We start from the raw sequence: 103,104 nt of genomic DNA on the forward strand, positions 1-103,104 counted from the left end.
ACAAGTGAAGAGCCCATCCTGACGGATGGGCTTTTTGCGTTTTTGTCGTCTGAAACTGCCGGATATCGTTCTCCCTGTATCCAATATCCCTCATGAATCCTGCCGGATTTATGCTGTCTCCCTGTATAAGATCCAGAGTAATTCCCTCTCCACATTCCAGACTTATGTACCAGGCTTATAATATGTACCTGTGGGCATGAGAGAAAATAATGGCCATTAAGCCTTTTAATTACCAGCAAGACTTTTCCAGCATCGATTTTCGCCAGCACCCGGAGCTCTATCAGGTAGGAAGAGGCGAACAGGGCGTGTTGTTGGTTGAGCCCTATAAAAGCGAAATCCTTCCCTACTGGCGCTATAAAGATGAAGCATCCGCGACTGAATCTGCCAGGGAAATTTATCAGCTCTTCGAGTTTTATCGACAGCAGAATGATTTCGTTGGTATGGATATGGCGCGCAAATTTATTCAGATGGGCTACACCCGGGCAAGACGTTATGCCAATTACAAAGGTGGTAAAAAATATGCGAAGGATGGCTGCCTGAATCCACGTGGTAATGATCCTGTTAAGGCAGCAGCTGCGGCAGTCTTTAAACAATGGTGGGATAAACTTCGGCAGGATGAAGATTATCTCCAGAGAAAAAAGAAACATCAGGCTCAATGGGGGTAATTTTCAACCTCGATGTTCCTCGCCCCGCATAAATATATACAGCGATTTAGCCTATATAAAAAACTGTATTGCCCGATCTTCACCATATTTCACATTGTTAATCCTTAAGAATCTACTTTTAATCGTGAAAAGCTACATTACGAAAAAAAATGTGAATAGCATCACAAACTAAAAAATAACAATTATATAACATTTGATTTACTAACTAATTTGCCTGATGGCGCGGGGACACCCGATGAGGCAGATTGCAGTCTTTGCTGGAGCAGAATTACAATGACAGAAAGCAGTATTAGCGAACGTGAATCGCTGGAACATGCCGATACCCGGCGCCGTATATGGGCCATTGTTGGGGCATCGTCAGGGAATCTGGTGGAATGGTTTGATTTTTATGTCTATTCATTTTGCTCACTCTATTTCGCGCACATCTTCTTTCCTTCCGGGAATACCACAACCCAATTGTTACAAACGGCAGGAGTGTTTGCTGCCGGTTTTCTGATGCGTCCAATCGGGGGATGGATATTCGGGCGCATTGCTGATCGTCGTGGACGCAAAACTTCTATGCTGATTTCCGTATGCATGATGTGTTTTGGTTCACTGGTGATAGCCTGCCTGCCGGGTTATGCAACGATAGGAACCTGGGCTCCGGCTCTGCTTCTGCTTGCACGTTTATTCCAGGGATTATCCGTCGGGGGGGAATACGGTACCAGCGCCACCTATATGAGCGAAGTTGCCGTAGAAGGTAAGAAAGGGTTCTATGCCTCATTTCAGTACGTCACGCTGATTGGTGGTCAACTTCTGGCGGTGCTGGTTGTTGTTGCATTACAACAGATCCTCAGTGATGAAGATCTTCATGCCTGGGGATGGCGTATTCCGTTTGCCCTTGGCGCAGTCCTGGCCATCGTGGCCTTGTGGCTGCGACGCCAGTTGGACGAAACTTCTAAGCAGGAAACGCGCGCGTTAAAAGAGGCTGGTTCGTTCAAAGGGCTCTGGCGTAACCGCAAGGCATTTATTATGGTACTGGGCTTTACTGCCGCCGGGTCGTTAAGCTTTTATACCTTCACCACTTATATGCAAAAATATCTGGTCAATACCGCGGGTATGACAGCGGGCACCGCCAGCATGATTATGACCGCAGCTTTATTTGTTTATATGCTGGTTCAGCCGCTTTTTGGCGCCCTCTCGGACAAGATTGGCCGTCGTACCTCAATGCTCTGTTTTGGCGCGTTGGTCACCCTCTTTACCGTGCCGATTCTTAATGCGCTACAAAACGTGAGTTCGCCGTATGCGGCGTTTGCTCTGGTGATATGCGCCCTGCTGATCGTAAGTTTCTACACCTCAATCAGCGGCATTCTGAAGGCTGAAATGTTTCCGGCCCAGGTACGTGCTCTGGGCGTTGGGCTTTCTTACGCTGTAGCCAATGCGCTATTCGGCGGCTCGGCCGAGTATGTCGCACTGTCGCTAAAATCTGTGGGAATTGAGCACGCTTTTTACTGGTACGTGACCGTCATGGGGGCGATTGCTTTTCTGGTCTCTCTGACGCTGCATCGTAAAGGTAAAGGGCTGCGCTTGTAGATTTATTGATGTGCCAGCTGCCATACCGCATAGCCGGTTGTGGCGCCTGCCACATCCCAGGCGAAATCTTTCCAGCTCCAGCCGCTCCCCGACGGGCGGCTGTCCCATAGCTCCTTCGATGCCCCTAAGCTCACGGAAAACATAAAGCCAATAGCGCCGCTCCGGTCGCGACTATAGCCTTGATGCTGGGCATATTCGTTGCCTGCGGCAGAAAGCATCGCTGAGGCGAGGAAGTGCTGGGCTTTGTCCTGACCGCTCCATGAATCATTGGCCATATGGCTGCAGCCGGTCAGAAGTAACAGCGGGGCAATAAGCATGATATTGCGCATACAAATTCCAGGAAAAAGCCCCGCTGAGCGGGGCGGAAATTCAAAGAATACGGCTGATAAGGCGGTCGATTCGAATACGTCGCAGGCGCCTGATCAGTTTGCGTACTTTTATCGGGTAGTCGGCAATACTTTGGAGATCGCGATAGTGCTTAACGATCGTGGTATGTTTGCGGATGAGGCTGAGTTCTTTTTCGCGCATGGCACCAAGCTGATGCTTTGGATCGTGGATAAGAATCGCGTTTTCCAAATCCAGCCGCCAGGCGCGCGGGTTCAGGTTATTGCCGGTCAGTAGCATCCACTCATCATCAACCCACATGCCTTTCAGGTGGTAGCTGTTATCATCATCCTTCCATAAACGGACAATGAGCTGGTCAGTATTCACGTAATACTGCAGACGGCTCAGGAAGCGCCGCAGATTAATTTCATAAAGATAGGGCAGCGCGCCGATAATTTTAAATGGCTGATCTTCCGGAATATAGAAATCATTGGCGGTTTTATCGCCGACGATAATTTCGACTTTTTTGCCACTCCGCAACAGCTGAATGATATTACGTACCAGCAGAGCCGGCAGGTTGAAATAGGGGGTGCAGATAGTCAGCTTATGCTCAGCGCAGGGCATCAGATGGAAAATGGTTTTATTCAGCAGGCTCGTCTTGCCCAGGCCAACTAGCGGGGTTACCGACAGCTGCTCTTCGTCGGCATCGCCTGGGAAATGGTAGCGGCTATCGCGCAGCTCCTGGCGGTACTGGCGGATTTCATTCTTGATTTCCGGGCTTTTTGGGCGATCGGCCTTATCAAGGCGGTTAACGCCGCGACCTTGCACCAGGTTATTCGTAACCCAGTCAAACATCACATCGGCCATTTTCGCGTTGCGAATGCACTGGTAGCGATCATAACGATACTTATCGTGCTGATGCAGGTAAACGTCGTTCAGACTGGCGCCGCTGTAGAGAACGCAATCATCAATGATAAAGCCTTTGAAATGGAGGACGCCGAGAGCTTCCCGGGTATTGACCGGAACGCCATAAACCGGGATATCGACGCCAGGGTTCTCCTGCGCCATGCGGCAATACCAGTCGGCGTTGGTGTTTGACGCGGCGACGCCAATACGCCCGCGCTGGGCACGATGCCAGTCAACCAGCACCTGGACATCTAACTCTGGACGCTGACGCTTAGCGTCGTACAGCGCCTGCAAAATTCCTTTACCGCCATCATCCTGTTCCAGATAGAGCGCAATGATACAAATACGCTGGGTGGCTTGAGCTATCCTGGCCAGTAACGCTTGCCGAAAATCTGCCGGAGCGTAAAAGAACTCGATATCATCAACTGACTGAGAAAGCTTAGGGAGTTGGGCAAGGTGTTGTTGATGTTTATTGCGTTTAAATTTTGACAACATCACAGTGCGTTTCTTCTCTGTTTATTGAAGGGTCTTCTGTACCATGCAGACGACGTAAGCGGGCAATAATACCATTACTACCCGTTAAAGTAGTCAACAATTGCGGCCAGCCGATTGTAATTGCTCAGATACAAGCTGTAGAGACAAACTGACAATTCCATCTTCAAGCTGAATATCAACTGAGAATCCTAGCTTTCTGGCGAGTCCAATCATGCCTTTATTATTAGGCATAGTAATGCCATTCAGCCGCTGCAGACCGTGACTTTGCGTATAGGCAATGAGCTTTTCCAGTAGCTTACGGCCTAAACCCATACCCTTTAAATCAGAGCGCACCAGTACGGCAAATTCGGCATCGATGTTATCCGGGTCGGAGATCGCTCGCGTCACGCCGAGGATCTCATTCCCTTCAGCCGTCGTGCGCACGGCAACAAAGGCCATTTCTCGATCGTAGTCGATCTGCGTCATGTTAGCTAAATCATCGTGAGTAAATTCGTTGATTTCGCTGAAGTAACGATAATAAAGATCTTCCTTCGTGACCTGCGCGATAAAGGCCAGCAGCTGCGGCTCATCTTCCGGGAGTATGGGACGGAAAAGGCAGCGTTCGCCATTCTTCATCACCACCCACTCCTCCTGCTGCTGCGGATAAGGGCGGATGGCCAGGCGGCTTTCACTATCGCCAGTGAACGGCGCGAGGGTTAACGTGACGTCAAGCGCGGTAAACTCGTGACCGGAAGCCAGCAGAGGGTGGATATCGAGGCGCTGGATTTCCGGGCAGTCGACGATCAAATTCGATACATGTACCAGTAGCTGACTCAGGCCGGGAATATCGAGCGGACGCAGCGCGCTGCGCCCGCGCACTTTTTTGCTTTTGATGGCCTGGATGACCAGGTAGCGCGCAAGGTTCATATTGAGCGGCGGGAGTGCGACGGCGGCCTGATCTTCTGCTCGCCATTCGACGCCGCCTTCGCCCAGCATGATCAGCGGTCCAAAAACCGGATCGTGCTCGACGACGACCCGCAGCTCCTGCGCCCCGGCTCGATTGGCCATGCTTTGCACCAGCAGTCCGTGAATACGCGCCTGCGGCCAGGTCATTTTGACACGATCGATAATCGCGTCCGCGGCCTGCTGTACCTCGGTAGCCGTACGTAGGTAAAGCATGACCCCCTGGACTTCCGACTTATGGGGGATGTCTGGCGAGCGGAGCTTGAGCGCGACGGGGTAACCTATCTGTTCGGCGATATGCACGGCCTCGGCGCTATCTGCGGCAATCCACGTCGGTAGAGTATGAATACCGTAAGCGCGCAGAACAGGACTCACTTCATGGGTATCCAGCGTGGTGGCACCTTCATTGATTGCGCGTTGTAACAGACTATGCGCTTCGGCTGTGTTAGTGGCTAATGAGACTGGCAGTACCGGGGTCTCTCTGAGCTGCTTCTGGTTACGCCGGTATTCCACCATATGCATAAACGCGGTTATCGTCCCTTCGGGGGTGCGATAGGTCGGTAGTCCCGCATCGCTAAACAGACGACGCGCCTCTTGCGATGAAAACTCACCGCACCAGTTAGTCAGAACCGTAACGTATTTACCGCGCGGATGGCGCTTCAGGGCGTCAATCAGCGCCAGCGCGCTTTCCGTCCCCGGAGCAGCAGCGCTGGGTGAATGGATCACCAGCAGCGCGTCGTAATCATGGCTATCCAGCAGCACGTTCAGCGCTTTGAGGTAATGCTCGCTACTGGCGTCATCGCGGAGATCCAGTGGGTTAGCGATATCCATGGTTTCAGGCAACGCCTGGCGGAGAAGAGCGCTGGTCTCTTCGCTGAGAGCGGCAAGTTTGCCGTTGCGCAGCCAAAGCTCATCCAGCGCCAGCGCAGCCGGCGCTGCGCCGTTACTGATAATCATGAGTTTCTCGCCGCGCAGTGGGCGCATATGGCTGAGGGTTTCCACCGCAGAGAACAGTTCGTGAGTATCCTGAACCCGCAACAAACCCGCGCGCTGAATAGCGGCGTCCCAGGCCGGATCCATACCGGAATTGACGTGCAGCAGCTTTTGCGCCGCCGGACTACGCCCGCTTTTGATCACCAGGATAGGCTTATTGCGCGACGCGCTACGGGCCGCGGAGACAAAGCGACGGGCGTCGCTAAGGTGTTCAAGATAGAGCAGAATAGCGCTGGTTTTACTGTCGCGAGCAAGGAAATCGAGCAGGTCATCAACGTCGATATCCAGGCTATCGCCGAGCGCAATAAAGTAAGAAAACCCCATTTCGCGCTGCTGGGCCCAGTCGAGGATGGTGTTGGATACGGCCGCCGATTGCGAAATAAACGCCAGTTTACCGCGATGGATAGGAACCGGCGAAAAGCTGGCGTTAAGGCCCTGCCAGGGCGCAAGCAGGCCGAGACTATTCGGCCCGAGCAGGCGCATTTGATAGCGGGCTGCGCATTCAAGCAGCGCGGGATACTGTTCGGGTAGTGAAGAGAGAATAATGCAGGTCTTACACCCTTTTTGCCCCAATGCTTCCAGAAGCTCAAGGTTTCTTCGGGCATTGGTGCAAAGCACCGCGAGATCGGGGGTAAAGGGCAGGCTGTTGACGTCAGGCCAGGCCAGTACGCCCTGAACCGCTTTCCACGCCGGCGTAACGGGAAGGACAGGGCCGTTAAATCCGCCAGCCAGCAGGTTGCGCATCATCAGATAACCGGCGCGCTGTGGTTTCATTGATGCGCCGATAACGGCGATCGATTTCGGCCGCAGCAATGCTTCGAGGCCTCGTTGGCTCATTCCGGTCTCCTTTGATCCCCAGTGACCGAATGATTTTAAACGTTTTCTGTTAGTTGTGCTGTGATACCGCCCTTATGCTGCGTTTTTCCTGCCAGATAGCGCGTTCTGAATAAGCTGAAATGATCGCCAAGTGCGCTGGCTGCGGTGACATCCCCCGCAAGATCCAGCAGCGCTATGGCGACTTCAGCGGTACAGTATTGGCCTTCTGCATGGGCTTCTCGCAGGCGATAAGCGGAGACGCGGGACAGATCAACGGAAATCATCGGCAGCGCATCAAGCCAGGGACTTTTGCGGAACATTTTTCGCGCCTCGGGCCAGGTGCCGTCGAGCATAATAAACAGCGGAGGTTTGCCGGGAAGCGGTGCGTCAAGTACCCGGCGCCCGGCGCTGGCATAGGAGGCAGGAAAAACCACCATTGGCTGATATCTCGCGTCGGCAACGAGATCGAGAAGCGCCTGCGGCGGTTCGGTTCGTGACCATTGAAAGGCTTCCGTATCCGGCAGGATATCGGCAATCAGGCGTCCGGTATTGCTGGGCTTCATTGGCTCGGTATCGAACATCACCAGGCAAAAACGGCTGGTGGCGGCAACGGGATTAAGGGTCGCGCAGAGGCACTGTTTCAACGGCAGCAAACAGCGCTGGCAGCGGTGAATACGGTTGCCGCGAGCAAGAAAAGGCCGGGTGGCGCGCGCGAGACGTTCGGTGCGAAGGCGAAGGACGGCGTTATCAGTCATGGGGATCGCTAAGAAAAAACGCCATTGTCGCAGAGGTAAAAACGGGGCACAAGCGGTGCCCCGTCGGGTTTATTGCTGGCCGGCTTCGTTCAACCAGCTATCGAAAGGCGCTTTCGGTACGGCGCCGTTCAGCATGTCGATGACTTCGCCATTTTTGAACATCATAATGGTCGGGATACTGCGGATGCGGAAGCGGGCGCTCAGTTCGCGTTCCATTTCGGTATTCACTTTCACGAACCGCATTTCGCCGCTGCGCTCTTCAGCCACATCTTCGAAAATGGGCGCAAAGTTACGGCAGGGGCCGCACCACGGCGCCCAGAAATCAACGACAACGGGCAGATCGTCCTTCAGCAGTTTATCCAGCGTTGCCCCGGTCGCGTTGATCACATCGCCGTCAAAAAGATCGTGGCCGCAGCGCCCGCATTTCGCGCCATCAGCGCTACGATCGTCGGGGATGCGGTTCAGAGCCTGGCAACTGGCACAAACGGTATTCATAACTAACCTCTGGTTATGGGTTGCAGCGCGGCACGTGGCCGATTTGTTTCTGTAATGTTACATATTATCGATGCAGTACTAATAAAGGACAATGAGTTTTATTCAATGATTACGATAGACTCAGGCTTTTAAATGAAATAATGGCTAAGTGATGGCACATCGGGTAATCTGCGCGCTTCGCGCAGCGCAGGTGGAGAAAATGAATGAGCGACGACGAACTGAAAAATAAAAGCGGCAAGGTCAAAGTGATGTATGTCCGCAGTGATGATGATTCTGACCGACGTACCCATAACCCGCGTACCGGGAAAGGTGGGGGACGCCCAGGAAAGTCTCGTGTTGACGGTCGTAACCGCCCTGCGCGCGATGAAAGAGACAGCCGCGGTGGCGATCGTAAACGTGACGATCGCAAGCGTGAAGGCTTCGGCGGTGAGGGTTCCTCTCCGTGGCGTACCGTATCCCGCGCGCCGGGTGATGAGGCGCCGGTAAAAGCGGATCACGGCGGGATCAGCGGAAAAAGCTTTATCGATCCTGAAGTGCTGCGTCGCCAGCGCGCGGAAGAGACCCGCGTTTACGGCGAGAATGCCTGCCAGGCGCTTTTCCAGAGCCGTCCGGACGCTATTGTGCGCGCCTGGTTTATCCAGAGCGTGACTCCGCGCTTCAAAGAAGCCCTGCGCTGGATGGCGGCTAACCGTAAAGCTTATCACGTCGTTGATGAAGCAGAGCTGGCGAAAGCTTCCGGTACTGAACACCACGGCGGGGTTTGCTTCCTGATTAAAAAACGTCATGGCACCTCCGTTGAGCAGTGGGTGGCGAAAGCCGACGCTGAAGATTGCGTGCTGGCGCTGGAAGATGTCGGCAACCCGCACAACCTTGGCGCCATCATGCGCAGCTGCGCGCACTTCGGCGTTAAGGGCGTTATCGTGCAGGATGCTGGCGTTATGGAGTCCGGTGCCGCGATTCGCACCGCAGAAGGCGGGGCAGAACACGTTGAACCGATTACGGGCGACAGCTTTATCGATACGCTTGAGCGCTTCCGTAAAGCGGGCTACGCGATTGTTTCAACTTCCAGTCATAACGGGACTCCGCTGTTTAAAGCCGAGCTGCCGAAGAAGATGGTGCTGGTGTTAGGACAGGAGAGCGACGGTCTGTCTGATGCCGCTATCTCCAGCGCCGATCTGAATATTGCTATCGAAGGCACCGGCAACGTTGAAAGCCTGAACGTTTCCGTGGCAACCGGCGTTCTGCTGGCAGAATGGTGGCGACAGAACAAAGCTTGATAGCTTGTCGCAGAACGATAAATGCCAGCGTAATGCTGGCATTTTCATTTTTAGAGCTATTCGCTTTCAGCCGGTAGTCTGGGCAGCCAGTCAATGGGGGCTTCGCCGCGTTCGGTCAGCCATTCATTCGCCAGGACGAAATGATTACAGCCGAAGAAGCCGCGGTGCGCGGAGAGCGGTGACGGATGCGGCGCTTTGAGCACGCAGTGGCGCTGGCGATCGATTATCGCGCCTTTCTTCTGCGCATGCGAACCCCACAGCAGAAAGACGACGCCTTCCCGATGCTGGTTAATCAGCGAAATCACTTTATCGGTAAAGGTTTCCCATCCGAGACTAGCGTGAGAGTGCGCTTGCCCAGCGCGTACCGTTAATACGGTATTAAGCAGCAAAACCCCCTGACGCGCCCAGCTTTCGAGATAACCATGATTCGGGCGCTGAAAGCCCGGGATAGTGCCTTCCAGCTCTTTATACATGTTCAGCAGAGAAGGAGGGGTCGCAACGCCCGGTAAAACAGAGAAGGCAAGACCGTGTGCCTGGCCTGGTCCGTGGTAGGGATCCTGACCGAGGATCACCACTTTGACGTCGCTTAGCTCGGTATAGCGAAACGCGTTGAAAACGTCTTTTTGTGGAGGATAGATAGTGATGCCCGATTGCCGCTCTTCAGCAACCGTTTTTAAGGTATTAACAAACCAGGGTTGCTGCTTCTCTTCTGCCAGCACATCGTGCCAGGTTAATGGGGTGGTCATTTTGCTCTCCTGCAAAGTGTCATTGCCATAGCTTAACTGCATCTTTCTACAACACAAAATTTGCGCCATCCCACTGGCGTTCTTTGTGCAAAAAAAATTGAAAACTTACAATTTTTTTTGCTGAAAGGTGTGGCGTAACTTGATGTAAAACAATAATATCTGCCTATACCCACTTTTGTGATGGGGTTTTTGTTGATTTAAATCAAAGAATGCCGGATGCCCGGCTGATATATATACACTCATACAACAATGGTTTTACCAATTGGCCGCGAAGGCCAATAATCGAACAAACACTGCCTGGGAGGCATAAAATGATTACTGGTATCCAAATTACTAAAGCTGCAAATGACGACCTGCTGAACTCTTTCTGGCTGCTGGACAGCGAAAAAGGCGAAGCCCGCTGCCTGTGCGCAAAGGCCGGTTTTGCTGAAGATGACGTGGTTGCGGTGAGCAATCTGGGCGAGATCGAATACCGTGAGATCCCGGTAGACGTGAAACCTGAAGTTCGCGTTGAAGGCGGTCAGCATCTGAACGTGAACGTTCTGCGTCGCGAAACTCTGCTGGATGCGGTTGAACATCCGGAAAAATATCCGCAGCTGACCATTCGCGTTTCTGGCTATGCGGTGCGCTTTAACTCCCTGACGCCGGAACAGCAGCGCGACGTTATCGCCCGTACTTTTACCGAAAGCCTGTAAGACTCAACTTTGATGTAAAAACGCCGGGATATCCCGGCGTTTTTTTTACTCTTCGTTTGGCTTCTGCGCGGTATCCGCTCCGCTTGGTTTACGACGCTTACCAATGTTTTTGGTATCGCGGTGGCGTTTTTTCACGCGCGGTTTCTCTTTTTCTTTCTCTTTCTTCTCTGCACGCTTCGCTAATACTTTCCTGGACGGTTTACCGGTTTGCTTCTCGCTTGGCGCGCGGGTAGTTGGGCGCAGCTCATCAATAACGCGGGCTTTTAGCGGCTCTTCAGTATAGCGGCCAATTTTACCCAGCAGCAGATGATCGTGGGCTTCAACCAGTGAAATAGCCGTACCTTTTTTACCCGCCCGGCCGGTACGACCAATACGGTGCAGGTAAATATCGGCCGTGCGCGGCAGGTCGAAGTTAAATACGTGGCTTACGTCCGCGATGTCGATTCCGCGTGCGGCAACATCGGTAGCGATTAACACGTTAATTCGACCATCGGTCAGGCGGCTAATTGCTTCATTACGTTTCGCCTGCACCATCTCGCCTTCCAGCCAGCAGGTATTGATACCCGCTTCACGCAGCCAGCCCGCCAGTTCATGAACGCGCTCGCGCTTACGTACGAAGACGATAGAGCGCGTCGCTTCCGGCTGCTTCAGCAGATGGACCAGCAGAGCGGTCTTGTGCTTGACGTCATCGGCACGGTAATACCACTGGTGAATTTTTTTACGCTCGCGGGTGGAGGGCGTAGCCGAGACTTCTACCGGTTCTTCCAGCAGGCGTTCAGCAAAATCTTTAATGGCGTCACCTTCGAGGGTGGCGGAGAACAGCATAGTCTGCTTACGCCAGCGGGTTTCACCGGCAATGTGTTCGATATCCTGCGCGAAGCCCATATCCAGCATGCGGTCCGCTTCATCAAGGATCAGGGTTTCAACGGCGCGGCAATCAAAGTTTTCTTCTTTAATATACTGCAGCAGGCGGCCGGTCGTGGCGACCACGATATCCTGGTTCTCGCTGAACACTTCAGCATGGTTCATATAGGCGACACCGCCGGTAATGGTGGCGATATCCAGATGAGTATGTTTTGCCAGCTCACGCGCGTGGTCGGCAACCTGCATTGCCAGTTCGCGAGTTGGGGTCAGGATAAGAATGCGCGGCGGACCAGATTTCTTGCGCGGAAAATCGAGCAGATGCTGCAACGCGGGCAGAAGATACGCCGCCGTTTTACCGGTGCCTGTCGGGGCTGAACCGAGAATATCACGGCCATCAAGCGCAGGCGGAATAGCGGCGGCCTGAATGGCTGTCGGGCGTGTGAAACCTTTGTCCTGGAGAGCGTCCAGCAGGTTTTCGTCGAGTTCAAGTTCGGAAAAAGTCGTTACAGTCATGATCTACCTCTGAGTGGACCGCCGATTATAGACGTTACGGACGCAATGTTCATCTGTTTGTAAGGCTATCTGTTCTCCGGTATTGTGCATAGCCTTACGCTCAGGAGTTTTTGTCCGCAAGGTTATCGAGGATGTCCCAGTCGAAGTTCGCGCTGCCGCGCAATGGTTTTACGTTTAAGCAGTTTTTTGTCGCCCACGATCGCTGTGCGATGAAAGTGGGTACCGACGGCATTTTACTTGGCGCATGGGCCCCGATCGCGCAGGTTAAGCGCGTGCTGGATATCGGCGCGGGCAGCGGCCTGTTAGCCCTGATGCTCGCGCAACGTACCGGGGAGACGGTTATCGTGGATGCCGTGGAGCTGGACGAAGAGGCGGCACAACAGGCGCGAGAAAACGCCGCGGATTCTCCATGGGCCGGGCGTCTGCAGATTCATCAGGCCGATATTCAACAATGGCAGCCGCGGCAAACCCGACGCTATGAGCTGATTGTCAGCAACCCGCCTTTTTTCGCAGAAGGCGTACCTTGCGCTACCTCGCAGCGCGAGCAGGCTCGATATACTTCCTCTCTCGATCACGCAACATTATTAACCTGCGCCGCCGAACTTATTACGGAAGAGGGGTTTTTCTGCGTCGTGCTTCCGGTCGACATCGGTAACGCGTTTGTGCAGCGGGCGCAGAATATGGGCTGGCATCTGCGTCTACGAACGGATGTCGCGGAAACGGAAATGCGCCCGCCGCATCGGGTTCTGCTGGCTTTTTCGCCGTCGGCGGGGGAAGAGTGCTTTAGCGACAGATTAGTTATCCGCGGGCCAGAGCAGCAATATTCCGAAGGATTTACCGCTTTGACCCAGGATTTTTATCTTTTTATGTGAGCCAGCGGCGAGAGCACCGACGGTCCGCTGTCGGGCAGCTGCTCAGGATAATCCAGCGTATAGTGAAGCCCGCGGCTCTCTTTACGCTGCATGGCACAGCGTACAATCAGCTCAGCAACCTGTACCAGGTTACGCAGCTCCAGCAAATTATTAGAGACACGGAAGCGGGCGTAGTATTCGTCCAGCTCCTGTTGCAGCATAGTAATACGGCGCAGGGCGCGTTCAAGACGACGAGTGGTACGCACGATGCCGACATAATCCCACATCAGCAAGCGCAGCTCATGCCAGTTGTGCTGTATTACGACCAGTTCATCAGGTATTTCGACCTGGCTTTCGTCCCAGGAAGGCAGTTTATTGACCGCCTGAGCGAACGGCATACGCTTAACGATATCTTCGGCAGCGGACCAGCCGTAAACAAGGCACTCCAGCAATGAATTTGAAGCCATACGGTTAGCGCCGTGTAATCCCGTGTAGCTCACTTCGCCAATGGCGTACAGCCCGTCAACATCAGTGCGCCCATGATCGTCAACCATCACGCCGCCGCAGGTATAATGTGCCGCCGGCACAATGGGAACTGGCTCTTTTGTCAGGTCAATGCCCAGCCCCAGCAGCTTCTCGTAGATCATCGGGAAGTGGTGGCGGATAAATTCTGCCGGTTTATGGCTGATATCGAGATACATACAGTCAACGCCCAGGCGCTTCATCTCATGATCGATCGCTCTGGCGACAATGTCGCGCGGAGCCAGTTCGCCGCGCTCGTCAAATTCCGGCATAAACCGTGTGCCGTCCGGACGTTTCAACAGTGCGCCCTCGCCGCGCAGCGCTTCCGTTAACAGGAAATTGCGCGCTTGCGGATGGTACAGCGCCGTTGGGTGAAACTGATTAAATTCCAGATTGGCGACCCGACAGCCGGCTCGCCAGGCCATTGCAATACCATCCCCGGAAGAGACGTCAGGGTTGGTCGTATACTGATAAACCTTCGCTGCGCCGCCGGTCGCCAGCACCACAGCTTTTGCGCTGCAGGTCTCAACCGCTTCTTTATTACGGTTCCAGATCCAGGCTCCCACAACGCGCCGCGTTCCCGGCAGGCCGATTTTATCGGAGAGAATCAGATCAACGGCGTTGCTGCGCTCCAGCACCCGGATATTAGGGTGGGCCAGCGCCTTGCTCACCAGGGTGGTCTCTACGGCTTTCCCGGTCGCATCGGCGGCGTGGAGGATACGGCGGTGACTGTGCCCCCCTTCGCGCGTCAGGTGATAGCTCGCTTCGCCGTTTGCCTGTACCTCAGTATCGAACAAAACGCCCTGATCGATAAGCCATTGAACGCAGGGTTTAGCGTTGCTCGCAACAAAGGAGACCGCATGGCGATCGCAAAGACCCGCTCCCGCAATCAGCGTATCTTCGATGTGGGATTCAACGCTGTCGGTTTCATCAAACACGGCGGCGATGCCGCCTTGCGCATAGAAAGTAGACCCTTCACTAATTGGGCCTTTGCTGAGAACGGTGACCGTACAGCGTTCCGCCAGGCGCAGGGCGAGAGATAAACCAGCAGCGCCGCTGCCAACAATTAGCACATCACAGGAGGAATCAGGAGTTGTATTCATAGTCTTTGTTTAATTTACTAAACACGATTACCGAACAATAGCACCAGCCAGCGATAATTCGTACACTTTTTTTACTGCTGGTTGTGCAGGCTAAACATGGAGTCACAATGTGGCGGGAGATACGTCTACGAAAGGTTTTGCGAAGCCGCTCGTTAGCTTCAGATTTTATAGTGAAATAAAAGTCGGGTTACGTTACCCTTCTGGCGGGTCTTGCGCTTTTTCTTATTATCTTACATATCGTTTAGCTACCGGGACATATAATGAGAGATAACAATCCGTCAGCCGGTGCCGAACGAAAAACAAAGGCGTAACGGAACTTTATTGTTTTCAGACACTCCAACCCTCTGCTTGCTCATTTATGCAGTAATTGGGTGGTGTTTTTGAATACGCATGGGAATTGGGTTTGGGGAGACATTACCTCGGATGAGCGAGCAGTTAACGGATCAGGTCCTTGTTGAACGGGTCCAGAAAGGAGATCAGAAAGCATTTAACCTGCTGGTGGTACGCTATCAGCATAAGGTTGCAAGCCTGGTCTCCCGCTACGTGCCGCCGGGCGATATCGCTGACGTTGTTCAGGAGTCGTTCGTTAAAGCATGGCGTGCGCTGGATTCTTTCCGGGGGGATAGTGCTTTTTACACCTGGTTATATCGCATTGCCGTAAACACGGCGAAGAATTATCTGGTTGCTCAGGGGCGCCGTCCGCCATCCAGCGATGTTGATGCAAATGATGCTGAAAACTTCGAAAGCGGTGGGGCGTTGAAAGAAATTTCGAACCCTGAGAACTTAATGTTGTCAGAAGAGCTGAGACAGATAGTCTTTCGTACCATTGAGTCGCTTCCGGAGGATTTACGCATGGCAATTACCCTGCGGGAGCTGGATGGCATGAGCTATGAAGAAATAGCCGCCATCATGGATTGTCCGGTGGGCACAGTGCGTTCACGCATCTTCCGGGCGCGAGAAGCTATTGATAATAAAGTTCAACCGCTCATCAGGCGTTGACGATAGCGGAATACTGGAAAAGGGTATCAGGCATGCAGAAAGAAAAACTTTCGGCCTTAATGGATGGTGAAACGCTGGATAACGAACTGCTCAATGAGCTGGAGCGTTCATCTGAAATGCAAAAAACCTGGGAGAGCTACCATCTCATCCGCGATACGCTGCGAGGCGATACGAGTGAGATGCTCCATTTTGATATCTCAGCTCGCGTCATGGCCGCCATTGAAAACGAGCCCGTTCGTCAGACGGTTCCTCTTATTCCGGAATCTCAGCCCGCACCGCACCAGTGGCGTCAGATGCCTTTCTGGCAAAAAGTTCGCCCGTGGGCCAGTTCGCTCACCCAGATGGGCGTTGCCGCGTGCGTGTCTCTGGCTGTGATTGTTGGCGTTCAACAGTATAATGGCCAGTCTGATACCTCTCAGCAGCCGGAAGCGCCGGTGTTTAACACCATGCCGATGATGGGTAAGGCCAGCCCGGTTAGCCTGGGCGTACCGGCGGATGCCTCAGCAGGTACCGGCCAGCAGGCTCAAGTGCAGGAACAGCGCCGCAGAATTAATGCTATGCTGCAGGATTATGAATTGCAGCGTCGCCTGCATGCGGAACAGCTGCAGTTTGGCCAGGCCCAGACTCAACAAGCCGCTGTTCAGGTGCCGGGCTATCAAACTTTAGGAACGCAATCGCAGTAATGAAGCAACTTTGGTGTGCCATGTCGCTCATGGCAGGCAGCCTGTTCTTCTCCGTCAACGCCTCGGCTGATACATCGTCCGGGGCGTTGTTGCAGCAGATGAATCTGGCCAGCCAGTCCCTTAATTACGAGCTCTCTTTCGTCAGCATCAACAAGCAGGGTGTTGAGTCGCTGCGCTATCGACACGCTAAACTGGATAATCGCACTCTGGCTCAGCTTCTCCAGCTCGACGGCCCCCGCCGGGAAGTGGTGCTGCGCGGAACGGAGATTAGCTACTTTGAACCCGGGCTCGATCCTTTTACGCTAAACGGCGACTATATTGTTGATTCGCTGCCCTCGCTGGTTTACTCCGACTTTAAACGTCTTTCATCCTATTACGACTTCATTTCCGTTGGGCGTACGCGTATTGCCGATCGTCTATGCGATGTGGTTCGCGTCGTGGCTCGCGACGGTACCCGCTATAGCTATATCGCCTGGCTGGATGCGGAAACTAAGCTTCCGCTGCGGGTGGATCTGCTTGATCGGGATGGCGAAACGCTTGAGCAGTTCCGGGTGGTCTCCTTCAACGTTGGCGATAACGTCAGCGCCAGCATGGAAACCCTGTCTAAAGCTAATCTACCTCCTCAGCTGTCCGTTCCGGAGGGGGGCAATAAGGCCAACTTTAACTGGGCGCCAACCTGGCTGCCGCAGGGTGTTGCCGAAGTGTCCAGCAGCCAGCGTCGCCTGCCCACTTTCGATGGGCCGGTAGAGTCCCGATTGTATTCCGACGGGCTGTTTAGTTTCTCCATTAATATCAATCGCGCCACGGCAAATAGCACCGATCAGCTACTGCGTACCGGCCGTCGTACCGTAGCGACTACCGTGCGTGATAACGCAGAAATCACCATTGTTGGCGAGCTGCCTCCGCAAACCGCCAAGCGGATTTCCGACAGTATCAAATTCAGGGCAGTACAATGATTAAAGAGTGGGCGACGGTTGTTTCCTGGGACAATGGCGTTGCGCTGGTGCATTGCGATGTCAAAGCCTCCTGCAGCAGCTGCGCTTCTCGCGCCGGTTGCGGAAGCCGGGTGCTGAATAAGCTAGGGCCGCAAACCAGCCATACAATTAGCGTTCCCTGCGAACAGCCGCTGTCGGCCGGGCAAAAGGTCGAGCTGGGTATTGCCGAGAGCAGCCTGCTAGGGTCGGCAGTATTGGTCTATATGGCGCCGTTAGTGGGTTTGTTCGTAATGGCATCAATATTCCAGGTGCTGTTTGCCAATGATTTCGCCTCCCTCTGCGGGGCGATACTGGGCGGCGTCGGCGGGTTTCTGGTAGCGCGCGGCCTCTCGCCGGGCCTGGCTTCCCGGCAGTCGTGGCAGCCGGTGATTCTTAGCGTCGGTTTACCGCCAGATTTAGTCCGCATCGAGACGACTTCCTCACCATTGGGTCAGTGATTTCACTGGCCCTTATCTTTATTTACAACTCACGCAAGAACTCGTCATTTACTCCAGCTATGCTAGCGGTAAGAGCATTTCCTGGTTTCGTGGATGTAGTGTAGAATGCGGCGTTTTCGGATTAAAAAACGTCAGGCACAGTACAGCGGCCTCATGATTCGCGTAAGGCATAATTAACTCTAAATATGAAGAATATACGTAACTTTTCAATCATCGCTCACATCGACCACGGTAAGTCGACATTGTCTGACCGAATTATCCAGATTTGCGGTGGCCTTTCCGATCGTGAAATGGCAGCCCAGGTTCTGGACTCCATGGATCTTGAACGTGAGCGCGGTATTACCATCAAGGCGCAGAGCGTCACCCTCGATTACAAAGCGTCTGATGGCGAAACTTATCAGCTGAACTTTATCGACACGCCCGGCCACGTCGACTTCTCTTATGAAGTTTCTCGTTCGCTTGCTGCCTGTGAAGGCGCTTTGCTGGTGGTTGATGCGGGGCAGGGCGTAGAAGCCCAGACGCTGGCTAACTGCTATACGGCGATGGAAATGGACCTGGAAGTGGTTCCGGTCCTGAACAAAATTGACCTGCCGGCGGCCGATCCGGAGCGCGTGGCGGAAGAAATTGAAGACATCGTCGGTATCGATGCTACCGATGCGGTGCGCTGTTCTGCAAAGACTGGCGTTGGCGTGCCGGACGTGCTGGAACGCCTGGTGCGCGACATTCCGCCGCCGGAAGGCGACCCGGAAGCGCCGCTGCAGGCTCTGATCATCGACTCCTGGTTCGATAACTACCTCGGCGTCGTCTCTCTGGTGCGTATCAAAAACGGCACCATGCGTAAAGGCGATAAAATTAAGGTGATGAGTACCGGGCAGGTGTATAACGCCGACCGCCTGGGCATCTTCACGCCGAAACAGGTTGACCGTACCGAGCTGAAGTGCGGCGAGGTAGGCTGGCTGGTTTGCGCCATCAAAGATATTCTCGGCGCGCCGGTCGGCGATACGCTGACTCTCTCCCGCAACCCGGCGGAAAAAGCGCTGCCAGGCTTTAAAAAGGTTAAACCGCAGGTTTACGCCGGCCTGTTCCCGGTCAGTTCTGATGATTACGAGAACTTCCGCGATGCGCTGGGCAAACTGAGCCTTAACGATGCCTCTCTGTTCTACGAACCGGAAAGCTCCACCGCGCTGGGCTTCGGTTTCCGCTGCGGCTTCCTGGGTCTTCTGCATATGGAGATCATCCAGGAGCGTCTTGAGCGTGAATATGACCTGGATCTGATCACCACGGCGCCGACGGTCGTCTATGAAGTAGAAACCACTTCGAAAGAAGTTATTTACGTCGATAGCCCGTCCAAGCTGCCGCCGCTGAACAATATTCAGGAGCTGCGCGAGCCGATCGCCGAGTGTCATATGTTGCTGCCGCAGGAATTTTTAGGCAACGTCATTACCCTGTGTATCGAAAAACGCGGCGTACAGACCAATATGGTCTATCACGGCAATCAGGTTGCGTTGACCTATGAAATTCCGATGGCGGAAGTGGTGCTCGACTTCTTTGACCGTCTGAAGTCTACTTCCCGCGGCTATGCGTCGCTGGACTACAACTTCAAGCGCTTCCAGGCCTCCAATATGGTGCGCGTGGATGTGTTGATTAACGGCGAGCGCGTGGATGCGCTGGCGCTGATCACGCATAACGATAATGCGCCGTATCGCGGCCGCGAACTGGTAGAGAAGATGAAAGAGCTGATCCCGCGTCAGCAGTTCGATATCGCTATCCAGGCTGCTATCGGCAACCACATCATTGCCCGTTCTACCGTTAAACAGCTGCGTAAAAACGTCCTGGCGAAATGCTATGGCGGCGACGTCAGCCGTAAGAAAAAGCTGCTGCAGAAGCAGAAAGAAGGTAAGAAACGAATGAAGCAGGTCGGTAACGTTGAGCTGCCGCAGGAAGCGTTCCTCGCCATTCTGCACGTTGGTAAAGACGGCAAATAACCCTAAGGAGTTGGCATGGCGAACATGTTTGCCCTGATCCTGGTCATCGCTACTTTGGTGACGGGTCTGTTGTGGTGCCTGGATAAGTTTATCTTTGCGCCAAAACGTCGCGAAAGTCAGGCCGCTGCCCAGGCGGCGACCGGCGACCAGCTGGACAAGAAAACGCTGAAAAAGGTGGGCCCGAAACCGGGCTGGCTGGAAACCGGCGCTTCAATCTTCCCGGTACTGGCGATTGTTCTGGTGGTTCGCTCATTTATTTATGAGCCCTTCCAGATCCCATCCGGCTCAATGATGCCGACGCTGCTAATCGGCGATTTTATTCTGGTAGAGAAGTTTGCTTACGGCATTAAGGATCCGATTTACCAGAAAACGCTGATCGAAACCGGGCATCCGAAGCGCGGCGATATCGTTGTCTTTAAATATCCGCAGGATCCGCGCCTGGATTATATCAAGCGGGCCGTCGGCTTACCGGGTGATAAAGTCACTTACGATCCGATTGCTAAACAGGTCACTATCCAGCCGGGCTGCAGTTCTGGTCAGGCCTGCGGCAACGCTCTGCCGGTCACTTACTCCAACGTTGAGCCGAGCGATTTCGTACAGACCTTCTCCCGCAGCAACGGCGGTGAAGCGACCAGCGGTTTCTGGCAACTGCCGAAAGGCGAGACCAAAGCGAATGGCATTCGTCTGACCGAACGTAAAGAGACGCTGGGTGACGTGACGCACCGCATTTTGACCGTGCCGATTGCGCAGGATCAGGTTGGGATGTATTACCACCAGTCCGGGCTACCGCTGGCAACCTGGATTGTCCCCCCGGGGCAGTATTTTATGATGGGTGACAACCGCGATAACAGCGCCGACAGCCGTTATTGGGGCTTTGTGCCGGAAGCGAATCTGGTGGGTAAAGCCACCGCAATCTGGATGAGTTTCGAAAAACAGGAAGGTGAATGGCCTACCGGCGTACGTTTATCGCGCATTGGCGGCATTCATTAATTTTCCTGCCTTTTATTCACGCTGCCGCCGCAATAACGGCAGCGTGAATTATTTAATATTTAAATCTATTCAAACTAACGACATCCCTTGTCGTTGCGTATAGAATATCCCCCCGAAGTTTTAGGTTGTCTCTCGTAAGATTGACACAGCACACGAAACCGCGTTGGTTTTTACTCAGGTCGGTTTCGTGTGCTGCATTTTTGACGCATTCATCTATTGGTAACGCATGAACCCCATCGTAATTAATCGGCTTCAACGGAAGCTGGGCTACACTTTTCATCATCAGGAGCTGTTGCAACAGGCATTAACTCACCGCAGTGCCAGCAGCAAACACAATGAGCGCCTGGAGTTTTTAGGCGACTCAATATTGAGCTTTGTGATCGCAAACGCCCTCTATCATCGTTTCCCTCGGGTAGACGAAGGCGATATGAGCCGCATGCGCGCGACGCTGGTACGAGGCAACACGCTGGCAGAAATTGCCCGCGAGTTCGAATTAGGTGAATGCCTGCGTCTTGGGCCGGGTGAACTGAAAAGCGGAGGCTTTCGCCGTGAATCGATACTGGCGGACACCGTTGAAGCTTTAATCGGCGGGATTTTCCTCGACAGCGATATTCAGAACGTTGAGCGCCTTATCCTCTCCTGGTACCAGAGCCGTCTGGACGAAATCAGCCCTGGTGACAAGCAAAAAGATCCGAAGACGCGCTTGCAGGAGTATCTGCAGGGGCGTCATCTGCCGCTGCCGTCTTACCTGGTGGTACAGGTTCGCGGTGAAGCGCACGATCAGGAATTTACTATCCACTGCCAGGTTAGCGGCCTGAGTGAACCGGTGGTTGGCACGGGTTCTAGCCGTCGCAAGGCGGAGCAGGCTGCCGCCGAACAGGCGCTGAAAAAGCTGGAGCTGGAATGAGCGAAGAAAAGAACTACTGCGGATTTATTGCCATCGTTGGTCGTCCAAACGTGGGCAAATCCACATTGCTGAATAAGCTGCTCGGGCAGAAGATCTCGATCACTTCCCGAAAAGCGCAGACCACGCGTCACCGCATCGTTGGTATCCATACTGAAGGCCCGTATCAGGCGATCTACGTCGATACCCCCGGTCTGCATATGGAAGAAAAACGCGCGATTAACCGCCTGATGAACAAGGCGGCAAGCAGCTCTATTGGCGACGTTGAGCTGGTTATCTTCGTGGTTGAAGGGACCCGCTGGACGCCGGACGACGAGATGGTGCTCAACAAGCTGCGCGACGGTAAAGCGCCGGTGATTCTGGCGGTCAACAAAGTCGACAACGTCCAGGAAAAAGCGGATCTTCTGCCGCACCTGCAGTTCCTCGGCAGTCAAATGAACTTCCTCGATATCGTACCGATTTCTGCGGAAACGGGGCTGAATGTTGATACGATCGCCGGTATCGTGCGCAAGCATTTGCCGGAGGCGATTCACCACTTCCCGGAAGATTACATCACTGACCGTTCGCAGCGCTTTATGGCTTCCGAGATCATTCGTGAAAAGTTGATGCGTTTCCTTGGCGCAGAACTGCCATATTCCGTCACCGTCGAAATTGAGCGTTTTGTGACCAATGAGCGCGGCGGTTACGACATTAACGGCCTGATTCTGGTTGAGCGCGAAGGGCAGAAGAAGATGGTGATTGGTAACAAAGGGGCCAAAATCAAAACCATCGGTATCGAAGCGCGTAAAGACATGCAGGATATGTTTGAAGCGCCGGTTCACCTTGAGCTTTGGGTGAAAGTGAAATCCGGCTGGGCTGATGACGAACGCGCGCTGCGCAGTCTCGGTTACGGCGACGATCTCTAAGTTTGGATACTCTATGGCTTTCGAGGTGCAGGACAAAACACAAAGTGTTTTGAACAGCGCTTGCGCTGGCTCCAAAGGAGCGAGGCCAGAGGCTGAGTCGCGCGGCAAGACCGCGAGTCCCCGGGAGCTTACTTCAGTAATTGACTGGGGTGAGTGGGCGCAGCCAACGCACCTGCGGCTTGAAAGACGACGAGTATGATGGAAGGCTGGCAACGCGCTTTCGTACTGCATAGTCGTCCCTGGAGCGAAACCAGCCTGATGCTGGACGTCTTCACGGAAGAGTCCGGTCGCGTGCGCCTTGTTGCAAAAGGCGCACGTTCCAAACGCTCCAACCTCAAAGGCGCTCTTCAGCCTTTTACCCCCTTACTGCTCCGCTTTGGCGGGCGCGGCGAAGTTAAAACGCTGCGCAGTGCGGAAGCCGTCTCGCTGGCGCTCCCTCTCAGCGGTATCACGCTCTACAGCGGACTTTACGTCAACGAACTGCTCTCTCGCGTGCTTGAGCACGAAACGCGCTTCTCGGAACTCTTTTTCGATTATCTGCACTGTATCCAGTCGCTGGCTGGCGCTACAGGTTCGCCGGAACCGGCGCTTCGGCGGTTTGAGCTGGCGCTGCTTGGGCATCTGGGATATGGCGTTGATTTCCTGCACTGCGCCGGCAGCGGAGAAGCGGTTGACGATACGATGACCTACCGCTACCGTGAAGAGAAAGGCTTTATCGCCAGCGTGGTTATTGATAACAACACCTTTACCGGGCACCATCTGAAGGCGCTGGCCAGCCGCGAATTTCCGGACAGCGATGCGCTGCGCGCGGCAAAGCGTTTCACCCGAATCGCCCTGAAGCCCTATCTTGGTGGGAAGCCGTTAAAAAGTCGCGAGCTGTTTCGTCAGTTTTTGCCCGCACGGGCCGATAAAACGAATAACGATTAACGAGGATTGTCATGGCTGAATTACTGTTAGGGGTCAACATTGACCACATAGCGACATTACGCAACGCTCGCGGTACCGCTTATCCGGATCCGGTACAGGCGGCCTTTATCGCCGAGCAGGCAGGCGCTGATGGTATTACCGTTCATCTGCGCGAAGATCGCCGCCATATTACCGATCGCGACGTGCGTATTTTGCGCCAGACTCTGGATACCCGCATGAACCTTGAGATGGCGGTGACGGAAGAGATGCTGAAGATTGCCTGTGAGACTCAACCGCATTTCTGCTGCCTGGTACCGGAAAAACGTCAGGAAGTGACAACCGAAGGCGGACTGGATGTGGCGGGGCAGCTCGATAAAATGCGCGATGCCTGTAAGCGTCTGGCCGATGCCGGTATCCTGGTCTCCCTGTTTATTGATGCTGACCACGCGCAAATTAAGGCCGCAGCGGACGTCGGCGCGCCTTATATCGAAATTCACACCGGCTGCTATGCTGATGCGCAAACGGACGCCGGACAGGCAAAAGAGCTGGAACGTATCGCCAAAGCGGCAACCTATGCCGCGAGCCTGGGGCTGAAGGTTAACGCCGGTCACGGCCTGACGTACCATAACGTTAAGGCTATTGCCGCGCTGCCGGAAATGCACGAGCTGAACATCGGCCATGCGATTATTGGCCGGGCGGTAATGAGCGGCCTGAAGGAAGCGGTTGCGGAAATGAAGCGTCTGATGCAGGAAGCTCGCTGCTGATGGCGATTCTCGGACTGGGTACTGATATTGTTGAAATTGCCCGTATTGACGCGGTGATAGCCCGCAGCGGCGATCGTCTTGCCCGTCGCGTACTCAGCGATTTTGAATGGGCGATATGGGAACAGCATCAGCAGCCGGTCCGTTTTCTGGCGAAGCGTTTCGCCGTTAAAGAAGCGGCGGCCAAGGCGCTTGGCACCGGCATCCGCAACGGGCTGGCGTTCAATCAGTTTGAGGTTTACAACGACGAGCTGGGTAAGCCAAAGCTGCGATTGTGGGGCGAGGCAAAGGGTCTGGCGGAGCGTATGGGCGTAAGCAGCATTCACGTGACGCTGGCCGACGAGCGTCACTATGCCTGCGCCACGGTGATTATCGAAAGCTAATTGTTACAGGCCGGAGAGGTCGGTTAACGCCGCCATCCGGCAATATCACAGTTTGTCCGCGTGGTGCAGCAGGACAAACTTATCCCACAGCTGCTCTTCATTCTCGTTATGGGCCGGATCTTTCAGAATGGTATTTGGGATCGGGCACACCTTCTGGCAGGTTGGCGTATCATAGTGGCCGACGCATTCGGTGCAGCGATCGCTGTTAATTTCATAAATGCTATCACCCATGGATATCGCCTCATTCGGGCACTCCGGCTCGCACATATCGCAGTTGATACATTTTTTGGTGATTAACAGTGCCATCAGGAATTTCTCAGAAACAACACAAACAGGGCGGGCATTATACGCCCATTTTTCGCTCGGGCCAGCTCTTTTCCACCGCTGATTGGCCCTCAACGGTGTAAAAATTTTTGATCTGCTTGAGCAGACAGATAGTCGCGTTGTCCAGCGAAAGGTCGTTGCTATGCACCAGCATCACCGGAATAAAGAACGCAGGAATATTCAGGGAAACCAGACGAACGTTTTTCGGCGTGGACAAACGGGTTAACGAGCGGGTAATAAAGGCGATACCAATCTGGGCCTCAGCATATTCAAGGCACGAATAGTGGTTATCCAGCTCGCAGATGATGTTGGGAACGACCTTGCGGTGATTAAATTCAGTCGTGATGATGCCTCTCAATAGCAGGGAATCATTGAGCACTATAATGGATTGATCGTTTAAATCCTGTGGATCGATACGCTCGTACTGCGCCAGAGGATGCGAAAGCGGAATGGCGGCGATAATTTCATCCTCAAATAGCATCGTCGAGCTAAGCTGGGCGGGGAGGGGCGTTCGGTAAACAATGCCAATATCGACGGCGCTGTCCGTCAGTTTTTTTATCGTTTGCTCCGTAGAAAACTCCTTAACATTTAAAGAGATCGCCGGATGGTGCGCCATAAAGCTACGAAAGGCGGGCAGAACCAGATAGCTGCCTGACACGCCAATAGATATTGTGTCCCGTTGCTGGTTCTGATAAGGCAGAAGTTCGTTCTCTGCATTTTTCAGATCCACCATTATTTTGTTAGCGTGTTGTTGCAATATAATTCCGGCTTTTGTTAATTCAATACCTCGCCCTCTTCGTGAGAATAATATTGTTTTGAGTGATGACTCAAGTTGTTTTATTTGCTGGCTTAATGATGGCTGAGTAATAAACAAGCGTGCGGCTGCCCGGCCGTAATGCCGTTCATCGCACAATATCAGAAAAGAGTGCAGCTGCTTGATATTCATTAAGGTCAGATACCAATCGATTGAGTTTTGTTATAACGATTATAAAAAATACCAAATTGTTTGCCTATTTTGCTTTTTTTAAACTGTGATCAGTGCATTTTAAAAAAGGAATAATTATGACAGCATCAATCAACCGCTGGGGAATGCTTGCAGCCCACGTGTGCATAAATTTTGTACTCGGAGGCGTCTACGCCTTTAGCTATTTTAAAACGCCATTAATGGCGCAATATCACTGGGACCCGGCTACGCTGGCTTTAGCATTCTCTATCAATATGGGGATCATTCCTTTACCCATGATTTGGGGTGGGAGAATGATCGATAATGGTAAAGGCAAGCAGGCGATAGTTATCGGCGGTATCCTGTTCTCCTTAGGCTTTATCCTATCCGGATTCGTGGATAATTTGCCAATGCTATTCTTAACCTATGGCGTCATTGCAGGGCTCGGTTCCGGCCTTGCTTTTACCGGCAATCTGAATAATATTCTGAAGTTTTTCCCCGATCGCCGAGGTCTTGCCAGCGGTATTGTCCTGGCCGGAGTTGGCGTGGGTACGTTACTTTGCACCCGCCTGGCTGAATATTTTATGACGCAAACGCACGATGTCAGCCGGGCCTTATTATATCTCGGTATTGTATATCTGGTGGTTATCTTCATTGTTCAGTTTTTTATTCGCAGCGCGCCAGCGAAAGATAGTGGCGAAATTAAAGCATCGCCACTGGATAAAGACTTTCGACATATGTTAAAGGATCTCCGTTTTTGGCTGCTATTCGTTATTCTGGCTTTGGGCGTTTTCTCCGGAATGGTCATCAGCTCAAGTTCAGCGCAAATTGGTATGATGCAGTATGGTTTACTGTCTGGCGCCTTGGTTGTCAGTCTGGTATCGATATTTAATTCTATTGGTCGTTTATTCTGGGGGGGATTAACCGATAAGCTTGGAGGATATAATACACTGATAATCGTTTATCTTTTTACCTGCCTCTGCATGCTCTTGTTATTATTCTTTAATGGTAATACGGCGGTATTCTACTTCAGCGCTCTGGGCGTGGGCTTTGCTTATGCGGGTATATTAGTTATCTTTCCCGGATTGACCAGTCAGAATTTTGGGATGCGCAATCAGGGACTCAATTATGGCTTTATGTATTTTGGCTTTGCCGTCGGCGCAGTTATTGCGCCGTATGTAACCTCCGCCATTGCAAAATACACAGGAAGCTACAACACGGTATTTATCCTGACCGTGGCGCTATTGCTTATTGGTGTCGTATTAACCCTGATTACCAAAAAATATATCGCAGTGGTTTTAGCCAAAATTCATTGATCAAAGCGTAAGGAAATAAAGATGAAAATTGCAATCGCAGGCGCCGGGGCTATGGGCTGTCGTTTTGGCTACATGCTGCTGGGGGCCGGGCACGACGTGACGCTTATCGATGGCTGGCACGAGCATGTCAACGCCATATGCAGCAACGGGCTGTTTGTCGAAACAGAAGTAAGCCAGCAGTATTATCCCATTCCGGCAATGCTGGCTGATGAATCGCAGGGGGAGTTCGAGCTGGTTATTCTGTTTACTAAAGCCATGCAGCTCGATCGCATGCTGCAGCATATTAAGCCGCTGCTGCCAGCCGCGAAGGTCGTCATGATTTTATCGAATGGCCTCGGAAATATTGAAACCCTGGAGAAATACGTCGATCGGCAAAAAATTTATGCTGGCGTGACGCTATGGTCCAGTGAACTGGAGGGCCCCGGGCATATTATGGCCACCGGTACCGGAACGATTGAACTGCAACCGGTTGCCAGCCAGGACGCCGCTCTGGAAGAAAATATCGTTGCCGTTCTCAATAGCGCCGGATTGAATGCTGAAATAAGTCCTGACGTACTCTTATCGATCTGGAAGAAAGCGGCTTTTAATAGCGTGATGAATACCTACTGCGCGCTGCTGGACTGTAATGTCGGCGGCTTCGGTCAACTGCCGGGCGCATTAGATTTAGCGCAGGTGGTGGTGGATGAATTTGTATTAGTTGCCGCCAGTCAGAATATTCCGTTGAGCGGAGAGATGGTAATGAATACGGTGAAGAAGGTCTTCGACCCGCGCGAAAGCGGCCATCACTATCCCTCTATGTATCAGGATTTGCAAAAGGGGCGACTTACGGAAATTGACTATTTAAACGGCGCCATCGCGCGAATTGGCATGCAGAATAATATCCCCGTGCCGGTGAATACGCTTCTGACGCAGCTTATTCACGCAAAAGAAGCGCAATAAACCCAGAGGCTCTTTCGCATGGTGCGAAAGAGCCTGCTGTCAAACCAGCTTTTTCACCAGCGCTTCGCTATGGCGAATCCGCTCCGGGGCACGTTCAAGATCCTGCTGCACCAGTCCCATAAACAGAAGATCGGTCAGCATCATCTGCGCGCTGGTAGAGGAGATCGCGGCGCTGCGCGTAGCCTGTTCTTCCGCTATGGTATACAGGCACAGCGTCGCCTGTTGCTGAAGAGCGTTAGGATTAAATCCGGTGATCGCCAGGATCTGGCTTCCTACTCGTAACGCTTCACCAGCCGCCATGTTGATCTCGCGTCGTTCACCGGAGTAGGAAATAGCCAACAGCAGATCGTCCGGCGACATCGCCTGTACCGTCGCCAGCAGCGCATGCATATCCTGTTCTGACACGGCATTAATGCCGATTTTCATTAGCTTCCAGCTGAAGTTTCTTGCCACCAGCCCCGACGCGCCGATACCGGTAATAATGACCCGGCGGGCGTGGCGCAATAGCGTGACGGCTTCGAGCAGCTTCTCTTCGGCGTTGACGTCCAGCGAAGCGTGCATGGCCGCGATATTATCTTTAATGAGTTTTTCGCCTACCAGACGGAGAGGATCGTCGCCGCGGATCTGATTATGTACCGGCACGGACTGTGGCGTAGGGGCGCTTGCCAGGGCTTCGCTTAACGCCAGCTTTAATGCCGGAAAACCTTTGAAACCCATCTTCTGCGCAAATTTGACTACGCTTGACTGGCTGACCCCGGCTTCGCCCGCCAGTTGTTGTGAACTAAGGTGGCGGGTTTTATCCGGTTGGGCCAGAATGAAATCGGCCAGTTTTTTATCGCTTGCGGCCAGCGTTGGGTAGCGCTGGCGAATACGGGTCAAACAGTTCATAGCGGCTCCGGAGGACGGCTTCACCCTCGACTGAAAGAATTTTGTATTCGATTATAAGAGGATTACTGCGAATTAAAAATTCTGAGCTTCAGATTTCTCTGCAGAAGCGTTTTCTTAATCCGGATTCAACAACAGCGTATGTTTTCGCTATTCGCAGCTTAAGACTGCTAAGCTATTGGTTATCAGGCGATCGTTCAGGGGAGTGGGTTTTGAATAGCAGTACGCGGAGAGTGGTTTTCTTTGATCTGGATGGAACCTTACATCAGCAGGATATGTTCGGCAGCTTTTTGCGCTATGTCCTGCGCCACCAGCCGCTAAATGTCCTGCTGGTGATTCCTTTATTACCGGTTATTGCCGCCGGGCTGATGCTGTTCGGACGCGCTGCGCGCTGGCCGATGAGCCTGCTGCTGTGGGCGTCAACTTTTGGCCGCAGCGAGCGTCACCTGAAACGCCTTGAGGCGAGTTTCGCCCGCTGGTTTCGCCAGCACGTCACGGCGTTCCCGGTAGTACAGGCGCGGCTCAACAACTATCTGACCAGCACCGATGCGGACGTCTGGCTGATTACCGGCTCGCCGCAGTCGCTGGTTGAGCAGGTTTATTTTGATACTCCCTGGCTGCCGCGAGTGAACCTGATCGCCAGCCGGATGGAGCGTCGTTGCGGCGGCTGGGGATTAACCCTTCGCTGCCTCGGCAATGAAAAAGTGGTACAGCTGGAACAAAAAATCGGCGCTCCGCTGCGATTGTACAGCGGCTACAGCGACAGCGAGCAGGATAACCCGCTGCTCTATTTTTGCCAGCACCGCTGGCGGGTGACGCCGCAGGGCGATCTTCAGCAGTTAGAATAGTGTGTAATACATAACGTCCATGTATAATGCGCCCCGCTTTTCTGCAGGAGTGCCCGCTTTGTCTGACCATGAATTAAATGATGAATACTGGATGCGTCACGCTCTGACGCTGGCGAAACGCGCCTGGGAAGAGGGCGAAGTGCCGGTCGGCGCGGTACTGGTGCATAATCATCAGGTCATCGGCGAAGGCTGGAATCGGCCAATCGGACGTCACGATCCGACCGCGCACGCCGAAATTATGGCGCTGCGTCAGGGCGGGCTGGTGCAGCAAAACTATCGTCTGATTGACGCAACGCTGTACGTTACCCTTGAACCCTGCGTGATGTGCGCCGGGGCGATGGTCCATAGTCGCATCTCTCGGCTGGTTTTTGGCGCCAGAGATGCGAAAACCGGCGCAGCCGGGTCGCTCATCGACGTGCTGCACCATCCGGGAATGAACCATCGGGTCGAGATAACGGAAGGTATTTTGGCTGAGGCCTGTTCCGGCATGCTGAGCGATTTTTTCCGCTGGCGACGCGAAGAGAAAAAAGCGCTGAAGCGAGCTAGCCGGCAAGCGGAAGGTTAATGCCCCGTACCGGGGATTTTCAGCTTCGCGTTGTCCACCAGCGTTTCTGCGCGGAAGCTGAAAAAGGACATGGCGTACTGCTCTTCCTTACCCAGCTCCTCCGGCATGACTGCCGGATAGTGCTCGCCTAGTGCCGCTATCTGGGCGTCCTTTCTCTCTTTTTCAGAAAGATAGCCCACGAGGCTAATATGATATTTACGGATATTTTCGACGTAGGCGTAGGCTTCGTGGCCGCGTGCAAAGCCGTACTTCAGCCGGCTGTAGTAGTTTTTCTGGCTTAGCAGCGGCAGACGCTGCTTCACATCGGCCCAGCTATTCGGGTTGCCTTTCTGCTTTTTCGTCAGCGCCATTGCGTCGAGCATATGCGCGTAGCCCATATTGTAAGCCGCCAGCGCAAACCAGATGCGTTCATCCTGCGGGACCGACTCCGGCACTTTATTCATCATATCCTGTAAATAACGCATGCCGCCGTCGAGGCTTTGCTCGGCGTCGGTACGATCGGTCAGGCCCAGACTTTGAGCGGTATTGCGGGTCAGCATCATGATGCCGCGAACGCCGGTCGGGGAGGTGGCCTGCGGATCCCAGTGCGATTCCTGCCATGAGATAGCCGCCAGCAGCCGCCAGTCTATCTGACGGGCATATTTTTCAAACATTGGCTGCAGGTCCGGGAGCACGCTTTCCACGGCGCGCAGGAAGGTACGGGTGTCTACATAATCAAAATCGTTGCCGTGACCAAGGTATTTCTCCTCCAGCCTCGCCAGTGTGCCGTCCTCGTTAATATTATTGAAGAAATCGAGCATTGCCGCCGGCAGGGAGTTGTCCTCACCTTTTTCGCTAAACCAGGTGACCGGCTGCTCGTCGCTGATATCAAGCGCGACGGCCAGCTCCGGATGGACGCGCTGGAACAGGCTGACGGCGACCGAATCAGCAACGGTATAGTCGAGTTTGCCATCAATAACCGCCTGCATCAGCGCCGTCGTCCCGCGTTTCTCGTCCACGCGCCAGTCGAGATCGGGGTATTTTTGCTTTTTTAGGGCCTGAAGATCGTTAATCGCCACGTGTCCGGGAGCAATCGCCAACTGGTCGGCGGTAAGATTTGCCAGGCTGCGCGGACGCAGGCTGCCTTTGCGATAAACCAGCTGTTGCGAAACGGAGTAGTAGGTTGGCCCGACCTGATAGTTCTTCACCCGTTCGGAATTGTAGACCAGGCCGGCAGCCAGCATATCGGCTTTGCCTTCATCGAGGTCATCAAACAGCTGGCTGATATTCTGCCTGACGGTGACTTTTAGCTCGACGCCGAGGTAGTCGGCAAACTGCTGCGCCAGCTCATAATCAAAACCGTAGGTCCGATCGTTAATGGTCGCGAAGGTCATTGGCGAATTAATGGTGCTGATACGCAGTTCTCCGCGCGCCATGATCCCGGCCACGCGGTTTTCCGGCTTACCCATCCACGGGAGAGACGGCCACAGGGCAGCCGCCAGCAGGAGAGTCACAATGCCGATGAGCAGATAATTAATCTTTAATTTTTTCAGATAGTTAATCTTCTGCAGCTTCGGGTTCCTCAGCAGACTATGACCAGAATAAGTAAAAGGTTGTCGTGGAATGAGCGGCATTTTGCTTAAGAATGCGCCAGTTGGCAACTTATTCGCGAGGAGGGTCACATTTATTGATAAACCCTGGCAATCATTTTATTTCTACGCAAACGGTTTCGTCGGGGCGCAGGATTCACTATAATGGCGCCCGTTTCCCCCCTGGCTCACCATGAAAGCTTCGAAGACGAGAGACTTATGATGGAAATTTTGCGTGGTTCACCTGCACTGTCGGCATTCCGTATCAATAAACTGCTGGCACGTTTCCAGGCGGCCAACCTTCCGGTCAGCACGATATATGCCGAGTACGTTCATTTTGCCGACCTTAGCGCCCCGCTCAGCGACAACGATCGCGAGAGTCTGGCAAGGTTGCTCAAGTATGGCCCGAACTTAAGCAGCCATACCCCAACCGGCAAGCTACTGCTCGTTACTCCCCGTCCCGGCACCATCTCTCCCTGGTCTTCTAAAGCTACCGACATCGCCCATAACTGCGGCCTGTCTCAGATTGTGCGCCTTGAGCGCGGCGTCGCGTATTACGTCGAAGCCAGCAGCCTGAACGATGAACAGTGGTCGCTGGTGGCGGCCGAACTTCATGACCGCATGATGGAAAGCGTTTTCGGCGCGCTGGAAGAGGGTGAAAAACTGTTTGCCCATCATCAGCCAACGCCGGTCACCAGCGTTGACCTGCTGGGCCTGGGGCGTCAGGCGCTGATTGACGCCAACCTCCGTCTGGGGCTTGCGCTGGCGGATGACGAAATTGACTATCTGCAGGATGCTTTCCAGACGCTGGGCCGCAACCCGAACGATATCGAACTCTATATGTTCGCGCAGGCTAACTCCGAGCACTGCCGACACAAGATTTTTAACGCCGACTGGGTCATCGATGGCGAAAAGCAGCCGAAGTCGCTGTTCAAAATGATCAAAAACACCTTCGAGAAAACCCCGGACTACGTGCTGTCTGCTTATAAAGACAACGCCGCGGTAATGGAAGGTTCAGCCGTGGGGCGCTACTTTGCCGACCACGCAACCGGTCGCTACGACTTCCACCAGGAAGACGCGCATATTCTGATGAAGGTCGAAACCCATAACCACCCGACGGCGATCTCTCCGTGGCCGGGCGCGGCGACAGGTTCCGGCGGCGAAATTCGCGATGAAGGCGCCACCGGACGCGGGGCGAAGCCAAAAGCCGGCTTGGTGGGTTTCTCGGTTTCCAACCTGCGGATTCCGGGGTTTGAACAGCCGTGGGAAGAAGATTTCGGCAAACCGGATCGTATCGTTACCGCGCTGGATATCATGACTGAAGGTCCGCTGGGCGGCGCGGCGTTTAACAACGAATTTGGTCGTCCGGCGCTCAACGGCTATTTCCGTACCTATGAAGAGAAGGTAACCAGCCACAACGGCGAAGAGCTGCGCGGCTACCATAAGCCCATTATGCTGGCGGGCGGAATCGGCAACATTCGCGGCGAACACGTGCAGAAGGGCGAAATTGTCGTCGGCGCGAAGCTGATTGTTCTCGGCGGTCCGGCAATGAACATCGGTCTCGGCGGCGGCGCGGCCTCTTCAATGGCCTCCGGCCAGTCCGATGCCGACCTCGATTTCGCCTCCGTACAGCGCGATAACCCGGAGATGGAACGTCGTTGCCAGGAGGTTATCGACCGCTGCTGGCAGCTGGGCGACGCCAACCCGATTTTGTTTATCCACGATGTCGGCGCTGGCGGTCTGTCGAACGCCATGCCTGAGCTGGTCAGCGACGGCGGACGCGGCGGTAAATTCCAGCTGCGCGATATCCTCAGCGATGAGCCGGGCATGAGCCCGCTGGAGATCTGGTGTAACGAATCGCAGGAACGTTATGTGCTGGCGGTCGCGCCGGAGCAACTGCCGTTGTTTGATGAGCTGTGCCGCCGCGAACGCGCGCCGTACGCGGTGATTGGCGAAGCAACCGAAGCGCTGCATCTGAGCCTTGATGATGCCCACTTTGACGATCGTCCGATCGACCTGCCGCTTGACGTGCTGCTGGGCAAAACGCCGAAAATGACCCGTGACGTGCAGACGTTGAAAGCGCAGGGCCAGAGTCTGCAACGCCAGGGCATCACGATTGCCGACGCGGTGAATCGCGTGCTGCACCTGCCGACGGTCGCGGAGAAAACCTTCCTCGTCACCATTGGCGATCGCACCGTCACCGGTATGGTGGCGCGCGATCAGATGGTGGGGCCGTGGCAGGTTCCGGTGGCTAACTGTGCGGTCACCACCGCCAGCCTCGATAGCTACTACGGCGAAGCGATGTCCATTGGCGAACGTGCGCCGGTGGCGCTGCTGGACTTCGCCGCCTCCGCCCGTCTGGCTGTTGGCGAGGCGCTGACCAACATCGCGGCGACGCAGATTGGCGCGCTCAATCGCGTGAAGCTGTCGGCAAACTGGATGGCCGCTGCCGGTCACCCGGGCGAAGACGCCGGTTTATATGAAGCGGTAAAAGCGGTGGGCGAAGAGCTCTGTCCTGCCCTGGGACTGACTATTCCGGTGGGTAAAGACTCCATGTCGATGAAAACCCGCTGGCAGGAAGGGGCTGAACAGCGCGAGATGACTTCTCCGCTGTCTCTGGTAATTTCCGCCTTTGCCCGCGTGGAAGACGTACGCCGTACCGTCACCCCACAGCTCTCCACCGAAGACAACGCTCTGCTGCTGATTGATTTAGGCAAGGGGAACAATGCGCTGGGCGCGACCGCGCTGGCGCAGGTTTATCGTCAGCTTGGCGATGTGACTGCCGATGTTCGCGATGTCGCGCAGCTGAAAGGCTTCTGGGACGCAATGCAGGCGCTGGTGGCTGAAGATAAGCTGCTGGCCTGGCACGACCGTTCCGACGGCGGTCTGCTGGTCACCCTGGCCGAGATGGCCTTTACCGGCCACTGCGGCGTCAACGTTGATATCGCCGCGCTCGGCGAGGATCGCCTGGCCGCGCTGTTTAACGAAGAGCTTGGCGGCGTCATTCAGGTTCGTGCCGCCGATCGTCAGGCCGTGGAAGCCATGTTGGCCGCTCATGGCCTGGCGGATTGCGTTCACTATATTGGCCAGGCTACGGCGGGCGATCGCTTCGTCATCGAGGCCGACGGTCATCCGGTATTCAGCGAAAGCCGCACCACGCTGCGCATGTGGTGGGCAGAAACCACCTGGCAAATGCAGCGTCTGCGCGATAACCCGGAATGCGCTGACCAGGAGCACGAGGCGAAAGCCAACGATGCCGATCCAGGGCTCAACGTGAAGCTCTCCTTTGATATCAATGAGGATATCGCTGCGCCTTATATTGCCACCGGCGCGCGTCCGAAGGTCGCGGTGCTGCGTGAGCAGGGCGTGAACTCCCATGTAGAAATGGCCGCGGCGTTCCATCGCGCCGGCTTTGATGCCATCGACGTGCACATGAGCGACCTGCTGGCGGGCCGTACCGGTCTTGCTGATTTCCAGGCGCTGGTGGCCTGCGGCGGCTTCTCCTACGGTGACGTTTTAGGCGCCGGTGAAGGCTGGGCGAAATCGATTCTGTTCAATGAGCGGGTTCGCGACGAGTTTGCCACCTTCTTCCATCGTCCGCAGACCCTGGCGCTGGGCGTGTGCAACGGCTGCCAGATGATGTCTAATCTGCGCGAGCTGATCCCGGGCAGCGACCTGTGGCCGCGCTTTGTGCGTAATCAGTCTGACCGCTTTGAAGCGCGCTTCAGCCTGGTTGAAGTGACGCAGAGCCCGTCTCTGCTGCTGCAGGGTATGGTGGGATCGATGATGCCGATTGCCGTATCCCACGGTGAAGGGCAGGTGGAGGTTCGCGATGGCGCGCATCTGGCGCAGCTGGAAAGTAAAGGCCTGGTGGCGCTGCGCTTCGTCGATAACTTCGGTAAGGTGACGGAAAACTATCCGGCCAACCCGAATGGTTCGCCGAACGGTATCACTGCGGTAACCAGCGAAAGCGGGCGCGCGACCATCATGATGCCGCACCCGGAACGCGTGTTCCGCACCGTGTCGAACTCCTGGCACCCGGAAAACTGGGGCGAAGACAGCCCGTGGATGCGTATTTTCCGCAACGCGCGTAAACAGCTGGGCTAAAAATCGTTTACAAATCGAATTAAGCCTCCTGCCCACGCAGGGGGCTTTTTTATTTGTGGGGTACTTCGAAAGCAGGTGTCGGGGATCGCCGACAAACGCTCTATGGTGGTGTCGTCAAAAGGTGACATTTAACTTATTGATTCATAAAGGCATCACTGAATCATTCACCCGATGTTGCTAATCAGCGACACTTTGTACAAAAAGCGACCATCATCATCCGTGCCCATAAATAGTAAAAAGACATTATATTTCATTGTGTTAATAAAATGTTTTGAGATGTGGCATAGTTCGTGCATAATTATAACCAGTGGCTCATTCACCTTCTTATGTCAGCCCCTTCGGGACGCGCTACATAAACTTCGAATGACGCACAAACAGGTGCCTGCCGTCCAACTCCTGATAACAGCTCTGCTTTATCAGTCATCGGGCGAAACGTCGAGTAAGGCACCGCCTCATTTCTTAATAAAGCCAGGCTCCCGTAGCCTGGCTTTATTATACTCGTCGTCTTTTGTGCTACAGGTGCGTTGGCCGCATCTGTTCACCCCGGTCACTTACTTGAGTAAGCTCCCGGGGATTCTCAGCTTTGCCGCCTTCCTGTAACTCAAAATCCATAGAGTATATTGGGTATATTCAGGTAGCATCGTAGTGAGCTAATGATTGAGACCCTATCCGTGAAGCGACTCTCCCTTTTCCCCCGTTCGCTGCGCCAGCTGGTCACGCTATCCTTCGTGCTGATCCTGCTTCCGCTGCTGGTGCTGGCATGGCAGGCGTGGCAAAGCCTTAACGCCCTCAGCGCCCAGGCGGCGCATATTAATCGCACCACCCTTATCGACGCCCGCCGCAGCGAGGCGATGATTAACGCGTCGCTGGAAATGGAGCGTAGCTACCGGCAGTACTGCGTGCTGGACGATCCGACGCTGGCGCGGGTCTATCAAAATCAACGCCAACGCTACAGCGAAATGCTTGACGCTCACGCGGGCGTTCTGCCTGATGAAAAAATCTGGCAGGCGCTGCGTCAGGATCTCGACGATCTGGCCGAGCTGCAGTGTAAAAATAGCGGCCCGGCGGCGAAGTCAGCAGTCAGCCTGGAAGCGTTTGCTTCCGCCAATAGCGACATGGTCCAGGCAACCCGGACGGTGGTCTATTCGCGTGGACAGCAGCTGCAGCAGGAAATCGCCGAGCGCGGCCAGTTCTTCGGCTGGCAGGCGCTGGTGCTGTTCCTGCTCAGCCTGGCGCTGGTGCTGCTGTTCACCCGCATGATTATCGGCCCGGTAAAGGGCATTGAAAGAATGATCAACCGACTGGGCGAGGGGAAATCGCTGGACGATGCCGCGCTGTTTACCGGCCCGCGCGAGCTGCGCTCCGTCGGTAAACGCATTATCTGGCTGAGCGAACGCCTTGCCTGGCTGGAATCCCAGCGCCATCAGTTCCTGCGCCATCTTTCCCATGAGCTGAAAACGCCGCTGGCCAGCATGCGCGAAGGGACGGAACTGCTCGCTGACCGGGTGGCCGGGCCGCTGACGCCCGAGCAGCAGGAGATCGTGGAGATTCTGGATAACAGCAGCCGCAACCTGCAAAAGCTGATTGAGCAGCTGCTGGACTATAACCGCAAACAGGCCGATGGCCCGATTGCGCGCGAGACGGTCAACCTGGCCGAACTGATGGAAAATGTGGTTTCTGCCCATAGCCTGCCGGCAAGAGCTAAAATGATGCATACCGAACTGTTGCTCAGCGAGCGTTTTTGCGAAGCGGAGCCCGCTCTGCTGGTGAGCGTACTGGATAATCTCTACTCCAATGCGGTGCACTATGGTGCTGAATCCGGTAACATTCGAATCCATAGCTATCGGCACGGCGAGCAGGTGCGCATTGACGTCATTAACGACGGCGAGCCGATCCCGTCCGCAGAAAGAAACATGATTTTTGAGCCTTTTTATCAGGGAAGCCACCAGCGTAAAGGGGCGGTAAAAGGCAGCGGTCTGGGGCTGAGCATTGCCCGCGACTGCGTACGGCAAATGCAGGGCGAGCTGAGCCTGGTTGATGAGAAGTCAGGGCTAATCTGTTTTCGTATCACGCTCCCCGTCGCCGAGTCTGGAAAAAATAACGTATAACTATCGGGTGAATATGTCCCACTTCTTCGCATTTGTCCGTCCCCTCAGGGGATGGCTGCTGTCAGGCATTTCCTGCCTGGCGCTGGCGGGATGTTCCGCCTCTACATCACCATACGCCGCGGATGGCAAAACGCTCTCCGCGCTGCCGCAGCATCAGGTCGCCGATTTTCTTTCGGTGGAGTGCGCTGATATCTGGAATCTGCAAAGCGAAGCCAGCGACAAAAATCCGCTCTACTGGCTGCGTGGAATTGACTGCGCCGATCGTCTTGCTCCGGTGCAGGCGCGGGCGGAGGCCCGGCTGCACAGCGGCGACAGCTGGCAGGATGCCTTTAAGCGCGGCATTTTACTGGCTGATGCCAAAATTACGCCTAACGAGCGCCGGGAACTGGTCGCCAGTCTGGATAGCTTCAGCCCGCAAATCGCCCCTCAGGTGCGCCCGCTCTATCAGCTCTGGCGCGATGCCCAGGGCCGGCAGCTTCAGCTGATTGACGAGCGTTCCCGCTACGCCAAACTGCAGCAGTCAAACGATGCGGAGCTGGAGACGCTGCGACAGCAGGAAATTGAGCTACGCAGTCAGCTCGAACTGACGACCCGCAAGCTGGAGAATCTCACCGATATCGAGCGTCAGCTCTCCAGCCGTAAACCCGGCGGGAACTTCAGCTCTGACGCCGGGCACGGCGGCGATAAAGTCCCGGAGGTGATTCATGACGATCCGTAAACCCGCCCGTCTGCTATTAGTGGACGACGATCCGGGGCTGCTGAAGCTGCTGGGTATGCGTCTGGTCAGCGAAGGGTATAGCGTAGTGACCGCCGAGAGCGGGCCGGAGGCGCTGCGCACGCTAAGTCGCGACAAGGTCGATCTGGTGGTCAGCGACCTGCGGATGGATGAGATGGACGGACTCCAGCTGTTCAGCGAAATCCAGAAGGTTCAGCCGGGGATGCCGGTGATCATTCTCACCGCGCACGGTTCCATTCCGGACGCCGTTGCCGCGACCCAGCAGGGCGTGTTTAGCTTTCTCACCAAGCCGGTGGATAAAGACGCCCTTTATAAAGCGATTGATGACGCGCTGGAGCAGAGCGCGCCAACCACCGACGAGCGCTGGCGTCAGGCGATTGTGACCCGTAGCCCGCTGATGGAGCGACTGCTGGAGCAGGCCGGGATGGTGGCGCAGTCGGACGTCAGCGTGCTGATTAACGGCCAGAGCGGTACCGGCAAGGAGATTGTCGCCCAGGCAATTCATAACGCCAGCCCGCGCCGCGATAAACCTTTTGTCGCCATTAACTGCGGCGCGCTTCCCGAACAGTTGCTGGAGTCAGAATTGTTCGGCCACGCGCGCGGCGCTTTTACCGGCGCAGTCAGCAATCGCGAGGGGCTATTCCAGGCCGCGGAAGGCGGGACCCTGTTTCTTGATGAAATTGGCGATATGCCGGTTGCGCTACAGGTGAAACTGCTGCGCGTTCTGCAGGAGCGTAAAGTGCGCCCGCTGGGCAGCAATCGCGATATCGATATTGATGTGCGGATTATTTCTGCGACCCATCGCGACCTGCCGAAGGCCATGGCGCGAGGCGAATTTCGTGAAGATCTGTTCTATCGTCTCAACGTGGTGAATCTGAAAATCCCGCCGCTGGCTGAGCGTACGGAAGATATTCCGCTGCTGGCGAACCATCTGCTGCGCCAGTCTGCCGATCGCCATAAACCTTTTGTCCGCGCCTTCTCCACGGATGCGATGAAGCGGCTGATGGCCGCTAAATGGCCGGGCAACGTGCGCCAGCTGGTGAACGTGATTGAGCAGTGCGTGGCGCTGACCTCTTCGCCGGTCATTAGCGACGCCCTGGTAGAGCAGGCGCTGGAAGGGGAAAACACCGCGCTGCCGACGTTTGTCGAAGCGCGGAATCAGTTTGAGCTCAATTACCTGCGCAAGCTGCTGCAAATTACCAAAGGGAACGTCACGCATGCGGCCCGGATGGCGGGGCGCAATCGCACCGAATTTTATAAGCTGCTGTCGCGCCACGAGCTCGACGCTAACGACTTTAAAGAGTAGCTCCGGATGGTGGCGCAAGTTATGATACGGTTAGCAACCGGTTACGCGACTAAAACAGGAACACCATGAAAAAGATTGATGCGATTATTAAACCCTTCAAACTGGATGACGTGCGTGAAGCGCTGGCCGAAGTCGGCATCACCGGTATGACGGTAACGGAAGTGAAAGGCTTTGGCCGTCAGAAGGGGCATACCGAGCTGTATCGCGGCGCGGAGTATATGGTCGATTTTCTGCCGAAAGTGAAAATCGAAATCGTTGTTACCGATGATATCGTCGACACTTGCGTGGATACCATTATCCGTACGGCGCAGACCGGCAAAATCGGCGACGGTAAGATCTTTGTCTTTGATGTCGCGCGCGTGATTCGTATCCGTACCGGCGAAGAAGACGACGCGGCGATTTAAGCTGTCAAACCGGATGGCGGTCCGGCAATTTCCGGGCCGCCTGCATTTATCGCTCCGTTTACAGCACCTTGTGCGGGCCGAAGCACTCATAATGAATGTTGCCGCTGCTCACGCCCAGATCTACCAGCTGCTTCGCGGCAAACTGCATAAACACCACCGGGCCGCAGAGATAGAACTGCATTTGCGGGTCGCCGATTTTGTCGGCCAGCGCCGTTAAATCCATCAAACCTTCGCTATCAAACGCGCCGGATTCACGGTCCGCTTCGCTCGGGCTGCGGTACCAGACGTGAGAAGTAAACTTCGGCAGCGTTTCACCCAGCGTTTTAACTTCGTCCGCGAAGGCGTGTACGTCGCCGTTCTCTGCCGCATGGAACCAGTTCACCTGCGCCGGATGCTGCGCTTTTGCCAGCACATCCAGCATCGCCAGCATCGGCGTCTGACCGACGCCGCCGGAGAGCAGCGTGACCGGGGTTTCCGGCGCCACGTTGAGGAAGAAATCACCGGCCGGCGCGGCCAGATAAATCACGTCGCCTTCTTTCGCTGAATCATGCAGCCAGTTTGAAACCTGGCCGCCGTTTTCACGTTTAACCGCGATACGATAGCCTTTACCGTCGGGTTTGCGGGTCAAAGAGTACTGGCGAATTTCCTGATGCGGAAAACCTTCCGGCTTCAGCCAGACCGCCAGATACTGGCCTGGATGATATTCCGCTACCGCGCCGCCGTCGACCGGCTCAAATTCAAAGCTGGTAATCAGCGCGCTGCGCGGCGTTTTTTTGACGATGCGGAATGCGCGGGTGCCTTCCCAGCCGCCGGTTTTGCTGGCGCTTTCGTTATAGATTTGCGCTTCACGATTAATAAAGACGTTGGCCAGCACCCCGTAGGCCTTGCCCCAGGCATCCAGTACTTCCTGGCCCGGACTGAACATCTCATCGAGGGTCGCCAGCAGGTGAGTACCAACAATATTGTACTGCTCGGGTTGAATCTGGAAGCTGGTGTGCTTCTGGGCGATTTTCTCTACCGCCGGCAGCAGGGCGGGCAGGTTCTCGAGATTGCTGGCATAGGCGGCAATCGCGTTGAACAGCGCCTCGCGCTGGTCGCCGTTGCGCTGATTGCTCATATTGAAGATTTCTTTTAATTCGGGATTGTGAGCAAACATGCGGTCGTAAAAATGAGCGGTCAGTTTTGGACCGGTTTCAACCAGCAGGGGGATGGTGGCTTTCACCGTAGCGATGGTCTGGGCGTCGAGCATAGCAGCTTCCTTTATAAGTTATCTTAATGATGCATATTAAATGCATCTTATAAAAATACCCCTGCTTTGTAAATGGTTCTTTAACGCTTTACCTTAAGACAGTTACAACATGAATTATTTGCATCACAAACCTGAAAAGAAATCCGTTGATAATCGAAGGTGCTTTATTGCTCAAAGCCTTGTGTAATGCGGAGCCAATCGTTTGCGTAAAATCCTTTGTCAAGACCTGTTATCGCAGAATGATTCAGTTATACTGTGGGCCGTTGTCCAGGTGGACCGCCTTTTTAGGCCGAAATTTTATTGTTAGCTGAGTCAGGAGATGCGGATGTTAAAGCGTGAAATGAACATTGCCGATTATGATGCCGAACTGTGGCAGGCTATGGAGCAAGAAAAAGTACGTCAGGAAGAGCACATCGAACTGATCGCCTCCGAAAACTACACCAGCCCGCGCGTAATGCAGGCGCAGGGCTCTCAGCTGACCAACAAATACGCTGAAGGATACCCGGGCAAGCGCTACTACGGCGGCTGTGAATACGTCGATATCGTAGAGCAGCTGGCTATTGACCGCGCTAAAGAACTGTTCGGCGCTGACTACGCTAACGTGCAGCCGCACTCCGGCTCCCAGGCGAACTTCGCGGTCTATACCGCTCTGCTGCAGCCGGGCGATACCGTTCTGGGTATGAACCTGGCGCAAGGTGGCCACCTGACTCACGGCTCTCCGGTCAACTTCTCTGGCAAACTGTACAACATCATCCCTTACGGTATCGATGAGTCCGGTAAAATTGACTATGACGATATGGCTAAGCAGGCTCAGGAACATAAACCGAAGATGATTATCGGTGGTTTCTCGGCTTATTCCGGCGTGGTTGACTGGGCAAAAATGCGTGAAATCGCTGACAGCATCGGCGCATACCTGTTCGTCGATATGGCTCACGTTGCCGGTCTGATCGCCGCAGGCGTTTACCCGAACCCGGTTCCGCATGCTCACGTCGTGACCACCACCACCCACAAAACCCTGGCTGGTCCGCGCGGCGGCCTGATCCTGGCGAAAGGCGGCAGCGAAGAGCTGTACAAAAAACTGAACTCCGCCGTATTCCCGAGCGCCCAGGGCGGCCCGCTGATGCACGTTATCGCGGCGAAAGCCGTCGCGCTGAAAGAAGCGATGGAGCCAGAGTTCAAAGTTTACCAGCAGCAGGTAGCGAAAAACGCTAAAGCGATGGTCGAAGTGTTCCTGAACCGCGGCTACAAAGTGGTTTCCGGCGGCACTGAAAACCATCTGTTCCTGCTGGATCTGGTCGATAAAAACCTGACCGGTAAAGAAGCTGACGCAGCCCTGGGCCGCGCCAACATCACCGTCAACAAAAACAGCGTGCCGAACGATCCGAAGAGCCCGTTTGTGACCTCTGGTATCCGTATCGGTTCTCCGGCGGTGACCCGTCGCGGCTTTAAGGAAGCAGAAGTCAAAGAGCTGGCCGGCTGGATGTGCGACGTGCTGGACAACATCAATGACGAAGCGGTCATTGAGCGCGTGAAGGGTAAAGTGCTGGATATCTGCGCACGCTTCCCGGTCTATGCGTAAGCGTTAGCGTTGAGCTAAAAAAGGCCGCTGATGCGGCCTTTTTTGTGCCTGTTGATTAGCGGCGGTCGAGCGAAATCGCTCCGGGCCCGGTTATTGCCAGCAGCAGGAAGGCGCCGGCAATACTGACGTTTTTCCAGAAGTTAATCATGTTCGGTAGTACCGCATCGCCGGACATATTCCAGTAGTGATGGCCAATCACCGCGGTGCCAAGAGTATAAAAAATAAAGATCACCGCCAGCGGGCGGGTGAAAAAGCCCAGCACAATTAAAATGGCCGCCGGCACCTCCATAATAATGGCAATGATGGCCGCAAGCGTTGGCATCGGCGCGCCGGAGGAGGCCATATACTGCACCGTGCCGCTAAAGCCGAGCAGCTTGGGATAACCGAAAAGAATAAACAGCACCACTACCGCGATACGCGCAATCAGCAGCAGCAGAGAGCGGGAGGAACCAAAGTCAAAGTAGCGTAGAGTGTTCATAATCAGCTCGTTATGAGAGACGTGTGATTTAAACGTAATACACAAATTTGCGCTCCGCCACGTCCCCTGACGATTAACGCAGCGTCTGCAGTTGCTCCTCAACATACAGATAACCGATCCCCATCAGCTGCTGAGCGCGGGTCAGTGTGCCAAAACCGATTTGGGTGGCGTGCGCTCTCGGCGTATCGCCGTGGTCAAACGGATTAAAGCCGGTTTGTTTGACGATACTCTCCAGCCACTGTTCGCCAAAAGCACAGCTGCGACCGTATAGCCAGATCTGGTTAATATTCAAAATATTTAAGAAATTATAAAGGCTTAAGCCAATAGCGTTGGCGGCGTTATCAACCCATGCGCGAATATGCACGTCTCCCTGTTCCCAGGCCTCAATGAGCGATGCCGTGGTTAAGTGCTCCGGGGATCGCTGCGCCTCAGGCTGGGTTTTAAGCCACATCCGCGCCTGTTTTTTCAACGCGCTAAGGGAGGCTACGGTTTCAAGACAGCCATATCTCCCGCAGTCGCAGGCTTTGCCGTCAGGATTCACAATCGTGTGTCCAATCTGCCCGCTGCCGTAGAGGCTTCCTCGATAAATCTGATCGTTAATCACAAACGATGATCCAATACCGTAATCGACGTTGATCACGCAAAAATCCGGTTGTGGGCCCGGATGCTGCCATTTCTCCGCCAGCGCCAGCATCACGCAGTCATTATCTACCCGTACCTGCACGCCGAGCTGTTCTTCCAGCAGATACTTTATTTCAATCGGCGTTTTCCAGCGCGCCTGGGGCATGGTTTGTGAAACGCCGGTGATCGGATCAACCTGACCATGGACGCCAAGGGCGAGATTGATGCTGTGCTGCGGGTAGCGGCGGTGGATACGCCGCCAGCATTCCACGATGGCCTCCAGCAGAGCCTGCGGCGTGGGCGCGTCGATGGGCAAATGCTGGTGGCCGTCAACCGCCAGTAGACGGGCATCGGCAAGCTGATACTCAATACTGGTCGGCGTAATATTCATGCATAGCGTCCAGGCTCCGCGCGCGGGGATCTGGTAGCTTCCGCTGTTCACGCCGCGTTTGCTCATTTTTTCCGTGGAGTGATCGATCAGTCCCTCGCTGAGCAGCTCTTCAAGAATATTGCTCACCGCCGGAATAGAGAGTCCGGTGAGCTGAGAAAGCTGGGATTTACTCAGCTGCTTCTCCCGCCAGAGATGAGCCAAAAAAATGGATTTATTGGCCTGTCTGACCCGGGCATTATTTAAACCGGTACGCTGCATACACTTAACTCCCTTAACTATATTGCGTGAGCATTGCGCATTTTAGCAGCTAAGTGACGATATAAACTCCTCTCATAGCGAATTTTACCTTACTTTGTTTAGTGGAGGCGTCATGTACGGTTCGGTTAAGGTCTGGCAGGAAATAATTACATTACCTACGTGGACAACGGGGGCGGAGGATCCGAACCCCATGTTTCTGGAAAAACGCGTTTATCAAGGTTCTTCCGGTAACGTCTATCCCTACGGCGTGATTGACACCCTGACCGGCGAACGTGAGATGCGCGATTATCAGGCAGTATGGATGGAGAATGATTTCATTCGAATTATGCTGTTACCGGAACTCGGTGGCCGTATACATCGGGCGTATGACAAGGTTAAACAGCGCGATTTCGTGTATTACAATGAAGTTGTGAAGCCCGCCCTGGTGGGGCTGCTGGGGCCCTGGATCTCCGGCGGTATCGAGTTCAACTGGCCGCAGCATCATCGCCCGACGACCTTTATGCCGGTCGACTTTTCGATCCAGTGCGGGGAAAACGGCGTGCAGACCGTATGGATGGGGGAAGCGGAGCCCATGCGCGGTTTGCAGGTCATGACCGGGTTTACGCTTTATCCTGACCGCGCGCTGATTGAAATTACCGGTAAGGTCTTTAATGGTAACGCCACGCCGCGTCATTTCCTGTGGTGGGCCAACCCGGCGGTAAAAGGCGGCGATGCTCACCAGAGCGTTTTCCCGCCCGACGTCACCGCCGTGTTCGATCACGGCAAGCGCGATGTTTCCGCTTTCCCTATTGCCACCGGCACCTACTACAAAGTCGACTATTCTGCGGGCGTCGATATCTCCCGTTATAAAAACGTTCCTGTGCCCACCTCGTATATGGCGGAGAAATCGGATTACGATTTTGTCGGCGCTTATCACCATGACGAGCGCGGTGGGCTACTGCATGTTGCCGATCATCACATCTCTCCGGGCAAAAAACAGTGGAGCTGGGGCTATGGCGACTTTGGCCAGGCATGGGACCGCAATCTGACCGACGAAAATGGCCCTTATATTGAGCTGATGACTGGCGTCTACACCGATAACCAGCCTGACTTTACCTGGCTTGCGCCTTATGAAGAGAAGATTTTTGTGCAAAATTTCCTTCCCTATAGCGAGCTGGGAATGGTGCAAAATGCCAATACGCAGCTGGCGCTGAAGCTGGTTCGCGAGTCTGAGCAGCTACAGCTCGGCGTTTACGCCATTGCGCCGCTGGAAAATATCGTTGTTGAACTCAGTGCTGAACAGCAGCCGCTGTATGAAACTCAGCTTACGCTGAAGCCCGGCGAGAGCTGGCGGCATACGCTGCCGGAACATGACGCCGGTCGCTTGACCATCAAGGTGAAAAGTGCAGACAAGCAACTGCTGCTGGATTATCACGAACATATTACTCAGCAGGCGCCGCTGCCCGAACCGGCCTCAGCGCCAGCGATGCCGGAAGAGATTCACAACGGTGATGAGCTCTATTTTATCGGCCAGCATCTTGAACAATACAATCACGCCAGCCGCTATGCCGCAGATTACTATCGCCGGGCGATAGCCCTCGATCCGCAGGATTATCGCAATAATGTTGCCCTCGGGACGCTGGCGTTTAACCAGGCCGACTGGGTTTTAGCGGAGCAATGCTCCCGCGCCGCGCTACTTCGCGCCCATCGTCTGAATAAAAATCCGCGCGATGGCGAAGCCAGTATGCTGCTTGCCAGCGCGCTGGAAAGGCAGGGAGATGAACAAGGCGCCTGGGATCACTATTACAAAGCATCCTGGAGCGGTAACTGCCGCGATGCTGCATGGTGGGCGCTGGCAAGGCTGGCGATGAAGCGTGGTGATACGGCCGACGCGCTGGAAAAGGTCAACACCAGTCTGCAGTTCAACGCCAGCAACCATCTGGCTATGGGGCTGAAAGCGCTGGCGTTAGCGGACAGCGGGCGGACGAAAGCGGCGCAGGAGTATATTTTCGCCTGTCTTAAACAATACCCGTTGAGCTATCCGCTGCACTGCGCGCGCTGGATGATTGAGCCCAGCGACGAAGCGCGAGAGAGCCTGCTGCGGGTAACGGGGCGTAGAGGGATCAACGGCAGCCTGCTGGCGGGCTGGCTGCTTTCTATCGGACAGAAGCAGGCGGCGAAAGAGGTGCTTGAGGTGCTGGATTGTCAGGAGGCGCTGCCGATGCTGTGGCGAGCCTCGTTAAGCGATGACGCCAATAAACGGCAACGGTTGATTGCCGAAGCCGAGCGCTGCCATCCGCAAAAAGTGCGTTTCCCCAATACGCTCGATGAAGTTCAGATGCTGCAAACCCTGAGCGACAGCGCTTTCGCCCGCTATCTGCTCGGTTGCTTCTGGTACAGCAAACGACGCTATGAAGAGGCGGTCAGCTGCTGGCGCGAGACGCTGGCAAAATCACCCGACTATGCGCCCGCTCATCGCCTGCTCGGGGTTTACGCCTGGAATAAACAACAGGATGCGGCGCAGGCGCTGGCTTATCTACAGCGCGCCGTAGAGCTTGAGCCTGAAAACGCGCGCTTCCTCTTTGAGCTTGATTTTCTGCAAAAATCACTGGGTACGCCGGTAAACGAACGACTGGAGAAGCTGGCGGCGCGCAAATCGGTGGTGCTGAAGCGGGACGATCTGACCGCTGAGCTGCTAAGCCTGTGGAATGCTTCCGGCCATTATGCCGATGCCGCCGCTATTCTCGGTACGCGCGTGTTTCATCCCTGGGAAGGCGGGGAAGGGAAAATCACCGGTCAGTATTTGCTCAATCAGCTGCATCGGGCTTTGCAGTTTATTGAACGCGAGGCGTTTACGCAGGCTGCGGACTGTCTGAAAGACGCATTACGCTATCCCGATAATCTGGGGGAGGGGCGACTGCCCGGGCAGACGGACAACGATATCTGGTATTTGCTGGGCTACTGCACGGAACAGGCTGGGGATGCGCAGCAGGCAGAGGAATATTATCAGCTTGCCCTACAAGGAGGCTCAACGCTGGACGCCGGGCGTTACTACAACGATCAGCCCGCTGATTACCTTTTCTGGCAGGGCATCGCGCTGCGTAAGAGCGGTAACCCGGCGCAGGCCGAGCAGCACTTCCAGAATTTTATCACCTGGGCCGGGCAGCATCGGGATGACGTTCCGCAAGCCGACTTTTTTGCCGTCTCTCTTCCGGACTTGGTGGTGCTTGATGTCTCAGCGCAGCAGCAACATCAGCAGCACTGCTTGTTTATTGAAGCGCTGGGCCATCTGGGGCTGGGGAATGTATCCGCCAGCCAGCAGGCGATGCAGCGGCTTCTGCAACTGAACCCGGCTCATGATAAGGCGCATCTGATTCGTCATGCCCTGCAAAGCGGCATTTTTTCCTGAACCTCAAATGGGCGGGCCTGGCTCGCCTGTACCCTACTGTTCCCTGCGTTTCCCTTATAGAGGAATCATTATGAATAACGCGCAGACACATCTCAAAATGGGCTACGTCTGGACTATCTGTCTGGTCGCCGCCTGCGGTGGTTTACTGTTTGGCTATGACTGGGTAGTCATCGGCGGCGCTAAGCCATTTTATGAAGCCTGGTTTTCCATTACCGACCCGGCACAATCCGGCTGGGCTATGAGTTCGGCGCTGGTGGGCTGCGTTTTCGGCGCATTAATCTCGGGATGGTGCGCCGATAAACTCGGGCGCAAGCTGCCCTTAATACTTTCCGCCGTGCTGTTCAGCGCGTCGGCGTGGGGGACGGCGGTCGCCAGCAGTTTCGACATGTTTGTGGTTTACCGCATTGTGGGCGGCGTGGGGATTGGTCTGGCATCCGCTCTCAGCCCGCTTTACATCGCCGAAGTCAGTCCGGCAGAAAAAAGAGGGCGCTTTGTTGCGGTCAACCAGCTCACTATCGTGATTGGCGTGCTGGCCGCTCAGCTTATTAACCTGATGATTGCGGAACCCGTAGAGACGGGAGCGACGCAGCAAATGATTGTAGAAACCTGGAACGGGCAGATGGGCTGGCGCTGGATGTTCGGCGCAGAATTGGTTCCGGCGCTGGCGTTTCTGGTACTGATGTTTTTTGTTCCCGAATCGCCGCGCTGGCTTATGAAAGCCGGTAAGCCTGAGCGTGCCCGAGCCGCGCTGGAACGCATTGGTTCTGCCGACTATGCCGACAGAATATTACACGACATCGCGCACACGCTGGAAAAAGATAACCATAAAGTATCCTATGGCGCACTGCTGGCTCCGCAGGTGAAACCGATCGTTATCATTGGCATGGTTCTCGCCATTTTCCAGCAGTGGTGTGGAATTAACGTCATCTTTAACTACGCACAGGAGATTTTTGCTTCAGCGGGCTTCGATATTAACAGCACGCTTAAATCGATCGTCGCGACGGGGGTTGTAAACCTGGTATTTACCCTCGCCGCGCTGCCGCTGGTGGATAAAATCGGCCGCCGTAAACTGATGCTGCTTGGCGCTTCAGGCTTGACGCTGATCTATGTGCTGATTGCCGGCGCTTACGCCATGGGCATTATGGGCTGGCCGGTACTGCTGCTGGTGCTGGCGGCTATTGCCATTTACGCCTTGACCCTGGCGCCGGTCACCTGGGTACTGTTGGCGGAAATCTTCCCCAACCGCGTTCGCGGACTCGCCATGTCTTTAGGTACCCTGGCGCTGTGGATTGCCTGCTTCTTGTTAACCTACACTTTCCCGCTGCTTAATGCCGGACTGGGCGCGGCGGGCAGCTTCTTGCTGTATGGCATCATTTGCGCTGCCGGCTATCTCTATATTCTGCGCAACGTGCCGGAAACAAAGGGGATCACTCTCGAAGCCCTGGAAGAACAGCTGGCGCAACGCCATACGGGCGTTAATGCGGCGAAGCAGGAGCAGACGCGCTAATGGCGGAAGAGTGGATTATGGAGAACGCGCATCTGCGGATGTGCGTCTCTTCTCAGGGCGGCAAAGTGCAAAGTTTATTCTCGCGGCAATATCAGGCGCCGGTGCTATATGAAAATCCCGCCGGCGGCATGTTTCCGATGCTGCCGCTGGCCAATCGCGTTGCCGGAAATCGCTTTATTTTTCAGGGACGCGAGATAGTCCTGCCACGTCACCACGCCGACGCGCATTTTTTTCTCCACGGCGACGGTTGGCTGCAGTGCTGGGATATCATTGCGCGCGGCGGCGATTTTTGCGCGTTGCAGCTGCGTCGGCAACATGTCTGCGGTTTCGATTACCTGGCGCAGATCCGCTATCAGTTGCTGCGTAACCAACTGATAGCGTCGCTGACGCTTACCCACTGCGGTAGCACGCCTATCCCCTACGGCTGCGGTTTTCATCCCTTTTTCTCCTTTGATAAGCGCAGCACGGTGCAGTTTGCTGCCAGTGGCTACTGGCCGGAAGGGGAACAGCACCTTCCGCTGGACTGGCAAAGCCCTCTTCCCGGCTATGCCGATTTCAGTCACCCGCAGTACGGTGAGGATCGCTGGCTAAACGTCGGCTATTCCGGCTGGAGTGGGCGAGCGAGGATAGTAAGTAATGTGATGAATATCTCAATTCTTTCGCAAACTTCGTGGTTGATGCTCTTTAGAATGCAGGATGAACCGTTCCTTTGCCTCGAGCCGCAAACTCACCCGGTAAACGCCCATAACATGGACGGCCAGCCGGGGCTGCGGGTTTTGGGCACCGGAGATACGCTGAGTTTTTCGCTAAAAATAGACGTTCAGGGGCGCGAGTAGCGCCATTTTTGGGGCGAGGGCATCTTGCACCCGCCCCGCTTTATCGCCAGACTGTCGCCTCCATTCGGGAGGGAATCATGGTCTTACACTCCACGCGCTGGCTGGCGCTTAGTTACTTCACCTATTTCTTTAGCTACGGTATCTTCCTGCCTTTCTGGAGCGTCTGGCTTTCCGGACTTGGCCTGACGCCGGAAACCATCGGTATGCTGCTCGGCGCCGGGCTGGTGTCGCGTTTTCTTGGCAGCCTGCTGATTGCGCCGCGGGTCAGCGACCCGTCCCGACTGATCTCTTCTCTACGCATTCTGGCTTTGCTGACGCTGCTTTTTGCGCTCGCATTTTGGGTCGGCCATCATGTCGCCTGGCTAATGGTGATTATCGTCGGCTTTAACCTCTTTTTCTCGCCGCTGGTGCCGCTCACCGACGCGCTGGCGAATACCTGGCAAAAGCAGATCACCATGGACTACGGGCGCGTGCGTCTGTGGGGATCGATAGCTTTCGTCATTGGTTCGGCGCTAACCGGGAAGCTGGTCAGCCTGTATGACTACCGGATGATACTGGTGATGCTCAGCGTCGGTATTGCTTCAATGCTGCTCGGCATGCTGCTGAAACCGTCGGTGCAGCCGCAGGGAGAGTCCCGCCAGCAGGAAACGGCTGGCCTGGCGGCCTGGCTTACGCTGGTGCGGCAAAGCTGGCGCTTCCTCGCCTGCGTCTGTTTGCTGCAGGGAGCGCACGCCGCCTACTACGGATTTAGCGCTATCTACTGGCAGGAGGCGGGGTATTCGGCCTCCGCGGTGGGCTATCTGTGGTCGCTTGGCGTGGTGGCGGAAGTGGTGATTTTCGCGCTGAGCAAAAAAGTCTTCCGTCGCTTTAGCGCCCGCGATCTACTGCTGCTGTCCGCGGTGTGCGGGCTGATTCGCTGGACGATGATGGGCTGGACGACGGCGCTACCCTGGCTTATCGTCGCGCAGATCCTCCACTGCGGCACCTTTACGGTGTGCCATCTGGCGGCGATGCGCTATATCGCAGCGCGTCAGGGCAGCGAAGTGATCCGCCTGCAGGCGGTCTACTCCGCTGTCGCGATGGGCGGCAGCATTGCGGTGATGACGGTATTTGCCGGTTTCCTCTACCAGCATCTGCACCAGGGCGTGTTCTGGGTAATGGCGCTGGTGGCCTTACCGGCGCTGGTGGTGAGGCCAAAAGCGGTAGCCTAGGCCTCCAGCATTTTGCAAATCTGCTGCTGCTGATGATCGCTGAACGCCTCTTCAGCATGAAACAGCGGCGGTGAAAACAGCGGTAGCGCGGTGGTATAGGGAGTGACGATCAGCGTCACTTCCTTCGGGGCGCCCTCTTTCTGAAAGGTGCTCACGCTCAAATACTTGATATTGAGCGGCAGCAGGGTTAACTCGCGCAGCTGCTGCTCCAGCGACTGCTCAAGATCCGGATTATCATCGGTAAGCAGCACCACCTGCTTCTCTTGCAGATCGCTTTTTTGCATCAGCCATGCGCCGAAAATCACCGCGATCAGGCTGACTTCCTCCTGGCTAAACCGCACTTGCCAGCTGGCTTCAAACTCCTCCAGTGCGGCCTGGGTGGTGCGCATCAGGCGGGGATAAAGACGGCCAATTTCCTCCGGCAGCGCGTTATCGATACCGATAGCGAAAACGCTGCGATGTAACGCCTGCGAGAGGTGGATATAGAGCTGATCGCTGAGCCCCTGTTCATCGCTAAACGGACGGCCCGCCAGGTTCTGAAAGCGGTGAATCAGGCCGGATATAGCCAGATGCAGACGTCGATCCTGCTGATGACCATCGCGAATAGGATCGGGAGTTTTCAACAGCATAAACAGCAGAGTCAAAAACAGCTGTTCTCCTGCGTGGGGCGCTGCCGCAACCCGCCGCTGCCAGTGGCGGACAATCTCCTCGGCGAGGGCAAATTCGGCGGCGGCCTGCGCCCAGCGCTGCTGCTCGTGAGTGAAAGAGGGACTCTGCCCAAGGTGGTGCTGCAGCAAACAATACTGTAAATAAAGACGCAGAAAATGCACGTCGCGGCAGTCAAACTGCCGGTTCAGGGCGCGCGAGCAGCGGTTGACCAATGCCTGAAGATTGGTGTCATCATAGAGCGTGCGTGCGATACCCTGCTGTTTAAGCTGCGTTTTCAGAGCCGGGGTAAAATGGTGGCTGACAAAATTCGGGCACAGGCGCAGCCCGCGGCGCAGGCCGTGCAGCAGGCATAAGCGTTGATCGAGCGCGGCGCCTTCCATCCGATAGCTGCCGTCCGCTTGTGAAGTCAGGGTCAAGCGGTGATAACGCTGAATTTCGCGTCCCGTCTCCGTGATGTCCTGCCGGGCGGTATCCTCATCAACCTGGGTGAGGTTACCCAGCCATTCGGGCGTCACAGACTGCCCGGGCAGATAAAACATCAGGAGCACCTGGCTACGGCGCTGTGGACTGGAAAGCACAGATGGTGGTTCAATCACTGTCATCATCCGGTTAGTTCCAGTTAGGGTTTTCGTTAAGAGTAGTTAATGTATTGCGGGTGAACAGAGCATTTCCGGGTCTTTACATCAGGATTGCTGGCGGGGTTCACAGAATTTTTCACGCGAGGAACAGATGAAGAGAGTGAAACAATGCGTCAGCGTAGCGTTTTTCATGTTTTTATCGCTATCTGCGGCGGCGCATCCGCACAGTTTCATTAGTCTGCAAACCGAGGCCGTAGCGGAAAATGGGCAGCTTACCGGCTTTAAAATGCGCTGGACGATGGATGAAATCACCTCCGCCGATCTGCTCTATGATGCGGGCAACGCCAAACCCGGTAGCGAAATCTGGAAAAAGCTGGCGGCAGAAGTGATGGCGAACGTGCTGGGCCAGCACTATTTCAGCGAGCTGTGGCATAACGGCGAGAGAGTGAAGTTTGATAATCGGCCCGATGGCTATGGCCTTGAGCGCAGCGGCCATCAGGCGGTACTCTCTTTTACTCTGCCGCTGGCGAAGCCGCAGCCGATGGCCGGGCAAACCTTCACCTTTTCCACCTACGACCCGACCTATTATGTTGATATGTATTACGACAAAGACGCAGACTTCACTCTACCGACGGCGATGAAGACAAGCTGCACGGCAAAAGTGATGACGCCGAAGCCTAACGAAAAAATGTTGTCCTACGCGCAGTCGCTGGATAAAGCGGATGCGCCGCCGGAGGATATGGAACTGGGGAATTACTTCGCGCAAAAGGTGACGCTGCAATGTCAGTGATTTTTGCACAAAACGGCCGTTCGCCGCGCTGGCGCCAGCTCTGGCCGCTGGCGCTGTTTCTGCTGCTGGCAGCCGGAGCTGGCTTCTGGCTATGGCGGGCCTGGCCGCAGGTGCTGCTGCAAAGCGCGGTCTGGCAGCGCGCGCTGAATGTCGAACTGAGTCGGCTTCTGCAGGCGGTTGCGGAGAATCCTGCCGCTGCCGGGCTGTCGCTGCTGGGATTTAGCTTCGCCTACGGCGTCCTGCATGCCCTGGGGCCGGGGCACGGCAAGGTGGTCATAACCACCTGGCTGGCAACCCATCCGTCGAAGCTGAAATCGAGCATCGGTCTGACCCTGGCCGCCTCGCTGCTGCAGGGACTGGTGGCCATCGCCTTAGTGGTGGTGGTACTGACGCTGCTGCGGCTGCCGGCAAGACAGCTGCATCTGAGCAGCTTCTGGCTGGAAAAGGGAAGCTATCTGCTGGTCGGTGCGCTGGGCCTTTTGCTGTGCTGGCGGGCGCTAAAAAAGCTGCGCGTACTGCTGCGCCGGCCGACATTCACCGCCTTCACCGCGCATCACGTTCATCACGCCAACTGCGGCTGCGGGCATCAGCATCTGCCGGCGCCGGAACAGCTGCAAAGCGGCGACGACTGGCGGGCTCGGCTGGCTATCGTGCTGTCAATGGGGATGCGGCCCTGCTCCGGAGCGATTATGGTGCTGTTATTCAGCAAGGTTATCGGCGTATTTAGCTGGGGCATGGCGGCCGCGATGGCGATGGCGGCAGGTACCTCGTTAACGATTAGCGCGCTGGCCCTGCTGGTGCATGGCTTCCGTCAGCTGGCGGTCAGGCTGAGCGCTGGCCGGGCGCCGGCGCTGTGGAAGCAGATCGGTTGGGCAACGCTGGCGCTGGCCGGCGGCGTGATCTTACTGGCGGCGGCGATAGTGATGTGGAGCAGCGCTATGCCATCGGGCGGCGGCCTGCGTCCGTTTTGAAGCGATAAAAAAAGGAAGCCGCGGCTTCCTTTTTGTTTTTCATGCGGTGAGAAATTAACGCTTCAGCGCTTCGCTCAGCTGCTCGCGCATATTGGCCAGCATCGCTTTCACAACGCGCGGGTTGCCTGCAACGATGTTGCCGGTCAGCAGGTAGTTATGGCCGCCGGTAAAGTCGCAGACGATAGCGCCAGCTTCACGGGCGATCAGCTCGCCGGCCGCGAAATCCCACGGTTTCAGCGCGATTTCAAAGTAGCCGTCAACGCGGCCAGCAGCAACGTAGGCCAGATCCAGGGCGGCGGAACCGGTACGGCGGAAGTCCGCGCATTCGGTAAACATGTTGCCGAGGATGTTCATGTAGGAGGTCGCGTGCTGTTTTGCTTTGAACGGGAAGCCGGTGGCGATGATCGTGCCATCGAGATCGCGAGCGCTGCTGCCGCGCAGGCGGTAGCCGTTCAGCTGCGCGCCCTGACCGCGGGTTGCGGTAAACAGTTCGTTACGCATTGGATCGTAAACCACGGCTACTTCAGTACGGCCTTTAATGCGTACGGCAATGGATACGGCGAAGTGGGGCAGACGTTTTACAAAGTTGGTGGTGCCATCCAGTGGATCGATAACCCATTGAACATCCTGATCTTCACCAGCGTGCTCACCGCTTTCTTCGGTGATGATGGTGTGCTGCGGGTAAGATTTGCGAATGGTTTCGATAATCATCGCCTCTGCGGCTTTATCGACGTTGGTCACAAAATCATTGCTGCCTTTCTGGCTGGTTTCTACGGAGTCAGGGGTTTCGTAGTGCTTGGCAATTAAATTACCCGCCTTGCGCGCTGCGCGCACGGCGATGTTCAGCATCGGATGCATCGGTATCTCTCACTGGATGTTAAAGAACGGGAAAAAACGGCGCATATAGTAACAGTGAAATCTGCTTATGTCTCCGTTTTATGATAGCATGCACGAATAATCTTTAGCCGAAGAACCATAATGCTGCAAAATATTCGAATCGTACTCGTAGAAACCTCACACACCGGCAATATGGGCTCCGTCGCCCGCGCAATGAAAACCATGGGGTTAACCAACCTCTGGCTGGTCAATCCTCTGGTTAAACCTGATTCTCAGGCCATCGCTCTGGCGGCCGGAGCCAGCGACGTGATTGGCAATGCCAACATCGTTGATACCCTCGATGAAGCCCTGGCGGGGTGCAGCCTGGTCGTGGGAACCAGCGCGCGTTCCCGCACGCTGCCGTGGCCGATGCTCGATCCGCGTGAATGCGGTCTGAAAAGCGTTGCGGAAGCGAAGCATGCGCCGATCGCGCTGGTATTTGGCCGCGAACGCGTAGGCCTGACTAACGAAGAGCTGCAGAAGTGTCACTACCACGTGGCGATTGCCGCGAATCCGGAATACAGTTCGCTGAACCTGGCGATGGCGGTACAGGTTATCTCCTATGAAGTCCGGATGGCCTGGCTGGCGGCGCAGGAACAAAATGAACCTGTCGTTGAGCACGAGGAAACCCCGTATCCGCTGGTGGATGATTTAGAGCGTTTCTACGGTCATCTGGAGCAGACGCTGCTGGCAACCGGATTTATTCGCGCCAGCCACCCGGGTCAGGTGATGAACAAACTGCGCCGTTTGTTTACTCGCGCCCGTCCGGAAAGCCAGGAGCTGAACATCCTGCGCGGCATGCTGGCGTCAATTGAGCAGCAGCAGAAAAATAAAGAATAATAGTGCCCGCCGTTGCCCGGCGGCGCGATGCTGGCACGGTCGTTGCGGGTTCCCCTCTCCCTGTGGAAGAGGGGCGGAGTGAGGGCGTCAGGCCGCGCTAAAGTGAAACGGCACGGAAAGTCAAATACCTGACTAAAACAGTCAAGTAAATAGTTGACCAATTTACTCGGGAATGTCAGACTTGCCCTTGCTATGCAATACCCATATTAATAAAAAGCCCGGGCAGGGGCGAGTTTGAGGTTAAGTAAGACATGAGACTGACATCTAAAGGGCGTTATGCCGTGACCGCGATGCTTGACGTTGCGCTCAACTCTGAATCGGGTCCGGTTCCGTTGGCTGATATTTCAGAGCGTCAGGGAATTTCGCTTTCCTATCTGGAACAGCTGTTCTCTCGCCTGCGCAAAAATGGTCTGGTTTCCAGCGTACGTGGTCCAGGCGGCGGTTATCTGTTAGGTAAAGAAGCGGGTAGCATCGCGGTTGGCGAAGTTATCAGCGCAGTAGACGAATCCGTAGACGCCACCCGTTGTCAGGGTAAAGGCGGCTGCCAGGGCGGCGATAAGTGCCTTACTCACGCGCTGTGGCGCGATCTGAGCGAGCGACTGACCGGTTTTCTGAATAACATCACGCTAGGCGAACTGGTGAATAACCAGGAAATCCTCGATGTCTCCGGTCGTCAGCACAACCATGAATCCCAGCGTAATACCCGTGCTCAGGACGCTATCGACGTCAAACTGCGCGCGTAGTTCTCGTTCAGTTTCATCTTGCAGCGAGGTGCTGCAAGCTGAAACGAACTGAGTAAAAAAGATAAAAAGATTTTCGAATCAGGCCGGGATGCTCCGACATCCTGTGTACTCGGTCGTACATCCAGCCGGTTGCCTGATTCCTTGCATTGAAGCGATGTACGGAGTTTATAGAGCAATGAAATTACCGATCTATCTCGATTACTCCGCAACCACGCCGGTGGACCCGCGTGTTGCCGAGAAAATGATGCAGTTCCTGACCCTGGACGGGACCTTTGGTAACCCGGCCTCTCGTTCACACCGTTTTGGCTGGCAGGCTGAAGAGGCGGTAGATATCGCCCGTAATCAGATTGCCGAGCTGGTCGGCGCTGACCCGCGCGAAATCGTTTTTACCTCCGGCGCGACGGAATCCGATAACCTGGCGATTAAAGGTGCAGCCAACTTTTATCAGAAAAAAGGCAAGCACATCATCACCAGCAAAACCGAACACAAAGCCGTGCTGGATACCTGCCGTCAGCTGGAGCGCGAAGGGTTTGAAGTGACCTACCTCGCCCCGCAGCGTAACGGCATTATCGATTTAAAAGAGCTGGAAGCCGCGATGCGTGATGACACCATCCTGGTTTCCATTATGCACGTGAATAACGAAATCGGCGTGGTGCAGGATATCGCTACCATCGGCGAGATGTGCCGCGCCCGCGGTATCATTTACCACGTTGACGCGACCCAGAGCGTGGGCAAGCTGCCTATCGATCTGAGCCAGCTGAAAGTGGACCTGATGTCCTTCTCCGGCCACAAAATCTACGGCCCGAAAGGCATCGGCGCGCTGTACGTGCGTCGTAAGCCGCGTATCCGTATCGAAGCGCAGATGCACGGCGGTGGTCACGAGCGCGGTATGCGTTCCGGGACGCTGCCAGTCCACCAGATCGTCGGTATGGGTGAAGCTTACCGTATCGCGAAAGAGGAGATGGAAAGCGAAATGGCCCGCCTGCGCGGCCTGCGTAACCGTCTGTGGGACGGCGTAAAAGATATGGAAGAGGTCTACCTGAACGGCGATCTCGAGCAGGGCGCGCCGAACATTCTCAACGTCAGCTTTAACTACGTTGAAGGCGAGTCGCTGATTATGGCGCTGAAAGACCTGGCGGTCTCCTCCGGTTCAGCCTGTACTTCCGCAAGCCTCGAGCCGTCCTACGTGCTGCGCGCGCTGGGGATGACCGACGAGCTGGCGCATAGCTCTATTCGTTTCTCTTTAGGTCGTTTTACTACCGAAGAAGAGATTGACTACACCATCAATCTGGTCCGTAACTCCATCGGCCGTCTGCGCGAACTCTCTCCGCTGTGGGAAATGTTCAAGCAGGGCGTGGATTTGAACAGCATTGAATGGTCACATCACTAATTCGGCACCAATAAGGAGAATTCATCATGGCTTACAGCGAAAAAGTTATCGATCATTACGAGAATCCGCGCAACGTCGGCTCTTTCGACAATAGCGACGAAAACGTCGGCAGCGGTATGGTTGGCGCACCGGCGTGCGGCGACGTGATGAAGTTGCAGATTAAAGTCAACAATGAAGGTATCATTGAAGACGCGCGTTTCAAGACCTACGGCTGCGGTTCCGCTATTGCCTCCAGCTCCCTGGTAACCGAATGGGTGAAAGGGAAGTCGCTGGACGAAGCTCAGGCGATTAAAAACACCGATATCGCCGACGAGCTCGAACTGCCGCCGGTGAAAATTCACTGCTCTATTCTGGCGGAAGACGCGATTAAAGCCGCGATTGCGGATTACAAAAGCAAACGTGAAGCAAAATAATTAAGAGTTGAGGTTTGTTATGTCGATTACTTTAAGCGACAGTGCAGCAGCGCGAGTCAACACCTTTCTGGCCAACCGCGGTAAAGGGTTTGGTCTGCGCCTGGGAGTCAGAACTTCCGGCTGCTCGGGTATGGCTTATGTACTGGAGTTTGTTGACGAGCCGGCGGCAGAAGACACCGTGTTTGAAGACAAAGGCGTGAAGGTCGTGATCGACGGCAAAAGCTTGCAGTTCCTCGACGGCACGCAGCTGGACTTCGTCAAAGAAGGTCTTAACGAAGGGTTTAAGTTCACCAACCCGAACGTGAAAGACGAGTGCGGCTGCGGCGAAAGCTTTAACGTGTAATTGCAATGTCATCTCAACCCCACTGCGGACATCCGTAAGTGGGGTTTGCTTTATCTCGTTAACCCTGAGGTTGTTATGGACTATTTTACCCTCTTCGGGTTACCGGCCAGCTATACCCTTTCGTTAGAACCTCTGGCTGCCCGGTACCAGGAGCTACAGCGCCAGTATCACCCGGACAAGTTCGCCAGCGGCAGCGCGGCCGAACAGCTTGCCGCGGTGCAGCAGTCCGCCACCATCAATCAGGCGTGGCAAACCCTTCGCCACCCGCTGACCCGCGCCGAATATCTCCTTTCGCTTCACGGATTCGATCTCGCCAGCGAGCAGCATACCGTGCGCGATACCGCGTTCCTGATGGAACAGCTGGAACTGCGCGAAGAGCTTGATGAGATAGGCAAGGCGAAAGATGAAGCGCGGCTGGAAAGTTTTATCAAGCGGGTCAAAGCGCAATTTGATACCCGGCATCAGCTGATGGTTGAACAACTGAATAACGAGACGTGGGAGGCGGCGGCGGATACCGTGCGCAAGCTGCGTTTTCTCGATAAACTGCGAAGCAGTGCGGAACAACTCGAAGAAAAACTGCTCGATTTTTAATTTTCGGAAGCAATTATGGCCTTATTACAAATTAGTGAGCCTGGCCTGAGCGCCGCGCCGCACCAGCGACGTCTGGCGGCGGGTATCGACCTGGGCACCACCAATTCACTGGTTGCTACCGTGCGTAGCGGCCAGGCCGAAACCCTGCCCGACCATCAGGGGCGCTATTTGCTGCCATCGGTGGTGAACTATCAGGCTTCGGGTTTGACGGTGGGCTACGACGCGCGACAAAACGCCGCTCAGGATCCGGTCAACACCATTAGCTCCGTCAAACGCATGATGGGGCGCTCTCTGGCCGATATCGAGGCCCGCTACCCGCATCTGCCTTATCACCTGCAGGCCAGCGAAAACGGCCTGCCGATGATTCAGACAACGGGCGGACTGCTCAATCCGGTTCGCGTTTCTGCCGATATTCTGAAGGCGCTGGCCGCACGCGCCACCGAGGCGCTGGCGGGCGAGCTTGACGGCGTAGTGATCACCGTGCCGGCCTACTTCGATGATGCCCAGCGTCAGGGTACCAAAGATGCCGCGCGTCTGGCGGGCCTGCACGTCCTGCGTCTTCTGAACGAACCCACCGCGGCGGCGATTGCCTACGGTCTGGACTCCGGTCAGGAAGGAACTATCGCGGTTTACGATCTCGGCGGCGGCACTTTTGATATCTCCGTGCTGCGCTTGAGTCGCGGCGTATTTGAAGTCCTGGCGACCGGCGGCGATTCCGCGCTCGGCGGTGACGATTTCGATCATCTGTTGGCCGACTATCTGCGCGAGCAGGCTGGCCTGAACGATCGCAGCGATAACCGCCTGCAGCGTGAGCTGCTCGACGCGGCCATCGCGGCAAAAATCGCCCTCAGCGATGCCGATACGGCGCGGGTGAACGTCGGTGGCTGGCAGGGTGAAGTGACCCGCAGCCAGTTTAATGAGCTGATCGCGCCGCTGGTAAAACGTACATTATTGGCCTGCCGTCGCGCGTTGAAAGATGCAGGCGTTGAGGCGCAAGAGGTTCTGGAAGTGGTGATGGTGGGCGGCTCGACCCGCGTGCCGCTGGTGCGTGAACGCGTCGGCGAGTTCTTTGGCCGTACGCCGCTGACCTCTATCGATCCGGATAAAGTCGTCGCCATCGGCGCGGCAATTCAGGCGGACATTCTGGTAGGCAATAAGCCGGACAGCGAACTGCTGCTGCTTGATGTCATCCCACTCTCCCTGGGGCTGGAAACCATGGGTGGCCTGGTGGAAAAGGTTATTCCGCGTAACACCACCATACCTGTCGCGCGCGCGCAGGAGTTCACCACCTTCAAAGATGGCCAGACGGCGATGTCTATCCATGTTATGCAGGGCGAGCGCGAGCTGGTGCAGGACTGCCGTTCCCTGGCGCGCTTTGCGCTGCGCGGCATTCCGGCATTACCGGCGGGCGGAGCGCATATTCGCGTGACCTTCCAGGTGGATGCCGACGGTCTGCTGAGCGTGACGGCGATGGAGAAATCGACCGGCGTCGAGGCCTCAATTCAGGTGAAGCCGTCCTACGGTCTGACCGATGGCGAGATCGCCAGCATGATTAAAGATTCGATGAGCTACGCCGAACAGGACGTCCAGGCGCGTATGCTGGCCGAGCAAAAAGTTGAAGCCGCACGCGTGCTGGAAAGTCTGGTCAGCGCGCTGGCCTCCGACGCCGCGCTGTTAAGCGCCGCAGAGCGTCAGGCTATCGATGACGCCGCGGAGCAAGTACGCGCCGCAGCGGCAGGCGATGATGCCGATGCAATCAAAGAAGCGATTAAAAATATCGACACACAAACCCAGGAATTTGCCGCACGTCGTATGGATCAATCGGTCCGTATCGCGCTGAAAGGCCAATCCGTGGACGAGGTTTAAAATGCCAAAAATTGTTTTTCTGCCCCACCAGGACCTGTGTCCGGATGGCGTAGTTGTGGAAGCTGAGACCGGTGAGACCATTCTTGATGCTGCTCTGCGTAGCGGCATTGAGATTGAACACGCCTGCGAAAAATCCTGTGCCTGCACCACCTGCCACTGCATCGTGCGCGAAGGCTTTGACTCGCTGGCTGAAAGTACCGAAGATGAAGACGACATGCTGGATAAGGCCTGGGGGCTTGAACCCGACAGCCGTCTCAGCTGCCAGGCGCGGGTGACTGACGAAGATTTGGTCATCGAAATTCCGCGTTACACCATCAACCACGCACGCGAGCATTAATATGGGACTGAAATGGACCGATAGTCGTGAAATCGGCGAAGCGCTGTACGACGCTTTCCCGGATCTCGACCCGAAAACCGTTCGCTTCACCGATCTGCATCAGTGGATTTGCGACCTGGAAGAGTTTGATGACGATCCAAACGCATCCAATGAAAAAATTCTTGAGGCGATTCTGCTAGTCTGGTTAGACGAAGCCGAATAATTTTCGCGTCATGATTTACCCGGTGGTTTTAAGCCGAGTGAATCAACGAGCGAAAGAACTTTACGGGCTGCCATACGGCGGCCCGTTTGCTAAGAAGGATAATGATAATGACCGAAGCTATGAAAATTACGCTTACCGCTCAGCCAGCCGATGCGCGCTGGGGAGAAAAAGCGTCTTACAGCATGAATAACGACGGCATCGCCCTGCACCTGAACGGCAAAGACGACCTGGGTTTGATTCAGCGCGCGGCGCGTAAAATTGACGGCATGGGTATTAAACATGTCGCGCTTGACGGCGAGGGCTGGGATACCGACCGCGCATGGGCGTTCTGGGCGGGTTATAAAGGCCCGAAAGGCAGTCGCAAAATTGAGTGGCCAGCTCTCGACGATGCGCAGAAAAGCGAACTGGATAACCGCCTGACCACTATTGACTGGGTGCGCGACACCATCAACGCCCCGGCGGAAGAGCTGGGGCCGGAACAGCTGGCGCAGCGTGCGGTAGACCTGCTGTGCAGCGTGGCCTGCGATAACGTCTCTTATCGCATCACTAAGGGCGAAGATCTGCGCGAGCAGAACTACCTGGGCCTCCACACCGTCGGCCGCGGATCCGAGCGCCCGCCGGTCCTGCTGGCGCTGGACTATAACCCGACTGGCGACAAAGAAGCTCCGGTATACGCCTGTCTGGTCGGCAAAGGCATTACCTTTGACTCAGGCGGATACAGCATCAAGCAGAGCGCATTTATGGACTCAATGAAGTCCGATATGGGCGGCGCGGCGACGGTAACCGGCGCGCTGGCGTTCGCCATTACTCGCGGCCTGAACAAGCGCGTGAAGCTGTATCTGTGCTGTGCCGATAACCTGATTAGCGGTAACGCCTTCAAACTGGGCGATATTATTCACTATCGCAACGGCAAAACCGTGGAAATCATGAACACCGATGCGGAAGGTCGTCTGGTGCTGGCGGACGGCTTGATCGATGCTTCGGCGCAAAAGCCGGAGCTGATCATCGATGCCGCCACGCTGACCGGCGCGGCGAAAACCGCGCTGGGCAATGACTATCACGCCCTGTTCAGCTTTGACGACAAGCTGGCGAATCGCCTGCTGGCGAGCGCGCAGGCTGAAAACGAAGCTTTCTGGCGTCTTCCGCTGGCTGAGTTCCACCGCGGCCAGCTGCCGTCCAACTTTGCTGAACTGAACAATACCGGCAGCGCGGCCTATCCGGCCGGCGCCAGCACCGCGGCGGGCTTCCTGTCCCACTTCGTGGAGAATTACCATGAAGGCTGGCTGCACATCGACTGCTCGGCGACCTACCGCAAATCTGCGGTTGAGCAGTGGTCGGCGGGCGCGACCGGCCTCGGCGTGCGCACTATTGCGAATCTGTTGACCGCGGAATAACTCTTTCCCCTCACCCTGACTCTCTCCCTGAGGATGAGACAACGTTCGGTTTTCTCCCGCTGAGGAGAGCGTCGGGGCGGAGGGATCATCGTTGTGGAACTACTATGTCCGAAACTAAAAATGAGCTAGAAATCCTGCTGGAGAAGGCGGCTATAGAACCAGGCCATCGTCCGGCTTTTTTCCGCAGTTTGCTGGAAGCCACCGTTTGGGTACCGGGAGCCGCCGCGCAGGGCGAGCAGGTCGTTGAAGACAGCGTACTGGATCTGCAGCACTGGGAAAAAGATGATGGTACATCGGTCATTCCTTTCTTCACCTCGCTGGCGGCGCTGCAGCAGGCCGTTGAGGACGAACAGTCTTTCGTGGTGATGCCGGTGCGCACGCTATTTGCCATGACCCTCGGCGAGACGCTCTATCTCAATGCCAAACTCGCCACCGGCAAAGAGTTTGCGCCGCGTGAGATCAGCCATCTGCTGGGCGAAGAGGGCAGCCCGCTCAGCACCCAGACCGTGCTGGAAGGCGGAGAGTCTCTCCTACTGTCTGAGGTTGCCGAGCCGCCCGCGCAGATGGTGGACTCGCTGACCGCGCTGTTTAAGACGCTGAAAACGGTGAAGCGTGCGTTTTTATGCTCTATCAAAGACAGCGCCGATGCGCCAGCCAACCTGCTGATTGGCATTGAAGCGGAAGGCGATATTGAGGAGGTTATTCAGGCGACCGGCAGCGTGGCGACCGATACGCTTCCCGGCGATGAGCCGATTGACATCTGTCAGGTGGTGGAGGGTGAAAAGGGAATTAGCCACTTTATGATCGCCCACATTACGCCGTTTTATGAAAAGCGCTGGGGCAGCTTCCTGCGCGACTTTAAGCAAAATCGAATTATTTAACACAACGGGGGCCCGGGCCCCCGTTGTGCTATCTACTGCCTATTGGGCCGGCTCAATCGGTAAATCCGTCCGCGCGCCCCATTCGCTCCATGAGCCGTCGTACAGGCTAACGCCGTTAACGCCGAGAGTAGTGAGCGCCAGCACGACGACCGCCGCCGTTACGCCGGAGCCGCAGCTGGCAATAATCGGCCGTTCAAAATCGACGCCCTGACGCGCAAAAATCTCGTTGAGTTCATCGGTGGTTTTAAGTTCGCCGTTAATCACCAGTTCAGTCCACGGCACGTTTAGCGCGCCGGGAATATGCCCGCAGCGCAGGCCCGGTCGCGGCTCTGCCACCTGGCCATTAAAGCGTCCTGCCGGACGCGCATCGACGATCTGCGCCGATCCTTCATGGCTGACCAGCAGCACATCGGTCAGCCGCTTGATCGCCAGCGGATCGGCGCGTCCGTCAAAATCCCCTTCCGGCAGCTCGGGAAGGCCTTGCTCCAGCGGTAGCCCATCGCGGCGCCAGCCTTCCAGCCCACCCGCAACAATCGACACCTTTTCAACGCCGAACGTGCGCAGCATCCACCAGGCGCGCGGCGCAGAGAAGAGATTACCTTCATCGTATACCACCAGGTGCTTATCGCTGCTGACGCCTAGTTCGCGCATGGCGACGGCAAACGCCTCCGCGCGCGGCATCATATGCGGTAGCGGGCTGGTGTGATCGGAGAGGGCTTCGATATCAAAAAAGACGGCGCCGGGAATATGACCGGCCTGATACTCAGCGTTAAGATCGCGCTCTTCCTGTCCCGGCGGCGCCATCCGCGCGTCGATAATCTGCATTTCCGGGTCATCAATATGCTCTGCCAGCCAGTCGGCAGCGACAAAAAACGAGGTAGACATGAGTGCCTCCGTGTCATCAACAATAGAGTGATTGTTGTTGTTTTTTGCGATATCGACAAGGCATTTTCAAGAAGAGGCGGTGGGAATGTGATGCTCCCCCGAGCTGCGTCGGGGGAGGGGGCGCTTAAAACGCGTTTTGCTGCAGATAGCGCCAGGCGTACTGCGCGTACAGTTCAGCGCCGCTTTTCATTACCTGCTCGTCAATATTAAAGCAGCCGTGATGGTGCGCGTAGTCGCTGCCTTTCTCTTTATTTCCTGAGCCAAGCAGCGCAAAGGCGCCGGGGATATTTTCCATATAAAAACTGAAATCTTCTCCGCCGGTAGTCGGCTTTTCGTTGAAAAGGACGCTATCGCCGAATGCGTCGCGGATAACCGACTGCGCCAGCAGCGCGCTGCGCTCTTCGTTGATCACCGGTAGCGTACCGTAGCAGTAGTCAACCTGAGCGGTCGCCCCATACACTGCGGCGGTATGCTCGGCATAGCGGCTAATCGCCGTCTCCAGCCGCTGGCGCGCTTCAAGACTAAAGCAGCGTACGGTACCGTCAAGAACGGCGTTTTCAGCGATGACGTTAAAGCGCGTGCCGACATCCATTTTGCCGATAGTCACTACCGCAGATTCCAGCGGGGAAGTTTCTCGCGCCACAATAGCCTGTAGATTCATCACGAAAGCGGAAGCGACGACCGCCGCATCGACGCAGGCCTCCGGCATCGAACCATGGCCGCCGCGGCCGCGGAAGGTCACTTTCAGTAAATCGGCTGAGGCAAAGGATGAACCGACGTTACAGGAGATTTTGCCGGACGGCGTGCCCGACCAGATATGCATTCCGAAAACGTTATCCACGTTATCAATCGCTCCCTGCTGTATCATCGCCTTTGCCCCTTCGGCAATCTCTTCCGCAGGCTGAAAGATGAGCCGTACGTTGCCCGTCAGCTGTTCGCGAACATCATATAATGCATGGGCGGCGGTCAGCAGCATGGCGGTATGGGCGTCGTGGCCGCAGGCGTGCATTTTCCCGGGCGTTTGTGATTTATAGTCGAGCGGATCGTTCAGCTCCCGTACCGGCAGCGCATCCATATCGGCGCGCAGAGCTACGGTTTTACCCGGCTTGCCGCCGATGATGTCGGCGATGATTCCGGTGGGATGAGTGCGGCGATAAGGGATACCGATAGCCTCCAGTTCGGCGGCGACGCGATCCGTCGTGCGCTTCTCCTCCCAGGGAAGTTCCGGATGGGCGTGCAGGTCGCGGCGAAAAGCGATCATCGCCTGTTCTTGTCTGGCGATAATCGCGGTGATATCAGGGTTAATCATCAATGGCTCCATAATTTGCTAAAAATTCAACGCGCTCAACCGAGCACCGGCGTCAGATAGCCGACCAGAATTCCGGCTAACACCACCGAAACCATGGTGACGGAGACGAATCCGCCAACCAGCATCGGGCCCAGCATATGGTGGGTGAGCATCTGGCGCTCTTTTTCATCGTGGGTGAGGGCGTTGATGGCCTCGTTGGTAATAATGTAGTCGGCGGGAAAACCGTACAGCGCGGTCAAAGAGATGGCGAATGCCATCGGACCGCTGACACCAAGCAGTTTTCCGACCAGCCAGGAGACAACAAACATACCTATCACCGCCGTGGCGATTAACACTACCATCGGGAATAGCAGACGCAGCAGCATCTCCGGCGTGGCTTTGTTCAACGTATCAAAGATAAAGAGCATCAACGCCATAATGGCGAAGCCAAAGCCGTTAGCCTTATGCAGGGTATGTTTTTCCAGGAAGCCTAACGAGGTAAATACGACGCCAAAAAACAGACACAGTACGAAGGGGCTGATATTCACGATTGGCTTTGCGAGGTCAGCGACGACCCAGGCCAGACAGCCGACCAGCGCCAGACGCAGGAATTTAAAGTAATTGCTGTTGTAGCTGACGGGGATTTTACTGAACAGGCGCGGCATTTTCTCCTCGCCGACGGCGAGCATCGCGTGCTCTTCGGCAATGTCATCAGGGCGCTGTTCGCCGCTGCGGTAGCGGGCAAGCAGCGTTTTGCCTTCTCGTTGCAGCATAATCGCGGTCAGCGGATATCCGGCGAACCCCTGCATCACGTAAATCAAAATGGCAAAAACCGACAGGTCTACCAGGCCGGCGTTACTGGCGCCCTGCGACATAATCAGCGATGACACGATACCCCCGACCAGCGGAGGAATGGTGACCAGCGCGGTGTTAAGATCGAATAGCATCATGCTCACCGCAAAGACGGCCACCGCGATCCCGGCAATACCGGCGAGAGAGATGACCACGGTCTTCCACTGCTGCGCCAGCTCTTTCAGCGACAGCAGGGTGCCCATATTAGTGATTAACAGATACATGAGCATTATGGCAACTGGCGTACCGATCCCGGCCCGGCTAATGATATCTGCCGGAAAAAATGTCCAGTAGCCGACTAAAAACAGAACGGCGCAGACAAATACCGAGGGAATCCAGGCTTTTGTGCGGGTAGAAACAACGTCGCCGATATAAAGAATTAAAATAATAATCGACAGTGCGACCATTTGAGACATAAATAACTTCCATATTATTTATCCCATATAAGGAATATGAGATGGGTTGATGTTGTGCTTTCCGGAAGACTGTGGAACGGACAGTCACTATCATCGCCAGGGTAATGATTTATATTTTAAAGGCATTGATATCCCGAACAATAAATAGAAAGTTCGCGCCTTGTCAATTTATATGGCCGCAGAGAGGGGAATTTCAGAATAAAAAGTGCCAATGGTTGAGGATATTAGAGGTTGAGATAAGAAAAATCGTAGCGCGATATATCCGCTAAATTAATTCACTCCAGCTATTCGTGGTTCGCGGGGTCGCCGCCCCGGTTATCTACCAATATTGCGGGCTGGCGGGCTATTGGTAATTCTGCCGTTAACGCATAATAATGTGTTCACTGAATGTATCTGGCCTGCGGGCCGAGGGGTTAGAAGGATGAAACCATTTCGTTTGGCGGCGCTGTCTCTGGCGCTACTTACCGCGCTATCGATAACCGGCTGCGACGACAGCGGCAAACCGCAGGCGGCCGCGCCGGCGGCATCCGCAGCGGCGGATAACGCGCCCGCGAAGCCGGACAGCGCCCAGCTGGCGGCGCTGGCTGAGAAAAGCAAAGGCAAAGCGTTAACGCTGCTGGATGCCTCTGAAGTTCAGATCGACGGCGCGGCGACGCTGGTGCTGACTTTTTCTATTCCTCTACAGCCGGATCAGGATTTCTCCCGCAGCGTGCATCTGGTCGACAAAAAAAGCGGCAAAGTTGACGGGGCGTGGGAGCTGGCGCCCAACCTTAAAGAGCTGCGTCTTCGCCATCTTGAGCCAAAACGCGAGCTGATCGTTTCGGTGGATCCCACCCTGGCGGCGCTGAATAAAGCGACTTTTGACAGCAGCTTTGAAAAAACCATTACCACCCGCGACATCGCCCCGAGCATCGGCTTTGCCAGCCGCGGCTCGCTGCTGCCGGGGAAAGTCGTGGCCGGACTGCCGGTGATGGCGCTGAATGTCGATAACATCGACGTCAATTTTTTCCGGATTAAACCTGAATCACTTTCGGCCTTCGTCAGCCAATGGGAATACCGTAATTCCTTGAGCAACTGGGAGTCGGACGAGCTGCTGAAGATGGCCGATCTGGTCTACACCGGCCGTTTTGACCTCAACCCCGCGCGCAATACGCGCGAAAAACTGCTGTTGCCGCTGGCGGATATCAAGCCACTGCAGGAGCCGGGCGTCTATATCGCGGTGATGAATCAGGCGGGCCGCTACAGCTATAGCAACGCTGCGACGCTGTTCACCCTCAGCGATATTGGCTTATCCGCGCACCGTTATCACCATCGGCTGGATGTCTTTACCCAGAGTCTGGAAAACGGCGCGGCGCAGTCCGGTATCGATGTGCAGCTGCTGAACGCCAAAGGGCAAACCCTGGCGCAGGCGAAGAGCGACGCTCAGGGGCACGTGACGTTACAAACGGATAAAGACGCGGCGCTGCTGCTGGCGCGTAAGGACGGGCAAACCACTCTGCTGGATCTTAAACTTCCGGCGCTGGATCTGGCTGAGTTTTCTATTGCCGGCGCGCCGGGCTTCAGCAAGCAGCTGTTTATGTTTGGTCCGCGCGATCTCTACCGCCCGGGCGAAACGGTGATCCTCAACGCGTTACTGCGCGATAGCGACGGCAGGCCGCTTCCCGAACAGCCGGTAAAGCTGGAAGTGGTGCAGCCGGATGGCCAGATAATCCGCTCGACGGTCAGCAAACCGATCAATGGCCTGTATCAATTTACTTATCCGCTCGATAGCGGCGCGGCGACCGGGATGTGGCACATTCGCGCCAGTACCGGCGATAACCAGCCGCGCGAGTGGGATTTTCACGTTGAAGATTTTATGCCTGAGCGCATGGCGCTGAATCTCACGCCGCAAAATGCCCCCGTTTCGCCGGCTGCGGATGTCAGCTTTGCCGTAAGCGGGGCGTATTTGTACGGCGCGCCGGCCAGCGGCAACTCGCTGCAGGGTAAACTGTTCCTGCGTCCGCTGCGCGACGCGGTACCTGCGCTGCCGGGCTTCCAGTTTGGCGACATTGCCGAGGAGAATCTTTCCCGCAGCCTGGATGAAGTGCAGACCACCCTGGATGACCAGGGACATGCGGAAGTCACCGCCGCCAGCCAGTGGCAGGAGAGCCGCTCGCCGCTGCAGGTGATCCTGCAGGCCAGCCTGCTGGAGTCCGGCGGCAGACCGGTTACGCGCACCGTCAGGCAGCCGATCTGGCCGGCCGAAACGCTGCCTGGCATCCGTCCGGAATTCGCCCTGAAAGAGGTTTATGACTATCGTACCGACAGCACGATCAAGCAGCCGGTAGTGGATGAAAACAGCAACGCCGCATTTGAAATTGTCTACACCGATGCCAAAGGCGAAAAGAAAGCGGTCTCCGGGCTGCAGGTGCGATTAATTCGCGAACGTCGCGACTACTACTGGAACTGGTCCGAGAGCGAAGGCTGGCAGTCACAGTTCGATCAAAAAGATCTTCAGGAAGGTGAGGAATCGCTCGATCTCTCTGCCGGGCAAACGGCGAAAGTCAGTTTCCCGGTCGAGTGGGGCGCCTATCGCCTGGAAGTCAAAGGGCCGGATGATGTCGTCAGCAGCGTACGCTTCTGGGCAGGGTACAGCTGGCAGGATAACAGCGAAGGCCAGGGGGCGGCGCGTCCGGACCGCGTTACCATGAAGCTGGATAAACCGGCCTATAAACCCGGCGATACGATCAAGCTGCATATTGCCGCTCCGGCTGCCGGTAAAGGCTACGCGCTGGTGGAATCAAGCGAAGGGCCGCTGTGGTGGCAGGAGATTGACGTCCCGGCGGAAGGGATGGAATTATCTATCCCGGTGGATAAAGCCTGGAATCGTCACGACCTGTACCTCAGCACCCTGGTGATTCGCCCGGGGGATAAATCCCAGTCCGCAACGCCAAAACGGGCCGTGGGGCTGCTGCACCTGCCGCTTGGCGATGATAACCGTCGCCTGAATCTGGCGCTGGAAGCACCGGATAAAATGCGTCCTGACCAGCCGTTGAAAGTGAAGATTAAGGCCAGCCTCAAAGAAGGCGAGACGCCGAAACAGGTTAACGTTCTGCTCTCTGCCGTCGATAGCGGCGTACTCAATATTACCGACTACGCCACGCCGGATCCCTGGAACGCGTTCTTTGGCCAGAAACGCTACGGCGCCGATATTTACGATATCTATGGTCAGGTCATTGAAGGACAGGGGAGGCTCGCCAGCCTGCGCTTCGGCGGCGACGGCGATGAACTGAAACGCGGCGGTAAGCCGCCGGTTAATCACGTGACGATTATCGCCCAGCAGGCGCAGCCGGTTATGCTGGATGAGAAAGGCGAAGGGACGGTGACCCTGCCAATCGGCGACTTTAACGGCGAACTGCGGATCATGGCGCAGGCGTGGACGGCTGATGATTTCGGCAGCAGCGAAGAAAAAACGATCGTGGCGGCGCCGGTGATTGCGGAGCTGAATATGCCGCGTTTCCTCGCCAGCGGAGATACCACTCGCCTGGCGCTGGATCTCAGCAACCTGACCGATAAGCCGCAGACTCTCAACGTTGCGCTGGCAGCCAGCGGTCTGCTGCAGCTTGCAGGGGGAGAAATACCGCCGGTGCATCTGGCGCCCGGCGCGCGCAGCACCCTGTTTGTGCCCGTTCGCGCCCTACAAGGCTTTGGCGATGGTGAGGTAAATGCCACCATCAGCGGCCTGAACCTGCCGGGTGAAACTTTCACGCCAATGCAGAAGCAGTGGAAGCTGGGCGTGCGTCCCGCCTTCCCGGCGCAAACCGTGAATTCCGGCGCTGTCCTCCAGCCGGGGGAAAGCTGGCAGGCTCCGGCGGCGCAAAGCGAGGGTTTCTCGCCGGCCACGTTGCAGGGGCAGCTGGTGTTTAGCGGTAAGCCGCCGCTGAACCTGGCGCGCTATATTCGCGACCTGAAGGCCTATCCTTACGGCTGCCTGGAGCAGACCACCAGCGGGCTATTCCCGTCGCTCTATACCAACGCCGCCCAGCTTAAAGCCCTGGGGATCGGCGGCGATAGCGATGAAAAACGACGCGCGGCGGTGGATATCGGCATTTCTCGCCTGCTGCAGATGCAGCGCGATGACGGCGGTTTCGCCCTGTGGGACAGAGAGGGGCCGGAAGAGTACTGGCTAACCGCCTACACGATGGACTTCCTCGTCCGGGCGGGCGAGCAGGGCTATAGCGTACCAACCAATGCCGTCAATAACGGCAACCAGCGCCTGCTGCGTTATTTACAGGAGCCGGGGCTGATCGCCGTCCGCTACAGCGATGATGCCCAGGCCAGCCGTTTTGCCGCTCAGGCCTACGCCGCGCTGGTGCTGGCACGGCAGCAGAAAGCGCCGCTCGGCGCGCTGCGTGAAATCTGGAGCCGTCACGACCAGGCGCGTTCCGGTCTGCCGCTACTGCAGCTGGGCGTGGCCCTGAAATTGATGGGCGATGCGCCGCGCGGCGACGAAGCCCTGAAGCTGGCGATGACCACGCCGCGGCAGGAGGCGAACCGCTGGCTCGGCGATTACGGCAGCGAGCTGCGCGACGATGCGCTGAAGCTGGCGCTGCTGGAGGAGAACAAACTGCTGCCGGAAGCGCAAAATACGCTGCTCAGCAATCTGGCGGAAGAAGCCTACGGCCAGCGCTGGCTCTCGACGCAGGAGAGTAATGCCCTGTTCCTGGCCGGACGTACGTTGCAGGATCTTCCCGGCAGCTGGCAGGCGCAAACCTCCGTGCAGGCCGAACCGCTCTCCGGCGAGAAAGCGCAAACCCGTAACCTGACCGGCGATCAGCTGGCGGCCTTGCAGGTGACCAATACCGGTCAGCAGCCGCTGTGGCTCCGTCTCGACAGCAGCGGCTATCCGCAGAACGCGCCGCAGCCGGGGGGCAACGTGCTGGGCATTGAACGGCAAGTTTTCGATACCCAGGGTCAGCAGAAATCGCTCTCTTCGCTGCGCAGCGGCGAACTGGTTTTGGTGAAGCTGGAGGTGACGGCTAAGCGTAACGTCCCGGACGCGCTGGTGGTGGATTTACTCCCGGCGGGGCTGGAGCTGGAAAACCAGAATCTGGCCAACAGCAGCGCCAGTCTGCAGGAGAACGGCGAGGTGGTGCAAAATCTGCTTAACCAGATGCAGCAGGCCGATATCCAGCATATTGAGTTTCGCGACGATCGCTTTGTGGCCGCGGTAGCTATCAATGAAGGCCAGCCGGTGACGCTGGTTTATCTGGCGCGCGCGGTGACGCCGGGCACCTATCAGGTACCGCAGCCGCAGGTTGAGTCGATGTACGTGCCGCAGTGGCGGGCAACTGGCGCAGCCAGCGGACCGCTAACCGTTGCGCCATAAATGCGGGTGCTGAGGCGTATCAAACGCCGCTGGCGCTGGCTGGCGGCGTTTATTTTTTTGCTGTGGCTATTGCTGCTGGCGGCAGACCGGCTGTGGCCGCTGCCGCTGCGTGAGGTTACCCCTGCCAGAGTAGTGGTGGCGGAAGACGGGACGCCGCTGTGGCGCTTTGCCGATGCGCAGGGCGTCTGGCGCTATCCGGTAACGCTGGCTGACGTTTCGCCGCGCTATTTGCAGGCGCTGATCCACTATGAAGATCGCTGGTTCTGGGAGCATCCCGGCGTTAACCCGTTGGCGATCGCTCGCGCCGCCTGGCAGGATCTCACTTCCGGGAGAGTGATCTCCGGAGGGAGCACCCTGACCATGCAGGTGGCGCGCCTGCTCGATCCTCATCCCCGCACCTTCGGCGGCAAGCTGCGTCAGCTATGGCGGGCGCTGCAGCTGGAGTGGCATCTGTCAAAAAGCGAGATCCTCACGCTCTATCTCAATCGGGCGCCGTTCGGCGGCACGCTGCAGGGGATTGGCGCGGCCAGCTGGGCTTATCTCGGTAAACCGCCCGCACAGCTAAGCTACGGCGAAGCGGCGCTGCTGGCCGTTCTGCCGCAGGCGCCAAGCAGGCTGCGCCCGGACCGCTGGCCGGAACGTGCGCAGGCGGCGCGCGATAAAGTGCTGCTGAGAATGGAAAATCAGGGCGTGTGGCCGCCGCAGCCGGTGCGAGAAGCTATCGAAGAGCCCGTCTGGCTGTTTCCGCGGCAGATGCCGCAGCTGGCGCCGCTTTTCTCCCGCCGCGCGCTGGCGAGCAGCCGGTCTGAGAAGGTAGTAACGACGCTGGATGCCGGGCTGCAGCGGCAGCTGGAGGATCTGGCGCTGAACTGGAAATCGCGCCTGCCGCCGCGCAGCTCTTTAGCGATGGTGGTGGTCGACCATACCAATATGAAGGTGCGCGGCTGGGTAGGATCGGCGGATATCAGTGATGATAGCCGCTTTGGCCACATTGATATGGTATCGGCGATCCGCTCCCCGGGTTCGGTACTGAAACCGTTTGTTTATGGCATGGCACTGGATGAGGGGCTGATCCATCCGGCTTCGCTATTACAGGATGTCCCGCGCCGGTTTAGCGACTACCGGCCGGGCAACTTTGACAGCGGTTTTCACGGGCCGGTAAGCGCCAGCGAAGCGCTGGTTCGCTCGTTGAACCTTCCGGCTGTGCAGGTGCTGGAGGCCTACGGGCCGAAGCGTTTTGCCGCCAGGCTGCGCAATGCCGGATTGCCGCTGATGCTGCCCGCCGGCGCGGAGCCGAATCTATCGCTGATCCTCGGCGGCGCCGGCGCGCGTCTGGCGGATATCGTGGCGGCGTACAGCGCGTTCGCCCGTCACGGTAAGGCGGGGCAACTGCGCATCACTCCTGATTCACCGCTGGTTGAACGACCGCTGCTGTCGCCGGGGGCCGCCTGGATTGTGCGGCGCATTCTGGCCGGCGAAGCGCAGCCGGTTCCCGATGCATCGCTGGTACAGGTGGTGCCGCTGGCGTGGAAAACCGGAACCAGCTACGGCTATCGCGATGCCTGGGCAATCGGCGTGAACGCCCGCTATCTGATAGGTATCTGGACCGGAAGACCTGACGGCACGCCGGTTGTCGGACAGTTTGGTTTCGCCAGCGCGGTGCCGCTGCTGAATCAGGTCAATAATATGCTGCTGGCGCGGCCGGCAATGAGCCGCGGCGGATTGCCGAGCGACCCGCGTCCCTCATCGGTCAGCGCCGGAACGGTTTGCTGGCCCGGCGGGCAGTATTTACCTGCGGGGGATGCGAACTGTCGCCGACGGCTGGCCACCTGGCTACTTGATGAGAGTCAGCCGCCGACCTTGCTGCTCCCTGGACAGGAAGGTATGCGTGGGATCCGCTTTCCGGTCTGGCTGAACGAAAAAGGACAGCGGGTGGCGGCAGATTGCCCCGGCGCGGTAGAGAAAAGTTTCGACGTCTGGCCGCTGCCGCTCGAACCCTGGCTACCCGCAGGCGAACGACGTCGGGTCAGGCTGCCTGCAGTTTCGGCGGCGTGTCCGCCGGTCCAAAGCGCTGATGCCGCACCGCTGGTGCTCTCGGGCATACGCGAGGGCGCAGTCGTTAAACGACTGCCCGGCGAGCAGAGGGTGATGCTGTCGCTGCAAACGACCGGAGGGGAAGGGCGGCGCTGGTGGTTTCTGAACGGCGAGCCGCTGCTGGCGGAAGGGGGCAGTGCGACGCTTGGCATCGATCGCACTGACCGTTATCAACTGGTGGTGATGGATGAGGCGGGGCAAATTGTTGCCGCGAACTTCACGGTGCAATAAACAGAACTTGCCTTAATGGGCTGGATTTGTTGTTTAAGGTCGCTTTTTTTTAAAAAAATGTTACCTAAACACATAGGCAATCGCCTTAGATGATGATTATAATTCGCGCCGTATTTATCGGTCTCATCTGCTCATCTGCAAAACAGAACAACATATATAAAGAGGTTATCATGGCTATTGAACGTACTTTTTCCATCATCAAACCAAACGCGGTGGCAAAAAACGTTATTGGCGGCATCTTTTCTCGCTTTGAAGCTGCAGGGTTCAAAATCGTTGGCACTAAAATGCTGCATCTGACCGTTGAGCAGGCTCGCGGCTTCTATGCTGAGCACGAAGGTCGCCCGTTCTTTGACGGTCTGGTTGAGTTCATGACTTCCGGTCCGATCGTTGTTTCCGTGCTGGAAGGCGAAAATGCGGTTCAGCGTCATCGTGACCTGCTGGGCGCAACCAACCCGGCGAACGCGCTGGCGGGTACGCTGCGCGCAGACTACGCTGACAGCTTCACCGAGAACGGCACCCACGGTTCCGATTCCGTTGAATCCGCTGCGCGCGAAATCGCGTTTTTCTTTGCTGAAGGCGAGGTTTGCCCGCGCACCCGCTAATCTCCCGCGTCTTTCACGCCACCGCTTTGTTGGCTTCATTCGCGCACCCCGGTCACATCGTTATCTATGCTCCCGGGGATTTGCGAACTCGCCGCCTCGCCGTGACGTAAAATACTTTGGAGATACCATCCTCGTCGCCTTTTCGACCGTCGCGGTGTTGGCTGCGCGCGTTCAACCCGGTCACGAGGAGCTGCCTGGCAGTTACAGGTTTTTTCATCATTGCTGCGTGCAGACGTAGTATTGATGGGCCAGAATTTGTAGAATACAGCGCCCCGGCTGAGCAGTCGCTCCCGGGGCGTTTCTTTTTAACCCTCCAGGGGCCATAACGTGTAATAACGAGGCCGGAATCAATTATGTCTGAACAAATAGTCACACCTGATAGCGCCGCACTGACGGTGCCGAACAAAGATGCCAAAATCAACCTGCTGGATCTGAATCGTCAGCAGATGCGCGAGTTTTTCAAAAACATGGGCGAAAAGCCTTTCCGCGCCGATCAGGTGATGAAATGGATGTATCACTACTGCTGCGATAACTTTGACGAGATGACCGACATCAACAAAGTTCTGCGCGGCAAATTAAAGGAAGTCGCGGAAATCCGCGCCCCGGAAGTCGTGGAAGAACAGCGCTCCAGCGACGGCACCATCAAATGGGCGATTGCCGTTGGCGATCAGCGCGTCGAAACCGTGTATATCCCGGAAGACGATCGCGCCACCCTATGCGTTTCTTCTCAGGTGGGCTGTGCGCTGGAGTGTAAATTCTGCTCCACGGCGCAGCAGGGCTTTAACCGCAATCTGCGGGTTTCGGAAATTATCGGCCAGGTCTGGCGCGCGGCGAAAATCGTCGGTGCGGTGAAGACCACCGGCGTGCGTCCGATTACCAACGTGGTAATGATGGGCATGGGCGAGCCGCTGCTGAACCTGACCAACGTGGTTCCGGCTATGGAAATCATGCTCGACGACTTCGGCTTTGGGCTCTCAAAACGTCGCGTCACGCTCTCCACTTCCGGCGTGGTGCCTGCGCTTGATAAGCTTGGCGATATGATTGACGTCGCGCTGGCTATCTCTCTGCACGCGCCGAACGATACCATTCGTGACGAAATCGTGCCGATCAACAAGAAATATAATATCGAGACCTTCCTGAACTCGGTACGTGGTTATATTTCGAAGTCCAATGCCAACCAGGGCCGCGTGACGATCGAATACGTCATGCTGGATCACGTCAACGACGGTACCGAGCATGCCCACGAGCTGGCGGCGCTGTTAAAAGATACGCCGTGCAAGATCAACCTCATCCCGTGGAACCCCTTCCCGGGAGCGCCGTATGGCCGCAGCTCTAACAGTCGCATCGACCGTTTCTCCAAGGTATTGATGGAGTATGGTTTCACCACTATCGTGCGTAAAACTCGCGGTGACGATATCGACGCAGCCTGCGGCCAGCTGGCCGGCGACGTTATCGACCGAACCAAACGTACGCTGCGTAAACGTATGCAGGGCGAAGCGATCGACGTGAAGGCAGTTTGATAAATGATGCAGCGCACAGCCTGGGCGGTGCGCTGCATATTTATGTTGTATAGCCGGGCGAAATACGCTGTTCTGGTTAATAATTACGGTGCGTTTTTGTCGACTTTGAGGCAGTATGTAGCGGTACAACAACCGCTTAGCATTCAATATTGATAAGTCTCTGTGATAGTACGTCATACGGACTTATACTGTTTGTCTGACGTTGAGCAGATGTCTCGCGGCGCGGGGTCACCGGCGCTGAATTTTAAATTTCACGTACCAGTAGTTGTAGCGAATGAATACTGAAGCCACTCAAGACCATCAAGAAGCAAACACTACGGGCGCGCGTTTGCGTAACGCCCGTGAACAACTCGGGCTCAGCCAGCAAGCGGTGGCTGAGCGCTTATGCCTGAAGGTTTCCACGGTTCGTGATATTGAAGACGATAAGGCACCCGCCGATCTGGCTTCAACCTTCCTGCGCGGCTATATCCGCTCTTATGCCCGCCTCGTGCACATCCCTGAAGAAGAACTGCTGCCGATGATGGCGAAGCAGGCTCCCATTCGTGCGGCAAAAGTGGCGCCAATGCAGAGCTTCTCGCTGGGTAAACGTCGCAAAAAACGCGACGGCTGGCTAATGAGTTTTACCTGGCTGGTGCTGTTCGTGGTGATTGGCCTCAGCGGCGCGTGGTGGTGGCAGGACCACAAAGCGCAGCAGGACGAGATCTCCACCATGGCCGATCAGTCCTCCGCCGAGCTGAACGCTGGCGATAACAACAGCCAAAGCATTCCTCTGGACAATGGTTCGGCGAATTCTTCCGCCGATACCGCTGCTAACAGCGCGCCGGCAGAGACCTCTTCTGCGCCAGCAACCTCGGCTCCGGCTGCGACTGCGGCCCCGGTCGATAACAACGCTGTTGTTGCGCCTTCTCAGGCGAACGTTGACACGGCGGCTACCCCAGCGCCCGCCAGTCCAACTTCGCCGCTACCGACCGACCAGGCAAACGTGACCGCTGCGCCGGCCTCGGCTCAGGATCTGGTGCTGAATTTCACCGCCGACTGCTGGCTTGAAGTGAGCGATGCGACGGGTAAAAAGCTGTTCAGCGGGTTGCAGCGTAAAGGCGGTAATCTCAATCTGAGCGGCCAGGCACCTTATAAACTGAAAATCGGTGCACCGGCGGCGGTACAGATACAGTATCTGGGTAAACCAGTCGATTTGAGTCGTTTTATCAGAACTAACCAGGTTGCACGTCTGACCCTTAATGCCGAACAATCACCGGCGCAGTAACAGACGGGTAACGCGGGAGATTTTTCATGCATAACCAGGCTCCGATTCAACGTAGAAAATCAAAGCGAATTTACGTTGGGAATGTGCCGATTGGCGATGGCGCCCCCATCGCCGTACAGTCGATGACAAACACGCGCACCACCGATGTGGCGGCGACGGTAAATCAAATTAAAGCCCTTGAGCGCGTTGGCGCGGATATCGTTCGTGTTTCGGTGCCAACGATGGACGCGGCAGAAGCCTTTAAGCTTATCAAACAGCAGGTGAGCGTACCGCTGGTTGCCGATATCCACTTCGATTACCGCATTGCGCTGAAGGTAGCGGAATACGGCGTTGATTGTCTGCGTATTAACCCGGGCAATATCGGTAACGAAGAGCGTATCCGCATGGTGGTGGACTGCGCTCGCGATAAAAATATTCCCATCCGTATCGGGGTAAACGCCGGTTCTCTGGAAAAAGATCTCCAGGAGAAATACGGTGAACCGACTCCGCAGGCGCTGCTGGAATCGGCAATGCGCCATGTCGATCATCTCGATCGTCTCAATTTCGATCAGTTTAAAGTCAGCGTAAAAGCTTCCGATGTGTTCCTCGCGGTCGAATCCTATCGTCTGCTGGCGAAACAGATCGACCAGCCTCTGCATCTCGGGATTACCGAAGCGGGCGGCGCGCGCAGCGGCGCGGTGAAGTCCGCGATCGGCCTCGGACTGCTGCTGTCTGAAGGGATCGGCGATACCTTGCGCGTTTCTCTGGCGGCGGATCCGGTTGAAGAGATCAAAGTTGGCTTCGATATTCTCAAGTCGCTGCGCATTCGCTCTCGCGGGATCAACTTCATTGCCTGCCCGACATGTTCACGTCAGGAGTTTGACGTTATCGGTACCGTTAACGCCCTGGAGCAGCGCCTGGAAGACATCATTACGCCAATGGACATTTCGATCATTGGCTGCGTGGTGAATGGCCCAGGTGAGGCGCTGGTGTCGACGCTCGGCGTGACCGGCGGCAACAAGAAAAGCGGCCTGTACGAAGACGGCGTCCGTAAAGACCGACTGGATAACGACGATATGATCGATCAGCTGGAAGCGCGTATTCGCGCTAAAGCATCGATGCTGGATGAGGCGCGTCGCATCGATATTCAGCAGGTTGAAGCGAAATAACGTGTTGGGAAGCGATACGCTTCCCGTGTATGATTGAACCTGCGGGCGCGAGGCGCCGGGGTTCATTTTTGTATATATAAAGAGAATAAACGTGGCAAAGAACATTCAAGCCATTCGCGGCATGAACGATTATCTGCCGGGCGAAACCGCTCTCTGGCAGCGCATTGAAGGCTCACTGAAGCAGGTGCTTGGTAGCTACGGTTACAGCGAAATCCGTATGCCGATTGTAGAGCAGACCCCGTTATTCAAACGCGCTATCGGCGAAGTGACCGACGTGGTTGAAAAAGAGATGTATACCTTTGAGGACCGTAACGGCGATAGCCTGACCCTGCGTCCGGAAGGTACGGCGGGTTGCGTACGCGCCGGCATCGAACATGGTCTCCTGTACAATCAAGAACAGCGCCTGTGGTATATCGGGCCAATGTTCCGCCACGAGCGTCCGCAAAAAGGCCGCTATCGTCAGTTCCACCAGATTGGTGCGGAAGCGTTCGGTCTGCAGGGGCCGGATATCGATGCCGAGCTGATCATGCTGACCGCCCGCTGGTGGCGTGAACTGGGGATCTCCAGCCACGTTGCCCTTGAGCTGAACTCTATCGGTTCACTGGAAGCTCGCGCCAGCTATCGCGACGCGCTGGTGGCTTATCTTGAGCAGTATAAGGATAAGCTCGATGAAGATTGCAAACGCCGCATGTACACCAACCCGCTGCGCGTGCTGGATTCTAAAAACCCGGAAGTTCAGGCGCTGCTGAACGATGCGCCGACGCTGGGTGATTATCTTGACGAAGAGTCCAAAGCGCACTTCGCCGGGCTTTGCGCGCTGCTGGACGATGCCGGTATTCGCTATACCGTGAATCAGCGTCTGGTGCGCGGTCTCGACTATTACAACCGCACCGTGTTTGAGTGGGTTACCACCAGCCTCGGCTCACAGGGAACCGTCTGTGCCGGTGGGCGTTATGACGGTCTGGTTGAGCAGCTTGGCGGTCGCGCAACGCCTGGCGTCGGCTTTGCGATGGGGCTGGAACGTCTTGTTTTACTGGTTCAGGCAGTGAATCCGGAATTTAAAGCAGATCCTGTTGTCGATATATACCTGGTAGCCTCCGGAACTGACACCCAGTCCGCAGCAATGCGTCTGGCTGAACAGGTACGCGATGCGTTACCCGGCGTTAAGCTGATGACCAACCACGGCGGCGGCAACTTTAAGAAGCAGTTTGCTCGCGCTGATAAATGGGGCGCTCGCGTTGCGCTGGTGCTGGGCGAAGCAGAAATCGCTGACGGAAACGTGGTAGTGAAAGATTTACGCTCAGGTGAGCAAACTACCGTAACGCAGGATAGCGTTGCCGCGCATTTGCGCACACTTCTGGGTTAATTTCCCGGGAAACATTAGTCAGGAGAAGGACTGCGTGGAACTTTACAATAACGAAAACGATCAGGTCGACGCGCTGAAGCGCTTCTTTGCTGAAAATGGCAAAGCGCTGGCCGTTGGGGTGATTTTGGGCGTTGGCGCGCTGGTTGGCTGGCGCTACTGGACCTCCCATCAGTTGGATACCGCCAGAGGCTCGTCTCTGGCTTATGAAAATGCGATTTCCGCGCTTAAAGCGGATAAACCAGAGGCGCTGAACGCGGCGCAGAAATTTGCCGCCGACAGCAAAAACACCTATGGTGCGTTTGCTTCTCTTGAGCTGGCGCAGCAGTTTGTTGAGAAAAACGATCTGCAGAACGCTGAAAAGCAGCTTCAGCAGGGGCTTGCCGCTGCTTCTGATGATAACCTGAAATCGGTTATCAATATGCGTCTTGCTCGCGTACAGCTACAGCTTAAGCAGCCTGATGCCGCGCTGAAAACCCTGGATGCCGTGAAAGGCGAAGGCTGGACCGCGATTGTCGCCGACCTGCGCGGCGAGATCCTGCTGAGCAAAGGCGATAAGCAAGGGGCGAAAGCGGCCTGGGAAGCGGGCGCGAAAAGCGATGCTTCGCCGGCGCTCAGCGAAATGATGCGTATGAAAATAAATAATTTGTCCATCTGAGAGGGACTCGATGCAATTGCGTAAATTACTTTTGCCAGGGCTGCTTTCCGTTACCTTATTGAGCGGTTGTTCGCTGTTTAACAGCGAAGAAGATGTGGTGAAAATGTCGCCACTGCCGACGGTGGAAAACCAGTTTACGCCGTCCACGTCCTGGAGCACCTCCGTTGGCGGCGGTATTGGCGAATTCTACTCTAACCTGCACCCGGCTTTTGCTGATGGCGTTGTGTATGCCGCCGATCGTAAAGGCACCGTTAAAGCCCTGAATTCAGGCGACGGCAAAGAGGTGTGGTCGGTTAACCTGGCCGAGAAAGACGGCTGGTTCTCCCGCGCGCCTGCGCTGCTCTCCGGCGGCGTGACCGTCTCGGGTGGCCATGTGTATATCGGTAGCGAAAAAGCGAAAGTTTACGCGCTGAATACCAGCGACGGCACCGTCGCATGGGAAGCAAGCGTAGCGGGTGAAGCGATTTCCCGTCCGGTCGTCAGTGACGGTATGGTGTTGATTCACACCACTAACGGTCAGCTGCAGGCGCTGAACGAAGCTGACGGCGCGGTGAAATGGACCGTTAACCTGGATATGCCAGCGCTCTCTCTGCGCGGCGAATCCGCTCCGGCTACCGCATACGGCGCAGCGATTGTGGGCGGCGATAACGGTCGCGTCAGCGCGGTGCTGATGCAGCAGGGGCAGATGATTTGGCAGCAACGTATCTCTACCGCCACCGGTCCGACGGAAATCGACCGTCTTAACGACGTCGATACGACGCCGGTTATCGTGAACGGTGTGATTTATGCGCTGGCCTATAACGGCAACCTGACGGCTTTGGATCTGCGCAGCGGCCAGATTATGTGGAAACGCGAGCTGGGTTCAGTGAACGATTTCATCGTCGACGGCAACCGTATTTACCTGGTTGATCAAAACGACCGTCTGCTGGCGCTCACCACCGACGGCGGCGTGACGCTGTGGACGCAAAGCGATCTACTGCACCGTCTGCTGACGGCGCCTGTGCTGTATAATGGCAACCTGGTTGTTGGCGATAGCGAAGGCTATATGCACTGGGTCAACCCGGAAGATGGCCACTTTGTGGCTCAGCAGAAGGTAGACAGCTCAGGCTTCCTGACCGATCCGGTTGTTGCTGACGGCAAACTGCTGGTTCAGGCGAAAGACGGTACGCTGTACGCGATTACGCGTTAACAACAGCGGTAGTCTATTTTTGAGAAACGGCCCCTGGCAGACAGGGGCCGTTTTGGCTTTTTTAAAAACGCCGTGAAAATGGCGTTGTATCGATTTTAGTATGAGGCATTTAACATGATACCTGTGGTCGCGCTTGTCGGGCGCCCTAACGTTGGAAAATCCACGCTTTTTAACCGCTTAACGCGCACTCGCGATGCGTTGGTCGCGGATTTTCCGGGGCTGACTCGTGACCGTAAGTACGGTCGTGCTGAAGTGGAAGGCCGCGAATTTATCTGTATCGATACCGGCGGGATCGACGGTACCGAAGATGGCGTAGAAACGCGGATGGCGGAACAGTCGCTGCTGGCGATTGAAGAAGCGGACGTGGTGCTGTTTATGGTCGATGCGCGGGCGGGCCTGATGCCGGCGGACTCGGCAATCGCTAAACATCTGCGCTCCCGCGAAAAGCCGACCTTCCTGGTGGCAAACAAAACTGACGGCATCGATGCCGATCAGGCGATCGCCGATTTTTGGTCGCTGGGGTTAGGCGAGATTTATCCTATCGCCGCTTCACACGGTCGCGGTGTCACCAGTCTGCTGGAGCACGTCCTGCTGCCGTGGGTTGATGAGGTGAACCCGCCGGAAGAAGTGGACGAAGACGCGGCATACTGGGCACAGTTTGAAGCCGAGCAGAACGGCGAAGCAGTTGAAGAGCCGGAAGAAGATTTTAACCCACAGGATCTGCCGATTAAGCTGGCGATAGTGGGTCGCCCGAACGTGGGTAAGTCAACGCTCACCAACCGTATCCTGGGCGAAGACCGCGTAGTGGTCTACGACATGCCCGGAACGACCCGCGACAGCATCTACATCCCGATGCAGCGCGACGAGCGTGAATACGTGCTGATTGACACCGCCGGCGTGCGCAAACGCGGTAAGATCACCGATGTCGTCGAGAAATTCTCGGTGATTAAAACCCTGCAGGCGATCGAAGACGCCAACGTGGTGCTGCTGGTGATTGATGCGCGGGAGGGGATTTCCGATCAGGATCTCTCTCTGCTGGGCTTTATCCTCAACAGCGGTCGCTCGCTGGTGATTGTCGTTAACAAATGGGACGGCCTGAGCCAGGAAGTTAAAGAGCAGGTGAAAGAGACTCTGGACTACCGTCTGGGCTTTATCGACTTTGCCCGCGTGCACTTTATCTCCGCGCTGCACGGTAGCGGCGTAGGCAACCTGTTTGAATCCGTGCGCGAAGCGTACGACAGCGCAACCCGTCGCGTGGGTACCGCTATGCTGACCCGCATCATGACCATGGCTGCCGAAGACCATCAGCCGCCGCTGGTGCGCGGTCGTCGCGTGAAGCTGAAATATGCCCACGCCGGGGGTTATAACCCGCCGATCGTGGTTATTCACGGTAATCAGGTTAAAGATCTGCCGGATTCGTATAAGCGCTACCTGATGAACTACTTCCGTAAATCACTGGAAGTGATGGGCACGCCAATTCGCATTCAGTTTAAGGAAGGGGAAAACCCGTTTGCCAACAAACGTAATACTCTGACGCCTAACCAGATGCGTAAGCGTAAGCGCTTGATTAAACACATCAAGAAAAGCAAATAAGCTATCCGTCAGCATTAAAAATATAAAGCCCGCATCCGTCGGGCTTTTTTATTATCGGCCACCGATCATGCGCAGAATAATAAACTCGCTTGAGGCTGCGTTATAAATGTGAGAAAAACCAGGGAGGATAAATATTTTTGTGACAATGAGGTCAGAATGAAAAGCTTCTTAACTCTCCTGATGCTGTTTCTTTTTCCCATAGCCTGTACCGCTGAATCACAACCTGTTGAACCGCGCGTTAAGCCTGCTTATCCCGCGAAAGCCGCAAAAAAAGGGATACCGGGTCAGGTTAAAGCGCAATTTGACGTTGACGAGAATGGGCGGGTGACTAACGTTCAGTTATTAAGCTCCGATCCCACCGGAATGTTTGATAATGAAGTCAGGGCCGCAATGGGAAAATGGCGATACGTTAAAGGGAAGCCTTCCAGCAATAACATCATTACCATTCATTTCACGCCGGGGCCGTGTTCCGTTGAGGTGCCAGCGCCAAATCAGCCCGGCAGTATTCGAAGCGGTGGCGTCCCTTTTCGCTAAGATGAATGCACGTGAAATAACGAAGGGACAATCGAAATAAACGCCGGGAACAGGGATATGAAAAAAACAATCGTGATGTTCGCTTTGGTCATATTAACCAGCAGCTGTACGCCGTTTCATCCTGCTGACTGTCATAAAACCTCAGCGCTTGGGAGCTGTAGCTCTGGACGATTCAGCGATGATGATGAATATGGCAGGCAGGCGAGATCGATAAAAGAGTCTATTGATTCCCGATTATCCAATCGCTACGGCTGGACGGGGAAAAAATGCACGATCCATGTGAGTTTCAGCTATGAGGGGAAACTGAATAGCATCACAACGAGTGAAGGTAATAAAAAATATTGCGCTGCGCTGATTGATGCCGCTAAACGGGCCACCTTCCCGCCGTTCACCGATAAGCAGGTGTACGACGCTTTTGCTGAGTCCCGGTTCAGTATGCAGGGTGAGTAAAATAAACGCGGCGATCCGCCCGGGAGCGAATAGTCTGCTGGAGTTCAGTGGCTGGCAGCAGCCACAGATTGTGCAACCGTGATAAAATAAAGCCACATACCCGTCGTCAGGAGTCACCATGGAATTTGATTGCCCCGTGTGCCATGCGCAGCTTGCTGTGCAGGGCAATAGCGCCCACTGCGCGCATTGCGCGAAAGAGTATGTTGTTGAAGCCCGCTGCCCGGACTGCCACAAGCCGCTGGAAGTATTAAAAGCCTGCGGCGCGGTAGATTATTTTTGTCAGAATGGCCACGGGCTGATTTCAAAAAAACGCGTCGAGTTTGTGCCGGTTTAATTTTTATCGCTGACGCAGCTTTCACCGTCGCGCCAGAGTTCAACCAGTGATTCTGGGGCACGCTCCTCCGGGATGAGAATAATCAGGCTGTGGCAGTGCTGCTCGCTGACGATCTGAATGCGAAAAAAACGCTGATCGCCGCTGCCCGGCGAGTCGGGCTGCCCCGGCGGCTTGCCCAGCGGTAGCGATTGTTGAAGAATTGAAGCGATCCGCTGCTTCTGTTGCTCGTTGAGCTTCGCAACCACAATCTTACGCATTCCACTGAGCGCCGGGATCCAGGCGACGCCCCCCTCGCGAGCCAGCTCAATAATCGCATCATCGCTAAGATCGGCAAGATTCATAGCACCACTCCGACGCGCCCCCAGGCTTGAGTAATGGCATCAGCGATCTCTTTGCCAAAACGTTTTTCGCCATGGCGAACCGTGAGCCTGGCAAAGGTTGAAAAATCAGCGTCTTTTGCCAGAGAGTTATCACACACCGCGTCATACCAGGCGTGGCCCGCTTTTTGCCACGCAAAACCGCCGATCGCGCGGGCGGCGAGATAAAAGGCGTGATTAGGAATGCCGGAATTGATATGTACGCCGCCGTTATCCTGCTGGGTATGCACAAAATCTTTCATGTGAGCGGGCTGCGGATCTTTGCCAAGGATGGGGTCATCGTAAGCGGAGCCGGGCTGAGACATAGAGCGCAGACCTTTGCCGTGAATGCCTTTCGCGAGCAGTCCCTCACCTATTAGCCAGTCCGCCTTGTCCGCCGTTTGCTGGCGCTGATATTGTTTGACCAGCGAGCCAAAGACGTCCGAGAGTGATTCGTTAAGCGCGCCGGATTGTTCGAAGTAGATAAGACCGGCTTCGCTCTCCGTCACGCCATGGCTTAGCTCGTGCGCGACGACGTCAATGGCGATAGTAAAGCGATTAAAAATCTCGCCATCACCGTCGCCAAATACCATTTGCTGGCCGTTCCAGAACGCATTTTGATATTCGTGGCCATAGTGGACGCTGCCGGTGAGCTTTAGCCCGCGGTTATCCAGAGAATCGCGCTGGTAGCTCTTCCAGAAAAACTCATGGGTGATGCCGAGATAGTCATAGGCTTCATCAACGGCCACATCACCGTTGGAGGGCTGCCCCTCAAAACGGACCTGCGTTCCCGGTAGTTCCTGGGTTTGCCCGGCATCGTAAATGTCGCGCTCAAGCTGGCCCGGCGTGGTGACATGGGGAGCAGCGGGGCGTCCGGGAACATGCGCCATCAGGGACTGAACATGGCTGAGGGTATTCTGCGCGCAGCGCTGCTGCTGAAGCGAGCCATGGTCGACAATGCGGCGTAAAATATAGGGTGGAATCACATAACGAGGATAAGCAACAGGCATATCACGCTCCTTAGCCGGATAGAACCGTTTAAAAAGGGCATGAGAGCAGTATAGTTATCCCCGGTTGAAAAGGCAGAATAATCAGGCTTTTTTACGGGAGCGCGTTTTCTTCGCCGGCGTGATGTTTTTCACTTCGCTCTCCACCCAGCCATCGTTCAGGCGGGTAGTGAGAAGGTCTCCCTCGCGTACCTGTTTGGTCTGCTTCAGCACTTTGCCGTCGCTGGCGGAAGTCACGCTATAGCCGCGGGCGAGCGTCGCCAGCGGGCTGACGGCCTCCAGATGCGTGACCATATTGCCGAAGCGCTCGCGCTGCTCGCCGAGGCGGCTGCGGATATTTTCCGCCAGGCGATATTCCAGCTGTTGAATACGGCTCTGGGCACGGTGAATACGCGGCTGCGGATTTTGCTGATTCAGACGCTGCGTAGCGCGCTGCTGGCGCTGATCGGCGCGCTTCATCTGCGTCTCAAGAGCGAAACGCATGCGCTGACGCAACCTTTCCAGCTCCGTTTGCTGGCGAGCAAGGCGCAGCTGAGGATGCTGCTGCTGCAGGCGGTGAAATATCTGGGTAAAGCGACGATGGCGGTTGGCAAGGAAGTAGTCCATCGCCATCTCAAGACGCTGCTGTCCTGACTGGAGCTGGCGCAGCAGCTCCAGCTGGTTACGGCTGACCATTTCTGCCGCCGCGGAAGGCGTTGGCGCGCGCAGGTCGGCGACGAAATCGGCAATAGTGACGTCAGTTTCATGGCCCACGGCGCTGACGATGGCAATCGGACTGGTAAATATCGCCCGCGCCACCCGCTCGTCGTTAAAACTCCATAAATCTTCCAGCGAACCGCCGCCGCGTCCGACGATAAGTACGTCGCATTCGCGGCGCGCGTTGGCCAGTTCAATTGCGCGAACAATCTGCCCCGGTGCGTCTTCGCCCTGAACGGCGGTCGGATAAATAATCACCGGCAGGGAAGGGTCGCGACGCTTGAGCACCTGTAAAATATCATGCAGCGCGGCGCCGGTTTTAGAGGTAATGACGCCTACGCAGTGCGCAGGGGAGGGAAGCGCTTTTTTATGCTGCTGATCGAACAAGCCTTCCGCCGCCAGGGCGGCCTTCAGCTGTTCATACTTCTGCTGAAGCAGTCCTTCGCCCGCAGGCTGCATGCTCTCCACGATAATCTGATAATCGCCGCGCGGCTCGTAAAGGGTAATGTTGGCGCGAACCAGCACCTGCTGCCCGTGCTGCGGACGGAAGGTCACCCGGCGGTTGCTGTTGCGAAACATTGCGCAGCGCACCTGGGCGTTATCGTCTTTTAAGGTAAAGTACCAGTGACCGGAAGAGGGCTGGCTGAAATTGGAAATCTCGCCGCTGATCCATACCTGGCCCATTTCACGTTCCAGCAGCAGCCGGACCGACTGATTGAGGCGGCTAACCGTGTAAATTGAGGGGGATTGAGATGGCAACATGTGAGCAAGATCAAATTCTAAATCAGCAGGTTATTCAGTCGATAGTAACCTGCTGAGAGGGGATCGCAAGTATTATTTGCAAAAAAGGGTAGATGCAATCGGTTACGCTCTGTATAATGCCACGGCAATATTTATCCACCCTGGTCGAGATATTGCCCATGCTACGTATCGCTAAAGAAGCTCTGACGTTTGACGACGTCCTCCTCGTTCCCGCTCATTCAACCGTTCTGCCAAACACCGCCGATCTCAGCACCCAGCTGACGAAAACCATTCGCCTGAATATTCCTATGCTCTCCGCAGCAATGGATACCGTGACGGAAGCGCGTCTGGCGATTGCCCTGGCACAGGAAGGCGGCATCGGTTTTATTCATAAAAACATGTCTATCGAGCGTCAGGCGGAAGAAGTTAAGCGCGTGAAGAAGCATGAGTCCGGCGTGGTTACCGACCCGCAGACCGTTCTGCCGACTACGACTCTGCGCGAAGTTAAAGAGCTGACTGAACGTAACGGTTTTGCTGGCTATCCGGTTGTGACCGAAGACAATGAGCTGGTCGGCATCATTACCGGCCGCGATGTGCGTTTCGTCACCGACCTGAACCAGCCGGTTAGCGTATATATGACGCCGAAAGAGCGTCTGGTTACCGTTCGCGAAGGTGAAAGCCGCGAAGTGGTCTTTGCCAAAATGCATGAAAAACGCGTTGAGAAAGCCCTGGTTGTGGATGACAGCTTCCATCTTCTCGGCATGATCACCGTTAAAGATTTCCAGAAAGCGGAACGTAAACCGAACGCCTGTAAAGATGAGCAGGGTCGCCTGCGCGTTGGCGCAGCGGTTGGCGCGGGCGCGGGTAACGAAGAGCGCGTTGATGCGCTGGTTGCCGCGGGCGTCGATATTCTGCTGATCGACTCTTCTCACGGTCACTCTGAGGGCGTATTGCAGCGTATTCGCGATACCCGCGCAAAATATCCTGACCTGCAAATCATCGGCGGCAACGTGGCGACCGGCGCGGGCGCACGTGCGCTGGCGGAAGCCGGCTGCAGCGCGGTGAAAGTGGGTATCGGTCCTGGCTCCATCTGTACGACGCGTATCGTGACCGGCGTGGGCGTTCCGCAGATCACCGCCGTTTCTGACGCGGTTGAAGCGCTGGAAGGCACCGGTATTCCGGTTATCGCTGACGGCGGTATTCGTTTCTCCGGCGATATCGCGAAAGCGATTGCCGCAGGCGCAGCCGCCGTCATGGTCGGTTCGATGCTGGCGGGTACCGAAGAGTCTCCGGGCGAAATCGAACTCTACCAGGGGCGTTCTTACAAATCTTACCGCGGTATGGGTTCCCTTGGCGCGATGTCTAAAGGCTCCTCCGATCGCTACTTCCAGACCGATAACGCCGCCGACAAACTGGTACCGGAAGGTATCGAAGGTCGCGTCGCCTATAAAGGCCGTCTGAAAGAGATTATTCACCAGCAGATGGGCGGACTGCGCTCCTGTATGGGCCTGACCGGTTGTGGTACCATCGACACCCTGCGGACCAAAGCGGAATTCGTGCGCATCAGCGGCGCGGGTATCCAGGAGAGTCACGTTCACGACGTGACCATTACCAAGGAATCCCCGAACTACCGCATGGGCTCCTGATTTTCATCGCCCGGCCACGCGCCGGGCGATTTATTTAACCTGTATCACTTGCCTCGGAATTATCGTCAATGACGGATAACATTCATAAACATCGTATTCTTATCCTGGACTTCGGTTCTCAGTACACCCAGCTGGTTGCGCGTCGCGTTCGTGAATTGGGTGTCTACTGCGAACTGTGGGCATGGGACGTGACTGAAGCTCAAATTCGTGAGTTCAATCCTAACGGCATCATTCTTTCCGGCGGCCCGGAAAGCACTACCGAAGATAACAGCCCGCGCGCGCCGCAGTATGTCTTCGAAGCTGGCGTGCCGGTCTTTGGCATCTGCTACGGTATGCAGACCATGGCGATGCAGCTGGGCGGCCACGTTGAAGCCTCTAATGAGCGTGAATTTGGCTACGCGCAGGTTGAAGTTCAGACCGATAGCGCGCTGATCCACGGCATTGAAGATGCGCTGAGCGCGGACGGCAACGCTATGCTGGACGTCTGGATGAGCCATGGCGACAAAGTCACCGCCATCCCGTCTGACTTCGTTACCGTTGCCAGCACCGAGACCTGCCCATTCGCCATTATGGCCAACGAAGAGAAGCGCTTCTACGGCGTGCAGTTCCACCCGGAAGTGACCCACACCCGTCAGGGCCTGCGTATGCTGGAGCGTTTTGTACGCGAGATTTGCCAGTGTGAAGCGCTGTGGACCCCGGCCAAAATTATCGACGACGCCATCGAACGTATTCGTCAGCAAGTGGGCGACGATAAAGTCATTCTCGGCCTCTCCGGCGGCGTGGACTCGTCTGTTACCGCAATGCTGCTGCATCGCGCTATCGGCAAAAACCTGACCTGCGTCTTCGTGGATAACGGTCTGCTGCGTCTTAATGAAGCTCAGCAGGTTATGGATATGTTCGGCGATCGTTTCGGTCTGAACATCGTTCACGTCGAAGGCGAGGCGCGTTTCCTGGCTGCGCTGGCGGGCGAAAACGATCCGGAAGCGAAGCGTAAAATCATCGGCCGCGTGTTTGTTGAAGTGTTTGACGAAGAAGCGCTGAAGCTGGAAGACGTGAAATGGCTGGCGCAGGGGACTATCTACCCTGACGTGATCGAGTCCGCGGCATCCGCAACCGGCAAAGCGCACGTCATCAAATCTCACCACAACGTGGGCGGCCTGCCGAAAGAGATGAAGATGGGCCTCGTTGAACCGCTGCGCGAGCTGTTCAAAGATGAAGTGCGTAAGATTGGCCTCGAGCTGGGCCTGCCGTACGACATGCTGTACCGTCACCCGTTCCCGGGCCCGGGTCTGGGCGTGCGCGTGCTGGGCGAAGTGAAGAAAGAGTACTGCGACCTGCTGCGTCGCGCGGACGCGATCTTCATTGAAGAGCTGCACAAAGCTGACCTGTACAACAAAGTGAGCCAGGCGTTCACCGTATTCCTGCCGGTGCGTTCCGTCGGCGTAATGGGCGATGGCCGTAAGTACGACTGGGTGGTCTCCCTGCGCGCAGTTGAAACCATCGACTTTATGACCGCTCACTGGGCGCACCTGCCGTACGATTTCCTCGGCCGCGTGTCCAACCGCATCATCAATGAAGTCAACGGTATCTCCCGCGTGGTGTATGACATCAGCGGTAAGCCGCCGGCTACCATTGAGTGGGAATAAAATTTATTCTTTGCGGTAATTGAATAAAAATAATGCCATTAATGATTTCTTACCTCATTAATGGCATTTTTTATGGAGTGTGAAAAGTATGGGCTAGCGCTACAAGGTGATAAGCGTACGTTTTCGCCGATGGTTTGTGAACGATAACGGATTTCAATATTAGGGGATGATCTGCTGCGCAAAGGAATTAATCGCTCCCTCATCACTAATATAAGATGGATAAATCGTCGCGAGGTGCTTCTTCATGGGGAAAACGCTCTTTCCTCCCGGTGCAATCATCCCTCCGTTGGCAACCACTGTTTTCCCTTCTTTATCCTCGGTGATATTCGCCAGGGAGACAAAGTACGGGGTAGGATTTGAACCTTCAATTCCACCATTGACCTTTTTCCAGATGATTGACTTTCCTGCCTGATTGGCGCTGCCGGCTAATCCCTGCGGGCGGTAAAAAATTTTAATTCTTGAACGAACCGCCATTTTTAGCTGGTTTTTATTGTCTTTTTTCGTCGCCGGAATTTCCAGCACGTTTAGCCAGAATAAGGATTCTTTATCACCGGGCAGCTTTTCTCCCGTATATATCATGCGCAGCGTCTGGCCTTTACCGCCGTTGATGCGGTTAATAGGAGGAGTAATCGTAAAGGGCGCTTTGGCCGTCTCCGGCGTGGCATTAGGGTCCCCGGCGTCAATCCAGACCTGTGCGAGAGCCGGCTTATCTCCAACATTATCAATTTTTACCGTTACTTCACGCTCTTTTTCCGGATAGACGAAGCGGGTTCCGGTGATGACAATATCGGCTAAAGCAGAACTTATCCCGCAAAAAGCGAAGATGATTATCATGATATGACTGTAAATTATTTTTCGAGGCATAATATATTTCTCCCTTATAAACTATAGCGTGCAGACTAATGCTAAATCGTAAGATTATCCTTCATTGTTACGCTTTATCGTGCCTCAGTTTTAATGGGTAAAATTTAAAAAAGAAATTTTACCCACCATATTAAAAAAGAGACGAATATGACTTTACTTTCCTGAAGCTACCGTCACAAATAGGTAATAGTAAAAATGACGGAACCATTAGCTGGCCCTGCCGTGACGTTGGTATCAGACTGAACATAGCGAGCTTTTAGCGGGATGGTATAGGTGGCGTTATCTTGTTGTGTAAGATTGGTCAGGTTAAAGCCGCCGGAACCATCCAGCGGTATGCTGCCGGATATATTTCTTTGTGATAATTCAATGCCGACACCGGTGGCTGCATTGGCTCCAGAATCCAGTTTGGCCAGTGAAGGGTTGCCCTCGATGACGCCGTTAGCGCTTTTAAAGGTAATAGAGACAACGTTTTCGGCATTGGAACCGGTAAGTTTGTCCGTGTTTTCATTATAGGTGTAATTGCCATAACCATAGAATGGTGGGCAGCCCTGCAGGACGATATCAAAATCCTTCCACTCGGTAACCGTTCCCGGGCTGGTAAAATCACCGACCGCATGATTGTCAAGATTCACATCAATATTGGACGTTACCAGCTGGCATGTTTTGGTGTGGATCATTGTTGAACCCACGAAATTCAAATTGACAAAAACATTGTTTATAATGAAAGGGGAGTTTGAGCCAGAGGTAATCTGAAATGTTGGAAAGGATGAACCATCAACCTGCTGAGTACCTCCTGCAATAGGACCAGTCTTGATAAGTTCTATGGTTACTTTCCAAAATTGGCCCATACCTTGGGTAAGAGTGCCATAGCCTATACTTTGACTTCTCTCCCAAATGTGAGGGAAAGAAGTATAATCTACCTCTATCCCGGAAAGATAAAAAATAGCTCCAATACCGGAAACGTTGGTTGGGAATATATCTTTACCACCTGACCTCACTGCCGGACCCGATGGTGCGGATATAACCTCAGTTTTTGTATATGCGTTCATTGTGTATGGCCCGGATGCAATATCTTCAAGCTCAACGGTACATGCGAATGATGTAGTTCTGCTGGCAGTTCGATAGTCCTGGCGATATAAAATTTTACCTACCGGAACGTCTTCACCGACGGTGGATATTCCGAGACCAACAACGGGGATTGAAATGTTATCGGTATATAACTCTGTGAATTCACAATGAAGAGCCTGGGCCTGAGATGTGAATATGCAGGCCAGACCGAGGCTCAGGTATTTTACCGGCCGGAATTGTGTTTTAAAAAAACGAACGACAGTTAATAACACTTTCATTTAAACCCTCACAAATTACCATCAGTGCATATCATGTTCAACCGGATTCGGGAGAAACGGTAAACGTCCATTGTTAACCAGAGAGGCGTTATCGCCGGTGGCTTGAGTGCTTTCCCTGAAAGTGTAATACTCAACGAATTCACAAAACTTCAGCATCATATGCAAATCTTTTTTATTCGTTAATCTCATCTTCTTCATTAAATTGGTTCTCGACTGATATACCGTTTTTTTGCTTTTACCCAGTGCGAGAAAAATTTCATCCATGCCGTATCCCGAAATTAAAAAAAAGAACAGCTCCTTTTCGGAAAAGCTCAGAGAGGACAGCGGGTTACTCCTTGTTAACGAGTGCTTTTTCTGCCCGACGCTGTTGATAATATGCAGCAGCGCTTTCTTTATTTTACTGACCGAGCCGCACAGCGGCAGGAAGGGGACCCGGCCAAACTTCATATCGGTTAAGGAAATGAAAACGTAATAATCTGCCCTGATAATTTCTTTGTAAATTTTATACCAGGCACCTCTTTGGTGATAAATGTATTCGGTATCGATAAGTGCCACTCTGAAATGTTCAGGCTTGTTAATAAAAGCAGGGTGATACCCTGAGCGCACCTTCTTATCGCCCGCCGTACATTCCACTATTAACGACTCGAGGGCCTTTTTCAGGTATACATTCTGGGTCAGAACGTTGACTTCGGTGGTCTGTGTAAGGTGATTGATAATCATAATGTCATCCCTGTCGGAAATTAAACGGCCGTACCGCCATGCGCGAATGAACAAGGAACCCAACGCCGTGACAATCAGGTCTGGCAGCGTGGTGCTGGTTTTTCATTTCTTTTTTATTTGCACGTTTCGGTCAACTTTCTGAACCCTGACGGTTTCTCATCGTTGACCCGATAGGTTATCCGGCACTGTTCATTATCCTTGCTGCCCCACTTCACGGTCAGCTGGCCGGCGGCGGCTTCGGTCAGCGCATATATTTGTCCCATCTGCCCAACGTTGCCGACGCTGGCTCCGGATGCATCAAATACTTCCGCGCCGAAAGGTAAGGGCTCGCCTTGCAAATTTTTCGCACTGATAAGCAGCGGGATCCCTTTACGGGTATTGAAAACAACCTTGCTGACTGCGCCCCAGTGAGGTGCGACCTTCTCGGTGGTATTGCTCAGCTCGACTTCCTGTGACAGCCCTTTCGGGTCAATACTGACCTCGTTCATTTCATACGGTGTCAGGTACGGAATAGCCGCGTGTCCAAAGCGGTCAATTTTCAGCCCCGGATAGCCGCCGACTTTGGCGCCTTTCGCATCCTTCGCCTCGACCACGGCAAAGGTGTCTCCCGTATAAGGCGTGGCCACCACGCCGTTCTGCCAGGCAATCACCGTCCCGCTGGCGGCCAGGCTGGTGTTCTGGTAATGCTTGCCGGCGCCATAGCTGGCCGTCAGATGGCTGTAAGGCGTGCGCCATCCGCCGCTCGCGGTCATGCTGCTGCCGGTGCCCTGGTTATAGTTCGCCGCCGTCATCCCGTAGTTATACTGGTTATCCTCCCCGTAGGTGCCGGAAAGGCCCAGCTGTTCACCCATGCGACCGTTGCCGCTTTTGTTCAGACTGGCGGTGAGCATCGGCACATGCTTCTTATCGTATCCACCCAGCGGGGTGGAAATGTTCAGCAGAAAGTTGTTTTCCATTTTTCCGCTGTAGTTTCTGACGCGTCCTGCGCTGAGGTTATAGTTAACCCGGCCGAAGTTATTGCTGTAGCCCATTTGATACTGAATGTCAGACTTACCGTTGTTCCAGTAATCCTGGGTGTACCCGGTGACATACAGCTGTCCCCATCCCGGGCCAAGCCCCTGGTTCATCGTAATATTCAGGCGATTTTTGGGACGCCATATTCCGGAGGCCAGACCGCCGCGTTTTTCTTCATCAATGGCGCGCATTGCGGTCTGGAAGTCGTAATATCCGGACGTGGAGAATCGGTACGCTGCGATAGTCAGGTTACTGTCCGTATCCGGTAAATACTTGCTGTAGCTTACCTGGTAGCTCTGGCCGCTATTCGCAGTATCGTCTGTAGTTTTCAGGTGTACGCGCGCCTGGGTGACATCGACAGAAAAAGCGCCGATAGCCGTGCTAATAGCCATACCTAGCTGCACCGCATAGTAGGCGGCGCCGCTGCCCTGGATCCCGGTGTATCCGGTCAGGATATTCGACAGGCCGCGCTGATAGGTCGCCTGATACAGCGTTGGGTTAAAGGAAAGGCTGGGATCGTTCAGTCGTCCTGCCACCACATCATAGCGGTGCGCGCCCGGGCGCAGAAGCTGGGTCACCGACGCGTAAGGCACCTGGAAGCTCTGCACGCTGCCGTCGGCTTCCGTGACCTTCACGTCAAGATTGCCGCCGTAACCGGTGGGATACAAATCCTCAATCACGAAAGCTCCGGGCGGTACTGTGGTTTCATAAATGATGCGATCGTTCTGCCGTACGGTTACCCTGGCATTGGTACGCGCGATACCGCGGATATCAGGCGCATAGCCGCGGCGGGACTGCGGCAGCATCCTGTCGTCGCTGACCAGCTCAACGCCCCGGAAAGGGAGGGTATCAAAGAGCTGCCCCCCGGTGGAGGTTTCGCCAAGCAGCACCCGGCCGAGGATGGATGAGATATCTTTTTGTACGTAATTATTGATGGACTGATACTGGCCGCCGTTGCTTTGCTGCCAGCTGTAGTTACCATCATGGCGGAAATACCAGCCACCAATATTCAGTCCGCCGTTGAGGCCAATATAGGAGGATGTGTAATCCCTTCCGTGTGAGCGGGTGGTGTAAGTGCTGGCGTTATAGCCCAGTAGGGCCGCAGGAATACCGGTATCCCATAATGCCGGGCTGACATAACCGCGAGCCGTGTTACGCAACAGGGCCTGTGGGATTTCGACATCCAGCCGCTGCGTGGAGGAGTCATAGATGATGCTGACCCCGGGTAATAATTCTTCAAGGTTATAGCACGCACGATTCTCCCGCAGAGCGGTGGTAAAAGAGGCCGGGACCTTATCGAAATTCAGATTGAGATTTTTAATCAGGCCGGCAGTGATACACGGGCGCACTTTTTTATCCGCCTGCTCGGCAAATAAAACCGGGCTCTGAGTGACTGATTCACCGTTAACGAAAATATCCGTTGACCATGTTCCGGGCGTGGCGGAGCCGCCATTTTCAAAGCGCGATAAATCGATTTTTTCTTCACCCGAGGTATTCAGGAAAATGGGGTCAAAAGTAAGATTGTCTTCATTCGCGGGAGACGATGAAAGCGATGTTGCAACGACCTGCCGCGGGGTCATAATTGCAGCCATGACAGCGATGGCAATCAATGAATATCCAAACTGAAGACGCATGACTTTATTTCCTCATGGCTGAAGCGGTAAAAAATATAAAAAGGGCTTATAAGGTGTATTCGACTTTTCTGAGTGCGCCCCAGTCATTCACATATTCATAAATCAGTAATGAACCTGCGCCGGCGTTTACGGATTTCGGTAAATTAAAGGTATAGCTGCCCATTGGAGGAACCATTTCGCCTTCAACCGAGCCATTTTTGCCGGCGTTTTTCAGCGAAACGGACACCAGCGAAATAAAATAGGGCGAGGAGTTGGATGCAATCAGTTTTCCCCCGGATACAGTCCACTTAATTTTTTCAGCCGCTTCGGTGACTTTTGCTCTGTCAGTGAGGCCGGCCGGGCGGTAAAACAGTTTTATTCGGGTACGAAAAGCCACCTGCAGTTTATTTAAACTGTCGTCTTTTTTGGATGCCGGCACCTCAAGAAGATTCAGCCAGTAAACGGACTCCTTGTTTTGCGGCAGGGCCGGTGAGCCGGTATAGCTGATTCTGAGAGTCTGACTTTTATCGGCATTAATACGGTTGATCGGCGGCGTCAGAGTAAAGGGCGTACGGATGCGATCCGGCCTGGCATTCATATCACCCTCATCAATCCAGCTTTGTACCAGAACCGGAAGCGTGCCGGTATTCGTCAGTCTGACAGACACTTCCTTTTCATTTCCGTTGTAGATCACGCGCGTCCCGTTAACGATAACGCTGGCCAGGGATGACCATGACGTCACCGCCGCAGCGAGGCAGGCTACCGTTGAGAGTGTTCGGATGAGAGATGAAGGTCTCATTGGGGGCTCCTTGTGACAGGGGGAGAGTCTCCCCCTGATATTCCTGATTACTTGTACTGCAGGTTATAAATGACGCTGCTGGTGACGGTACCTGGCGTGGTCTGGGCATTCGCGAAATATTCGACAGCGTATGGCAGCAGAGCGGTACCGTCGGTATTGATATCGACATAAGCCATGCCATCAACCTGATCGGTGTTACCGATGTTAATCGGCGCATAGCTGTTGGAGGCGTCGAGCAGACGCAGATCAACGTTAGTGGCGCTACCGCCAACGTTTTTCAAACGACCGGTGCTGAGGTCAACGGTGTTACCCGGCTGGAAGAAAGCGGCTACTTTGGAGTGGCCGCCTTCGGTACCGATAACGCAGTCAGAGATATTCATATTGAAAGAGGTCCGTCCGGTGGTGTCGCCGCTGGCAGTCAGCTGGTTTACGCCGACGGTCGGCAGGATGACGGTTGCGTCGGAGCCCTGGCCATTGATATCCACTTCGCAGGTTGTGTCGGTCAGTTCACCGTTAAAAGTAATGGTCCCCGTGGAAGCAGCCTGGGCGGAAAATGCTGCGAGAGCGAAAACAGCAAAGATTGAGGTACTAACAACTGACTTTTTCATAAAATTATCCTTAATTGATTACTTTTGGTTTTACATGATTTCGACGAAATACATCGCCACAGCATCATGAGTACTGTGTCTCTCTCGGAGAGGAATTTAGAAAAAATAGCTTTATCAAGGTTGTGTAAACACAACTTTAAAAGATAATTCGCCGCTGTTTAACTTACATATATCTATATGTTCTGGTCATGTTTTTCTGGCTTAGCAGTCTCAAACATCTCAAAGTGAGAGTTGTTGAGGGCGTAACATAACAACATTCCAATTCTCACGTTGGAAATTAAAAAACCATTGTTATTTACTCTGTAGATAATAAAGCGGCTGAAACCACACTTTGCCAAAGTTTTTTTTAGCGAGTTAATGGCCTGCCACAGCCGCTGCTTGTTACACTTGAGGCCATAATTCTCAAAAACATCCCGCATTATTTTTTCATCTTCAATCATTCTTTCGTTTGAATGATTTAAGATATAAGAAAGCAGTCGCGCCATTGTTGGCCGCAGACGAATGCTGATGCCTGTCAATGTATTTACTAATAAGGCAGGTGATATCCTGAACTCTAGATTATCCCCAATGCAATATCCATAAAGGTGATGATCTAATTTTCTTGGGTTTTGCGTCATTGAAAATGATCTCCTTTTACCTTTGCCTTATCCGTGTTGTGGCATTCTATATGTTAAAAATGATTAATCAATCAGACATATATGTGATGATTAATGGCTGCTTACTGATTAATGTTTGGTTTTAAAATCTGTTTTTTTCTTCTTTATTGGTTTTTTTGTCTTTTTCGTGCGTTCCTCATCATTAATATCATCCATATTTAGATACTAAGTAGTTAACACTCTGCGTAAGATATTTTTATATTACGTTTTCGGTATGAATCAATTATAGGGAGCCGTTTGATAAATTTAAGATTTTTCATTTGAGGAACTTATTCATAAATAAAAAAAATGTGTTATGAAAGTGAAACTAACTTATGCTTGATTAAAAATGATTAAAATCAAGTGGTTGATAAAAATTGTGAAGGTATTGGTTTTGTCTTATATAATCTAATTGAAGGTTTTTTGTATGTTTCCTAATGGTTGTTACTTAATATGTAACTTTATTGTTGTTGATTTGGATTTGAGGTGTTGATATTTTGTATGCAGAATATTTATGTACTAAATGATTCAGTTATATTTTGGCCAGAACAGAATCTTTTGTCGTGCGTGTCTGATAGTAGTAAAAAAGTGCAATTGACAGGCCCCTCAGCTCGCTGCCTGGAGTTATTGATTTCCAGAAAAGATCTGGTGCTACAAAATGATTTCTATGAGTATGCCTGGCAAGGAAGTGGATTTATCCCGTCTCCTAATACTTTGTATCAGAGCATATCTGTCATTCGTCGGGCATTCAGAGAGATATGTGAAAATGAGACTGATTATATTCTAACCGAAACCAGGAAAGGTTTTCGACTAAACCCAACGGTAACCGTGTTGGCTAAAATGCAGGATTATAACGAGGATGACAGTGAAAAAAATGAGAATGGGACAGATGCACCAGAACAAACTGTCGAACCCGTGATTTATCAAAACAGAAAGCTAACTCACTTTACAACAATGGCTTTTATACTAATCATCATGATGATGTCAGGCACATTAACTTTTGAAATATATGGTACACAAACCAGAGGCTACAAATTCTTTGAAAACTACAGCGGCCCAGTTTTTATGCCCGGGAGTACGTGTAAGTTTTTTCTATCCCCGAAAAATGGCAAAGACCGATTGTCTATTTTGAACCTGTCATTTTTGAAATGTCAGCATCAATATTTCGTTTATGTAACTATACTTCCCTATTCGCCTGATATCTCAGTTATTTCGTGCGACAGAGCTATTGATTTGAGACCAAAAAAATGTGAAGTCATGGATTTGAGAGATGAAAATGTATTTTAAAAATAGCAGAATTATAATCTTAGTTACTGTTTTGATATCAATTATTATTCCGGTGATGGTGTTTTTTTATGTCAACTACAAAAGCACTCATTTTCGATGTGATGCTACATATTCGGCGAGGAAATCTGGTAAGCTTCTGGTTTCTAAAAGCAGCCTTGTTATTAATGGCAGGCACGGTACTATAATGATGGATGGACGTATTACTGATGGCAATGCAAATGTGTATTTTTTTAAACTGAGAAATTATCTTGAAATTGAAAGAAATAACTTTTCCTATAACTTTACCTCACAAAAAGTGTTAATTTTACCGGAAAGCTTAAATCATTCGAAAGTGCTGAGTGATTTTCTTGCTGATGTATTAATTAAAGAAGGTGTAAGTACCTTTTTTTACCTTTATCCTTTAAACGATAATTATGTTATTACAAGTGGTAATATGCCGATATTTTTTTGTATAAAGCACTGATGTGGTCGATAGTAGAAATGATCGCTAAGTGTTATTAGTTCATCTGATGTGATAATTAATTATGGCAGAGAATGGAGGTTGATAAAAACGGCTGGCAGAGGACATGGATATGCCACCGCAGCCGCTTGTGATATAAAAAAACAGGAAATATACATACCAATAAGCAGGATGCTTTTACTGATGATTTCCTGTATATATTTTCTACTTTAACATAAAGGTTATCGATACCAGACTTTCCGGTGACACGCCATCAGGTACGTTTTTATATAAGATATCTGCCTTGCCATACAGCGTCATTGCACCACCTTTACCACCCTCTGAAACGACTTTTCTAAGCAACGGATCACGGATTTGATTAAAATTAACATTAGTATTCATGGTGTTAAGTATAGGCTTGCCGTTCAGGTTTTTCTCCAGCATATCGAATGTTACTATCTCATTCTCACTGTATTTTTTCGATGTCGATTTATCGGTAACTAAAAATGAACCATTTGCAAGTACTTCATATTTCTTCTTGTTAATTAATTTAAGGATCTTTTTAGCATAGTCGCTATTAATGCTTTGCACGATTCGATCAATTTTGACCACATTTTCCATTATCTCTGATTTATTTATTTTGAGTGATTTATTGAAAGCATCATTCATACCGTCAATCATCAATGAAGGCGCGAGTTTAATGTTGTTTTTAGTGATTTTTTCAAATTCAGCGTTAATTTTATCATAATAAAAAACACCCAAGGAATATGAGTTTTTGCCTTCGGGGGTTTTTAATAAATTGGTTTTTAAAATAGCTGACTGCTGCGAACTTTTTTCCAGGCTGGCCAGCTTATTAGCGGCCTCGGCAAGCTGTTTACGTGTAGCCTCAGATTCGCTGAGCAGGCGGGCGTTTTCCTGGCCCAGAGAGCTCAGTTCTTTTTTCTGACTGGCGGCGGAGAGTTCGT

General features: G+C 54.7%; 90 protein-coding genes and 1 pseudogene. 60 read left to right on the forward strand and 31 right to left on the reverse strand.

Annotation, left to right across the window (positions count from 1 at the left end):
- Positions 1 to 209 precede the first annotated feature (209 nt).
- Together ABLV11_RS21105 and ABLV11_RS21110 are read left to right on the forward strand one after the other, a co-directional pair.
- Positions 210 to 665, forward strand: coding sequence for a DUF4385 domain-containing protein (locus ABLV11_RS21105; RefSeq protein ID WP_004114495.1), 456 nt, complete (start codon positions 210 to 212; stop codon positions 663 to 665).
- 273 nt (positions 666 to 938) lie between these two features.
- A complete protein-coding gene (locus ABLV11_RS21110) occupies positions 939 to 2,237 on the forward strand; it encodes an MFS transporter (RefSeq protein WP_004104606.1) in 1,299 nt (432 codons plus the stop codon).
- Between the two features lie 2 nt (positions 2,238 to 2,239).
- Here the strand turns inward: ABLV11_RS21110 and ABLV11_RS21115 are convergent, their stop codons facing one another.
- The 5 genes from ABLV11_RS21115 to trxC all read right to left on the reverse strand — a co-directional run bounded on the left by ABLV11_RS21115 (position 2,240) and on the right by trxC (position 7,963).
- The gene (locus tag ABLV11_RS21115) at positions 2,240 to 2,566 is read right to left on the reverse strand and encodes a YfiM family lipoprotein (RefSeq protein ID WP_004104604.1); all 327 of its coding nucleotides are present in this window, start codon (positions 2,564 to 2,566) and stop codon (positions 2,240 to 2,242) included.
- A gap of 40 nt (positions 2,567 to 2,606) precedes the next feature.
- The gene (pssA, locus tag ABLV11_RS21120) at positions 2,607 to 3,962 is read right to left on the reverse strand and encodes a CDP-diacylglycerol--serine O-phosphatidyltransferase (RefSeq protein ID WP_004104602.1); all 1,356 of its coding nucleotides are present in this window, start codon (positions 3,960 to 3,962) and stop codon (positions 2,607 to 2,609) included.
- A gap of 93 nt (positions 3,963 to 4,055) precedes the next feature.
- Positions 4,056 to 6,734, reverse strand: coding sequence for a protein lysine acetyltransferase (gene pat, locus ABLV11_RS21125; protein ID WP_126489435.1), 2,679 nt, complete (start codon positions 6,732 to 6,734; stop codon positions 4,056 to 4,058).
- A 35-nt stretch (positions 6,735 to 6,769) separates the two neighbouring features.
- The gene (locus ABLV11_RS21130; RefSeq protein ID WP_017145529.1) at positions 6,770 to 7,468 is read right to left on the reverse strand and encodes a tRNA-uridine aminocarboxypropyltransferase; all 699 of its coding nucleotides are present in this window, start codon (positions 7,466 to 7,468) and stop codon (positions 6,770 to 6,772) included.
- A 69-nt stretch (positions 7,469 to 7,537) separates the two neighbouring features.
- The gene (gene trxC, locus ABLV11_RS21135) at positions 7,538 to 7,963 is read right to left on the reverse strand and encodes a thioredoxin TrxC (protein WP_004104599.1); all 426 of its coding nucleotides are present in this window, start codon (positions 7,961 to 7,963) and stop codon (positions 7,538 to 7,540) included.
- 203 nt (positions 7,964 to 8,166) lie between these two features.
- Between trxC and ABLV11_RS21140 the strand changes: the two genes are divergently transcribed.
- A complete protein-coding gene (locus ABLV11_RS21140) occupies positions 8,167 to 9,240 on the forward strand; it encodes a tRNA/rRNA methyltransferase (protein ID WP_004104598.1) in 1,074 nt (357 codons plus the stop codon).
- A 56-nt stretch (positions 9,241 to 9,296) separates the two neighbouring features.
- Here the strand turns inward: ABLV11_RS21140 and ung are convergent, their stop codons facing one another.
- Positions 9,297 to 9,986, reverse strand: a complete 690-nt coding sequence (gene ung, locus ABLV11_RS21145) for a uracil-DNA glycosylase (protein WP_017145530.1) — start codon at positions 9,984 to 9,986, stop codon at positions 9,297 to 9,299.
- A gap of 311 nt (positions 9,987 to 10,297) precedes the next feature.
- Between ung and grcA the strand changes: the two genes are divergently transcribed.
- Positions 10,298 to 10,681 (forward strand): autonomous glycyl radical cofactor GrcA, encoded by a 384-nt coding sequence (gene grcA / locus ABLV11_RS21150; RefSeq protein WP_004104596.1) that lies wholly within the window; start codon positions 10,298 to 10,300, stop codon positions 10,679 to 10,681.
- A gap of 45 nt (positions 10,682 to 10,726) precedes the next feature.
- On the opposite strand, the gene srmB is transcribed toward grcA, so the two are convergent.
- Positions 10,727 to 12,058 (reverse strand): ATP-dependent RNA helicase SrmB, encoded by a 1,332-nt coding sequence (gene srmB, locus ABLV11_RS21155; RefSeq protein ID WP_070555732.1) that lies wholly within the window; start codon positions 12,056 to 12,058, stop codon positions 10,727 to 10,729.
- 131 nt (positions 12,059 to 12,189) lie between these two features.
- On the opposite strand from srmB, the gene ABLV11_RS21160 reads away from it, so the two are divergent.
- Positions 12,190 to 12,930, forward strand: a complete 741-nt coding sequence (locus ABLV11_RS21160; RefSeq protein ID WP_004104592.1) for a tRNA1(Val) (adenine(37)-N6)-methyltransferase — start codon at positions 12,190 to 12,192, stop codon at positions 12,928 to 12,930.
- Here the strand turns inward: ABLV11_RS21160 and nadB are convergent.
- A complete protein-coding gene (nadB, locus tag ABLV11_RS21165) occupies positions 12,915 to 14,534 on the reverse strand; it encodes an L-aspartate oxidase (protein ID WP_023329931.1) in 1,620 nt (539 codons plus the stop codon). The two genes, ABLV11_RS21160 and nadB, sit on opposite strands and share 16 nt — an antisense overlap.
- Positions 14,535 to 14,957: 423 nt before the next feature.
- On the opposite strand from nadB, the gene rpoE reads away from it, so the two are divergent.
- The 11 genes from rpoE (at position 14,958) to acpS (ending at position 24,482) form a co-directional block, all read left to right on the forward strand.
- Positions 14,958 to 15,533: an RNA polymerase sigma factor RpoE gene (gene rpoE, locus ABLV11_RS21170; protein ID WP_004104583.1), complete on the forward strand. Its 576-nt coding sequence runs from the start codon at positions 14,958 to 14,960 to the stop codon at positions 15,531 to 15,533.
- Between the two features lie 32 nt (positions 15,534 to 15,565).
- Positions 15,566 to 16,216, forward strand: coding sequence for an anti-sigma-E factor RseA (gene rseA, locus ABLV11_RS21175; RefSeq protein WP_004104582.1), 651 nt, complete (start codon positions 15,566 to 15,568; stop codon positions 16,214 to 16,216).
- A complete protein-coding gene (gene rseB / locus ABLV11_RS21180; protein WP_004104581.1) occupies positions 16,216 to 17,172 on the forward strand; it encodes a sigma-E factor regulatory protein RseB in 957 nt (318 codons plus the stop codon). The genes rseA and rseB overlap by 1 nt, the downstream gene beginning before the upstream one ends.
- Positions 17,169 to 17,648, forward strand: coding sequence for a SoxR-reducing system protein RseC (gene rseC / locus ABLV11_RS21185; protein ID WP_004104579.1), 480 nt, complete (start codon positions 17,169 to 17,171; stop codon positions 17,646 to 17,648). The genes rseB and rseC overlap by 4 nt, the downstream gene beginning before the upstream one ends.
- A 185-nt stretch (positions 17,649 to 17,833) precedes the next feature.
- The gene (gene lepA, locus ABLV11_RS21190; protein WP_004104577.1) at positions 17,834 to 19,633 is read left to right on the forward strand and encodes a translation elongation factor 4; all 1,800 of its coding nucleotides are present in this window, start codon (positions 17,834 to 17,836) and stop codon (positions 19,631 to 19,633) included.
- A 15-nt stretch (positions 19,634 to 19,648) separates the two neighbouring features.
- Positions 19,649 to 20,623: a signal peptidase I gene (gene lepB, locus ABLV11_RS21195; RefSeq protein ID WP_004104575.1), complete on the forward strand. Its 975-nt coding sequence runs from the start codon at positions 19,649 to 19,651 to the stop codon at positions 20,621 to 20,623.
- A 226-nt stretch (positions 20,624 to 20,849) separates the two neighbouring features.
- Positions 20,850 to 21,530, forward strand: a complete 681-nt coding sequence (gene rnc / locus ABLV11_RS21200) for a ribonuclease III (protein ID WP_004104573.1) — start codon at positions 20,850 to 20,852, stop codon at positions 21,528 to 21,530.
- Positions 21,527 to 22,432, forward strand: a complete 906-nt coding sequence (era, locus tag ABLV11_RS21205) for a GTPase Era (protein WP_004104571.1) — start codon at positions 21,527 to 21,529, stop codon at positions 22,430 to 22,432. The genes rnc and era overlap by 4 nt, the downstream gene beginning before the upstream one ends.
- A gap of 198 nt (positions 22,433 to 22,630) precedes the next feature.
- A complete protein-coding gene (gene recO / locus ABLV11_RS21210; protein WP_024274566.1) occupies positions 22,631 to 23,359 on the forward strand; it encodes a DNA repair protein RecO in 729 nt (242 codons plus the stop codon).
- 11 nt (positions 23,360 to 23,370) lie between these two features.
- Complete coding sequence (pdxJ, locus tag ABLV11_RS21215; protein WP_126489434.1) at positions 23,371 to 24,102, forward strand: pyridoxine 5'-phosphate synthase; 732 nt, start codon at positions 23,371 to 23,373, stop codon at positions 24,100 to 24,102.
- Positions 24,102 to 24,482, forward strand: a complete 381-nt coding sequence (acpS, locus tag ABLV11_RS21220) for a holo-ACP synthase (protein WP_004104568.1) — start codon at positions 24,102 to 24,104, stop codon at positions 24,480 to 24,482. The genes pdxJ and acpS overlap by 1 nt, the downstream gene beginning before the upstream one ends.
- Before the next feature lie 45 nt (positions 24,483 to 24,527).
- On the opposite strand, the gene ABLV11_RS21225 is transcribed toward acpS, so the two are convergent.
- Positions 24,528 to 24,788, reverse strand: coding sequence for a YfhL family 4Fe-4S dicluster ferredoxin (locus tag ABLV11_RS21225; RefSeq protein WP_004114478.1), 261 nt, complete (start codon positions 24,786 to 24,788; stop codon positions 24,528 to 24,530).
- A gap of 37 nt (positions 24,789 to 24,825) precedes the next feature.
- The gene (locus tag ABLV11_RS21230; RefSeq protein ID WP_026056006.1) at positions 24,826 to 25,752 is read right to left on the reverse strand and encodes a LysR family transcriptional regulator; all 927 of its coding nucleotides are present in this window, start codon (positions 25,750 to 25,752) and stop codon (positions 24,826 to 24,828) included.
- A gap of 116 nt (positions 25,753 to 25,868) precedes the next feature.
- Here ABLV11_RS21230 and ABLV11_RS21235 point away from each other — a divergent pair, with 116 nt between their 5' ends.
- Complete coding sequence (locus tag ABLV11_RS21235) at positions 25,869 to 27,065, forward strand: OFA family MFS transporter (protein ID WP_004104562.1); 1,197 nt, start codon at positions 25,869 to 25,871, stop codon at positions 27,063 to 27,065.
- A gap of 21 nt (positions 27,066 to 27,086) precedes the next feature.
- The gene (locus tag ABLV11_RS21240) at positions 27,087 to 28,004 is read left to right on the forward strand and encodes an oxidoreductase (protein WP_126489433.1); all 918 of its coding nucleotides are present in this window, start codon (positions 27,087 to 27,089) and stop codon (positions 28,002 to 28,004) included.
- Between the two features lie 39 nt (positions 28,005 to 28,043).
- Here the strand turns inward: ABLV11_RS21240 and ABLV11_RS21245 are convergent, their stop codons facing one another.
- The gene (locus ABLV11_RS21245; RefSeq protein ID WP_047720788.1) at positions 28,044 to 28,892 is read right to left on the reverse strand and encodes a MurR/RpiR family transcriptional regulator; all 849 of its coding nucleotides are present in this window, start codon (positions 28,890 to 28,892) and stop codon (positions 28,044 to 28,046) included.
- 209 nt (positions 28,893 to 29,101) lie between these two features.
- On the opposite strand from ABLV11_RS21245, the gene yfhb reads away from it, so the two are divergent.
- Positions 29,102 to 29,737 (forward strand): phosphatidylglycerophosphatase C, encoded by a 636-nt coding sequence (yfhb, locus tag ABLV11_RS21250; RefSeq protein ID WP_064371053.1) that lies wholly within the window; start codon positions 29,102 to 29,104, stop codon positions 29,735 to 29,737.
- A gap of 58 nt (positions 29,738 to 29,795) precedes the next feature.
- On the forward strand, positions 29,796 to 30,302 hold the full coding sequence (gene tadA / locus ABLV11_RS21255; protein ID WP_016809506.1) for a tRNA adenosine(34) deaminase TadA: 507 nt from the start codon (positions 29,796 to 29,798) through the stop codon (positions 30,300 to 30,302).
- Here tadA and mltF read toward each other — a convergent pair.
- The gene (mltF, locus tag ABLV11_RS21260) at positions 30,299 to 31,915 is read right to left on the reverse strand and encodes a membrane-bound lytic murein transglycosylase MltF (protein ID WP_032705131.1); all 1,617 of its coding nucleotides are present in this window, start codon (positions 31,913 to 31,915) and stop codon (positions 30,299 to 30,301) included. The genes tadA and mltF overlap by 4 nt on opposite strands.
- 174 nt (positions 31,916 to 32,089) lie before the next feature.
- On the opposite strand from mltF, the gene purL reads away from it, so the two are divergent.
- The 5 genes from purL to glnB all read left to right on the forward strand — a co-directional run bounded on the left by purL (position 32,090) and on the right by glnB (position 40,531).
- Positions 32,090 to 35,977: a phosphoribosylformylglycinamidine synthase gene (gene purL / locus ABLV11_RS21265; RefSeq protein ID WP_126489432.1), complete on the forward strand. Its 3,888-nt coding sequence runs from the start codon at positions 32,090 to 32,092 to the stop codon at positions 35,975 to 35,977.
- A 671-nt stretch (positions 35,978 to 36,648) separates the two neighbouring features.
- Entirely contained in the window at positions 36,649 to 38,085 is a 1,437-nt protein-coding gene (locus ABLV11_RS21270) for a HAMP domain-containing sensor histidine kinase (RefSeq protein WP_024274562.1), read from the forward strand.
- Positions 38,086 to 38,098: 13 nt separating this feature from the next.
- Positions 38,099 to 38,803, forward strand: coding sequence for a two-component system QseEF-associated lipoprotein QseG (gene qseG, locus ABLV11_RS21275; protein ID WP_017145533.1), 705 nt, complete (start codon positions 38,099 to 38,101; stop codon positions 38,801 to 38,803).
- Complete coding sequence (glrR, locus tag ABLV11_RS21280; protein ID WP_004104547.1) at positions 38,790 to 40,127, forward strand: two-component system response regulator GlrR; 1,338 nt, start codon at positions 38,790 to 38,792, stop codon at positions 40,125 to 40,127. Before qseG ends, glrR begins: the two co-directional genes overlap by 14 nt.
- Before the next feature lie 65 nt (positions 40,128 to 40,192).
- Complete coding sequence (gene glnB, locus ABLV11_RS21285) at positions 40,193 to 40,531, forward strand: nitrogen regulatory protein P-II (protein ID WP_002914032.1); 339 nt, start codon at positions 40,193 to 40,195, stop codon at positions 40,529 to 40,531.
- 58 nt (positions 40,532 to 40,589) lie between these two features.
- Here glnB and hmpA read toward each other — a convergent pair whose 3' ends face one another.
- A complete protein-coding gene (gene hmpA, locus ABLV11_RS21290) occupies positions 40,590 to 41,780 on the reverse strand; it encodes an NO-inducible flavohemoprotein (RefSeq protein WP_115239314.1) in 1,191 nt (396 codons plus the stop codon).
- A gap of 325 nt (positions 41,781 to 42,105) precedes the next feature.
- Between hmpA and glyA the strand changes: the two genes are divergently transcribed.
- On the forward strand, positions 42,106 to 43,359 hold the full coding sequence (glyA, locus tag ABLV11_RS21295) for a serine hydroxymethyltransferase (protein ID WP_004104543.1): 1,254 nt from the start codon (positions 42,106 to 42,108) through the stop codon (positions 43,357 to 43,359).
- A gap of 55 nt (positions 43,360 to 43,414) precedes the next feature.
- Here glyA and ABLV11_RS21300 read toward each other — a convergent pair whose 3' ends face one another.
- Positions 43,415 to 43,837: a DoxX family protein gene (locus tag ABLV11_RS21300; protein WP_024274561.1), complete on the reverse strand. Its 423-nt coding sequence runs from the start codon at positions 43,835 to 43,837 to the stop codon at positions 43,415 to 43,417.
- Between the two features lie 73 nt (positions 43,838 to 43,910).
- Positions 43,911 to 45,107 carry an ROK family transcriptional regulator gene (locus ABLV11_RS21305; RefSeq protein ID WP_032728654.1) on the reverse strand — a complete coding sequence of 399 codons (1,197 nt, stop codon included), beginning with the start codon at positions 45,105 to 45,107 and terminating at the stop codon, positions 43,911 to 43,913.
- Between the two features lie 112 nt (positions 45,108 to 45,219).
- On the opposite strand from ABLV11_RS21305, the gene ABLV11_RS21310 reads away from it, so the two are divergent.
- From ABLV11_RS21310 to ABLV11_RS21325, 4 genes are all read left to right on the forward strand, one after another.
- Positions 45,220 to 48,495, forward strand: a complete 3,276-nt coding sequence (locus tag ABLV11_RS21310) for a DUF5107 domain-containing protein (RefSeq protein WP_126489431.1) — start codon at positions 45,220 to 45,222, stop codon at positions 48,493 to 48,495.
- Between the two features lie 70 nt (positions 48,496 to 48,565).
- The gene (locus ABLV11_RS21315; protein ID WP_126489430.1) at positions 48,566 to 50,002 is read left to right on the forward strand and encodes a sugar porter family MFS transporter; all 1,437 of its coding nucleotides are present in this window, start codon (positions 48,566 to 48,568) and stop codon (positions 50,000 to 50,002) included.
- The gene (locus ABLV11_RS21320; RefSeq protein ID WP_126489429.1) at positions 50,002 to 50,838 is read left to right on the forward strand and encodes an aldose 1-epimerase; all 837 of its coding nucleotides are present in this window, start codon (positions 50,002 to 50,004) and stop codon (positions 50,836 to 50,838) included. Before ABLV11_RS21315 ends, ABLV11_RS21320 begins: the two co-directional genes overlap by 1 nt.
- Before the next feature lie 77 nt (positions 50,839 to 50,915).
- Positions 50,916 to 52,049 (forward strand): 3-phenylpropionate MFS transporter, encoded by a 1,134-nt coding sequence (locus ABLV11_RS21325; protein ID WP_049591683.1) that lies wholly within the window; start codon positions 50,916 to 50,918, stop codon positions 52,047 to 52,049.
- Here ABLV11_RS21325 and csiE read toward each other — a convergent pair.
- Positions 52,046 to 53,323: a stationary phase inducible protein CsiE gene (gene csiE / locus ABLV11_RS21330; RefSeq protein WP_126489428.1), complete on the reverse strand. Its 1,278-nt coding sequence runs from the start codon at positions 53,321 to 53,323 to the stop codon at positions 52,046 to 52,048. The genes ABLV11_RS21325 and csiE overlap by 4 nt on opposite strands.
- 124 nt (positions 53,324 to 53,447) lie before the next feature.
- Here csiE and ABLV11_RS21335 point away from each other — a divergent pair, with 124 nt between their 5' ends.
- Positions 53,448 to 54,086: a DUF1007 family protein gene (locus tag ABLV11_RS21335; protein ID WP_032728644.1), complete on the forward strand. Its 639-nt coding sequence runs from the start codon at positions 53,448 to 53,450 to the stop codon at positions 54,084 to 54,086.
- Positions 54,077 to 55,057 carry a nickel/cobalt transporter gene (locus ABLV11_RS21340; protein ID WP_023329920.1) on the forward strand — a complete coding sequence of 327 codons (981 nt, stop codon included), beginning with the start codon at positions 54,077 to 54,079 and terminating at the stop codon, positions 55,055 to 55,057. The genes ABLV11_RS21335 and ABLV11_RS21340 overlap by 10 nt, the downstream gene beginning before the upstream one ends.
- 54 nt (positions 55,058 to 55,111) lie before the next feature.
- On the opposite strand, the gene suhB is transcribed toward ABLV11_RS21340, so the two are convergent.
- The gene (gene suhB, locus ABLV11_RS21345; protein WP_004104514.1) at positions 55,112 to 55,915 is read right to left on the reverse strand and encodes an inositol-1-monophosphatase; all 804 of its coding nucleotides are present in this window, start codon (positions 55,913 to 55,915) and stop codon (positions 55,112 to 55,114) included.
- A gap of 120 nt (positions 55,916 to 56,035) precedes the next feature.
- On the opposite strand from suhB, the gene trmJ reads away from it, so the two are divergent.
- The 11 genes from trmJ (at position 56,036) to sseB (ending at position 64,933) form a co-directional block, all read left to right on the forward strand.
- Positions 56,036 to 56,773, forward strand: coding sequence for a tRNA (cytosine(32)/uridine(32)-2'-O)-methyltransferase TrmJ (gene trmJ / locus ABLV11_RS21350; RefSeq protein ID WP_004114430.1), 738 nt, complete (start codon positions 56,036 to 56,038; stop codon positions 56,771 to 56,773).
- Between the two features lie 251 nt (positions 56,774 to 57,024).
- Positions 57,025 to 57,516 (forward strand): Fe-S cluster assembly transcriptional regulator IscR, encoded by a 492-nt coding sequence (gene iscR, locus ABLV11_RS21355; RefSeq protein WP_004104510.1) that lies wholly within the window; start codon positions 57,025 to 57,027, stop codon positions 57,514 to 57,516.
- A 175-nt stretch (positions 57,517 to 57,691) separates the two neighbouring features.
- Complete coding sequence (gene iscS, locus ABLV11_RS21360; protein WP_004134936.1) at positions 57,692 to 58,906, forward strand: cysteine desulfurase; 1,215 nt, start codon at positions 57,692 to 57,694, stop codon at positions 58,904 to 58,906.
- A gap of 26 nt (positions 58,907 to 58,932) precedes the next feature.
- Positions 58,933 to 59,319: a Fe-S cluster assembly scaffold IscU gene (gene iscU / locus ABLV11_RS21365; RefSeq protein ID WP_002913991.1), complete on the forward strand. Its 387-nt coding sequence runs from the start codon at positions 58,933 to 58,935 to the stop codon at positions 59,317 to 59,319.
- A 19-nt stretch (positions 59,320 to 59,338) separates the two neighbouring features.
- On the forward strand, positions 59,339 to 59,662 hold the full coding sequence (iscA, locus tag ABLV11_RS21370) for an iron-sulfur cluster assembly protein IscA (RefSeq protein WP_004104506.1): 324 nt from the start codon (positions 59,339 to 59,341) through the stop codon (positions 59,660 to 59,662).
- Between the two features lie 75 nt (positions 59,663 to 59,737).
- Positions 59,738 to 60,253, forward strand: a complete 516-nt coding sequence (gene hscB / locus ABLV11_RS21375; RefSeq protein ID WP_004104505.1) for a co-chaperone HscB — start codon at positions 59,738 to 59,740, stop codon at positions 60,251 to 60,253.
- 15 nt (positions 60,254 to 60,268) lie between these two features.
- Complete coding sequence (gene hscA / locus ABLV11_RS21380; RefSeq protein ID WP_004104504.1) at positions 60,269 to 62,119, forward strand: Fe-S protein assembly chaperone HscA; 1,851 nt, start codon at positions 60,269 to 60,271, stop codon at positions 62,117 to 62,119.
- A 1-nt stretch (position 62,120) separates the two neighbouring features.
- On the forward strand, positions 62,121 to 62,456 hold the full coding sequence (gene fdx / locus ABLV11_RS21385; RefSeq protein WP_004104503.1) for an ISC system 2Fe-2S type ferredoxin: 336 nt from the start codon (positions 62,121 to 62,123) through the stop codon (positions 62,454 to 62,456).
- Position 62,457: 1 nt separating this feature from the next.
- Positions 62,458 to 62,658 (forward strand): Fe-S cluster assembly protein IscX, encoded by a 201-nt coding sequence (gene iscX / locus ABLV11_RS21390; protein WP_004104502.1) that lies wholly within the window; start codon positions 62,458 to 62,460, stop codon positions 62,656 to 62,658.
- A gap of 107 nt (positions 62,659 to 62,765) precedes the next feature.
- Entirely contained in the window at positions 62,766 to 64,052 is a 1,287-nt protein-coding gene (gene pepB / locus ABLV11_RS21395; RefSeq protein ID WP_348855753.1) for an aminopeptidase PepB, read from the forward strand.
- Between the two features lie 104 nt (positions 64,053 to 64,156).
- Positions 64,157 to 64,933 (forward strand): enhanced serine sensitivity protein SseB, encoded by a 777-nt coding sequence (gene sseB, locus ABLV11_RS21400; protein WP_023329918.1) that lies wholly within the window; start codon positions 64,157 to 64,159, stop codon positions 64,931 to 64,933.
- A 39-nt stretch (positions 64,934 to 64,972) separates the two neighbouring features.
- Here sseB and sseA read toward each other — a convergent pair whose 3' ends face one another.
- The 3 genes from sseA to ABLV11_RS21415 all read right to left on the reverse strand — a co-directional run bounded on the left by sseA (position 64,973) and on the right by ABLV11_RS21415 (position 68,374).
- A complete protein-coding gene (gene sseA / locus ABLV11_RS21405; protein ID WP_126489426.1) occupies positions 64,973 to 65,818 on the reverse strand; it encodes a 3-mercaptopyruvate sulfurtransferase in 846 nt (281 codons plus the stop codon).
- 124 nt (positions 65,819 to 65,942) lie between these two features.
- The gene (locus ABLV11_RS21410; RefSeq protein ID WP_004104498.1) at positions 65,943 to 67,127 is read right to left on the reverse strand and encodes a M20 family metallopeptidase; all 1,185 of its coding nucleotides are present in this window, start codon (positions 67,125 to 67,127) and stop codon (positions 65,943 to 65,945) included.
- Positions 67,128 to 67,162: 35 nt separating this feature from the next.
- Entirely contained in the window at positions 67,163 to 68,374 is a 1,212-nt protein-coding gene (locus ABLV11_RS21415) for a hypothetical protein (protein ID WP_023321430.1), read from the reverse strand.
- Positions 68,375 to 68,795: 421 nt separating this feature from the next.
- Here ABLV11_RS21415 and ABLV11_RS21420 point away from each other — a divergent pair, with 421 nt between their 5' ends.
- The 13 genes from ABLV11_RS21420 to ABLV11_RS21480 all read left to right on the forward strand — a co-directional run bounded on the left by ABLV11_RS21420 (position 68,796) and on the right by ABLV11_RS21480 (position 86,722).
- A complete protein-coding gene (locus ABLV11_RS21420; RefSeq protein WP_348855756.1) occupies positions 68,796 to 73,742 on the forward strand; it encodes an alpha-2-macroglobulin in 4,947 nt (1,648 codons plus the stop codon).
- A complete protein-coding gene (pbpC, locus tag ABLV11_RS21425) occupies positions 73,743 to 76,067 on the forward strand; it encodes a peptidoglycan glycosyltransferase PbpC (RefSeq protein WP_224329907.1) in 2,325 nt (774 codons plus the stop codon).
- A gap of 170 nt (positions 76,068 to 76,237) precedes the next feature.
- A complete protein-coding gene (gene ndk / locus ABLV11_RS21430; RefSeq protein ID WP_004114414.1) occupies positions 76,238 to 76,669 on the forward strand; it encodes a nucleoside-diphosphate kinase in 432 nt (143 codons plus the stop codon).
- Positions 76,670 to 77,022: 353 nt separating this feature from the next.
- A complete protein-coding gene (locus ABLV11_RS21435; RefSeq protein WP_004104488.1) occupies positions 77,023 to 78,189 on the forward strand; it encodes a bifunctional tRNA (adenosine(37)-C2)-methyltransferase TrmG/ribosomal RNA large subunit methyltransferase RlmN in 1,167 nt (388 codons plus the stop codon).
- 274 nt (positions 78,190 to 78,463) lie between these two features.
- Positions 78,464 to 79,453, forward strand: coding sequence for a cytoskeleton protein RodZ (rodZ, locus tag ABLV11_RS21440; RefSeq protein ID WP_004114411.1), 990 nt, complete (start codon positions 78,464 to 78,466; stop codon positions 79,451 to 79,453).
- Between the two features lie 26 nt (positions 79,454 to 79,479).
- The gene (gene ispG / locus ABLV11_RS21445; protein WP_004104485.1) at positions 79,480 to 80,601 is read left to right on the forward strand and encodes a flavodoxin-dependent (E)-4-hydroxy-3-methylbut-2-enyl-diphosphate synthase; all 1,122 of its coding nucleotides are present in this window, start codon (positions 79,480 to 79,482) and stop codon (positions 80,599 to 80,601) included.
- Positions 80,602 to 80,692: 91 nt separating this feature from the next.
- Positions 80,693 to 81,967, forward strand: a complete 1,275-nt coding sequence (gene hisS, locus ABLV11_RS21450) for a histidine--tRNA ligase (protein WP_004104483.1) — start codon at positions 80,693 to 80,695, stop codon at positions 81,965 to 81,967.
- A 34-nt stretch (positions 81,968 to 82,001) separates the two neighbouring features.
- Positions 82,002 to 82,622 carry a YfgM family protein gene (locus ABLV11_RS21455; RefSeq protein WP_004104480.1) on the forward strand — a complete coding sequence of 207 codons (621 nt, stop codon included), beginning with the start codon at positions 82,002 to 82,004 and terminating at the stop codon, positions 82,620 to 82,622.
- Positions 82,623 to 82,632: 10 nt separating this feature from the next.
- Positions 82,633 to 83,811: an outer membrane protein assembly factor BamB gene (gene bamB, locus ABLV11_RS21460; protein ID WP_126489423.1), complete on the forward strand. Its 1,179-nt coding sequence runs from the start codon at positions 82,633 to 82,635 to the stop codon at positions 83,809 to 83,811.
- A 114-nt stretch (positions 83,812 to 83,925) separates the two neighbouring features.
- The gene (gene der, locus ABLV11_RS21465; RefSeq protein ID WP_004104476.1) at positions 83,926 to 85,404 is read left to right on the forward strand and encodes a ribosome biogenesis GTPase Der; all 1,479 of its coding nucleotides are present in this window, start codon (positions 83,926 to 83,928) and stop codon (positions 85,402 to 85,404) included.
- Positions 85,405 to 85,560: 156 nt separating this feature from the next.
- Complete coding sequence (locus tag ABLV11_RS21470) at positions 85,561 to 85,938, forward strand: TonB family protein (RefSeq protein ID WP_126489422.1); 378 nt, start codon at positions 85,561 to 85,563, stop codon at positions 85,936 to 85,938.
- Between the two features lie 57 nt (positions 85,939 to 85,995).
- A complete protein-coding gene (locus ABLV11_RS21475) occupies positions 85,996 to 86,388 on the forward strand; it encodes a cell envelope integrity TolA C-terminal domain-containing protein (protein ID WP_126489421.1) in 393 nt (130 codons plus the stop codon).
- Between the two features lie 118 nt (positions 86,389 to 86,506).
- A complete protein-coding gene (locus ABLV11_RS21480) occupies positions 86,507 to 86,722 on the forward strand; it encodes a zinc ribbon domain-containing protein (RefSeq protein ID WP_004104473.1) in 216 nt (71 codons plus the stop codon).
- Here the strand turns inward: ABLV11_RS21480 and ABLV11_RS21485 are convergent.
- The 3 genes from ABLV11_RS21485 to xseA form a co-directional block, all read right to left on the reverse strand.
- Positions 86,719 to 87,063, reverse strand: coding sequence for a protealysin inhibitor emfourin (locus tag ABLV11_RS21485; RefSeq protein ID WP_064372896.1), 345 nt, complete (start codon positions 87,061 to 87,063; stop codon positions 86,719 to 86,721). The genes ABLV11_RS21480 and ABLV11_RS21485 overlap by 4 nt on opposite strands.
- Entirely contained in the window at positions 87,060 to 88,088 is a 1,029-nt protein-coding gene (locus tag ABLV11_RS21490) for a M4 family metallopeptidase (protein ID WP_004104471.1), read from the reverse strand. The genes ABLV11_RS21485 and ABLV11_RS21490 overlap by 4 nt, the downstream gene beginning before the upstream one ends.
- An 81-nt stretch (positions 88,089 to 88,169) precedes the next feature.
- Positions 88,170 to 89,543: an exodeoxyribonuclease VII large subunit gene (gene xseA / locus ABLV11_RS21495; RefSeq protein WP_004104470.1), complete on the reverse strand. Its 1,374-nt coding sequence runs from the start codon at positions 89,541 to 89,543 to the stop codon at positions 88,170 to 88,172.
- Positions 89,544 to 89,701: 158 nt separating this feature from the next.
- Here xseA and guaB point away from each other — a divergent pair, with 158 nt between their 5' ends.
- Positions 89,702 to 91,168: an IMP dehydrogenase gene (guaB, locus tag ABLV11_RS21500; protein WP_014230355.1), complete on the forward strand. Its 1,467-nt coding sequence runs from the start codon at positions 89,702 to 89,704 to the stop codon at positions 91,166 to 91,168.
- Positions 91,169 to 91,236: 68 nt separating this feature from the next.
- The gene (gene guaA, locus ABLV11_RS21505) at positions 91,237 to 92,814 is read left to right on the forward strand and encodes a glutamine-hydrolyzing GMP synthase (protein ID WP_004104468.1); all 1,578 of its coding nucleotides are present in this window, start codon (positions 91,237 to 91,239) and stop codon (positions 92,812 to 92,814) included.
- Positions 92,815 to 92,973: 159 nt separating this feature from the next.
- Here the strand turns inward: guaA and ABLV11_RS21510 are convergent, their stop codons facing one another.
- The 7 genes from ABLV11_RS21510 to ABLV11_RS21540 form a co-directional block, all read right to left on the reverse strand.
- Entirely contained in the window at positions 92,974 to 93,678 is a 705-nt protein-coding gene (locus tag ABLV11_RS21510) for a fimbria/pilus periplasmic chaperone (protein ID WP_004104466.1), read from the reverse strand.
- Positions 93,679 to 93,851: 173 nt separating this feature from the next.
- Positions 93,852 to 95,024 (reverse strand): fimbrial protein, encoded by a 1,173-nt coding sequence (locus ABLV11_RS21515; RefSeq protein ID WP_126489420.1) that lies wholly within the window; start codon positions 95,022 to 95,024, stop codon positions 93,852 to 93,854.
- A 21-nt stretch (positions 95,025 to 95,045) separates the two neighbouring features.
- Entirely contained in the window at positions 95,046 to 95,744 is a 699-nt protein-coding gene (locus ABLV11_RS21520; protein WP_126489419.1) for a LuxR C-terminal-related transcriptional regulator, read from the reverse strand.
- A 113-nt stretch (positions 95,745 to 95,857) separates the two neighbouring features.
- Positions 95,858 to 98,392, reverse strand: coding sequence for a fimbria/pilus outer membrane usher protein (locus ABLV11_RS21525; protein WP_126489418.1), 2,535 nt, complete (start codon positions 98,390 to 98,392; stop codon positions 95,858 to 95,860).
- A 46-nt stretch (positions 98,393 to 98,438) separates the two neighbouring features.
- A complete protein-coding gene (locus ABLV11_RS21530) occupies positions 98,439 to 99,170 on the reverse strand; it encodes a fimbria/pilus periplasmic chaperone (RefSeq protein ID WP_004104459.1) in 732 nt (243 codons plus the stop codon).
- Between the two features lie 47 nt (positions 99,171 to 99,217).
- The gene (locus ABLV11_RS21535) at positions 99,218 to 99,778 is read right to left on the reverse strand and encodes a fimbrial protein (protein ID WP_004104458.1); all 561 of its coding nucleotides are present in this window, start codon (positions 99,776 to 99,778) and stop codon (positions 99,218 to 99,220) included.
- Positions 99,779 to 99,951: 173 nt separating this feature from the next.
- On the reverse strand, positions 99,952 to 100,395 hold the full coding sequence (locus ABLV11_RS21540; protein ID WP_004104457.1) for a hypothetical protein: 444 nt from the start codon (positions 100,393 to 100,395) through the stop codon (positions 99,952 to 99,954).
- Between the two features lie 519 nt (positions 100,396 to 100,914).
- Between ABLV11_RS21540 and ABLV11_RS21545 the strand changes: the two genes are divergently transcribed.
- Together ABLV11_RS21545 and ABLV11_RS21550 are read left to right on the forward strand one after the other, a co-directional pair.
- Positions 100,915 to 101,700: a winged helix-turn-helix domain-containing protein gene (locus tag ABLV11_RS21545; RefSeq protein WP_023321420.1), complete on the forward strand. Its 786-nt coding sequence runs from the start codon at positions 100,915 to 100,917 to the stop codon at positions 101,698 to 101,700.
- 184 nt (positions 101,701 to 101,884) lie between these two features.
- Positions 101,885 to 102,163 carry a hypothetical protein gene (locus ABLV11_RS21550; protein ID WP_032704728.1) on the forward strand — a complete coding sequence of 93 codons (279 nt, stop codon included), beginning with the start codon at positions 101,885 to 101,887 and terminating at the stop codon, positions 102,161 to 102,163.
- A 201-nt stretch (positions 102,164 to 102,364) separates the two neighbouring features.
- On the opposite strand, the pseudogene ABLV11_RS21555 reads toward ABLV11_RS21550, so the two are convergent.
- A pseudogene (locus ABLV11_RS21555) lies at positions 102,365 to 103,104 on the reverse strand (cell envelope biogenesis protein TolA); the annotation flags it as partial.

It is taken from the genome of Klebsiella sp. GW_Kp181 (assembly GCF_040062315.1).
Classification (GTDB): Bacteria; Pseudomonadota; Gammaproteobacteria; order Enterobacterales; family Enterobacteriaceae; genus Klebsiella; species Klebsiella oxytoca.

Excerpts from the sequence above, each read along its gene's own strand:
- ABLV11_RS21105 (WP_004114495.1), top strand. The coding sequence starts at position 210 with ATGGCCATTAAGCCTTTTAATTACCAGCAAGACTTTTCCAGCATCGAT.
- ABLV11_RS21110 (WP_004104606.1), top strand. The coding sequence starts at position 939 with ATGACAGAAAGCAGTATTAGCGAACGTGAATCGCTGGAACATGCCGAT.
- ABLV11_RS21115 (WP_004104604.1), bottom strand. The coding sequence starts at position 2,566 with ATGCGCAATATCATGCTTATTGCCCCGCTGTTACTTCTGACCGGCTGC.
- pssA (WP_004104602.1), bottom strand. The coding sequence starts at position 3,962 with ATGTTGTCAAAATTTAAACGCAATAAACATCAACAACACCTTGCCCAA.
- pat (WP_126489435.1), bottom strand. The coding sequence starts at position 6,734 with ATGAGCCAACGAGGCCTCGAAGCATTGCTGCGGCCGAAATCGATCGCC.
- ABLV11_RS21130 (WP_017145529.1), bottom strand. The coding sequence starts at position 7,468 with ATGACTGATAACGCCGTCCTTCGCCTTCGCACCGAACGTCTCGCGCGC.
- trxC (WP_004104599.1), bottom strand. The coding sequence starts at position 7,963 with ATGAATACCGTTTGTGCCAGTTGCCAGGCTCTGAACCGCATCCCCGAC.
- ABLV11_RS21140 (WP_004104598.1), top strand. The coding sequence starts at position 8,167 with ATGAGCGACGACGAACTGAAAAATAAAAGCGGCAAGGTCAAAGTGATG.
- ung (WP_017145530.1), bottom strand. The coding sequence starts at position 9,986 with ATGACCACCCCATTAACCTGGCACGATGTGCTGGCAGAAGAGAAGCAG.
- grcA (WP_004104596.1), top strand. The coding sequence starts at position 10,298 with ATGATTACTGGTATCCAAATTACTAAAGCTGCAAATGACGACCTGCTG.
- srmB (WP_070555732.1), bottom strand. The coding sequence starts at position 12,058 with ATGACTGTAACGACTTTTTCCGAACTTGAACTCGACGAAAACCTGCTG.
- ABLV11_RS21160 (WP_004104592.1), top strand. The coding sequence starts at position 12,190 with ATGTCCCAGTCGAAGTTCGCGCTGCCGCGCAATGGTTTTACGTTTAAG.
- nadB (WP_023329931.1), bottom strand. The coding sequence starts at position 14,534 with ATGAATACAACTCCTGATTCCTCCTGTGATGTGCTAATTGTTGGCAGC.
- rpoE (WP_004104583.1), top strand. The coding sequence starts at position 14,958 with ATGAGCGAGCAGTTAACGGATCAGGTCCTTGTTGAACGGGTCCAGAAA.
- rseA (WP_004104582.1), top strand. The coding sequence starts at position 15,566 with ATGCAGAAAGAAAAACTTTCGGCCTTAATGGATGGTGAAACGCTGGAT.
- rseB (WP_004104581.1), top strand. The coding sequence starts at position 16,216 with ATGAAGCAACTTTGGTGTGCCATGTCGCTCATGGCAGGCAGCCTGTTC.
- rseC (WP_004104579.1), top strand. The coding sequence starts at position 17,169 with ATGATTAAAGAGTGGGCGACGGTTGTTTCCTGGGACAATGGCGTTGCG.
- lepA (WP_004104577.1), top strand. The coding sequence starts at position 17,834 with ATGAAGAATATACGTAACTTTTCAATCATCGCTCACATCGACCACGGT.
- lepB (WP_004104575.1), top strand. The coding sequence starts at position 19,649 with ATGGCGAACATGTTTGCCCTGATCCTGGTCATCGCTACTTTGGTGACG.
- rnc (WP_004104573.1), top strand. The coding sequence starts at position 20,850 with ATGAACCCCATCGTAATTAATCGGCTTCAACGGAAGCTGGGCTACACT.
- era (WP_004104571.1), top strand. The coding sequence starts at position 21,527 with ATGAGCGAAGAAAAGAACTACTGCGGATTTATTGCCATCGTTGGTCGT.
- recO (WP_024274566.1), top strand. The coding sequence starts at position 22,631 with ATGGAAGGCTGGCAACGCGCTTTCGTACTGCATAGTCGTCCCTGGAGC.
- pdxJ (WP_126489434.1), top strand. The coding sequence starts at position 23,371 with ATGGCTGAATTACTGTTAGGGGTCAACATTGACCACATAGCGACATTA.
- acpS (WP_004104568.1), top strand. The coding sequence starts at position 24,102 with ATGGCGATTCTCGGACTGGGTACTGATATTGTTGAAATTGCCCGTATT.
- ABLV11_RS21225 (WP_004114478.1), bottom strand. The coding sequence starts at position 24,788 with ATGGCACTGTTAATCACCAAAAAATGTATCAACTGCGATATGTGCGAG.
- ABLV11_RS21230 (WP_026056006.1), bottom strand. The coding sequence starts at position 25,752 with ATGAATATCAAGCAGCTGCACTCTTTTCTGATATTGTGCGATGAACGG.
- ABLV11_RS21235 (WP_004104562.1), top strand. The coding sequence starts at position 25,869 with ATGACAGCATCAATCAACCGCTGGGGAATGCTTGCAGCCCACGTGTGC.
- ABLV11_RS21240 (WP_126489433.1), top strand. The coding sequence starts at position 27,087 with ATGAAAATTGCAATCGCAGGCGCCGGGGCTATGGGCTGTCGTTTTGGC.
- ABLV11_RS21245 (WP_047720788.1), bottom strand. The coding sequence starts at position 28,892 with ATGAACTGTTTGACCCGTATTCGCCAGCGCTACCCAACGCTGGCCGCA.
- mltF (WP_032705131.1), bottom strand. The coding sequence starts at position 31,915 with ATGCCGCTCATTCCACGACAACCTTTTACTTATTCTGGTCATAGTCTG.
- purL (WP_126489432.1), top strand. The coding sequence starts at position 32,090 with ATGATGGAAATTTTGCGTGGTTCACCTGCACTGTCGGCATTCCGTATC.
- qseG (WP_017145533.1), top strand. The coding sequence starts at position 38,099 with ATGTCCCACTTCTTCGCATTTGTCCGTCCCCTCAGGGGATGGCTGCTG.
- glrR (WP_004104547.1), top strand. The coding sequence starts at position 38,790 with ATGACGATCCGTAAACCCGCCCGTCTGCTATTAGTGGACGACGATCCG.
- glnB (WP_002914032.1), top strand. The coding sequence starts at position 40,193 with ATGAAAAAGATTGATGCGATTATTAAACCCTTCAAACTGGATGACGTG.
- hmpA (WP_115239314.1), bottom strand. The coding sequence starts at position 41,780 with ATGCTCGACGCCCAGACCATCGCTACGGTGAAAGCCACCATCCCCCTG.
- glyA (WP_004104543.1), top strand. The coding sequence starts at position 42,106 with ATGTTAAAGCGTGAAATGAACATTGCCGATTATGATGCCGAACTGTGG.
- ABLV11_RS21300 (WP_024274561.1), bottom strand. The coding sequence starts at position 43,837 with ATGAACACTCTACGCTACTTTGACTTTGGTTCCTCCCGCTCTCTGCTG.
- ABLV11_RS21305 (WP_032728654.1), bottom strand. The coding sequence starts at position 45,107 with ATGCAGCGTACCGGTTTAAATAATGCCCGGGTCAGACAGGCCAATAAA.
- ABLV11_RS21310 (WP_126489431.1), top strand. The coding sequence starts at position 45,220 with ATGTACGGTTCGGTTAAGGTCTGGCAGGAAATAATTACATTACCTACG.
- ABLV11_RS21315 (WP_126489430.1), top strand. The coding sequence starts at position 48,566 with ATGAATAACGCGCAGACACATCTCAAAATGGGCTACGTCTGGACTATC.
- ABLV11_RS21320 (WP_126489429.1), top strand. The coding sequence starts at position 50,002 with ATGGCGGAAGAGTGGATTATGGAGAACGCGCATCTGCGGATGTGCGTC.
- ABLV11_RS21325 (WP_049591683.1), top strand. The coding sequence starts at position 50,916 with ATGGTCTTACACTCCACGCGCTGGCTGGCGCTTAGTTACTTCACCTAT.
- csiE (WP_126489428.1), bottom strand. The coding sequence starts at position 53,323 with ATGATGACAGTGATTGAACCACCATCTGTGCTTTCCAGTCCACAGCGC.
- ABLV11_RS21335 (WP_032728644.1), top strand. The coding sequence starts at position 53,448 with ATGAAGAGAGTGAAACAATGCGTCAGCGTAGCGTTTTTCATGTTTTTA.
- ABLV11_RS21340 (WP_023329920.1), top strand. The coding sequence starts at position 54,077 with ATGTCAGTGATTTTTGCACAAAACGGCCGTTCGCCGCGCTGGCGCCAG.
- suhB (WP_004104514.1), bottom strand. The coding sequence starts at position 55,915 with ATGCATCCGATGCTGAACATCGCCGTGCGCGCAGCGCGCAAGGCGGGT.
- trmJ (WP_004114430.1), top strand. The coding sequence starts at position 56,036 with ATGCTGCAAAATATTCGAATCGTACTCGTAGAAACCTCACACACCGGC.
- iscR (WP_004104510.1), top strand. The coding sequence starts at position 57,025 with ATGAGACTGACATCTAAAGGGCGTTATGCCGTGACCGCGATGCTTGAC.
- iscS (WP_004134936.1), top strand. The coding sequence starts at position 57,692 with ATGAAATTACCGATCTATCTCGATTACTCCGCAACCACGCCGGTGGAC.
- iscU (WP_002913991.1), top strand. The coding sequence starts at position 58,933 with ATGGCTTACAGCGAAAAAGTTATCGATCATTACGAGAATCCGCGCAAC.
- iscA (WP_004104506.1), top strand. The coding sequence starts at position 59,339 with ATGTCGATTACTTTAAGCGACAGTGCAGCAGCGCGAGTCAACACCTTT.
- hscB (WP_004104505.1), top strand. The coding sequence starts at position 59,738 with ATGGACTATTTTACCCTCTTCGGGTTACCGGCCAGCTATACCCTTTCG.
- hscA (WP_004104504.1), top strand. The coding sequence starts at position 60,269 with ATGGCCTTATTACAAATTAGTGAGCCTGGCCTGAGCGCCGCGCCGCAC.
- fdx (WP_004104503.1), top strand. The coding sequence starts at position 62,121 with ATGCCAAAAATTGTTTTTCTGCCCCACCAGGACCTGTGTCCGGATGGC.
- iscX (WP_004104502.1), top strand. The coding sequence starts at position 62,458 with ATGGGACTGAAATGGACCGATAGTCGTGAAATCGGCGAAGCGCTGTAC.
- pepB (WP_348855753.1), top strand. The coding sequence starts at position 62,766 with ATGACCGAAGCTATGAAAATTACGCTTACCGCTCAGCCAGCCGATGCG.
- sseB (WP_023329918.1), top strand. The coding sequence starts at position 64,157 with ATGTCCGAAACTAAAAATGAGCTAGAAATCCTGCTGGAGAAGGCGGCT.
- sseA (WP_126489426.1), bottom strand. The coding sequence starts at position 65,818 with ATGTCTACCTCGTTTTTTGTCGCTGCCGACTGGCTGGCAGAGCATATT.
- ABLV11_RS21410 (WP_004104498.1), bottom strand. The coding sequence starts at position 67,127 with ATGATTAACCCTGATATCACCGCGATTATCGCCAGACAAGAACAGGCG.
- ABLV11_RS21415 (WP_023321430.1), bottom strand. The coding sequence starts at position 68,374 with ATGTCTCAAATGGTCGCACTGTCGATTATTATTTTAATTCTTTATATC.
- ABLV11_RS21420 (WP_348855756.1), top strand. The coding sequence starts at position 68,796 with ATGAAACCATTTCGTTTGGCGGCGCTGTCTCTGGCGCTACTTACCGCG.
- pbpC (WP_224329907.1), top strand. The coding sequence starts at position 73,743 with ATGCGGGTGCTGAGGCGTATCAAACGCCGCTGGCGCTGGCTGGCGGCG.
- ndk (WP_004114414.1), top strand. The coding sequence starts at position 76,238 with ATGGCTATTGAACGTACTTTTTCCATCATCAAACCAAACGCGGTGGCA.
- ABLV11_RS21435 (WP_004104488.1), top strand. The coding sequence starts at position 77,023 with ATGTCTGAACAAATAGTCACACCTGATAGCGCCGCACTGACGGTGCCG.
- rodZ (WP_004114411.1), top strand. The coding sequence starts at position 78,464 with ATGAATACTGAAGCCACTCAAGACCATCAAGAAGCAAACACTACGGGC.
- ispG (WP_004104485.1), top strand. The coding sequence starts at position 79,480 with ATGCATAACCAGGCTCCGATTCAACGTAGAAAATCAAAGCGAATTTAC.
- bamB (WP_126489423.1), top strand. The coding sequence starts at position 82,633 with ATGCAATTGCGTAAATTACTTTTGCCAGGGCTGCTTTCCGTTACCTTA.
- der (WP_004104476.1), top strand. The coding sequence starts at position 83,926 with ATGATACCTGTGGTCGCGCTTGTCGGGCGCCCTAACGTTGGAAAATCC.
- ABLV11_RS21470 (WP_126489422.1), top strand. The coding sequence starts at position 85,561 with ATGAAAAGCTTCTTAACTCTCCTGATGCTGTTTCTTTTTCCCATAGCC.
- ABLV11_RS21475 (WP_126489421.1), top strand. The coding sequence starts at position 85,996 with ATGAAAAAAACAATCGTGATGTTCGCTTTGGTCATATTAACCAGCAGC.
- ABLV11_RS21480 (WP_004104473.1), top strand. The coding sequence starts at position 86,507 with ATGGAATTTGATTGCCCCGTGTGCCATGCGCAGCTTGCTGTGCAGGGC.
- ABLV11_RS21485 (WP_064372896.1), bottom strand. The coding sequence starts at position 87,063 with ATGAATCTTGCCGATCTTAGCGATGATGCGATTATTGAGCTGGCTCGC.
- ABLV11_RS21490 (WP_004104471.1), bottom strand. The coding sequence starts at position 88,088 with ATGCCTGTTGCTTATCCTCGTTATGTGATTCCACCCTATATTTTACGC.
- xseA (WP_004104470.1), bottom strand. The coding sequence starts at position 89,543 with ATGTTGCCATCTCAATCCCCCTCAATTTACACGGTTAGCCGCCTCAAT.
- guaB (WP_014230355.1), top strand. The coding sequence starts at position 89,702 with ATGCTACGTATCGCTAAAGAAGCTCTGACGTTTGACGACGTCCTCCTC.
- guaA (WP_004104468.1), top strand. The coding sequence starts at position 91,237 with ATGACGGATAACATTCATAAACATCGTATTCTTATCCTGGACTTCGGT.
- ABLV11_RS21510 (WP_004104466.1), bottom strand. The coding sequence starts at position 93,678 with ATGCCTCGAAAAATAATTTACAGTCATATCATGATAATCATCTTCGCT.
- ABLV11_RS21515 (WP_126489420.1), bottom strand. The coding sequence starts at position 95,024 with ATGAAAGTGTTATTAACTGTCGTTCGTTTTTTTAAAACACAATTCCGG.
- ABLV11_RS21520 (WP_126489419.1), bottom strand. The coding sequence starts at position 95,744 with ATGATTATCAATCACCTTACACAGACCACCGAAGTCAACGTTCTGACC.
- ABLV11_RS21525 (WP_126489418.1), bottom strand. The coding sequence starts at position 98,392 with ATGCGTCTTCAGTTTGGATATTCATTGATTGCCATCGCTGTCATGGCT.
- ABLV11_RS21530 (WP_004104459.1), bottom strand. The coding sequence starts at position 99,170 with ATGAGACCTTCATCTCTCATCCGAACACTCTCAACGGTAGCCTGCCTC.
- ABLV11_RS21535 (WP_004104458.1), bottom strand. The coding sequence starts at position 99,778 with ATGAAAAAGTCAGTTGTTAGTACCTCAATCTTTGCTGTTTTCGCTCTC.
- ABLV11_RS21540 (WP_004104457.1), bottom strand. The coding sequence starts at position 100,395 with ATGACGCAAAACCCAAGAAAATTAGATCATCACCTTTATGGATATTGC.
- ABLV11_RS21545 (WP_023321420.1), top strand. The coding sequence starts at position 100,915 with ATGCAGAATATTTATGTACTAAATGATTCAGTTATATTTTGGCCAGAA.
- ABLV11_RS21550 (WP_032704728.1), top strand. The coding sequence starts at position 101,885 with ATGATGGATGGACGTATTACTGATGGCAATGCAAATGTGTATTTTTTT.